Annotated in this window: 102 protein-coding genes (1 of these 102 running past the window's edge); 39 read left to right on the top strand and 63 right to left on the bottom strand. The window is 62.9% G+C overall.

What is annotated here, in order from left to right; translation table 11 throughout:
• Window positions 1–391, bottom strand: partial view of a methyl-accepting chemotaxis protein gene (locus tag ACYVHK_RS00510; protein WP_460526483.1) — the 5' portion only. The gene continues 1,241 nt to the left of window position 1, outside the view; the window shows 391 of its 1,632 coding nt (coding positions 1–391); the start codon lies at window positions 389–391; its stop codon lies beyond the left edge, outside the window.
• An 83-nt stretch (window positions 392–474) separates the two neighbouring features.
• Between ACYVHK_RS00510 and ACYVHK_RS00505 the strand changes: the two genes are divergently transcribed.
• The 7 genes from ACYVHK_RS00505 (at window position 475) to ACYVHK_RS00475 (ending at window position 7,320) form a co-directional block, all read left to right on the top strand.
• Complete coding sequence (locus ACYVHK_RS00505) at window positions 475–1,326, top strand: hypothetical protein (RefSeq protein ID WP_460526481.1); 852 nt, start codon at window positions 475–477, stop codon at window positions 1,324–1,326.
• A gap of 129 nt (window positions 1,327–1,455) precedes the next feature.
• Window positions 1,456–2,601: an imelysin family protein gene (locus ACYVHK_RS00500; RefSeq protein WP_460526479.1), complete on the top strand. Its 1,146-nt coding sequence runs from the start codon at window positions 1,456–1,458 to the stop codon at window positions 2,599–2,601.
• A 68-nt stretch (window positions 2,602–2,669) separates the two neighbouring features.
• Window positions 2,670–4,079 carry a di-heme oxidoreductase family protein gene (locus tag ACYVHK_RS00495; RefSeq protein ID WP_460526477.1) on the top strand — a complete coding sequence of 470 codons (1,410 nt, stop codon included), beginning with the start codon at window positions 2,670–2,672 and terminating at the stop codon, window positions 4,077–4,079.
• A 55-nt stretch (window positions 4,080–4,134) separates the two neighbouring features.
• A complete protein-coding gene (locus ACYVHK_RS00490; protein ID WP_460526475.1) occupies window positions 4,135–5,175 on the top strand; it encodes an imelysin family protein in 1,041 nt (346 codons plus the stop codon).
• Window positions 5,175–6,221, top strand: coding sequence for a DUF1513 domain-containing protein (locus ACYVHK_RS00485; protein WP_460526473.1), 1,047 nt, complete (start codon window positions 5,175–5,177; stop codon window positions 6,219–6,221). The genes ACYVHK_RS00490 and ACYVHK_RS00485 overlap by 1 nt, the downstream gene beginning before the upstream one ends.
• A 15-nt stretch (window positions 6,222–6,236) precedes the next feature.
• Window positions 6,237–6,566, top strand: a complete 330-nt coding sequence (locus tag ACYVHK_RS00480) for a YnfA family protein (RefSeq protein ID WP_460526471.1) — start codon at window positions 6,237–6,239, stop codon at window positions 6,564–6,566.
• Window positions 6,567–6,585: 19 nt separating this feature from the next.
• Complete coding sequence (locus ACYVHK_RS00475; RefSeq protein ID WP_460526469.1) at window positions 6,586–7,320, top strand: pseudouridine synthase family protein; 735 nt, start codon at window positions 6,586–6,588, stop codon at window positions 7,318–7,320.
• Window positions 7,321–7,455: 135 nt separating this feature from the next.
• Here ACYVHK_RS00475 and ACYVHK_RS00470 read toward each other — a convergent pair whose 3' ends face one another.
• The 3 genes from ACYVHK_RS00470 to ACYVHK_RS00460 are packed head-to-tail and all read right to left on the bottom strand — an operon-like array spanning window position 7,456 to window position 11,306.
• Complete coding sequence (locus ACYVHK_RS00470) at window positions 7,456–9,399, bottom strand: transglutaminase TgpA family protein (RefSeq protein ID WP_460526467.1); 1,944 nt, start codon at window positions 9,397–9,399, stop codon at window positions 7,456–7,458.
• A gap of 19 nt (window positions 9,400–9,418) precedes the next feature.
• Window positions 9,419–10,399 (bottom strand): DUF58 domain-containing protein, encoded by a 981-nt coding sequence (locus ACYVHK_RS00465; protein WP_460526465.1) that lies wholly within the window; start codon window positions 10,397–10,399, stop codon window positions 9,419–9,421.
• Complete coding sequence (locus ACYVHK_RS00460) at window positions 10,380–11,306, bottom strand: AAA family ATPase (RefSeq protein WP_460526463.1); 927 nt, start codon at window positions 11,304–11,306, stop codon at window positions 10,380–10,382. The genes ACYVHK_RS00465 and ACYVHK_RS00460 overlap by 20 nt, the downstream gene beginning before the upstream one ends.
• 214 nt (window positions 11,307–11,520) lie before the next feature.
• Here ACYVHK_RS00460 and ACYVHK_RS00455 point away from each other — a divergent pair, with 214 nt between their 5' ends.
• From ACYVHK_RS00455 to ACYVHK_RS00445, 3 genes are all read left to right on the top strand, one after another.
• Window positions 11,521–12,477: a histone deacetylase family protein gene (locus ACYVHK_RS00455; protein ID WP_460526460.1), complete on the top strand. Its 957-nt coding sequence runs from the start codon at window positions 11,521–11,523 to the stop codon at window positions 12,475–12,477.
• Entirely contained in the window at window positions 12,474–13,427 is a 954-nt protein-coding gene (locus ACYVHK_RS00450) for a DMT family transporter (protein ID WP_460526458.1), read from the top strand. The genes ACYVHK_RS00455 and ACYVHK_RS00450 overlap by 4 nt, the downstream gene beginning before the upstream one ends.
• A gap of 81 nt (window positions 13,428–13,508) precedes the next feature.
• On the top strand, window positions 13,509–14,354 hold the full coding sequence (locus ACYVHK_RS00445) for a dienelactone hydrolase family protein (protein WP_460526456.1): 846 nt from the start codon (window positions 13,509–13,511) through the stop codon (window positions 14,352–14,354).
• A 20-nt stretch (window positions 14,355–14,374) separates the two neighbouring features.
• Here the strand turns inward: ACYVHK_RS00445 and ACYVHK_RS00440 are convergent, their stop codons facing one another.
• On the bottom strand, window positions 14,375–14,836 hold the full coding sequence (locus ACYVHK_RS00440; RefSeq protein WP_460526454.1) for a hypothetical protein: 462 nt from the start codon (window positions 14,834–14,836) through the stop codon (window positions 14,375–14,377).
• A 242-nt stretch (window positions 14,837–15,078) separates the two neighbouring features.
• Between ACYVHK_RS00440 and sbcB the strand changes: the two genes are divergently transcribed.
• The 3 genes from sbcB (at window position 15,079) to ACYVHK_RS00425 (ending at window position 18,224) form a co-directional block, all read left to right on the top strand.
• A complete protein-coding gene (sbcB, locus tag ACYVHK_RS00435) occupies window positions 15,079–16,542 on the top strand; it encodes an exodeoxyribonuclease I (RefSeq protein WP_460526452.1) in 1,464 nt (487 codons plus the stop codon).
• Between the two features lie 168 nt (window positions 16,543–16,710).
• On the top strand, window positions 16,711–17,589 hold the full coding sequence (gene rfbD / locus ACYVHK_RS00430; RefSeq protein ID WP_460526450.1) for an SDR family oxidoreductase: 879 nt from the start codon (window positions 16,711–16,713) through the stop codon (window positions 17,587–17,589).
• Between the two features lie 86 nt (window positions 17,590–17,675).
• A complete protein-coding gene (locus ACYVHK_RS00425) occupies window positions 17,676–18,224 on the top strand; it encodes a DUF2059 domain-containing protein (RefSeq protein ID WP_460526448.1) in 549 nt (182 codons plus the stop codon).
• A gap of 37 nt (window positions 18,225–18,261) precedes the next feature.
• On the opposite strand, the gene ACYVHK_RS00420 is transcribed toward ACYVHK_RS00425, so the two are convergent.
• The 3 genes from ACYVHK_RS00420 to gltB all read right to left on the bottom strand — a co-directional run bounded on the left by ACYVHK_RS00420 (window position 18,262) and on the right by gltB (window position 25,032).
• A complete protein-coding gene (locus ACYVHK_RS00420; protein WP_460526446.1) occupies window positions 18,262–18,996 on the bottom strand; it encodes a substrate-binding periplasmic protein in 735 nt (244 codons plus the stop codon).
• Between the two features lie 120 nt (window positions 18,997–19,116).
• Window positions 19,117–20,529, bottom strand: coding sequence for an FAD-dependent oxidoreductase (locus tag ACYVHK_RS00415; RefSeq protein WP_460526444.1), 1,413 nt, complete (start codon window positions 20,527–20,529; stop codon window positions 19,117–19,119).
• A gap of 48 nt (window positions 20,530–20,577) precedes the next feature.
• On the bottom strand, window positions 20,578–25,032 hold the full coding sequence (gene gltB, locus ACYVHK_RS00410; RefSeq protein WP_460526442.1) for a glutamate synthase large subunit: 4,455 nt from the start codon (window positions 25,030–25,032) through the stop codon (window positions 20,578–20,580).
• A gap of 693 nt (window positions 25,033–25,725) precedes the next feature.
• Between gltB and ACYVHK_RS00405 the strand changes: the two genes are divergently transcribed.
• Complete coding sequence (locus tag ACYVHK_RS00405) at window positions 25,726–25,911, top strand: hypothetical protein (RefSeq protein WP_460526440.1); 186 nt, start codon at window positions 25,726–25,728, stop codon at window positions 25,909–25,911.
• Window positions 25,912–26,049: 138 nt separating this feature from the next.
• Here the strand turns inward: ACYVHK_RS00405 and hemF are convergent, their stop codons facing one another.
• The 9 genes from hemF to pcnB form a co-directional block, all read right to left on the bottom strand.
• Window positions 26,050–26,949, bottom strand: a complete 900-nt coding sequence (hemF, locus tag ACYVHK_RS00400) for an oxygen-dependent coproporphyrinogen-III oxidase (protein ID WP_460526438.1) — start codon at window positions 26,947–26,949, stop codon at window positions 26,050–26,052.
• Between the two features lie 18 nt (window positions 26,950–26,967).
• The gene (locus ACYVHK_RS00395) at window positions 26,968–27,765 is read right to left on the bottom strand and encodes a glycosyltransferase family 2 protein (protein WP_460526436.1); all 798 of its coding nucleotides are present in this window, start codon (window positions 27,763–27,765) and stop codon (window positions 26,968–26,970) included.
• Window positions 27,762–28,235 (bottom strand): GNAT family N-acetyltransferase, encoded by a 474-nt coding sequence (locus ACYVHK_RS00390; RefSeq protein ID WP_460526434.1) that lies wholly within the window; start codon window positions 28,233–28,235, stop codon window positions 27,762–27,764. The genes ACYVHK_RS00395 and ACYVHK_RS00390 overlap by 4 nt, the downstream gene beginning before the upstream one ends.
• On the bottom strand, window positions 28,210–29,070 hold the full coding sequence (gene panC / locus ACYVHK_RS00385; protein WP_460526432.1) for a 4-phosphopantoate--beta-alanine ligase: 861 nt from the start codon (window positions 29,068–29,070) through the stop codon (window positions 28,210–28,212). The genes ACYVHK_RS00390 and panC overlap by 26 nt, the downstream gene beginning before the upstream one ends.
• A gap of 93 nt (window positions 29,071–29,163) precedes the next feature.
• Complete coding sequence (panB, locus tag ACYVHK_RS00380) at window positions 29,164–29,955, bottom strand: 3-methyl-2-oxobutanoate hydroxymethyltransferase (protein WP_460526430.1); 792 nt, start codon at window positions 29,953–29,955, stop codon at window positions 29,164–29,166.
• Between the two features lie 220 nt (window positions 29,956–30,175).
• Window positions 30,176–31,795, bottom strand: coding sequence for a methyl-accepting chemotaxis protein (locus ACYVHK_RS00375; protein WP_460526428.1), 1,620 nt, complete (start codon window positions 31,793–31,795; stop codon window positions 30,176–30,178).
• A gap of 90 nt (window positions 31,796–31,885) precedes the next feature.
• Window positions 31,886–32,524: a deoxynucleoside kinase gene (locus tag ACYVHK_RS00370; RefSeq protein ID WP_460526425.1), complete on the bottom strand. Its 639-nt coding sequence runs from the start codon at window positions 32,522–32,524 to the stop codon at window positions 31,886–31,888.
• Between the two features lie 45 nt (window positions 32,525–32,569).
• A complete protein-coding gene (gene folK, locus ACYVHK_RS00365) occupies window positions 32,570–33,055 on the bottom strand; it encodes a 2-amino-4-hydroxy-6-hydroxymethyldihydropteridine diphosphokinase (RefSeq protein ID WP_460526423.1) in 486 nt (161 codons plus the stop codon).
• Window positions 33,052–34,392 (bottom strand): polynucleotide adenylyltransferase PcnB, encoded by a 1,341-nt coding sequence (gene pcnB / locus ACYVHK_RS00360; RefSeq protein WP_460526421.1) that lies wholly within the window; start codon window positions 34,390–34,392, stop codon window positions 33,052–33,054. The genes folK and pcnB overlap by 4 nt, the downstream gene beginning before the upstream one ends.
• Window positions 34,393–34,553: 161 nt before the next feature.
• On the opposite strand from pcnB, the gene ACYVHK_RS00355 reads away from it, so the two are divergent.
• The gene (locus ACYVHK_RS00355; protein WP_460526419.1) at window positions 34,554–35,390 is read left to right on the top strand and encodes a PhzF family phenazine biosynthesis protein; all 837 of its coding nucleotides are present in this window, start codon (window positions 34,554–34,556) and stop codon (window positions 35,388–35,390) included.
• A gap of 289 nt (window positions 35,391–35,679) precedes the next feature.
• Here the strand turns inward: ACYVHK_RS00355 and yaaA are convergent, their stop codons facing one another.
• From yaaA to ACYVHK_RS00310, 9 genes are all read right to left on the bottom strand, one after another.
• Window positions 35,680–36,459, bottom strand: coding sequence for a YaaA family protein (gene yaaA, locus ACYVHK_RS00350; protein ID WP_460526417.1), 780 nt, complete (start codon window positions 36,457–36,459; stop codon window positions 35,680–35,682).
• Window positions 36,460–36,585: 126 nt separating this feature from the next.
• Window positions 36,586–37,698, bottom strand: coding sequence for an ABC transporter ATP-binding protein (locus ACYVHK_RS00345; RefSeq protein WP_460526415.1), 1,113 nt, complete (start codon window positions 37,696–37,698; stop codon window positions 36,586–36,588).
• A gap of 10 nt (window positions 37,699–37,708) precedes the next feature.
• Window positions 37,709–38,587, bottom strand: coding sequence for a carbohydrate ABC transporter permease (locus tag ACYVHK_RS00340; RefSeq protein WP_460526413.1), 879 nt, complete (start codon window positions 38,585–38,587; stop codon window positions 37,709–37,711).
• On the bottom strand, window positions 38,580–39,491 hold the full coding sequence (locus tag ACYVHK_RS00335) for a carbohydrate ABC transporter permease (RefSeq protein ID WP_460526411.1): 912 nt from the start codon (window positions 39,489–39,491) through the stop codon (window positions 38,580–38,582). Before ACYVHK_RS00335 ends, ACYVHK_RS00340 begins: the two co-directional genes overlap by 8 nt.
• A 109-nt stretch (window positions 39,492–39,600) precedes the next feature.
• Window positions 39,601–40,842, bottom strand: a complete 1,242-nt coding sequence (locus tag ACYVHK_RS00330; protein WP_460526409.1) for an ABC transporter substrate-binding protein — start codon at window positions 40,840–40,842, stop codon at window positions 39,601–39,603.
• Window positions 40,843–41,123: 281 nt separating this feature from the next.
• Window positions 41,124–42,527 (bottom strand): sensor histidine kinase, encoded by a 1,404-nt coding sequence (locus ACYVHK_RS00325; protein ID WP_460526407.1) that lies wholly within the window; start codon window positions 42,525–42,527, stop codon window positions 41,124–41,126.
• A complete protein-coding gene (locus ACYVHK_RS00320) occupies window positions 42,524–43,450 on the bottom strand; it encodes a carbohydrate kinase family protein (protein ID WP_460526405.1) in 927 nt (308 codons plus the stop codon). The genes ACYVHK_RS00325 and ACYVHK_RS00320 overlap by 4 nt, the downstream gene beginning before the upstream one ends.
• A complete protein-coding gene (locus ACYVHK_RS00315; protein ID WP_460526403.1) occupies window positions 43,447–44,640 on the bottom strand; it encodes an AGE family epimerase/isomerase in 1,194 nt (397 codons plus the stop codon). The genes ACYVHK_RS00320 and ACYVHK_RS00315 overlap by 4 nt, the downstream gene beginning before the upstream one ends.
• A gap of 198 nt (window positions 44,641–44,838) precedes the next feature.
• The gene (locus ACYVHK_RS00310) at window positions 44,839–45,510 is read right to left on the bottom strand and encodes a response regulator transcription factor (protein ID WP_460526401.1); all 672 of its coding nucleotides are present in this window, start codon (window positions 45,508–45,510) and stop codon (window positions 44,839–44,841) included.
• A gap of 167 nt (window positions 45,511–45,677) precedes the next feature.
• On the opposite strand from ACYVHK_RS00310, the gene ACYVHK_RS00305 reads away from it, so the two are divergent.
• From ACYVHK_RS00305 to ACYVHK_RS00275, 7 genes are all read left to right on the top strand, one after another.
• A complete protein-coding gene (locus ACYVHK_RS00305) occupies window positions 45,678–48,380 on the top strand; it encodes a DUF2339 domain-containing protein (protein WP_460526399.1) in 2,703 nt (900 codons plus the stop codon).
• Window positions 48,381–48,468: 88 nt separating this feature from the next.
• A complete protein-coding gene (locus ACYVHK_RS00300; RefSeq protein ID WP_460526397.1) occupies window positions 48,469–50,238 on the top strand; it encodes a vWA domain-containing protein in 1,770 nt (589 codons plus the stop codon).
• Window positions 50,239–50,303: 65 nt separating this feature from the next.
• Window positions 50,304–50,945, top strand: a complete 642-nt coding sequence (locus tag ACYVHK_RS00295; RefSeq protein ID WP_460526395.1) for an RNA polymerase sigma factor — start codon at window positions 50,304–50,306, stop codon at window positions 50,943–50,945.
• Window position 50,946: 1 nt separating this feature from the next.
• Window positions 50,947–51,885, top strand: coding sequence for a hypothetical protein (locus tag ACYVHK_RS00290; protein ID WP_460526393.1), 939 nt, complete (start codon window positions 50,947–50,949; stop codon window positions 51,883–51,885).
• Between the two features lie 252 nt (window positions 51,886–52,137).
• Window positions 52,138–52,455, top strand: coding sequence for a BON domain-containing protein (locus ACYVHK_RS00285; protein ID WP_460526391.1), 318 nt, complete (start codon window positions 52,138–52,140; stop codon window positions 52,453–52,455).
• Window positions 52,456–52,539: 84 nt separating this feature from the next.
• The gene (locus ACYVHK_RS00280; RefSeq protein WP_460526389.1) at window positions 52,540–52,707 is read left to right on the top strand and encodes a DUF1328 domain-containing protein; all 168 of its coding nucleotides are present in this window, start codon (window positions 52,540–52,542) and stop codon (window positions 52,705–52,707) included.
• Window positions 52,708–52,756: 49 nt separating this feature from the next.
• Entirely contained in the window at window positions 52,757–52,966 is a 210-nt protein-coding gene (locus ACYVHK_RS00275; RefSeq protein WP_460526387.1) for a CsbD family protein, read from the top strand.
• Between the two features lie 78 nt (window positions 52,967–53,044).
• Here the strand turns inward: ACYVHK_RS00275 and ACYVHK_RS00270 are convergent, their stop codons facing one another.
• The 10 genes from ACYVHK_RS00270 to ACYVHK_RS00225 form a co-directional block, all read right to left on the bottom strand.
• Window positions 53,045–54,136 (bottom strand): TFIIB-type zinc ribbon-containing protein, encoded by a 1,092-nt coding sequence (locus ACYVHK_RS00270; RefSeq protein ID WP_460526385.1) that lies wholly within the window; start codon window positions 54,134–54,136, stop codon window positions 53,045–53,047.
• Window positions 54,137–54,277: 141 nt separating this feature from the next.
• Complete coding sequence (locus tag ACYVHK_RS00265; RefSeq protein ID WP_460526383.1) at window positions 54,278–55,000, bottom strand: substrate-binding periplasmic protein; 723 nt, start codon at window positions 54,998–55,000, stop codon at window positions 54,278–54,280.
• 6 nt (window positions 55,001–55,006) lie between these two features.
• Window positions 55,007–56,149: an SPFH domain-containing protein gene (locus tag ACYVHK_RS00260; protein ID WP_460526381.1), complete on the bottom strand. Its 1,143-nt coding sequence runs from the start codon at window positions 56,147–56,149 to the stop codon at window positions 55,007–55,009.
• Between the two features lie 114 nt (window positions 56,150–56,263).
• Window positions 56,264–56,938, bottom strand: coding sequence for a pseudouridine synthase family protein (locus ACYVHK_RS00255; RefSeq protein ID WP_460526379.1), 675 nt, complete (start codon window positions 56,936–56,938; stop codon window positions 56,264–56,266).
• Entirely contained in the window at window positions 56,938–57,708 is a 771-nt protein-coding gene (locus ACYVHK_RS00250; protein WP_460526377.1) for a substrate-binding periplasmic protein, read from the bottom strand. Before ACYVHK_RS00250 ends, ACYVHK_RS00255 begins: the two co-directional genes overlap by 1 nt.
• 65 nt (window positions 57,709–57,773) lie before the next feature.
• Complete coding sequence (locus tag ACYVHK_RS00245) at window positions 57,774–58,487, bottom strand: SapC family protein (protein ID WP_460526375.1); 714 nt, start codon at window positions 58,485–58,487, stop codon at window positions 57,774–57,776.
• A 50-nt stretch (window positions 58,488–58,537) separates the two neighbouring features.
• Window positions 58,538–59,419 (bottom strand): DMT family transporter, encoded by an 882-nt coding sequence (locus ACYVHK_RS00240; protein WP_460526373.1) that lies wholly within the window; start codon window positions 59,417–59,419, stop codon window positions 58,538–58,540.
• 49 nt (window positions 59,420–59,468) lie between these two features.
• A complete protein-coding gene (locus ACYVHK_RS00235) occupies window positions 59,469–60,869 on the bottom strand; it encodes a thioredoxin family protein (protein ID WP_460526371.1) in 1,401 nt (466 codons plus the stop codon).
• A 90-nt stretch (window positions 60,870–60,959) separates the two neighbouring features.
• Window positions 60,960–62,294 carry a hypothetical protein gene (locus ACYVHK_RS00230; RefSeq protein WP_460526369.1) on the bottom strand — a complete coding sequence of 445 codons (1,335 nt, stop codon included), beginning with the start codon at window positions 62,292–62,294 and terminating at the stop codon, window positions 60,960–60,962.
• A gap of 197 nt (window positions 62,295–62,491) precedes the next feature.
• On the bottom strand, window positions 62,492–65,311 hold the full coding sequence (locus tag ACYVHK_RS00225; RefSeq protein WP_460526367.1) for a valine--tRNA ligase: 2,820 nt from the start codon (window positions 65,309–65,311) through the stop codon (window positions 62,492–62,494).
• 142 nt (window positions 65,312–65,453) lie between these two features.
• Here ACYVHK_RS00225 and ACYVHK_RS00220 point away from each other — a divergent pair, with 142 nt between their 5' ends.
• On the top strand, window positions 65,454–66,458 hold the full coding sequence (locus ACYVHK_RS00220; protein WP_460526365.1) for a FecCD family ABC transporter permease: 1,005 nt from the start codon (window positions 65,454–65,456) through the stop codon (window positions 66,456–66,458).
• Here the strand turns inward: ACYVHK_RS00220 and ACYVHK_RS00215 are convergent.
• Together ACYVHK_RS00215 and ACYVHK_RS00210 are read right to left on the bottom strand one after the other, a co-directional pair.
• Window positions 66,455–67,516 (bottom strand): WD40/YVTN/BNR-like repeat-containing protein, encoded by a 1,062-nt coding sequence (locus ACYVHK_RS00215; RefSeq protein WP_460526363.1) that lies wholly within the window; start codon window positions 67,514–67,516, stop codon window positions 66,455–66,457. The genes ACYVHK_RS00220 and ACYVHK_RS00215 overlap by 4 nt on opposite strands.
• Before the next feature lies 1 nt (window position 67,517).
• Entirely contained in the window at window positions 67,518–67,775 is a 258-nt protein-coding gene (locus ACYVHK_RS00210; RefSeq protein ID WP_460526361.1) for a ubiquitin family protein, read from the bottom strand.
• Window positions 67,776–67,906: 131 nt separating this feature from the next.
• Here ACYVHK_RS00210 and ACYVHK_RS00205 point away from each other — a divergent pair, with 131 nt between their 5' ends.
• The 3 genes from ACYVHK_RS00205 (at window position 67,907) to hemH (ending at window position 70,440) form a co-directional block, all read left to right on the top strand.
• A complete protein-coding gene (locus tag ACYVHK_RS00205; protein WP_460526359.1) occupies window positions 67,907–68,326 on the top strand; it encodes a hypothetical protein in 420 nt (139 codons plus the stop codon).
• Window positions 68,323–69,288, top strand: coding sequence for a CapA family protein (locus tag ACYVHK_RS00200; RefSeq protein WP_460526357.1), 966 nt, complete (start codon window positions 68,323–68,325; stop codon window positions 69,286–69,288). Before ACYVHK_RS00205 ends, ACYVHK_RS00200 begins: the two co-directional genes overlap by 4 nt.
• A 63-nt stretch (window positions 69,289–69,351) precedes the next feature.
• Entirely contained in the window at window positions 69,352–70,440 is a 1,089-nt protein-coding gene (gene hemH, locus ACYVHK_RS00195; protein ID WP_460526355.1) for a ferrochelatase, read from the top strand.
• 80 nt (window positions 70,441–70,520) lie between these two features.
• Here the strand turns inward: hemH and ACYVHK_RS00190 are convergent, their stop codons facing one another.
• Both ACYVHK_RS00190 and ACYVHK_RS00185 read right to left on the bottom strand, forming a co-directional pair.
• The gene (locus tag ACYVHK_RS00190; RefSeq protein ID WP_460526353.1) at window positions 70,521–71,150 is read right to left on the bottom strand and encodes a LysE family translocator; all 630 of its coding nucleotides are present in this window, start codon (window positions 71,148–71,150) and stop codon (window positions 70,521–70,523) included.
• Between the two features lie 91 nt (window positions 71,151–71,241).
• Window positions 71,242–73,236 carry a UvrD-helicase domain-containing protein gene (locus ACYVHK_RS00185; protein WP_460526351.1) on the bottom strand — a complete coding sequence of 665 codons (1,995 nt, stop codon included), beginning with the start codon at window positions 73,234–73,236 and terminating at the stop codon, window positions 71,242–71,244.
• A gap of 358 nt (window positions 73,237–73,594) precedes the next feature.
• Between ACYVHK_RS00185 and rpmB the strand changes: the two genes are divergently transcribed.
• The 3 genes from rpmB to ACYVHK_RS00170 all read left to right on the top strand — a co-directional run bounded on the left by rpmB (window position 73,595) and on the right by ACYVHK_RS00170 (window position 74,466).
• On the top strand, window positions 73,595–73,828 hold the full coding sequence (gene rpmB, locus ACYVHK_RS00180) for a 50S ribosomal protein L28 (RefSeq protein WP_460526349.1): 234 nt from the start codon (window positions 73,595–73,597) through the stop codon (window positions 73,826–73,828).
• Window positions 73,829–73,845: 17 nt separating this feature from the next.
• Window positions 73,846–74,001, top strand: coding sequence for a 50S ribosomal protein L33 (gene rpmG, locus ACYVHK_RS00175; RefSeq protein ID WP_460526347.1), 156 nt, complete (start codon window positions 73,846–73,848; stop codon window positions 73,999–74,001).
• Between the two features lie 78 nt (window positions 74,002–74,079).
• Window positions 74,080–74,466 carry a sirohydrochlorin chelatase gene (locus ACYVHK_RS00170; RefSeq protein WP_460526345.1) on the top strand — a complete coding sequence of 129 codons (387 nt, stop codon included), beginning with the start codon at window positions 74,080–74,082 and terminating at the stop codon, window positions 74,464–74,466.
• 2 nt (window positions 74,467–74,468) lie between these two features.
• Here the strand turns inward: ACYVHK_RS00170 and ACYVHK_RS00165 are convergent, their stop codons facing one another.
• Window positions 74,469–75,371: a LysR family transcriptional regulator gene (locus ACYVHK_RS00165; protein WP_460526343.1), complete on the bottom strand. Its 903-nt coding sequence runs from the start codon at window positions 75,369–75,371 to the stop codon at window positions 74,469–74,471.
• 311 nt (window positions 75,372–75,682) lie between these two features.
• On the opposite strand from ACYVHK_RS00165, the gene ACYVHK_RS00160 reads away from it, so the two are divergent.
• Entirely contained in the window at window positions 75,683–77,365 is a 1,683-nt protein-coding gene (locus ACYVHK_RS00160) for an MFS transporter (RefSeq protein ID WP_460526341.1), read from the top strand.
• Between the two features lie 162 nt (window positions 77,366–77,527).
• Window positions 77,528–79,495, top strand: a complete 1,968-nt coding sequence (gene acs / locus ACYVHK_RS00155; RefSeq protein ID WP_460526338.1) for an acetate--CoA ligase — start codon at window positions 77,528–77,530, stop codon at window positions 79,493–79,495.
• 73 nt (window positions 79,496–79,568) lie between these two features.
• Here acs and ACYVHK_RS00150 read toward each other — a convergent pair whose 3' ends face one another.
• The 8 genes from ACYVHK_RS00150 to rimP form a co-directional block, all read right to left on the bottom strand.
• Window positions 79,569–82,430 (bottom strand): EAL domain-containing protein, encoded by a 2,862-nt coding sequence (locus tag ACYVHK_RS00150; protein WP_460526336.1) that lies wholly within the window; start codon window positions 82,428–82,430, stop codon window positions 79,569–79,571.
• Between the two features lie 180 nt (window positions 82,431–82,610).
• Entirely contained in the window at window positions 82,611–84,740 is a 2,130-nt protein-coding gene (gene pnp / locus ACYVHK_RS00145; protein ID WP_460526333.1) for a polyribonucleotide nucleotidyltransferase, read from the bottom strand.
• A 298-nt stretch (window positions 84,741–85,038) separates the two neighbouring features.
• The gene (gene rpsO / locus ACYVHK_RS00140) at window positions 85,039–85,308 is read right to left on the bottom strand and encodes a 30S ribosomal protein S15 (RefSeq protein ID WP_460526331.1); all 270 of its coding nucleotides are present in this window, start codon (window positions 85,306–85,308) and stop codon (window positions 85,039–85,041) included.
• A gap of 93 nt (window positions 85,309–85,401) precedes the next feature.
• Window positions 85,402–86,337: a tRNA pseudouridine(55) synthase TruB gene (truB, locus tag ACYVHK_RS00135; protein ID WP_460526329.1), complete on the bottom strand. Its 936-nt coding sequence runs from the start codon at window positions 86,335–86,337 to the stop codon at window positions 85,402–85,404.
• On the bottom strand, window positions 86,306–86,692 hold the full coding sequence (rbfA, locus tag ACYVHK_RS00130) for a ribosome-binding factor A (RefSeq protein ID WP_460526327.1): 387 nt from the start codon (window positions 86,690–86,692) through the stop codon (window positions 86,306–86,308). The genes truB and rbfA overlap by 32 nt, the downstream gene beginning before the upstream one ends.
• Before the next feature lie 87 nt (window positions 86,693–86,779).
• On the bottom strand, window positions 86,780–89,527 hold the full coding sequence (gene infB / locus ACYVHK_RS00125) for a translation initiation factor IF-2 (protein WP_460526325.1): 2,748 nt from the start codon (window positions 89,525–89,527) through the stop codon (window positions 86,780–86,782).
• Between the two features lie 22 nt (window positions 89,528–89,549).
• Window positions 89,550–91,049 (bottom strand): transcription termination/antitermination protein NusA, encoded by a 1,500-nt coding sequence (gene nusA / locus ACYVHK_RS00120; protein ID WP_460526323.1) that lies wholly within the window; start codon window positions 91,047–91,049, stop codon window positions 89,550–89,552.
• A gap of 76 nt (window positions 91,050–91,125) precedes the next feature.
• Entirely contained in the window at window positions 91,126–91,554 is a 429-nt protein-coding gene (gene rimP, locus ACYVHK_RS00115) for a ribosome maturation factor RimP (protein ID WP_460526321.1), read from the bottom strand.
• A 368-nt stretch (window positions 91,555–91,922) separates the two neighbouring features.
• On the opposite strand from rimP, the gene ACYVHK_RS00110 reads away from it, so the two are divergent.
• The 5 genes from ACYVHK_RS00110 (at window position 91,923) to ACYVHK_RS00090 (ending at window position 97,239) form a co-directional block, all read left to right on the top strand.
• Window positions 91,923–93,611, top strand: coding sequence for an acyl-CoA synthetase family protein (locus ACYVHK_RS00110; RefSeq protein WP_460526319.1), 1,689 nt, complete (start codon window positions 91,923–91,925; stop codon window positions 93,609–93,611).
• Window positions 93,612–93,729: 118 nt separating this feature from the next.
• The gene (locus tag ACYVHK_RS00105; protein WP_460526317.1) at window positions 93,730–94,890 is read left to right on the top strand and encodes a PilT/PilU family type 4a pilus ATPase; all 1,161 of its coding nucleotides are present in this window, start codon (window positions 93,730–93,732) and stop codon (window positions 94,888–94,890) included.
• Between the two features lie 16 nt (window positions 94,891–94,906).
• Entirely contained in the window at window positions 94,907–95,251 is a 345-nt protein-coding gene (locus tag ACYVHK_RS00100; protein WP_460526315.1) for an arsenate reductase, read from the top strand.
• Window positions 95,252–95,262: 11 nt separating this feature from the next.
• Complete coding sequence (dapE, locus tag ACYVHK_RS00095; RefSeq protein ID WP_460526313.1) at window positions 95,263–96,393, top strand: succinyl-diaminopimelate desuccinylase; 1,131 nt, start codon at window positions 95,263–95,265, stop codon at window positions 96,391–96,393.
• A gap of 84 nt (window positions 96,394–96,477) precedes the next feature.
• Window positions 96,478–97,239, top strand: a complete 762-nt coding sequence (locus tag ACYVHK_RS00090) for a Rossmann-fold NAD(P)-binding domain-containing protein (protein ID WP_460526311.1) — start codon at window positions 96,478–96,480, stop codon at window positions 97,237–97,239.
• A 66-nt stretch (window positions 97,240–97,305) separates the two neighbouring features.
• On the opposite strand, the gene clpA is transcribed toward ACYVHK_RS00090, so the two are convergent.
• On the bottom strand, window positions 97,306–99,579 hold the full coding sequence (gene clpA, locus ACYVHK_RS00085; RefSeq protein WP_460526309.1) for an ATP-dependent Clp protease ATP-binding subunit: 2,274 nt from the start codon (window positions 99,577–99,579) through the stop codon (window positions 97,306–97,308).
• On the bottom strand, window positions 99,579–99,887 hold the full coding sequence (gene clpS / locus ACYVHK_RS00080) for an ATP-dependent Clp protease adaptor ClpS (RefSeq protein ID WP_460526307.1): 309 nt from the start codon (window positions 99,885–99,887) through the stop codon (window positions 99,579–99,581). The genes clpA and clpS overlap by 1 nt, the downstream gene beginning before the upstream one ends.
• A gap of 302 nt (window positions 99,888–100,189) precedes the next feature.
• Between clpS and cspE the strand changes: the two genes are divergently transcribed.
• Window positions 100,190–100,393: a cold-shock protein gene (cspE, locus tag ACYVHK_RS00075; protein ID WP_460526305.1), complete on the top strand. Its 204-nt coding sequence runs from the start codon at window positions 100,190–100,192 to the stop codon at window positions 100,391–100,393.
• 227 nt (window positions 100,394–100,620) lie between these two features.
• Here the strand turns inward: cspE and icd are convergent, their stop codons facing one another.
• Entirely contained in the window at window positions 100,621–101,853 is a 1,233-nt protein-coding gene (icd, locus tag ACYVHK_RS00070) for an isocitrate/isopropylmalate dehydrogenase family protein (protein WP_460526303.1), read from the bottom strand.
• Window positions 101,854–101,998: 145 nt separating this feature from the next.
• On the opposite strand from icd, the gene ACYVHK_RS00065 reads away from it, so the two are divergent.
• On the top strand, window positions 101,999–102,604 hold the full coding sequence (locus tag ACYVHK_RS00065; protein WP_460526301.1) for a pseudouridine synthase family protein: 606 nt from the start codon (window positions 101,999–102,001) through the stop codon (window positions 102,602–102,604).
• Window positions 102,604–104,364 carry a bifunctional isocitrate dehydrogenase kinase/phosphatase gene (gene aceK / locus ACYVHK_RS00060; protein ID WP_460526299.1) on the top strand — a complete coding sequence of 587 codons (1,761 nt, stop codon included), beginning with the start codon at window positions 102,604–102,606 and terminating at the stop codon, window positions 104,362–104,364. The genes ACYVHK_RS00065 and aceK overlap by 1 nt, the downstream gene beginning before the upstream one ends.
• Window positions 104,365–104,441: 77 nt before the next feature.
• Here the strand turns inward: aceK and ACYVHK_RS00055 are convergent, their stop codons facing one another.
• The 11 genes from ACYVHK_RS00055 to ACYVHK_RS00005 form a co-directional block, all read right to left on the bottom strand.
• Window positions 104,442–105,743, bottom strand: a complete 1,302-nt coding sequence (locus ACYVHK_RS00055) for a NupC/NupG family nucleoside CNT transporter (protein WP_460526297.1) — start codon at window positions 105,741–105,743, stop codon at window positions 104,442–104,444.
• Window positions 105,744–105,818: 75 nt separating this feature from the next.
• Window positions 105,819–106,760, bottom strand: coding sequence for a DMT family transporter (locus ACYVHK_RS00050; RefSeq protein ID WP_460526295.1), 942 nt, complete (start codon window positions 106,758–106,760; stop codon window positions 105,819–105,821).
• 255 nt (window positions 106,761–107,015) lie between these two features.
• On the bottom strand, window positions 107,016–108,512 hold the full coding sequence (gene ppx, locus ACYVHK_RS00045) for an exopolyphosphatase (protein ID WP_460526293.1): 1,497 nt from the start codon (window positions 108,510–108,512) through the stop codon (window positions 107,016–107,018).
• 101 nt (window positions 108,513–108,613) lie between these two features.
• The gene (gene phoU / locus ACYVHK_RS00040) at window positions 108,614–109,312 is read right to left on the bottom strand and encodes a phosphate signaling complex PhoU family protein (protein ID WP_460526291.1); all 699 of its coding nucleotides are present in this window, start codon (window positions 109,310–109,312) and stop codon (window positions 108,614–108,616) included.
• Between the two features lie 100 nt (window positions 109,313–109,412).
• Window positions 109,413–110,069, bottom strand: a complete 657-nt coding sequence (gene rpiA, locus ACYVHK_RS00035) for a ribose-5-phosphate isomerase A (protein WP_460526289.1) — start codon at window positions 110,067–110,069, stop codon at window positions 109,413–109,415.
• A 35-nt stretch (window positions 110,070–110,104) separates the two neighbouring features.
• Entirely contained in the window at window positions 110,105–110,722 is a 618-nt protein-coding gene (locus ACYVHK_RS00030) for a MarC family protein (protein ID WP_460526287.1), read from the bottom strand.
• An 84-nt stretch (window positions 110,723–110,806) separates the two neighbouring features.
• Window positions 110,807–111,157, bottom strand: a complete 351-nt coding sequence (locus ACYVHK_RS00025) for a RidA family protein (RefSeq protein ID WP_460526285.1) — start codon at window positions 111,155–111,157, stop codon at window positions 110,807–110,809.
• 65 nt (window positions 111,158–111,222) lie between these two features.
• Window positions 111,223–112,419 (bottom strand): DesA family fatty acid desaturase, encoded by a 1,197-nt coding sequence (locus ACYVHK_RS00020; protein WP_460526283.1) that lies wholly within the window; start codon window positions 112,417–112,419, stop codon window positions 111,223–111,225.
• Window positions 112,420–112,476: 57 nt separating this feature from the next.
• Entirely contained in the window at window positions 112,477–113,802 is a 1,326-nt protein-coding gene (locus tag ACYVHK_RS00015; protein WP_460526281.1) for a mechanosensitive ion channel family protein, read from the bottom strand.
• A gap of 3 nt (window positions 113,803–113,805) precedes the next feature.
• Complete coding sequence (gene rfaE2 / locus ACYVHK_RS00010) at window positions 113,806–114,303, bottom strand: nucleotidyl transferase family protein (protein WP_460526279.1); 498 nt, start codon at window positions 114,301–114,303, stop codon at window positions 113,806–113,808.
• 8 nt (window positions 114,304–114,311) lie between these two features.
• Window positions 114,312–115,181, bottom strand: a complete 870-nt coding sequence (locus ACYVHK_RS00005) for a ferritin family protein (protein ID WP_460526276.1) — start codon at window positions 115,179–115,181, stop codon at window positions 114,312–114,314.
• Window positions 115,182–115,343 lie beyond the last annotated feature (162 nt).

Below are 115,343 nucleotides of genomic sequence, written 5' to 3'. Positions count from 1 at the left end.
CCTGGGCCTCATAGGCCTGAAGATCCGGCTTGAGCGCCTCCAGCGCGGCGCGCTGCGGTGGCGGCAGATCTGCCTTGTCGTTCTCACCCATCAAGCGCCGGAAATTGCCGAGATGCTCGGCCAGATCGTCGCGCACGCCTTTCAGTTCCTCGGCCGAGGGGCTCGCCTGGCTGGCCAGGCGGTACATATTGAGCACATCGGAGCGGATGGCGTCATGCATCATGTCCGCCTCGGTCTGATTGCGCAGCACCGTGACGATCCTCTCCGACCGGGCGATCGCCGCCACCAGGTTATGACTGCTGACATAGCCCACCAGCCCGACTACCAGCATGATCAGCATGGCAATCACGCCGAGCAGCAAAAGCCTAGCCTTGATCGTGATATGTTTCATCGTTCTTTCGCCCTTGCACCGGCGCCCCGATCGGCGCCACGCACTATGTATAGCCAATCTGCCCTCGCCGGGATGCCTTGCTGATGCATTTTTCCGATGCCGACACCCGTCACCTGCACCTGCTGCTGGCCGATGCCGCTTCCGGCACACCGCGCCAATGGTGGCATCTGGAGATCGCCGCACGCCGGAACAAGGCCGCACCCAGCGGCAAGGCCAGATTGCTGGGCGGGTTGTTGCGCCTGTTCGGCCCGGGCTGGCTGGCGCCGCAGCTGGACCGTCTGGGCCTGCAGGGCATGGTGCCCTACCGGCTGAGCTTTCCCGCCTGGCACCTCAAACGGGCGGAAGACGCCGCCCTGGCCGCGATCTGCCTGCATGGCACCCTCCTGGGCCTGGGCAGCCTGAATGCCAGCCGTGAACTGTTGCTGATCCTGCTGGCCGTGCTTGGCGGCATCGGCGCCGCCTGCCTGAGTGGTCGCCAGGCATGGCAACTGCGCCAGCAGACACTGGATGCGCAGGCACAGACCGCCGAATCCCTCACCCCCAGCGAATCCGCCCTGGGCCTGACCGGGCTCTTCACGGCGGCCGGCTATCCCTATCCGGCCGCCCTCGCTGCTGCCGAACGGCTGGCGAACCAGCCGGGCAGCATCGGCAAGGCCGAGCTGGAAATGCTGGGCCTGTCTGCGCCCGCCAACGGCGAAGTGATCAGGTTGGCGGGGTATAGCCTGCTGGCATGGCTGCTCGGGGTAACGGCAATAGGCTGGCCATGCTGGCTGACCTCGGCCAACTGGCAGTTTGTCCCGGCGGTACTGGGGGTATATCTGGTGCATTTCGTCAGTGCGGCGCAAAGCACGCGCTACCACTGGCGCCGGCCCAGCCAGCACGCACTGGCCGGCCTGGCCTGCTTTGCCGCGGGCCTGCTGATTCATCGACTTTAAAACCACGCAACCAGGCCGCCGACCTGCATTTACTTGATAACAATTCCTATTACTTTTAACATTATTCAATGATTTTGCTGCAATCCCCTTTCACATCTCCAACCTTGGCCCGCTAAGAAGGATTCCTTCATGCCCTTGTTTCGTCGTTCCCTGATCGCTGTAGCCCTGATCGGCAGCCTGTTTGCCCAAGCCGAAACGGTCACCCCCAACGCGGTGGCGGGGCACTACGCCAACATCGTCCACGCCAGCTACCTCGACTCGATCCAGAGCGCCAAGCAGATGCAGACCAGCATCGATGCCTTCCTGGCCGCGCCGTCGGAAGATACGCTGAAAGCCGCCAGGGCCAGCTGGGTTGCAGCCCGCGAATACTACGGCCAGACTGAGGCCTTCCGCTTCTACGGCGGCCCGATCGATGCCGAAGATGGCCCGGAAGGTCGCATCAATGCCTGGCCGATGGACGAGGCCTATGTGGACTACGTCAAGGGCAAGCCCAAGGCAGGCCTGATCAACAACCCCAAGGCCAAGATCACCCGCGAAGTCCTGATTGCTGCCAATGAAAAGGGCGGCGAAGAGAACATCAGCACCGGCTGGCACGCGATCGAATTCCTGCTGTGGGGCCAGGACCTGAGCGTCGATGGCCCGGGCGCCCGTTCGGCGACCGATTTTGTGGACGGCGGCAAGCCGAACGCCGAACGCCGTCGCAGCTACCTGAAGATCGTCACCCAGTTGCTGGTCGACGACCTCGACAGCGTGGCCAAGGCCTGGGAACCCAATGCCAGCAATTACCGCAGCAAATTCGTCAACGACGACGCCTCGATCCAGAAGATGCTGACCGGCCTCGGTGCCCTGTCCCGCGGTGAGCTCGCCGGTGAGCGCATGGAAGTCGCACTGGCTTCCAAGTCGCAGGAAGACGAACACAGCTGCTTCTCCGACAATACCCATCGCGATATCGTCAACAACGCCAAGGGCATCCAGAATGTCTGGGAAGGTCGCTACAAGCGTGCCGATGGCAGCGACCTGACCGGTCCCTCGCTGCGTGACCTCGTCGCCAGCAAGGACGCCAAGATCGCCGAGAAGACCAGCACCGACATCGCCGGTTCGCTGAAGCTGGCGGAAGAGATCCAGGCACCGTTTGATCGCGAGATCACCGGCAAGAACAATGCACCAGGCCGCAAGCGGGTCCGTGCCGTGATCGATGCGCTCAAGCTGCAGGCCAACGATCTGGTTCAGTCGGCCAAGGTACTGGGCATCAAGAACTTGAACACCAAGGTCTAAGCACTTATCCTGCTTCGCCTCGGGGCACGGCCTGCATCAGGCCGTGCCCTTTTATGTTGATTGAACCTATGAAACCGCTACTTCCCCTGTTATTGATCGCCGGCACCGTCACCGCTGGCACCGTGCTGGTCAACGACATCGTCGTCCCGCCATTCACCACCGCAGAAACCTTGCCCGGCGGCGACACCACCGTCTTCGACACCGGCAAGAACGCGCTTGCCTTGCCCAGCGCGACCTTGAACGACGCGCAACGCACCACCTTCGTGATCGGCAACTCCTTCTTCAAGAAGAACTGGGTGGAAGCCCCCTCCTCGACTACGGCCCGTGATGGCCTGGGACCGCACTTCATCGCGCGCTCCTGCGGCAGTTGCCACGGTGAGGATGGCCGCGGCGCTCCGCCGAAATTCGAGAACGGCCTGCAGACCGAGCAGCCGCTGGCGCTGCTGTTCCGCCTGTCCATTCCCGGCAAGGACGCGCACGGCGGCCCCAAGCCCGAACCCACCTATGGCGGTCAGTTCGGCAATGACGCAGTGGCTGGCGTCAAGCCTGAAGGCCAGGTGCAGATCCGCTATGACGAGATCCCCGGCCAGTTTGCCGATGGCGAACCCTACAGCCTGCTCAAGCCGACCTACGCCTTCTCCGATCTGGGTTACGGCCCGATGCATCCCTCGGTCGAAGTCTCGCCGCGTATCGCGCCGCAGATGACCGGCATGGGCTTGCTGGAAGCGATCAAGGAAAGCGACATCGAAGCCAACGCCCGCCGCCAGTCCGAAGCCGGCCAGGGTGTGCGCGGTCGTACCAATCGCGTCTGGGACGCCTACGCCAGGAAGACCGTACTCGGCCGTTTTGGCTGGAAGGCCAACGTCGGCAGCATCGCCCACCAGTCTGCGGGCGCTTTCCACGGCGACATCGGCATCACCTCCAGCCGCTTCCCGCAGGAAGAATGCACCGCGAAGCAGACCGATTGCCGCAAGGCGCCACGCGGCGGCCATCCGGAGATCACCGACAAGATCCTCGATCAGGTGATCTTCTACAGCCGGACCCAGGCCGTACCGGCGACCCGCAACCTGGAAGACCCGCGCGCGCAACGTGGCCGCACGCTGTTCTACCAGGCCCAGTGCGCCGTCTGCCACGTACCCAGCTATGTCACGGGCGACTTCAAGGCCATCCCGCAACTGGGCAAGCAGACCATCTACCCCTATACCGACCTGCTGCTGCACGATATGGGTGAAGGTCTGGCCGACAACCGCCCGGACTTCCTGGCCGGTGGTCGCGACTGGAAAACGCCCCCGCTGTGGTCGCTGGGCATGATCCCCGTCGTCAATGGCCACACCCGCTACCTGCACGATGGCCGTGCCCGCAACCTGATGGAAGCGGTCCTGTGGCACGGTGGCGAGGCGGAACCCGCCAAGCAGTTCGTGCTCAAGCTGTCCCGGGATGACCGGGAAAACCTGATCCGTTTCCTGCAATCACTGTAAGGTTTTGGCGTCCCTTCCGATCGGCGGGGACGCTCCAAGCAAGAGGAAGATGCCCATGCTACGCCGCACCCTGCTCGCCCTGCCGCTGACCACCGTCCTGATCGGCGCCGCCAGCGCTGCCGAACTGGACGCATCAGCCACCGTTGCCAACTGGCAAGCCCAGCAACTGCCACGGATACAGGCACTCAATGAAGGCGGCAAGGCGCTGAACGACAGCATGGCCGCACTGTGCCTGCGCAAGACAACCGGCAATATCGATGCCGCACGACGTGCCTGGCAGCAGACCTACCAGGCCTGGCGCGCCGTCGAATCGCTCCCCAGCGGCCCCATCCTGAGCCGCCGTACCGCCTGGCAGATTGATGTCTGGCCCGCCAAGCCCGCCAAGGTTGAAGAAGCAGTCCGCCTGGTAGAGAAGGATGCCGCCATCGCCGATAGCGTCGGCGCAGCCGCACAGGGCCTGCCGGCACTGGAGTACCTGCTGTGGGGCGACGACCGGGCCCAGGCCCAGTTGGGTCGCCTGCAATTCCGCCAGCGCTGCGAATATGCCGCTGCCCTGGCCACCGAGATCGCCACCGAAAGCGACGGCCTGCTGAAGGAATGGCAGAGCTACGCCGCAACGCCGCTGGACCACGACGCCGGTCGCCAGGCCTTCGAGGAAGGGGTCAACCTGCTGGCTGCCAGCCTGGAAGCACTGCGTGACAAGAAACTGGCCCACCTGGGTAGCGCCAAGCAGAGCAAGCAACTGAGCCGGCAGGAGTTCGACGGCTGGCGCAGCCGCAGTACCCGTGCCGGCCTGGAAGCCACGCTGGACGCCATCGAAGGCCTGTTCTTCATCGCCCGCAAGGGTCAGAGCTTTGCCGACCAGTTGGTACAGGCCGACAAGCCCATCCTGGTGCGCCGCCTGCGCGAGGAATTCGCAACCAGCCGCAGCCTGCTGGCCAAGCTGCCAGCCGACCTGGCCGGCAGCTTGGCCGCCAACCCGGCCTTGGCCCAGCCGCTGCTGGATTCCTTCAAGCACCTGCAACAGCTGGTCGAGCTGCAAGTGGCCGACGCCGTGGGCGTCACCATCGGCTTCAAGGACAGCGACGGCGACTGATGCTGACGCGCCGCGACTTCCTCGCAGCCAGCATGGGTGTGGCGGCCATGCCACTCTATGCGGCTAGCAGCCAGCCAGGGCCAGTGGTCCTGTCCGCCGGCTGGCGAGGGCCGCGCGGCTGGTGTGCCGGTAGCCTTGAGCACACCGGCATCGAGCTGCCCAAGCGCGGCCATGTGCTGGTGCCCGACCCCTTGCGGCGCAAGCAGGCCATCGTGGTCGCACGCCGGCCGGGCTACTATCTGGCGCGCATGGACTGGCAGGCCGGCAAGCTGATGCAGCTGTTCGAACTGGAAGACGACCGCAACCTGGTCGGCCACGCCGTATTCAGCCCGGACGGACGCTACCTGATCACCGCCGAGACCGACGAGCGCCGCGGCGAAGGGCGGCTGGCCATACGGGACGCCCGTACGTTCAAGCGGCTCGATGATCGTCCCAGTCACGGTGTTGGCCCCCATGAAATCCTCTGGCTGGATGCCCACACGCTGGCAGTCGCCAATGGAGGCATCCTGACGCTGCCGGAAACCGGCCGCTACAAGCGCAATATCGAGCGCATGAACCCTTCGCTGGTCACCATAGACTGGCGCGATGGTGGCCTGCTGGCGGAATACCAGTTGCCCGATCCCCAGTTGTCCATCCGCCATCTGGCATTGACCCGCGACGGCACGCTCGGCGCCGCGCTGCAGAACGAAGGCTCGACGACGGCGGCCATGCTGGCCATCCTGCGCGATGGCGAGTTCCGCCTGGCCGAAACACCGCCCGAGCTGGCGCTGGCCATGCATGGCTACGCCGCCAGCCTGTCGGCCCTTGATGATCGCCTGCTGATGAGTTGCCCGCAGGGCAACCTGCTGACCGAATGGGACAGCCAGGGTCGCTTGACGGCCCGACAGGCCCTGTCGCGCGTGTTCGGCACGGCGGCGGTCAACGGTGAATGGTGGGCCAGTGGCGAGGATGGCGATCTATGGCGACTGCGCCCGGGCAATCTGGAAATCATCGAAAGCCGGCAGGTCCCCGGCATGAGCTGGGATAATCACCTCACCGTCGTGTGACGGACGAGGTTACGCATGCCCACCCTCCAGCCCCTGCTGCTCTATGCGCTCACCGCCCTGGCCGAGCTCGTTGGCTGCTTCCTGCCCTTGCTGTGGCTGCAAGGCAAAGGTAGCCCCTGGCTGCTGCTGCCCGCAGCGCTGAGCCTGATCGCCTTCGTCTGGCTGCTAAGCCTGCATCCGACCGCCAGCGGTCGGGTCTACGCGGCCTATGGCGGTGTCTACATCGGCATGGCCCTGGCCTGGCTATGGCTGGTCGACGGCATCCGCCCCAGCCAGGCCGATTGCCTGGGCGTCGGTCTGGCGCTTGCCGGCGCGTTGATCATCATGGGCCAGACACGTAGCTGACCCCTTACTGGCGAACCGCATGTACACCCATCCCGTGCTATACCGCGACGAACAGCTCGTTGCCATCCACAAACCCAGCGGCCTGCTGGTCCACCGCAGCGAGATAGACCGGCGCGAAACCCGCTTTGCGCTGCAGGAAGTCCGCGACCAGCTGGGCCAGCGAGTCCATGCGATCCATCGCCTGGACAAGGGCACCTCCGGCATCCTGCTGTTCGGTCTGGATGCCGATAGCGCGCGGGCGGTATCTCGCCAGTTCGAAGCCGGCAGCGTGGACAAGCGCTATCTCGCCATCGTCCGTGGCTGGCCGGACAGCGAAGGCGAAATCGACCACGCGCTGAGCCGCCAGTACGATGACTACGAACGTGCACCGGATACCATCGCTCCGCCACAGGATGCCCTGACCCGCTTCAAACGCCTGGCAACCATCGAGCTGCCACATAGCGTCGACCGCTATCCCAGCAGCCGCTATGCCTTGCTGGAACTCGATCCGGTCACCGGCCGACGCCACCAGTTGCGCCGCCACCTCAAGCATCTGTCCCACCCCATCATCGGCGACGCTACCTATGGCAAGGGTAGACACAATCGATTGTTTACCGAGCTGTATGGCAGCCAGCGCCTGCTGCTAGCCTGTACCCGCCTGGCCTTTGACCATCCGGTCAGCGGCACCCGGGTCACCGTCGACGCCCCGCTGGCCGACGAATTCCAGACCCTGTGCGAGACGCTGGGCTGGGCGGCATGCCTGCCTGCCCAATAATTAGGCAGCCTCCGATACCACCTTGCCGGCCAGTCACTTAAGCGGCCTATCCACAGGCTGTGCACATGCTTGTCCCGGGATCCCTGTGCATGGCCAGCCTGCGCAAAGCTTGCCTCACGCCTCGGCGGATACCGCTCAGCGCCCGAATTGCCGTATCAGGGATTGCAGCTCGATCTGCCGGGATTCGCTGCCGTAACGCACGGCCAGATAGGCTGCCAGGATGGCTTCAAGCGGTGCAGCCTGCTCCGGCAAAGTGGCGATCGCCCGGGAGATGAAGTCCTTCGGCCCTTCGGCCGCCCCGGGCTGCAGGCCACGCCGCGCCAGCTTGCGGCATAGCTGCTGCCAGGCTCGTTGCGCCGGGTCCAGCTTGGGCGGCCGCATCCGCCACAGCAGCCAGCTTGCCGGCACTGCAATCAGCACCAGCAGACCGCCGAAGAACCAAGCCACGAAGCGACCCGAAGCCAGGTTGTCGATACCCAGCTCCGCCAGCAGTTGCCGTTGCCGCTCCGGCGTATAGCCCACCACCCACTGGTTCCAGCCATTCACCGCACTGTCGAGCAACAAGCGTACGCGCTTGACCAGATTGCCATCCAGGCGCAGCAGATAGGGCAGTTCTTCCTCTGGCACCGCCGAGGCCAATCCTTCCTGGATTCGAGCCGGTGCCACCTCGAAGGTCGGATCGACCCGCCGCCAGCCCTCGCCTTCCAGCCAGACCTCGGTCCAGGCGTGGGCATCGGCCTGGCGGACGATCAGGTAGTCGCCATTGCTATCCCCGCCCTGGTAGCCGCCGACCACGCGGGCCGGCACGCCCGCCGCCCGCAGCATGAAGGCGAAGGAACCGGCGAAATGCTCGCAGAAGCCCTGTCGGCCGTTGAAGACGAAGTCATCGACCGCGTTGTTGCCATAAAGCGGTGGCGTCAGCGTGTACTGCAAGCGCTGACTGCCAAAGAAGCGCAGCGCCGCGTTGACCCGCTCTGCGGGCAGCAGGGTCCGCCACTCCGCCGCCACGGCACGCGCGCGCGGATTACCTCCCGGTGGCAGCGCGAGGGCGCGGGCGATCAGGTCCGGCCGCTCCACCTTCGCCAGCCGATACTGCGCCAGCGCCGTCAGGTCTAGCCGCAGGCGTTTGTCGACCGTTCGACGCGCAATCAGTTGGGCACGGTCGGTCAAGCGCCCCTCCTGCGGTGCCACCGCCGGCAGGTCCAGTGCCAGCAGCCAGGGACGGTAGTGCGGCTCCAGCGTGATCGCATAGCGCACTACTGCGTTGCCGATCGGTTCGATCTTCGGGGCCGTCTCGCCACTGGCTGGCGCCTGGCTCCAGGTACGTCCGTCGTAGTCATCGAAGACCGGCCCGCGCCAGTACAGCGACTCCTGCGCCGGTCGCGCTCCATCGAATACCACCCGGAACGCCACTTCGTCGTTACGCGACATCGATGAAAAACTGCCCGGCGACATGCTGTCGGCCAGGCCGGAACGGGCAGCCCCCCGGTCCTGCGGCAAGCGCCACAGCGGTCCCTCCATGCGCGGGAAGAACACGAACAGCAGCGCCATCACCGGCAAGGCCTGCAGCATCAGCACGCCGGCAAAGCGCATCTGCCCCAGCACCAGCCGCCAGCGTCCGGTCCAGCCCTCGAGCGTATGCCAGCCCACCAGCAGGGTGGTGATCAGCAGCACCATCAGGCTCAGGTACAAGGCCATGCCCACGGTCTGGTCGAACAGGAAATTGGTGACGACCAGGAAATAGCTCAGATAGATCAGGAGCAGGGCGTCGCGTCGACTGCGCGTCTCCAGCAGCTTGGCGCCGATCAGTGCCGCCAGCACCGCCACTCCTCCGGTACGGCCCAGCAGTGTCCGGTAGTAGACGAACACACCCGCCACCAGCAAGAAGGTGATCGGCAGCAGCACCCAGCGCGGCGGCATGCGGCCCTGTACCTTGACCAGCCAGGCACGCCAGCCAAACAGGACGAGCAGGGCAGCCAGCAGCCACCAGGGCAGGCGGCCGGCATGAGGCAGCAGCACGCCGGCCAGCACCGCCAGCATGGCAAAGCTCTGGTTACGGTCCAGTCGCTCCACGTTCACGCGCCCGCTCCCTGGCCGCTCATGTCTTCTCCCCATACAGGGCCAACGTCGCCAGGCAGGCGGCGCGATGGGCCTCGCCCTGGTCGGGCGCCAGCGTCTGCGAAGGCAACTGCAGGCCGTAGGCCAGCTCGCGTGCTTCGGCGATCAGCACCCAGGCGGTCAGGCGCGACAACCGGGCCTCGACCGTCATCTCCACAGGCAAGTCCGCCCAGTCCAGCCACAGCGCGGCAGCGGCCTCACCCTGGAATTCCTTGACCATTAAGGCGTCCTCGCGCGCCGCTACCTTCCAGGCGATATGTCGCGGCGAATCGCCGCGCTGGAACGGCCGCAGACCGGCAAAGTCATCCTGCCCACGCGGCGTTGAACGCCCCGTTCCTTCGCCGTCGGCTGCCGTCGGCAGGTCCGGGGGCATCAGCTCCGCCCTTGGGTAGACCAGCGCTCGCTGGTCGAAATACGCATAGGACCAGGCCTGGAAGATGCCGAGCGGCCAATGGGTCTCGATCCGCAATCGCGGCACCGACAACCAGCCACGCTGCTCGGCGGGCAGGCTCAGCCAGACACGGCTGCTGTCGGTCGCCGCCACATCGCAGGCGTCGGACAACTCGCCATAGCGCAGCACCAGGTTGTGCCGGGCCAGGCGACCGCGGTTTTCCAGCACGATCTCGAAACGGGCCGTTTCACCGACAAAGCAGGCCTCGACCTTGCCTGGCGCGATATCGAGCCCCAGCAGATTACGGAAAGTATGGAAGATGGATACCACCGCCATGGCTGACAGCAGGAACACCAGCAGGTAGACCAGCGCCAGATCGTAGTTGATCGCCCCGCCCAGCATGGCGAGCAGCACCAGGCAGAACACCATGCCGCTGCGGCTGAGGAAGATATAGACACGGTTCTGGCTCAGGTGCTGGCTGCGGCTGCCACGAGGATGGCGACGTAACAGCCAGGCCTGCCATCGCGCCTGGAATGCCCGCCGCAAAGGCTCAGGGAATGGCGACATCATGCAGCAGCTTGTTCACCAGTTCCGGCTGCGGCCGATTGCTGGCCCGTGCCAGCAATCGATGGGTGGCAACCGGGCCGAACACCGCCTGGACGTCTTCCGGTATCACCATGTCACGCCCTGCGAGCAAGGCCCAGGCGCGGGCCGCCGCCAACAGGCCCAGCGCCGCACGCGGCGAGAGGCCGTTATGGAACACATCGGTCTCGCGGGTAGCGCGGCACAGTGCCTGTACATAGTCGACCAGCGCCGGCGCCACATGGACGCGACGCACGGCCGCCTGGAAACCCGCCAACGCCGCCGCATCCATGGCCGGCCGCGCGTCGCGCAACATCTCTCGCCTGTCCTCACCCAGCAGCATGGCCCGTTCGGCCGCCGCGTCCGGGTAACCCAGCGTGATACGCATCAGGAAACGGTCCAGCTGGGATTCCGGCAAGGGGAAGGTCCCGATCTGGTGTGAGGGATTCTGGGTCGCGATCACGAAAAAGGGTTCGGGCAACATGCGCGTCTCGCCATCGAGCGTGACCTGCCGCTCCTCCATCGCCTCAAGCAGGGCCGACTGGGTCTTGGGCGTGGCACGGTTGATCTCGTCGGCCAGGACCACCTGGCTGAAGATCGGTCCCGGATGGAAGCGGAACACATGGTTGTCCCGGTCATAGATCGACACGCCGATCAGGTCGGCCGGCAGCATGTCGCTGGTGAACTGCACGCGCTGGAACAACAGGCCCAGCGTCGCGGCCAGGGCATGCGCCAGCGTGGTCTTGCCGACACCGGGCACGTCTTCGATCAGCAGGTGGCCGCGCCCCAGCAGGCAGGCCAGCGCCAGCCGGGTTTCCCGCGGCTTGCCCAGGATATAGGCGTCCAGCTGGGCCAGGACGGCATGAAGCGGGGCGAGCGAAAAACGATCTGGCATGGCGGTTTCTTGTCGGCAGGTTAGGTCAGTATTGCAGGCAACGGCACGGCACGATGCTATTGGTTTATACCACCCCGGGCCGTAAACTGTGCGCAGGAGACAGCGTTCAAATAACACGGGGACACGGTAGGCTTGCCACCGCTGCGCCACTACGACGTCGGTATGCCGGCTTGGTTCATTGCAGAACCGGATCGGTCGCCGAGGAGAATCCACCTTGCTTAGTTGGCTGGCCCGCAAGATCACCGGTAATGCCCCCACCGCTTACCTGACCCACCCTGACTGTGCACTGCATGACATGGGTAGTCACCATCCGGAATGTCCCGACAGGCTGGCGGCCATCCAGGACCGGCTGATCGCAGCCGGCCTCTGGGATCATCTGCTGCAGGTCGAGGCCCCGCTGGTACGCCGCGAGCAGCTGGCACTGGTTCACCCCCCCCGCTATGTCGAAGCGCTCGACCAGGCCTCGCCCAGCCATGGCATCGTCCATCTCGACGGTGACACGGTCATGGGCCCGCACACCCTGCAAGCCGCCTGGCGTGCTGCCGGTGCCGTGGTCAAGGCGACCGACCTGGTGATCGACGGTAGCGCCGCCAATGCCTTCTGTGCCGTCCGCCCGCCGGGCCATCATGCCGAGTCCTGCAAGGCCATGGGTTTCTGCTTTTTCAACAATCTCGGCGTAGGGGTTGCGCACGCCTTGAGTCGCGGCCTCGAACGCGTGGCCGTGGCGGATTTCGACGTCCATCATGGCAACGGGACCGAGGAACTGTTCCACGACAATCCCCGCGTGCTGATGGTCTCGACCTTCCAGTCCCCCTTCTATCCCTACAGTGGCGAGAAGGCGATGGGACCGAACATGCACAACGTCCCGCTGAAGGCCGGCAGCCGCGGCGACACCTTCCGCGCCGCGGTCGAGTCGGAATGGCTACCGGCATTGCGAGCCTTCCAGCCGCAGATGCTGTTCATCTCGGCGGGTTTCGATGCCCACCGTGAAGACGACATGGCCAGCATGGGCCTGGTGGAGGACGACTACGCCTGGGTCACCGAGCAACTGATGGATATCGCGGCCGAATTTGCCGAGGGACGCATCGTCTCGGTGCTGGAAGGTGGCTACGATCTCTCGGCGCTGGGCCGCAGCGCCGCCGCGCATATCAGGGTACTGGCAGGACTATGAACCGTCTGGAGGCCGCCCCCGTTGCAGCCCCCGGCCAGGCCTACGCCTATCTGCTGTTGATCCTGACCAGCCTGTTCTGGTCAGGCAATTTCGTGGTTGCGCGCGCTGCCCACGCCGCCATTCCGCCCATGGCATTGAGCCTGGGCCGCTGGCTGATCGCGCTGCTGATCCTGCTGCCATTCGCCAGCCGCCGCGCCTGGCGGGACCGGGCCCTGCTGCGCAAGCAATGGCGACGTATCACGGCGCTGGCGGCTGTCGGTGTCGCCGGTTTCAACTCGCTGGCTTACGCCGGCCTGCAATACACCAGTGCCACCAATGCCGTCCTGACCAATAGCTTCATCCCCATCCTGATCCTGCCCTTGAGCGCCCTCTTCCTGCACGAGCGCATCGACCGTCGTCAGATTGCCGGCGTCCTGATCAGTTTTGTCGGCGTGATGTTCATTTTCAGCCATGGCCAGCTCGGCAAGCTGCTGGCACTGGACCTTAACCATGGCGACATACTGCTACTCCTGGCAGCACTGGACTGGGCGATCTATACCCTGCTGCTGCGCGGTCTTGACCCCGCGATCGACCGCCTTGGCCTGCTCCTGGCCCTGGTAGTGCTCGGCATCCTATTCATCGCCCCCTGGACCGCCTGGGAGTGCCTGCAAGGCCGGTCTTTCGCCTGGAATGGTGGCAATCTGGCAACCTTTCTATACGTCGGCATCTTCCCCTCGGTGCTCGCCTATCTGTTCTACAACCATGGCGTACAGCGGGTCGGGGCGAGTCGGGCGGGCAGTTTCATTCACCTGATGCCGGTATTCGGCAGCGTCCTGGCGGCCATTTTCCTCGGTGAGCGCTTTGACTGGTTCCACAGTATCGGCATCGCAGGCATCTTTGGCGGCCTGCTGTTGTCGAGCTACCGGCGCACCGGCCACGCACCGGTCAGGACAGCCAGGCAACTACCGTGACAGCGGCACTGGTGTAGAACCATTTGCCCGATGCACACTCCCAACCCGCAAACCTGTTCAACCTCATCAAGGAGCAAGGCAGTGGCAGAGACCGACAACAAGACGACATTCAGCCGCCGGGATTTCATGGTCAGTTCGCTGGCCACCGGCTTTGCCCTGGCGGTATTACCCGATGCACAGGCGGAAGTGATCGTAACCGACAGCAAGGGCCTGCTGGCGGGCGAAGTGAAGATACCGGTGGAAGGTGGCGAGATTCCCGCCTATCGGGCGGCGCCCGAGGGTAAGGGGAATTATCCGGTCGTCCTGGTCGTGCAGGAGATTTTCGGCGTCCACGAGCACATCCGCGACGTCTGCCGTCGCCTGGCCAAGCAGGGCTATTTTGCCATCGCGACCGAGCTGTACGCCCGGCAGGGCGATGTGTCCAGGCTCGAAGACATCAAGGCCATCCAGGGCGTGGTCGCCAAGGTGCCGGACGCCCAGGTGCTGTCGGATCTGGACCGGACCGTCGCCTGGGCCAAGGGCCAGGGGGCCGATACCAAGCGACTGGCCGTGACAGGATTCTGCTGGGGTGGCCGGATCACCTGGCTCTATACCGCACACAATCCCGACATCAAGGCCGGGGTGGCCTGGTATGGCAGGCTGGTCGGCCAGCCTGGCGAATTGACGCCTCGCCACCCGGTCGACCTTGCCAAGGAACTCAAGGCGCCGGTATTGGGCCTCTACGGCGGGGCCGATACCGGCATCCCGCTCGATACGGTCGAGAAAATGCGGGAAGCCCTCAAAGCCGCCGGCAAGCCGGGCGAGATCGTCGTTTATCCCGATACGCCCCATGCCTTCAATGCTGACTACCGGCCCAGCTACCGTAAGGAAGCCGCCGATGATGGCTGGCGGCGCATGCTGGCCTGGTTCAAGCAGAACGGTGTCTAAGACACCGTGTGGCGGTCAGCTCAGCAGCTGACCGCTGCGGCAACACCGCGGCCACCGGCATGCTTGTTGGTCAGCACGCGCTTGTTCTGGCTTTGACGGTTGGTTTCGCGAACCGGTGCCGTCTTGCTGCCTTCGACCTGGCGCAACTGCTCGCCGCGGAAGCGGGCGGCCTGGGCACGGAAGGCGACGGCCTGCTGCTTGTAATGGGCCAGCAGGTCACGGATTTCCTGCGGCACCATCAGGTTTGAAGGACGCTTGGCCATGGATTCGGCCAACTGGTCGAGCTGAGCAGCCTGGGCTTCATAGCTCTGCGCACGCATCTCCGGCGTCTGGTTGTACCAGAGGTTGGGCACCAGCACGATGCTGCCGGTATCCAGGTATCGGTATTTCAGTTGCCCGCAACGAAACGGATCAGCGCCCTCCAGCAGCAACTCATGAGGGCGGCTGCGATCCAGGGTTTGCTGAAACAACGGGGTATCCATATTGCGCTCCAGTAGTAGGGGTCTCGCGGTCCATGCGGCCACGCATGTAAGACAAAACGCACGAGATGGACGCTAGTTGACCGCAGTTGACATGAACAGATACTGAAATTGCATTTCGCAATATCCGCTGCCGTCGCTGCGCGCCGATTTGCCTTGTCGCCGCCAGCCTCTTAGAGTGCCGCCTGTATAACATTGGCCAGGTCGCCTCAAAGGCCGGCCCGGCTTGAGGAGAGACCCCGCGCATGGCCCAGACACCGACCTTCTTCTGGCACGACTACGAAACGTTTGGCATTAATCCCAAACAGGACCGGCCGGCCCAGTTTGCCGGTGTGCGCACCGATATGGACCTCAATGTCGTTGGCGAACCGGTCGAGTTCTTCTGCCAGCCCAGCGACGATTTCCTGCCAGACCCAGTGTCGGTGCTGATCACCGGCATCACACCGCAAATGGCACAGGCGCGCGGCATACCGGAACATGAGTTCGTCGCCCGTATCCATGCCGAACTGGCTGCACCGGGTACCTGTGGCCTGGGCTACAACACCCTGCGCTTCGACGACGAACTCACTCGCCACCTGTTCTGGCGCAATCTCTACGATCCCTACGCACGAGAATGGCAGAACGGCGGTTCACGTTGGGATTTGCTCGATTGCGTGCGGGCCACCTTCGCCTTCCGGCCGGAAGGCATCAACTGGCCCCGGCATGAGGATGGCCGCGTCTCGTTCAAGCTTGAGCAACTGACTGCCGCCAATGGCTTGGCGCATGAGACCGCGCACGATGCGCTGAGCGATGTACTGGCGACGATCGCCTTTGCTCGCCTGATCAAGACCCAGCAGCCCCGGCTGTTCGACTTCTGCTATCGCCTGCGCAAGAAGGATGCGGTCACGGCCGAGATCGGCTCGCTCGATGGCCACCCCTTCCTGCACGTCTCCGGCATGTACCCCACCGCCCAAGGGTGCCTCGCGCCGGTCGCGTCGCTGGCCTGGCACCCGACCAACAAGAACGAGCTGGCCGTCTGGGACCTGCAGTACGATCCCGCCGAGTTGTTCGACCTGAACGCCGAACAGATCCGCAGCCGGCTGTTTACCCGCAGTGCCGACCTCGCCGAGGGCGAGACCCGTCTCGCCATCAAGACCATCCATATCAACAAGGCCCCGGTCGTCGTCGGCAACCTCAAGACCCTCAGCGCCGAGCGCAGCGAACAGTTGCAGCTCGACATGGGCAAGGCGCAGCAGCATGCCCGGCAATTGGCCGGCCTGCTGCAGACGCACGGCAAGTCCTTTGCCAGTACCTTGCGCCAGGTCTACAGCCGTGACGGCGCACCCAGCGGGCCGCGCGATGTGGATGCCGCGCTTTACGACGGCTTCGTGGGCGATGGTGACAAACGCAAGCTCGACAAGCTGCAGGGCCTCTCCGGAACCCAACTGGCGGGAACCGCCAGCAGTTTCGACGATGCACGCCTTGAAGAGGTGCTGTTCCGCTACCGCGCCCGCAACTGGCCGGACACGCTGAGCGAGACCGAACGGGCTCGCTGGCAGCAGCATCGCAGTGAACGGCTGATTGATGGTGGCCACGGTGGGCTGCATCGCGCCGGCCTGGCGGAAAAGCTGGCCCAGTTGCGCCTGGAGCGTGCCGCCGAACCCCAAGCCCTTGCGCTGCTGGATGCGGTGGCCGAGTTTGCCGAGCAGCAATGCCAGGGCCTAGGCTAAAGAGACGCGCCATCAGCCTGCACATGAAGCTTCAACCTACCGCCCGGCACCATAGGCGCCAAGCGGCCCGGTTTATCGACGGCTTACCGCTGACGGGTTCCGCGCCCCGTGCTCGCGGCAAGCGCGAGCCCCGAGCGATGTGGCCATCATTTTCTTTGAGGATGCACCATGCAACACACCATCTTGCTGACCGGCGTGAACGGTCAGGTCGGCTTTGAACTGCAACGCAGCCTGCAAGGCCTGGGCACCATCCACGCACCACAACGTGGCGAGCTGGATCTCGCTGATCCCGACGCCATCCGCAAGCTGGTCCGCGCGCTCAAGCCCAGCCTGATCGTCAATCCGGCGGCCTATACCGCCGTCGACAAGGCCGAGAGCGAAACCGGGCTCGCCCAAGCCATCAATGCCACCGCCCCGCAAGTACTGGCCGAAGAAGCCCGGCGCCTGAGCGTTCCACTGATCCACTATTCCACCGACTATGTGTACTCCGGCGAAGGCGGCAAGCCCTGGCAGGAGAGCGATCCGGTCGCACCACCGAATGTCTATGGCGCCAGCAAGCTGGCCGGCGAGGAAGCCATACGAGCCAGCGGCTGTGACCACCTTATCCTGCGTACCAGTTGGGTCTATGGCGCACGCGGCAAGAACTTCCTGCTGACCATGCTCAAGTTGGGCCGCGAACGCGACGCGCTGAACATCGTCGGTGACCAGATCGGTGCGCCGACCTGGAGCCGTACCATCGCCACCCTCACCAGCCATATCGTCGCCAGCCGGCCGGACTGGGCCGCCGTCAGCGGAACCTACCATCTGGTCAACCAGGGCACGACCAGTTGGCACGGCTTTGCCGAGGCCATCTTCGCCCTCGCGGCGGCGCAAGGTGACAAGGTCCCCGCAACGCTGGGTGCCATCGCGACCGAGGCCTACCCGACCCCCGCCAAGCGCCCTAAGAACTCGCGACTCGACCTCGCCAAGCTGGAATCAACCTTCGGCCTGGTGCCGCCAAGCTGGCAGGATGCCCTCGCCCTCTGCTTTGCCGAAGTCCCACGCTGACCCGGCCACCGGTTTCATCTCCAGGCCACCGCAGAGTGGCCGTTATCTACAATGACCAATCACGAACCAGAATGAGGAAGCACGCCATGAAAAAGCTGTTGCAGCTGTCGCTGGGCCTGGTCGCGGCCCTGATGCTCGGTAACGCACGGGCGGATGAGGTATCGGCCGAGAAGCGCCAGGCGATCCAGGAGCTGATCGACACCATGAACATCAAGGCCATGATGCCGCAGATGATGGCCCAGATCACCGCGCAGTCCGGCGCCATGATGAAGCAGACGGCCAGCACCGCCATCGAGCAGAACAAGCGGCTCAGCGCCGCACAGCGCAAGTCGGCGCTGGCGCAACTGGACAGGGAGCTGCCCGCGCTACAGGCTGATTTCAATAGCAGTATCGCGAAGCTGGATATGGCGAGCTTGATGGATGAGGTGATGTACAGCGTCTACGGCAAGTACTTCGAAACCCAGGAGATAAGGGACATCAACGCCTTCTACCAGTCGCCCACCGGCAAGAAGCTACTGGCCCAGATGCCGCTGGTCATGCGCGACACCATGCAGATCACCATGAGCCGCATGGGGCCGATGGTCAACGAGGTGATGGAAAAAACCCTGGCACGCCACCAGGCAGACAAACCCTGATCAACAGGGAGCGGGGGGCGGACGGTATTGCCCGCCTTCAGGGATTCAGGCCTGGCGCCACGATCCGGATGGCCGCATTGATGCGGCCCATGGTTTCCTGATCAAGCTGCTGGCTACACATCAGGTAACGTTTCAAGCCTTGCGGGCTGTCCGGAAAATCCACCCGGACGAGGCCGATCTCGGTCACCTCGCGACGCTGATCCAGAAACCGCAAATCCTCTTGATCGATCAGCATGTAGTCGGCCCGCCGTGCGGAGACCATCTTGGCCAGTTGCAGCGGGGCCACGGTGGTGCGCATGGCGGGCCGCGGCATGTCGGCAATCATTTTGTCCAGTTCCGGACCGTAAGACACACCATCCACAGTTCCCATCGTCAGGCGGGTATCTGCCAGCAAGGCGCGCAGCGACTTTTGCCCCTGTATCGCCATCAAGGCATGCGCACCGGCCAGCACCACCTGCGGCTTGTCCTGGTGCATGGCCAGCGAAAACCGTGCATACGCCTCCCGTTCCGGCAATTTGTACCAGCCGGGAGAGCAGATGGGGTGGCGATTGGCCTGGATATCCGCAGTCAGCCGCTTGGCCGGGATCTCCGCATAGCGGACCGGCACCTTGGCCACCCGGAAGATTTCCTCAGTCCGTTCCAGCAGGAAACCCTTGGGCATGCCGTTCTCCGTATAGCTATATGGCGGCTTGTCGCGGTACTCGATCAGTACCGACTGGACCGCCAACGCCGGCAGCGGCAGGCATATCAACAAAGGAAATAGGATTTTCATGGTTTGATCCAGGCCAAGCAGGTGGCCGATCAACGAGCCGGGTATATGAAAAGTATATCAACGCCGCACAGCAAAACGGCACGGTAACCCGTGCCGCTCTGTTTCCACGACGTTGGTATATTACCAGACGCCCATATACTCCAACATGCCTTCTGCTGCCTGGCGGCCTTCGAACACCGCCCGCACCACCAGGTCGGCGCCGCGGACCTGATCGCCACCCGCGAACACCTTGGGATGACTGGTCTGGTGCTTGTAGGTCTGGCGCTCCCGGGCAACGGTACGGCCGCGCTCGTCAACCGCAATCCCGTGAGTCTCGAACCATTGTTCCGGCTTGACCTGGAAGCCAAAGGCGATGATCACGTGATCGCACTCGATAATCTCTTCCGAGCCCGGCACCACGACCGGCGAGCGACGCCCCTTTGCATCCGGCTCACCCAGCTGGGTTGTCACCAGCTTCACGCCCAACACGCCATTGCGCTGCACGATCTCGACCGGCTGACGGTTCCACAGGAAGTTCACCCCCTCCTCCTTGGCGTTGGCGACCTCACGCTTGGAACCCGGCATATTCGCTTCGTCGCGACGATAGGCACAGAACACCTGGGCCGCGCCCTGGCGGATGCTGGTACGGTTGCAGTCCATGGCGGTATCGCCACCACCCAGCACCACCACCCGCTTGCCTTCCATGTTCTGGTGCCGCTCACCTTCCGGCAGCGTCTCCATACGATGGCGGATGTTGTTGACCAGAAAAGGCAGCGCTTCCAGCACGCCCGGCAACTGCTCGCCGGGGAAGCCACCCTTCATGTACTCGTAGGCGCCCATGCCCATGAAGACCGCATCGTAGTCAGCCAGCAAGGTCTCGAACTCGACATCGGTGCCGATCTCGGTATTGAGCCGGAATTCGACGCCCATTTCTTCGAGTATGCTGCGACGGCGACGGACGATGTCCTTCTCCAGCTTGAACTCGGGAATGCCAAACGTCAGCAGTCCGCCAATTTCTTCATAGCGGTCAAAGACAACCGGGCTCACGCCGTTGCGTACCAGCACATCCGCCGCCGCCAGACCTGCAGGCCCGGCGCCGATGATGGCGACACGCTTGTCGGTCTTGACCACCTTGGACATGTCCGGCCGCCAACCCTGCTTGTAGGCTTCGTCGGTGATGTACTTCTCCACCGAACCGATGGTCACCGCGCCGAAGCCGCCTTGATTCAAGGTGCAAGCACCTTCGCACAGCCGGTCCTGCGGGCAGACCCGGCCGCAGATTTCCGGCAGGGAGTTAGTCTTATGGCTCAGCTCGGCCGCCTCGAACAACTTGCCTTCCTCGACCAGCTTGAGCCAGTTGGGAATGTAGTTGTGGACCGGGCATTCCCATTCGCAGTACGGGTTGCCACAGCTCAGGCAGCGGCCGGCCTGGTCGGTTGCGTCGCTCTTTTGCAGCGGCGCGTAGATCTCGATGAACTTGCGGCGACGGAAATCGGCTTCGAACTTCTGGCCTGGATCGCGCGGCAGGTTGAGGAACTTGAATACGTCACCCATGACGGTTTCCCTTTACCCCCGCAGCCACTTGGGCTGCGGGTGGCGTAATTAGTCTTTCAGGAGGCTTTCGATCTTGGCGGCCTTCGGTTTGACCAGCCAGAAGTAGTCGACGTAGTCGTCGAAGTCCTCCAGGATCTGGCCACCGATCACCGAACCCGTCAGTGCGACGTGCTGCTCGATCTTTTCCTTGAGGAAGGCGCGGTACTGGCCCATGGCCTCGCCATTGATCAGGTGGATATCGATCAGCTCGTTGTTGTAGCGATAGGCGAATTTCTCGTCGCGGTCGTAGACGAAGGCAAAGCCCCCGGTCATGCCGGCACCAAAGTTGATCCCCGTCTGGCCCAGTGCGATCACGCAACCGCCGGTCATGTATTCGCAACCGTGGTCGCCCATGCCTTCCACCACCGCCAGCGCACCGGAGTTGCGCACCGCGAAACGCTCGCCGACCAGGCCCGACGCATACAGCTCGCCACCGGTCGCCCCGTACAAGCAGGTATTGCCGATGATGGTGCCCTCGTGCGGCAGGTACATCACGCCCTCTGGCGGATACACCACCAGTCGGCCACCGTTCATACCCTTGCCTACGTAGTCGTTGGCATCGCCTTCCAACGTCAGGTTCAGGCCCTTGGCGTTCCAGACGCCAAAGCTCTGCCCTGCCGAGCCCTTCAGTCGCACATCCAGCGTGCCCTCCGGCAGGCCATCGGCACCGTGCTGGCGGGCAATCTCGCCGCTCAGTCGCGCACCAATGGAGCGGTTGATGTTGCGTACCACGTACTCGAGCGTCGTCGCCGTCCTGCTGCTGATGGCCGGCAACGCATCCTTGAGCATCTTCTCGGCCAGTTCGCCCTTGTCGAAGCTCGGGTTGCCCTCGGTCACGCAGAAGCGCGGCTCCTCCTCGGGGATAGTGCCCTGGCTCAGCAGCACCGCCAGATCCAGTTGGCCCTGGCGAGGGCTTTCGCCTTGCAGCAGGTCCAGGAGATCGGTGCGGCCGATCAGCTCGGTCATGGAGCGGATACCGAGCTTGGCCATCCACTCGCGGGTCTCGCGGGCGATGAAGGTGAAGTAGTTCACCACCATCTCCGGCAAGCCGGTGAAGTACTTGGAGCGCAGCTTGATCTCCTGCGTCGCCACACCGGTTGCACAGTTGTTGAGGTGACAGATTCGCAGGAACTTGCAGCCGAGCGCCACCATCGGGCCGGTGCCGAAGCCGAAGCTCTCGGCGCCCATGATGGCGGCCTTGATCACATCGAGGCCGGTCTTGAGGCCACCGTCGGTCTGCACCCTCACCCGGCCGCGCAGGCCGTTGGCACGCAATACCTGCTGCGCCTCGGTCAGGCCCAGCTCCCACGGCGAGCCGGCGTACTTGACGCTACTGAGGGGGCTGGCACCGGTACCGCCGTCGTAGCCGGAAATCGTTATCAGGTCGGCGTAGGCCTTGGCGACGCCGGCGGCCACGGTGCCGACACCCGGCTCCGCCACCAGCTTGACCGACACCAGCGCCGAGGGGTTGACCTGCTTGAGGTCAAAGATCAGCTGGGCCAAATCCTCGATCGAGTAGATATCGTGGTGCGGCGGTGGCGAGATCAGGCTGATGCCTTCCTTCGCATGACGCAGCCGCGCGATCAGGCCGCTGACCTTGTCACCCGGCAACTGACCACCTTCACCCGGCTTGGCACCCTGCGCCACCTTGATCTGCAGTACTTCGGCGTTCACCAGGTAGTGCGGTGTCACACCGAAGCGGCCCGACGCCACCTGCTTGATCTTGGACATCCGGACCGTACCGTAGCGGGCCGGGTCTTCCCCGCCTTCGCCGCTATTGGAACGGCCGCCGAGGCGGTTCATGCCCTCGGCCAGCGCCTCATGCGCCTCCGGCGACAAGGCGCCCAGCGACATGCCGGCCGAATCGAAACGCTTGAGGATGGCCTCCAGCGGCTCGACTTCGTCGACTGGAATCGCCTGGGCCGGATCAACCTTGAGCTTCATCAGGTCACGCAGCATGGCGACCGGACGGGTGTTCACCAGCTCGGCGTAGCGCAGGTATTCGGCATAGTCGCCGTTCTGCACCGCCTTCTGCAGTTGCATGACCACGTCCGGGTTGTAGGCGTGGTATTCCTCGCCGAACACATACTTCAGCAGGCCGCCTTGCGAAATCGGTCGCATCGGGTTGTAGGCCAGCTTGTTCAGCGAGCGCATGTCGGCGTCAAAATCCGCAAAGCCCGCACCGCCGACCCGGCTGACAGTAAACGGCATGCAGGTTTCGACAATCTCATTCGCAATGCCGACAGCCTCGAACAACTGCGCGCCACGGTAGGACGCCACAGTCGAGATCCCCATCTTCGACAGCACCTTCAGGAGGCCCTTGTTGATGCCCTTGCGGTAGCGGCTCATCGCCTCTGACTGCTTGTCCTTGATCACGCCAGCCTGCATCAGGTCGGAGATGACTTCATAGGCAAGATAAGGGTGAACAGCAGTCGCGCCGTAGCCGATCAGGCAGGCAAACTGGTGCGGATCCCGCGCTGTAGCGGTATCCACCAGCAGATTGGTCTTGCACCGCAGGCCGGCGTTGACCAGCGCGGTATGCACCGCACCGGTGGCAAACAGGGCGTGGATAGGTATGCGTCCCTTGCCGATATGGCGGTCGGACAGCACGGCAATCGCGATGCCTGCGCGCGAAGCCGCCACCACCTGCTCGGTCAGCGCGGCGATCGCCCCCCTGAGGTCGGTCGTCTCGGCGTCGTAACAGATATCGAAGGTCTGGGCCTTGAACTGCGCATCCTCATGATGCGTGAGCAGCTTGAACTTCTCGAAGCTCAATACAGGACTGCTGACTTCGATGCGCTTGGCGTGGTCGGCCGTCTCTTCAAAGATGTTCTTTTCCGAACCGAACACGGTGTTGAGCGACATCACCACGGCTTCGCGGATCGGATCGATCGGCGGGTTGGTGACTTGGGCGAACTGCTGGCGCAGGTAGTCGTAGGGCGAGCGCACCTTCTGCGACAACACCGCCATCGGCGTATCGTCACCCATCGAGCCCACGGCTTCCTGCCCTTCCTCGGCCAGGACGCGGATCACCGCATCGCGCTCCTCAAAGCTGACCTGGAACTGCTTCTGGAACACGTTGAGCTGGTCGCGCGACAACTCCGGCCGGCCGCTGTCCTCGTCCATCGAGAGTTCCAGGCGGGTGGCGTACTGTTTGATCCAGCGCCGGTACGGGTGAGCGGACTTGAGCTTGATATCGATCTCGTGCGGCAACAGCAACTGGCCGGACTGCAGGTCAACCGCCATGATCTGGCCAGGCCGCACGCGACCCTTCTTCACCACATCCTCGGGCTTGTAGTTCCACACGCCGATCTCGGACGAAATGGTCAGGTGACGGTCACGCGTCAGCACATAACGGGCTGGGCGCAGGCCATTGCGGTCCAACATGCAACCGGCGTAACGACCATTGGTCAGCACGATGCCGGCGGGGCCATCCCAGGGCTCCATATGCATGGAGTTGTATTCGTAGAAGGCGCGCAGTTCCTTGTCAGTGGTATCGACGTTCTGCCAGGCCGGCGGCACCAGAAGGCGCAGGGCGCGGAAGAAATCGATGCCGCCCATCAACAGGCCTTCCAGCATGTTGTCGAGACTCATCGAGTCCGAACCATCGGTCTGCACGATGGGGCGGATGTCGTCCATGTCCGGAATCAGCGGCGAGGCCATGATGGCTTCGCGCGCCCGCGCCCAGGAACGGTTGCCGGAGATGGTATTGATCTCGCCGTTGTGCGCCACATAGCGGAACGGCTGGGCGAGCTTCCACTGCGGCCAGGTATTGGTCGAGAAGCGCTGGTGAAACACCGCCAACGAAGAAGCAAAACGCTCGTCCTGCAGATCGGGGAAGAACACCGGCAGGTTCTCGGGCGTCACCAGCCCTTTGTAGGAGATCGTATGGGCCGACAGAGTCGGGATATAGAAGCTGCTGTCGCCGTGGTTGGCCTTCTCGGTCAGACGGCGGCCGATATACAGCCGACGCTCGAAGCTGGCGGCATCCATATGGGCCGGACAGTTCACGAACACCTGGGCAATGGCCGGCAGGGTCTTGAGCGCGTATTCGCCGCAGGCGCGGGTATCGGTCGGTACGGTACGGAAGCCGGCGACTTCCAGCCCTTGCTCTTCGAGCTGGGCCTTGAGGGTTGCGAGCGAGGCTTTGCCCAGCTCCAGGTCGGCGCTGTGGAACACCAGGCCGGCGGCGTAGTGATGCGCCAGCTCCAGGCCTTTTTCCTTGGCCACGGTGCGCAGGAAGCTGTCAGGCTTGCGGAACAGCAAGCCGCAACCGTCACCGGATTTACCGTCAGCCGCGACGGCACCACGGTGGGTCAAATTGGCCAGCGAGGAAATCGCGGTCGAGACCAGCCAGTGCGACGGCTTGTCATCCATATTCGCAATCAGGCCGAAGCCGCAGGAATCCTGCTCGAAGCTGGGGCGGTAGAGCGTGCCGTCAAGGCGGCGCTGTCTGTCATCCATGTGCGTGATACCCGTGTACGTGCGGAGCGACATAGGGCAATGCGCGCGGCTTGTGGCTGCAGCATGCTCTCATCACCCCTTTTTCTGGGGAGCGGCGCCTGGGTCCGGCCGGCGTGGAAACACGCGGGGGGATGCGTTGCGGCCAACCTGTCGAGGTTCGCTCGATTCGGTGGCGGACATCGCGCGGGTGTCGCGATGCGGGAGGGGCAACGGCGTTGGGGTCGGCTAACAGCCAGCCAGGCACGTCGAAAACAAAGCCTGCCGAACTCCATTGAGTTCTGACAGGCTTGAACGATTCTAGCGGAGCGATGGCTGCCTGCGCAATGCTTTTGTGCAGCGCATGATTCTTTTTAAATCAAACACTTAACTACTTATAACTGTCAAAGATTTTCAACAGATCGACAGATTATGACGAAAATGCGACCAAAGGGGCTTTGTAGTCATGCTTGACATGACAACGTATGCAATCGGGGATAACGGCAACGATCAGAGGAATCTGCCGACGGATCGAACCAGGCCCTCTCCGGCAGTCTGGTCTGTTATGCGGCTAACGCCGCCGTATCCGCGGTGACAGCTGCTAAACCGACAACCTCCACGCTACGGTGCAGATAGGGCAGTAAGCACACCCACCAAAGCCAATTTCTATGTCAGGATGTGTTTAGCTGTAGCCGGATCACCTCCCAGGAGCTCACGATGACCGCCTATGTACCCGCAATAATCTGGCTGCTCTCTGCCATGATCTGCCTTAGTGTCGCCAAGAAACGCCATATCCGGCCGACCAGTGCCTGGAAAATGCGGGTCGCCCTGCTGGGTCCGGCCGCCATTCCGCTGGTGATGGCCGCCAAGCCCGAGCCCATTCACCGCCGCCAAGACCGCTGAAACGACAACGGCGCAATACCCGAAAGGCATTGCGCCGCATGGCCTTTCACTTGCCGTAGCAGGCCTGAGCGCTACACGCAACACAGGCGAAAGGTTGGTCAGCCAACAACCTTGCGCAACGCCATCGAACATCCAGGTCTAAGCCAACCAATCCCGCGCCGTCAGAAAGTCGGTCAGTAGCGCAGCCTCGGGTGTGCCGGCGGCGGGGTGGTAGTCGTAGCGCCAGTTAACCACCGGCGGCAGCGACATGAGGATGGACTCGGTCCGGCCGCCGGATTGCAGGCCAAACAGCGTGCCGCGATCCCAGACCAGGTTGAATTCGACATAGCGCCCCCGGCGATAGGCCTGCCAGTCCCGCTGCACCTGCTCGTACGGCATCTGGCGACGCCGTTCGACGATGGGCAGGTAGGCTGGCAGGAAGGCATCGCCGATCGAGCGCAGCATGGCAAAGCTCTGCTCGAAGCCCAGGTCGCTGAAGTCGTCGAAAAACACACCGCCGACGCCACGTGGCTCGTTGCGATGCTTGAGGAAGAAATAGTCGTCACACCAGGCCTTGAAACGCGGGTATTTGTCGTCGCCGAACGGTTGCAAGGCATCGTGGCAGGCCTGATGGAAGTGCACCGCGTCTTCCTCAAAGCCATAGTAGGGGGTCAGGTCCATGCCGCCGCCGAACCAGAACACGTCCGCCTCGCCCGGTGCATAGGCCCGGAACATCCGCACGTTCATATGCACCGTCGGGACATAGGGATTGCGGGGATGGAACACCAGCGACACCCCCATCGCCTCCCAGGCCCGGCCGGCCAGTTCCGGCCGGTGTGCGCTGGCGGACGGCGGCAGCTTGTCGCCCATGACATGACTGAATCCCACCCCACCCCGCTCCAGCAGGTTCCCTTCTTCCAGCAGGCGGCTGATACCACCGCCACCGGCCGGACGTTGCCATTCGTCGCGCAGGAAGGTCTTGCCGTCGGCCGCTTCCAGCGCGGTGACGATGCGCTGCTGAAGGTCGAGAAGGTAGTGCTTGATCGCGGCGGTATCCATAAGGGTGACTCGGGGAAGTTAGGAGTGAGGGGACATATCGGTCAGCAAGGAGGCCAGCCAGGCCGTCGGGTCGAATCCCAGCCGGGCGGTGCATTCATCGCGCTCAGTCTGGGTCAGCCCGTGCCACCAGCGGCAGGCGTGCACGACGGCCGGGCTCAGGTCCTTGGCATCAGGCGGAGGCAGCTCGCCCAATTGCAGGTAATGCGCCTTCCAGTTGCTGGTGTAGGCCACGCTGGGTTGCGCCAACGTACCCATGCGCATGCCCCTGGCGGCCAGCATCAGCCAGAATATCCGGTCGCCAAAGGCATGGAAAGCGGCCGGCATCCGGTTCCAGCTGCTGGCATGGTCGATCGCACCGCCGGCAAGGAACAGGCAATTGGTATCCACGCCGCGCCGGGCGTCCATGGCTTCGGCAATGGGCATGAGCCGGCCGTCGGGATAGACAAAGAAACGGTTGCTCGCCAGAACGTCGATCTGCCGGCCCTGCGCCTCCCAGGCAGCCACCAGGCCGGCGATATGCTCAGGCAGGTAATAGTTGTCCGCATCCAGGTAGGCGATCGCCTCGAACCCTTCGCTGACGGCCAGCAGCGAGCCAACCGCCCTCGGCGTATCGCCATAATCGGCGTGGGCGCTGCCCAATTGCACATGACGGACAGGCCAGTCCGCCACCAAGGGGCTGGAATGCCCATCCGAGATCAGAAAATGGGTACAGGGGTGGGTTTGCGCCGCCACGCTGTGCAGGCACCGCTGCAGATAGTCAGCCGGTTCGCGATAGTAGGGCGTGATGACGGCGACCCGCAGCGGCGACACGGTCACCCCGCAAGTCCGGGATGGACATAGCGCACATCAGGGCAGCGCTCTTCATTGTCGGCACCGTCGGTTTCAACCTCCACCACGAAGCCATGCTTCTCGTAGAAGCGCCGGGCCGGCAGGTTGGCGGCAAAGCACCATAGCTGGCGCGGCCGGCCATCCCGCATGGCGTGCCGCAGCAGCGCGGAACCGATGCCCGCTTGCCGGGCGGCCGGCGCGAGGTAGAGGTGATCCAGCCAGTCCAGGTCATAGGCAACGAAACCCAGCAGGGCGCCGTGTTCGTCACGCGCCAGCCAGACCTCATGGCTAAGTGCGAGACCGGCGAAGAACTGCGCGGTATCGGCATGCCCATGCAACACGGGCAACCAGGGCATGGCGGTGGCGCGCGACGCCATGAACAGCGTCGCCAGCTCATCCGCCAGCAGGGGTGCTTGCGCCGCGCTCAGCGGCTCAAGCCGAAATGGGCAGGACGCCACCAGGCAGACTCACTTCCAGGTTGTCGATCAGTCGCGGCTTGCCCAGACGGGCCGCGGCCAGGATCACCAGCTCCCGGTCGCCCGGACGCGCATGCTCCAGCCGCTGCTGGTCGCGGATTTCCACATAGTCCACCCGCCAGCCGTGATTCTCCAGGTCGGCCCGGGCGGTTTCAGTCAACTTCACGAAATCGGTCTCCCCAGCCGCCAGCGCGGCCTTGATGGCCGACAGGTTGCGGTACAGCCGCGGCGCCTCGGCCCGCTCGGCTTCGGTCAGGTAGCCGTTGCGCGACGACAGTGCGAGGCCGTCGTCGGCCCGGCCGGTATCTACTGGCACGATATCGATCGGCATGTCGAGATCCGCCACCATGCCCTCGATCACCTTGAGCTGCTGGAAGTCCTTCTTGCCGAACATGGCCGCATCGGGCTGCACGATATTGAACAGCTTGGTGACGACCGTCGCCACACCCCGAAAATGGCCGGGGCGGAACTGGCCATCGAGCTCATGCTGGATCGCCGGCGGTTCCACCTTGTACTGCTGCTCGATGCGCGGGTACAGCTGGTCCACGGTCGGATGGAAGACGGCATCGACGCCGGCCGCCTGCAGCTTGGCGCAGTCCTCGTCGAAAGTACGCGGATAGGTATTGAAATCCTCGCCCTGGCCGAACTGCAGCGGATTGACGAAGATGGACACCACGACCTTGCCACCGCGCGCCTTGGCTGCGGTACACAGGGATATATGTCCTTCGTGCAGATTGCCCATGGTGGGCACGAAGGCGACAAAACCGGCGGTTTTGCGCCAGGCGCGGAAGTCGGCGATGGTGGTAAAGATGTGCATGGTCAGCCTTGCCTTGGAGTCGCGGCACAGGCCATGGCAGGACGGCACTGCACCCAAGCGGCAGAGGGATGGACCCACCGCCGCACCTGAAGATTAGAAGCTGTGTTCGCCCGCCGGGAAGGTCTTGGCCTTCACCTCACGGACATAGGCTTCCACCGCGCCGTGGATGCTGGTCACGCCTTGCATGAAATTCTTCACGAAACGGGCCTTCTTGCCGGGATAGACACCCAGCATGTCATAGACGACCAGCACCTGGCCATCCACGTCGACGCCGGCGCCGATGCCGATGGTCGGCACCTGCAGGCTATCGGTGATCTCGCGGGCCAGCGCCGCCGGTACCATCTCCATCAGCACCATGGATGCCCCCGCCGCTTCCAGCGCCTTGGCGTCACGCTTGAGCTGCTCGGCACCGCTATCGGTCTTGCCCTGCACCTTAAAGCCGCCAAACACATGGACAGACTGCGGCGTCAGGCCGATATGGGCGCAAACCGGTATCCCGCGCTGCACCAGGAAGGCCACCGTTTCGGCCATGAACTCGCCACCTTCGAGCTTGACCATCTCGGCACCGGCCGCCATCAGTTTGGCGGCAGCCTCGAAAGCCTGCTGCGGACTGGCCTGGTAGGCACCGAACGGCAAGTCAGCCAGCACCATGGCCTGCTTGGCATTCCGGGCGACGCAGCGGGTGTGATAGACCATCTGCTCCATGCTGACCGGCAGGGTCGAGACCTCACCCTGGATAACCATGCCCAGCGAGTCGCCAACCAGCAACACCTCGACGCCGGCATCCGCCATCAAGCTGGCGAAGCTCGCGTCATAGCAGGTCAGCATGACGATCTTCTGGGCTTCCTGCTTGAGCTTGTGCAGGTTGGATACGGTGATCTTCATGGGGGGAGTCCATCCTTGATCTAGCGCTTGCTTTGCGCATTTTGCGGGGTAATGGCGCTTTCGCTGCGTGCGCCATCCTGGGGCAACGAGAGCAAGCTTGCCTCATTTCGATGCGGCGCAACAATAGCTGAAAGTCCCCACCCCGCTCAACCCTGTCGGCCAGGAAAAACCGTGCAAATGCACTAGTTTTTGCCCGATGAGCGGGGCGACGGGCAAGCATTCACAGCTGGTATCCGCCTACGACCTTGTTCATGGCCGTAGCCAGCCGCTGCAGTTCGACCGACAGCTCCGTACTGCGTTCAGCAGCACGACTATTCTCTTCGGCCATCTGCGCCACCCTTTCCACCTGTCCAGCAATGGCATTGCTGGCCGTACTCTGCTCGCGCAAGGCGCCGGCGATCTCTTCGACCAGGCTGCTGCTCTGTGCCGCCGAACCGGCAATACGGTCTATCGCATCGCGGGTGTCCGCCCCCTCGCCCACGCCCAGTCGTACCGATTCAACCGCCTGCGCCATGCGCGCCGATACCTGGGCCGAACGCTGCTGGATCGCGGCGACCATGGACGAGATTTCCACCGTCGAGCTGGCCGTGCGCTCCGCCAGCTTGCGTACTTCATCGGCCACCACCGCAAACCCCCGTCCCTGCTCGCCGGCGCGGGCAGCCTCGATGGCGGCATTGAGCGCCAGCAGATTGGTCTGCTCGGCCACCTCCTTGATCACGGCGACCACGGTACTGATCTGCCGGCCGCTCTCTTCCAGCTGCGCCATCTCCGCCGCCGCCTCGTCCACCACGGACGCGATCGCCTCGATGCGAGCAACCGTGGACACCATCGAGTCCCGGCCGGCCACCGCCAGGCTGCCCGCTTCTCGGGTCAGCTGGTTGGCCTCGACAGTACGGTCGGAAACATGATTGATACTGACCGTCACCTGCTCGACATTCGCCGCCATCGAGGACGATGCCTCGCTCTGCGCCTGCGAGCTGCTGGTCACCTGCTGGGCGGATCCCGCCAGCTCGACCGATGTCGTCGCCAGATGCTCCGCATCGGCCCGTATGGTCCTGAGCCCGTCCCGTAGCCGCTCAATCAGACCATTGAAGGCCCGCAATAGATCCGATATCTCGTCCTTGCCGGTCACCGGAATGCTGCGGGTAAAATCCAGCTCCCGCGCCACTCTGGCGACCTGCAGGCTGGCCTGATTGGCCGTGCCTGCCACCGAGCGATAGGTCATGAAGGCATTCCAGGCCAGCAGCAGCGTGGTCAGGGCGACCAGGGCCAGCGTGATCCACAGCGCAGCCCGGTAATCCCGCTCCGCCTGCTGCTTGTACTTCTCGGTCCAGTGTCGGTTGTATTCGACATGCTTGCCGAGCGTCGCCAGAGCCTTGTCGGCCGCCGGCTTCAAGGTGCTGGTCGCATAGCGCTGGGCCGCTTCCTTGTCATGGCTGCGCGACAGCTCCAGCGCCTTCGTCGCCAACCTGAAATAGGCCTCCAACGCCTGCAGGTCGGCGCTGAGCAACCCTCTGTCCTCGTCGTCATCGGCCAACACGGCATAGTCCTTCAGGTCTTTTTCGACATTACTGCGGTTACCCGCCAGTTGCTGCTCCATGCTGGTCATGGCGCCACCATCCTGAAGCAGGATATGGTTCAGCACATCGGTACGGACCTTCATGAAGCCCAGTTGGGCACTCTCCAGCACCAGGATGCTGGGCACGACGTTATCGCCCATGTCCTCGATGGCATCACGCGAATTGATCAATTGGTAGAGACCATTGGCACTGGCAAGCCATAAGCCACCCAGTGCAACGATGATCAGGAAGGCAAGACGATGGGAGATGCGTTGCAGCATGGTGGCGCTCCGGGCTGGGTTTCTGCTCCAGACACCATCTTAGAACCTGACCCGCGCGAATACACCCCGGCCGCGGACCGCCACGGCAACTCAGGCCTTGTTGAAATACTCGCGTGCGCTACGCATGCCGGCAATTCGGCCAAGCAGGAGACGAAAGTCGTCCGGGTTCTCAACCAGGTTGAGGTTCTCGGTGTTGACGATCAGCACCGGCGCCTCGTTATAGTCATAGAAGAAACGACTGTAGCGTTCGGCCAGCTTGCGCAAATAGCCATCGGCAATACGCGATTCGTAGTCGCGCGAACGCGTGTGCACGCGCGAAACCAGGGTATCGATATCGGCCTGCAGATAGATCACCAGGTCCGGTGTCGGTGCCCGGACCCTGAGATGACGGTAGATATCGGAATAGAGGCGGAACTCATCGTCGCTGAGGATCAGTTCGGCAAACAACGGGTCCTTGTCGAACAGGAAGTCCGCCACGGTCTGACCGCCGAACAGGTCCATCTGGGTCAGGCTCTCGACCTGTTCGACCCGCTGGAATAGGAAAGACAACTGGGTCGGCAGCGCATAGCGCTGCATATCCATATAGAACTTGGGCAGGAAAGGGATCGCATCGGGGTTTTCCAGCAGCAGGTTGGCCTCCAGCTGCTCACCCAGCTTGCGGGCCAGCGTGGTCTTGCCTACGCCGATCGGACCTTCGACGACGATGTAACGATAACGCTCCAAGCCCATTGCCGATTTCCTCGTAAGTCGGGCCTCGGGGCCCGACGGCGCTAATCAATTCTGGATGCGACTCAAACCCGTCTGGTCTACCTGGCCCAGCAAGGCCGCCAGGGGAATGGCCCCAGGAAGCATCAACTCGGGGGCGATTTCCAGCAAAGGTAACAGCACAAAGCCACGCTCGATCATGCGGGGATGCGGCACGGTTAGCCTGTCGTCATGCAGCAGTGCCTCACCATACAGCAACAGGTCCATGTCGAGCGTACGCGGTGCGTTACGGAAACTGCGTTCACGCCCGTGCGTCTGTTCGATCGCCAGCAGGCCATCGAGCAAGGCATGAGGTGACAGGCCGGTTTCAATCGCAGCCACCGCGTTGATGAAGTCCGGCTGGTCCAGATAGCCCACCGGCGCACTGCGATAAAGCGAGGAGCAGGCCAGCAGCCGGGTTTGCGGCAGCTCCCCCAGTGCCGCCGTTGCCGCACGTACCGTACCGGCGGCGTCGCCCAGGTTGGCACCCAGGCCGATATAAGCGTGCACGCTCACTGGCCGTCATCCGCCAATGCCGCACCACCCTGTCCACCACCACTGCGACGACGACGGCGCTTCTTGGTGCCATCTCCCGCCTGCGGTCGGACCAGCATGGCCTCGCGTTCGGCGCTGTCCGCCTGCTGGAAGCGGGTCCACCAGTCGGCCAGTTCCTGGTCAGCTTCGCCCACCGAGGCCCGCAGACAGAGGAAATCGTAACCGGCGCGAAAGCGCGGGTTCTCCAGCAGGCGGAATGGCTTGATCCCGCTACGCTGCTCGAAGCGCGGCTGCAGAGTCCAGATTTCCTTCATGGCGGTGCCATAGCGACGCGGTATCGCGAGCTTCTGCTCCTGTACCGCCTCGACTTCGTCGATCGCCGAGAACAGTGCCAGCATGGCCTTCTCGCCGGCCTTCTTGCGGGCTTCCCAGTTGTCCAGCACCTCCAGCCATAACAAGGCGGCGAACACATAACCGGCAGAAACAGGCTTGTCTTCGCGGATGCGGCGGTCGGTATTCTCCAGTGCGTTGCGCAGGAAGGCTTCGCCCTGCGGCATCTTCATCATCTTGTCGAGCAGGGGGAAGAAGCCGTGGTGCAGGCCTTCGTCACGCAACTGCATCAGGCAGGCCCAGCTCTGGCCCGAGAACAGGAGCTTGAGCATTTCGTCGAACAGGCGCGACGACGGTACATTCTCAAGCAGGGTAGCCAGCTCGCGGATCGGCTTGCGAGTCGCAGGATCAATGGTCAGTCCGAGCTTGGCCGCCAGGCGGACCGCCCGCAGCATGCGCACCGGGTCTTCACGATAACGCACCGCCGGCGCACCAATCATGGCCATGCGCTTCTTCTCGATGTCTTCCACGCCGCCGTGGTAATCGATGATCTCTTCACGGCTAGGATCGTAGAACAGCGCATTGACGGTGAAATCGCGGCGCTTGGCGTCGTCCTCCTGGTTGCCCCAGGTGTTGTCTCGAATGATGCGGCCGGCGTCATCGGTCAACGATTCGCCACTGCCGCGGAAAGTGGACACTTCCACCACTTCATCGCCAAACAGTACATGTACCAGCCGGAAACGTCGCCCGATGATGCGGGAACGGCGGAACACCTTGTGGACTTCCTCCGGCGTCGCGCTGGTCGCCACGTCGAAATCCTTGGGGTCCTTGCCCAGCAGCAGGTCACGTACCGCACCGCCGACCACAAAGGCCTCGAAGCCGGCCGCCTGCAGTTGGTCAGTGGTCTTGAGCGCGAAGGAGGGCAAGCGGTTGCGGCGTATGCCGTGGCGCTTGAGTGGAATCACCACGCGGCCACCGCCATGACGCTTCTTGAGCTTGAGTACGCGGCCGATCAGTTTACGAATCATGTTGTTATTCGGGAATTGGTGCTGGATAAGCGCCGATTATAGCCGGGAAGCCGCCACTGTTATTTTTGGCGACGTACCCGGTGGTCTTTATCACAGTAGTTCCCCATCCGGCACCTGCCCAGGATGGCCCATCGTTACCGCAATCTGCCTCTGGAGCCCCCATGCCCGCCCTGCGCTATCGCCTGCTGAACGTCTTTGCCGAAAGCCCCTTCGGCGGCAATCCCCTGGCCGTCATCGAGGATGGCAGCCCCTTGAGCGATGCCGAAATGCAACTGGTGGCACGCCAGTTCAACCTGTCGGAAACCACCTTCCTACTTCCGTCGACCGACGCGACCGCCCGGGTCCGCATCTTCACCCCCGGCTACGAAATGCCCTTCGCCGGCCACCCGACACTCGGCTCTGCCCACGTCGTACGACAATTGCTGGGTACCGGTGACGTGATCAGCCTGGAAATGCAGGCCGGCATCATTCCGGTCAGTGCGGAAGGTGATCGCTGGACCCTGCAGGCCAACGCACCGACCCATCGGCCCATGGAGGCGAACCCGGCCCAGTTGGCCGAGATGCTGGGCCTGCCCGAATCCGCCATCGCCGGCCCGACGCTGTGGGTCAGCTGCGGCAACGAGCAATCCATGATCCCGCTGGCCTCGCCCGAACTGGTCCATGCCTGCCGCCCCAATGCGGAGCTAATGCAGCGCTACAGCGTGAACGACACCGGCAAACCCAAGGCCTATGTCTTTGCCCGCACCGCCGAAGGCTTCGAGTCGCGCTTCTTCTGGACACCCGACACCGGCATCGCCGAAGACCCCGGCACCGGCTCTGCCGCCGCCAACCTGGGCGGCTGGTGGCTGGCGACCCAGGGCGCACAACCCTTGGACGCCACGATCTCGCAAGGCACCGCGATGGGCCGCCCAAACGTGCTGCGCCTGAAGGTGAACGACGGTCACATCTCTGTGGGTGGTCGGGTGGTGGAGATTGGGCGTGGGGAGCTGCACTGGTAGGGGAGGCACAGCCACCGGCTAGGGCGGCGACGCCAGATCAGGGCCCGGCCTGGCCGGGCCTTAACGGGCAGCCGATGTGCACGCAGCCCCTTGCTCTATCGAACCCACTCCCCCTGCCCTCGCCGCCGCGAGGGAGCCTCGCTGACGCTCGTCAGCACCCTTGTCTACCTGAGTGCGAGACCAACGGTCTGCCTGGATTCGGTACGCCGTAGGGTGGATGAGCCGAAGGCGTTATCCACCAGATTCCACGCCCTGACGCCGCCAGGACGCGCCGTCCACATCAATACCGTCAGACCGCAGCCAGGTCGCGGCGGAAGATCAGGCGATCGGGGCTGCTGATTTCTGCCTCGTAGCGATAGCCGTCTACATCGAAATCGCGCAGGCCGTCGACCTTGTCGATGCGGTGCTGCAAGGCGTAGCGGGCCATCAGGCCGCGGGCGCGTTTGGCATAGAAGCTGATGATCTTGTACTTGCCGTTCTTGAAGTCCTCGAACACGCACTCCACCAGGCGGGCCTTGAGCTTTCGGGGTTTGACCGACTTGAAGTATTCATCGCTGGCGAGGTTCACCAGCACTGGCGACTTCTGGGTGGCGAGCTCAAGGTTGAGCGCGTCGGTGATCGTGTCACCCCAGAACTCGTACAGATTCTTGCCGCCCGGGCTGGCCAGCCGCGTGCCCATTTCCAGCCGGTACGGCTGCATGAGGTCCAGCGGGCGCAGCAGGCCGTACAGGCCGGACAGGATGCGCAGCTTCTGCTGAGCGCGATCCAGGTCCTTGCTGGCGAGACTCGCGGCGTCCAGCCCCTCGTAGACATCCCCCATGAAGGCAAAGATGGCCTGCTTGCTATTGGCAGGCGTGAACTCCGGGCTCCATGCCTGGTAGCGTGCCACGTTCAGCGCGGCCAACGGGTCCGAGATGCTCATCAACTGGCCGATCTCGGCCGGTGACTTCTGCTTCAGCACCTCGATCAGGCGTGAGGAATGCTCGGTAAATTCAGGCAGGGTGAACTTGCGGGTCTGGGCAGGCGTCTCGAAATCCAGGGTCTTGGCGGGGGACAGCACAAACAGCATGGCGTATTCCTAAGGCGTAGGCCTGCAATTCTACCGTTCATTCACCCCGCTGCCGAACGCCGCCTGAAATGAAAAAAGGCGCGAATTGCTTCGCGCCGATAGAGTCAGACCCTGAAATCGTTGTGCTTAAGCGAGTCGCTTTTCCGTGGCCGGATCGAACAGCAAGGCCTTGCCCGGATCCAGCGTGAGCTGGACCTGCTGGCCAGGCGCACCGGCGGCGCGCGGGTGGCAGCGGGCAACGGTCTTGGTGCCGTTCAAGGTGACGGTCACCAGGGTGTCCGGACCGGTCGGCTCGATGATCGAGACCGTCGCGGTAAGCGACTGCAGATCGGTACGCTCGCTATGCGCGCTGGAAGGATCGGTCAGTTGTTCCGGACGCACGCCCAGCACCACCTTCTTGCCCACATAGCCGCGCTGATTGTCGGTGATCGGACCCAGCGTGATCTTCTGCGGGCCGCTGCCGTTATCCAGCACCACCACGGCATGACCACCCTCCTCGGTCAGGTCGACCGGGATGAAGTTCATGGATGGCGAACCGATAAAGCCGGCGACGTACAGGTCGGCAGGCGAATCGTAAATCTGCTGCGGCGTGCCGAACTGGCGGACTTCGCCATCCTTCATGACGGCAATCTTGTCGGCCAACGTCATGGCTTCGATCTGGTCATGCGTCACGTAGACGATGGTGGTGCCGAGGCGCTGGTGCAGCAGCTTGATCTCGGAGCGCAGCTCGACCCGCAGCTTGGCGTCGAGGTTGGACAGCGGCTCGTCGAACAGGAACAAGGACGGGTTGCGGGCCAGGGCACGACCCATGGCGACGCGCTGGCGCTGGCCACCGGACAACTGGTTCGGCTTGCGGTCCAGCAGGTGTTCCATCTGCAGCATCTTGGCGACGCGGGCGATGATCTCGTCCTGCTCGCTCTTGGGTACCTTGCGGATCTCCAGGCCAAAGGCGATGTTCCGGCGCACCGTCATGTTCGGGTAGAGCGCGTAGCTCTGGAACACCATGGCGATATCGCGGTCCTTCGGCGACAACTGGTTGACCACACGCTCACCGATGGCGATCTCGCCGGAGCTGATGTCGTCGAGACCGGCGATCATGTTCAACAAGGTGGACTTGCCGCAACCGGAGGGGCCGACCAGGATCAGGAATTCACCCTTCTCGATCTCGATATCGATGCCCTTGAGGATATGTGTGTTGCCGTAGCTCTTCTTGACGTTGCGGATACTGAGTGCGCCCATGGCTGCTCCCTTAACCTTTGACCGCGCCGGCCGTCAGGCCGCGCACAAAATATTTACCGCCGATGGCGTAGACGACGAGGGTGGGCAGCGCCGCGATGATGGCCGCGGCCATATCGACGTTGTACTGCTTCACCCCGGTGCTGGTATTGACCAGGTTGTTCAGTGCCACGGTGATGGGCTGGCCATCGCCGGCGCTGAATACCACCCCGAACAGGAAGTCGTTCCAGATCTGCGTCGTCTGCCAGATCAGGCACACCATGATGGTGGGAATCGAGATCGGCAGCAGGATGCTGAAGAAGATGCGGAAGAAACCGGCACCGTCGATACGCGCAGCCTTGACCAGCTCACCCGGTACCGTCACGTAGTAGTTACGGAAGAACAGGGTGGTGAACTGCAGGCCATACACCACGTGGACCAGGATCAAACGGCCGGTACCACTCTCGATGCCCAGCATGCCCAGCACCTGTGCCATCGGCAGAATCACCACCTGGAAGGGCAGGAAGGTACCGATCAGCAGCGCCATGAAGAAGGCGTCCGAGCCCTTGAAACGCCACATCGACAGGATGTAGCCGTTGAAGGCGCCCACCAGGGTGGAGATCAGCACCGAAGGGATCATCATCTTCAGGCTGTTGCCGAAGTAGCCCTTCATGCCGCCACACTCGACGCCGGTACAGGCGGAATCCCATGCCGTCTTCCAGGCATCGAAATTCAGCGAGCCCGGCAGCGACATCAGGTTGCCGTTGCGGATCTCGTCCAGCGTCTTGAGACTGGTACTGAGCATCACGAACAAGGGGGCGAGATAGAAGATCGCCACCAGCACCAGGATCCCGTAGATCGTGAAACGGGCGATCTTGGCCTGGGTGGTTTGATGGTATGCGAGATTAGCCACGACGCTCCCTCCGCAGTTCCGAGTAGAGCAACGGCATGACAACCGCGCAGGCAGTGAACAGCATCATCATGGCGCTGGCCGCACCGAGGCCAAGCTGGCCACGGGTGAAGCCATGCTGGTACATGAAGATCGAAGGCAGGTCGGTCGCAAAGCCCGGGCCGCCGCCAGTCAGCGCCATCACCAGGTCAAAGCTCTTGACCGCGATGTGGGCAAGAATCATGAAAGCACTCAGAAATACCGGCCGCAGGCTGGGGATGATGATGCGGGTGTAGATGGTAGGCAGGGAGGCGCCATCCACCTGGGCCGCCTTGATGATGGAATCATCAATGCCACGCAAGCCAGCCAGGAACAGGGCCATCACGAAGCCGGAGGACTGCCACACACCGGCAATGACCACGGTGTAGATCGCATAGTCCGGATTGATGATCCAGTCGAAGGTAAAGTTGGTGAAGCCGAAGTCGTGGGCCAGCTTCTCGATGCCCAGGCCCGGATTTAATATCCATTTCCACGCGGTACCGGTCACGATGAAGCTCAGTGCCATCGGGTACAGATACAGCGTACGCAAGGCGCCTTCGCCGCGGATCTTCTGGTCCAGCAGCACCGCCATGACCAGGCCGACGAACAGGCTGACCAGGATGAACAAGCCGCCGAAGATGCCGAGGTTGCGCATGGACTGCCACCAACGCTCGTTGGAGAACAGCTCGATGTACTGCACGAAGCCCGCCCATTCATAACGGGGCAGCAAGCGTGATTCGGTGAACGAGAGCCAGCCGGTCCAGGCAATGAAGCCATAGAAGGCAATCAGACAAGCAAGCACCGTGGGGGCGATGACCAGCCGAGGCAATATCGTGTCGGCTAGGCGACTGAGTGAAAAACCCGGCGCGCCGTGACGGGAAGCTGTCATGGCGTCTCCTTTGCGTGGTTGGGATGGAACGACAGGTGTGTCATGAAGGCTCCGGTGCCCGTGCGGGCGCACCGGAGGGTTCACTCCTCGCTGACGCGAGTTTTTTTACTTACTTCTTCTTAGAGGCAGCCAGCAGTTTTGCAACTGCTTCTTTGCTCGTCATGTTGGAGTTCATGAACGAGGAAATCACATCCTGGGTCGCGCCTTGCACCGCCGACGGCATGGCCATCTGGTGGGCGAAGGACGGAACCAGCGAGCCAGCCTTGTTGGTGGCCACGAAGTCAGCGGTCGACTTCTTGGCGCAATCGTCGAACTTGCTCATGTCGGCACCCAGGCGAACAGGGATCGAACCCTTGTTCAGGTTGAACACTTCCTGGAAGGCGGGCGACAGCACGGTCGAGGCGAAATCGTTGGTGGCCTTCTGATCCTTGTTCTTCTGTGCGAAGACGATGAAGGAGTCGATGTTGAAGGTGTAGGCCTTGTCGGTACCCGGTGCGGCTACGCACAGGTAGTCGGTACCCGGCTTCTTGCCAGCGGCGGTGAATTCGCCCTTGGCCCAGTCACCCATGAACTGCATGCCGGCCTCGCCCTTGATGACCATGGCAGTCGCCAGGTTCCAGTCACGACCGGCAGCGTTCTTGTCGATATGGCCGCGCACCATGCGCAGGGTATCGAAAGCCTTCAGCGTGGTCGGGCTGTCGATGGCCTTCGGATCCAGCTGGATGAAGGCCTTCTTGTAGTAGTCGGCACCACCGACACCCAGGGCGACCGATTCGAACACGGTCGCGTCTTGCCAGGGCTGGCCACCGTGGGCAACGGCGATCAGGCCGGCCTTTTCAATCTTCTTGGCGGCTTCGTCAAACTCGGCCCAGGTGGTCGGCACCTTGGCGCCGGCCTTCTTGAACACTTCCGGGTTGACCCACATCCAGTTCACGCGGTGCACGTTGACCGGCACGGCCACATAGTGACCCTTGTACTTCATGCCGTTGGCGACCACGGGTGGCAGCAGGCTGTCCCACTTTTCGGAGCCTGACACGGCGTCCAGATTCGCCAGCACGCCTTCGGCGGCCCATTCCTGGATGGAAGGACCCTTCACTTGGGCGGCGGTCGGGGGGTTGCCCGAGACAACGCGGGTCTTCAGCACGGTCATGGCGTTATCGCCAGCACCGCCAGCCACGGCGAAGTCTTTCCAGGTGTGGCCCTTGGCCGACATCATGGTCTTCAGTTCGGCCACCGACTTGGCTTCACCGCCAGAGGTCCACCAGTGCAGCACTTCAACTTCACCGGCAATAGCATTCAGGGAAAATGCGCAGGCGACAGCCAGCGCTACATTCAGGCGACGGGATTGCATTTGTCTCGCTCCTTGTTGGAATAGTGCCGCAAGCAGTCCGGCTTGCGACTGCTGCGAAATATAACTACGGGTGTAAGTTTTGTGAAGGTTTTCTGTAAGTTTTCAGTAAGTTTCGATGTTGCGGCGCACCAAGGAAATGCATGAACCCGCACCACGCCTCGCTTTGGGGCAATTTCATGCACCGTCTGATTGCAGCGACACCCTGGAGCAAATACTCAGGTCGTCTCACCGAAATGTCGGAATCCTACAGATTGGTAGCATCGAAAAGCGCGGCTAGAAACTCAGGTCAGACGGAACCGCACCGTGACCAGCAAGCCATGCGGCACGCTGTCCGCCAGGCTGACCTGGGCCTGATGGCGGCGGGCGATCTCCTGGACGATGGCCAGACCCAGGCCGCAGCCCTTGCCCTGCCCTTCCATGCGCCCGCGATAGAAGCGCTCGAACACCCGCTCCCGCTCCTCGGCCGGAATACCCGGGCCGTTGTCGCGGATCTCGACTCGCGCCATGTCGTGCTCGTCCATGACCCGGACGCCGATCTCGCTGCCGGCCGGGCAATACTGGATCGCGTTGTCGATCAGGTTCACCAGCAACTCCCGCAGCAACGCCTCATGACCACTGATCAACAGGTGATGGGGTGCCTCGTCCAGCCCCAGGTCGATACCCCGCGCCAGCGCACGCGGCACCGCCTCCATGGTGGCCTCGCGCGCCAGCCTGGCGAGGTCAACCGGCGCCAGCGTCAGGGGCGCCTCCGGCTCGGCGCGGGCCAGTGCCAGCAACTGGTTGACCATGCGGATCGCCCGCCCGACGCTGGTTTCAATCTGTCCCAGCCGCTGGGTCAGCGCCTGCCGGTCCGGCTCGATGCTCGCCAGCTCGCCCCGCGCCAGCTCGGTCTGTGACTTCAGCCCCGCCAGGGGGGTGCGCAACTGGTGGGCGGCATCGGCAATAAAGCGCCGCTGCCCCGCCACCTGGGTATTGACCTCGCCCAGCAGTGTATTGATGGCCTGGGTCAGGGTACGGACCTCGGCCGGTGCATCCTCGACTTCCAGCGGCGCAAGATCGCGCGGCGACCGGTTCTCCACCAGCCGGCGCAGATGTCGCAACGGCGACAGGCCACGGCTGATGCCGGCCCAGACCAGCACGCTGGTCAGCACCATCAGCATCGACAAGGGCATGACGGTGTCGATGAAGATATCGCGCGCCAGCTGGGTGCGAAGGGTCGTACTCTTGGCCACCTGCACCAGCATGCTCTGCGGCCGCCCTTCGGAGCCGACCCGCAGGTACAGCGCCGCCACCCGCACCGGCCGGCCACGCAGGTTGCCATCGTAGAAGTAGGGATGGCCGAACTGGCGGGCGACACCATTAGGTGTCGGCGGCAGGTCCTTCTCCCCCAGGATGAAGGCACCCGGCGGCGTACTGACCATGTAGTACAGCCGATCGCTCGGGTCTTCCTCAAGGATCTCGCGCGCAGCGCGCGGGAAGTCGATGTACAGGCCATCACCGAAAGGCTTGACCTGCCTTGCCAGCGCCCGGCTCGACTCCGCCAGGCTGCGGTCGATCACCTCATTGGCGTAGCGTAGTGCGACCGAATAGGAAACAAATGCCGCCGCCAGCCACAGCACCAATTGAGGCAACAACAGCCAGACCAGCAACTGCCGGCGTAAGGAAAGCTTGCGCGGTGCCGTCAAGCGCGCGCCTCCAGCCGGGTAGCTGCATACAGGGTCTCGACACCGGCCAGGGTCGGTGGCGTCGCCCCTGCAGCAAGGCAAGCCGCCGCACCGGAAGCCACCGAGAAGCGCAGGTGCTCGCCCCCGTCCCGCTCCGGCCACTGCAGCAGGCTGAACAGCAGACCACCGATGCTGGCGTCGCCGGCACCGACCGTATCGACCACCTCGATCTTCGGTGGCCGGCACAGCCAATGCTGCGCCTGCTGATGCAGCGACGCCCCCTCGCCACCACGGGTGTAGAGATAGGTCGCGTCCGCATTCCAGTCGCGCAGGGTGGCAAAGGCAGCGTCGATATCTTCGGTGCGGAACAGCCCGGCGAGGTCCTCGTCCGATACCTTGACCACATCGGCCAGCCGCGTCATCTGCTGCAGGGTCGCGTCGTAACGCTCATCCATCAGCACCCGGAAATTCGGGTCGTAGCTGATCTTCACGCCAGCAGCCTTGAGCGTGCCGGCCAGCGCGACCAGGCGCCCCGCCAACGGTGGCCGGGCCAGGCTGATGCCGCAGAAGTGCGCCCAGCGCGCGCCCTGCATCCAGCCCTCGGGCAGAAGGGCCGGATCAAAATGCAGGTCCGCCGCGTCGTCACCCACAAAGAAGTACTTGGGTGGCTGGGTCTCATGCACCACGGCCAGTAGCGGCGACTTGTCCAGGCGCTGCAAGAAGCGCAGGTCCAGGCCCGCCGCTTCGCTAGCGCGCCACAAATCGTCGCCAAAACAATCACGGCTGATCGCACCGGCGAAAGCGCTCGGCACCCCGAGGCTGGCCATGACGCGCGCCACATTCCAGGTTGCGCCACCCACCTTGCTCACCCAGCTGTCAGGGCCGGTGCGTATCAGGTCGGTCAGGGCCTCGCCGGGGGCGATGAAGCGTGGCAGCGTACTCATGCCGGCACCGCATTCAGGACTTCGTAGCAGGCGCCCATGGTGTGGTAGTCGGTCTTGCCGGCCGGGCTCTTCTCATCGGTCAACTTGCTGTTGTCCGGCGCCAGGATGCGGTACCAGGCACCATATTCATGGTCGACGAAATGCTGCCAGCTATAGGCCCACAGCTTGTCATACCAGCTCCAGTAGTACTCGTCGCCGGTCTCCCGCCCCAGCAGGGCTGCGGCCGCCAGGCTCTCGGCCTGTACCCAGAAGTACTTGTCGGCATCGCAGATGCTGTCATCCGGCGCAAAGCCGTACACCAGCCCGCCGTTGACCGCATCCCAGGAGCGCTCGACTGCCGCCTTGAACAGCGCCTCGGCCCGTGGCAGCAGCCAGGGCTGCGGGCGATGCCGCGCCAGGATCAACAACAGCTTGGCCCACTCGGTCAGGTGGCCGGGCTGGTAGCCCCAGGGCCGGAAGATATTGGTCTTGTCGTCCTTGTTGTAGTCCCAATCCACGCTCCAGTCGGCGTGGTAGTGCTCCCACATCATGTCATTGGCCAACGCCGCCTGCCGCTGGGTGATATGGATCGCCAGCTGCTCTGCCCGGTCCAGGTAGCGCTGCTCGCCGCTGGCCTCGAAGGCCGCCAGCATGGCCTCGCAGGCGTGCATATTCGCGTTCTGGCCACGGTAGGGCTGCAACTGCCAGTCGGCCGTCGCCTCATCGGCATAGAGCCCGTACTGCGGCTCCCAGAAGCGCTGCTCCATCAGATTGAAGGTCTCGGCCAACCACTCGCGCGCTTCCGGCACGCCGGCCATCAAGGCATGGGCATAGGCCAGCACCACGAAAGCCAGGCCATAACAATGGTTGGTGCCGTCCAGCAAGGTCGCCTTGCCATCCTGCCAATGCAGCAGCCAGGCATAGCCACCGGTCTGCGGGTTGCGGTGAGCCGTGCGCAGGAAATCCAGGCCATGCCGGACCGCCTCGAGATGAGCGGGATCACCAAACTGCCGATAGGCCATGGCGTAGTTGAAGACAAAGCGGGTGCTGCTGACCAGGTGCCGGCTGTGCGCGTCATAGACGCTGCCGTCATCCTTGAAGAAATGATAAAAGCCCCCGCTCGCGTCGATCACGTTCGGCGCGTAGAAGTCGAGGGTGTGGCGGATGTGTTCCAGCAGGAAGCCACGCTGACGAAAATCGGGTAAAGCCATGAGCCGGGTTACTCCATGAGCGGATTCGGAGAGGGGGCGGTCCAGCACCACCGGCGGACCGGCCGCCTGGCGACTGGTCAACGCTGCTTGCCCTCGACGCCTGGCCAAACCGTCACAGGGTTCGGCCAAACGACGGGATTGTAAGCACGGCGTAAGCGATCGGGCCAATTCGGCCATATTGCAACGCAGCAAGAAAGCTCAATCCAGACGGGCTTCCAGCAGGTATCCCAAGCCGCGCACCGCACGTACGCCGACGCCGGCCGGTTCGATCTTCTTGCGCAGCCGGTGCACATAGACCTCGATGGCATTGGCCCCAAGCTCCTCGCCGCCAAGCTCGGCGGCGATCTGCTCCTTGGTCACCACCCGGTCGGCATTGCTCAGCAACACATCAAGCACAGCCAGCTCCCGCGCCGACAGATCCAGCGGCACATCAAGCGCCCAGGCACGCTGCCCTGCCCTGTCCAACCGTAGCGAGCCAAAGCGGGCGTCGTCCTTCACCTCGTCATGCGCCTTGCTCCGTCGCAGCAGCGCACGCAGGCGGGCCTCCAGCTCCACGAACTCGAACGGCTTGGCCAAATAGTCGTCAGCCCCGGCATCAAGGCCCGCGACACGATCCTCCAGGCCATCCAGCGCCGTCAGGATCAGGATAGGCAGGGTCGGCTTGCCCGCCCTGACCTTGCGCAGCAACTCCAGGCCGCTCTGGCCCGGTAATCCGATATCAAGAATGACCGCATCGAACTCGGCCGCCAGCAGCCGGTGCTCGGCATCCAGGCCATTGCTCGCGTGCTCGGTCTCGAACCCCAGCCGGGAAAGGCTGGTCAGGAGGGCATCCGCCAATACGGCATCATCTTCAGCCAGGAACAGTTTCATGTTGCTGCGCGCATCCCTTGTGACATTTGCCGGTGATTGTATCGGCCACGGCGCATATCTCGCACCGTCCGGTAGCGGATTCTATGCGAGCCGCCCGGGACTCGCCATGCGCCTTGCGTCAGGCAGCCTGCTCCACCAAGATACGACAAACACCCAAGGACACGAATATGGCATGGGTAGGGCTTTTCGTCGGCATGCTGCTGGGCGGCACACTCGGACACGAGTCAGGCTGGCTGTTGGGTGCATTGGTGGGCTGGCTGCTGGTCCGCGAACGCCAGCAGACCGCCTTGCTCGACAGACTCAAGGCACGCCTTGAAGCCCCCCAGGCGTCACCCGCCACGCCGGCACCGCGCCAGGCCGAACCCGCCGTCGTTGTCGAGCCCGTCACGCAGGCCGCGCCGCTTACCTCGCCGGACGCGGCCAAGCTGACCCTCCCCGATACGCCACCTCCCCTGCCTGAGGCGCCGGCAGAACCCGCACCCATCCTGCCCCTGCCCCTGCCACACCCACCCCAGCAGGAGCCTGAGCCGGTGCGACCACGCACACCGGTTTCCCCGACCTGGCTCACGCGTGCCGGACAATGGCTGCTGCAAGGCAATCCAGCGGTCAAGGTCGGGGTACTGCTGCTGATCATGGGCGCCGCCTTCCTGCTCAAGTACGCCGCCCAATACGTACGCTTCCCGGTCGAATCCCGCTACCTGGCCCTGCTTGCTGGTGCGGGTGTCGCCATCACCTTCGGCTGGCGCAAGCGCCAAGCCAAGCCGGTCTTCGCCCACGCCTTGCAGGGTGGTGGCCTGGGCATCGCCTTCCTGGTCGTATTCGCCGCCTTTCGCCTGCACGGCCTGCTACCGGCCGGCGCCGCCTTTGCCCTGCTGGCAGGCCTGGCCGTTTTCTCGGCAGCGCTGGCGCTGACCCAGTCGGCCCAATCCCTGGCCATCATCGGTCTGGCCGGGGGTTTTCTTGCCCCCATCCTCGCCAGTACCGGCCAGGGCAGCCATGTCGTGCTGTTCAGCTACTACGCCATCCTGAATCTCGGCATCGCCTATGTCGCCCACGCCCGGGCGTGGCGCGGCCTCAACCTGCTGGGTTTCCTGTTCACCTTTGTCATCGCAACTGCTTGGGGAGTGCTGCGCTACCAGGCCAGCCAGTTCGCCAGTACCGAGCCCTTCCTGATCGGCTTCTGGCTACTCTATATAGGACTTGCCGTCGCCTTCGCCCGACGGCGGCAGGAGGAGGCAGGGCTGGGCCAGCTGGTACGCGATCCGGTCGACGCCACCCTGGTATTCGGCGTTCCGCTGGTGGGTTTCGGCCTGCAGGCCGTCCTGGTTCAGCAGTACCCCGATGGTGACGCCTGGTCCGCCACCGGCATGGCCGTGGTCTACGGCCTGCTGTGGCAAGCGCTGCGGCGGCAAGCCGGCCTGACCCTGCTGGCGCAGGCCTTCTGCGTGCTAATGGTCGGGTTTGCGACCCTGGCGATCCCACTGGCCGGTGGCGCACACTGGACCGCCGCCAGCTGGGCGCTGGAAGGCGCCGGTCTGGTCTGGCTCGGCAGCCGCCAGCAGCGCCGGCTCAGCCGCGGGTCGGGCTATCTGCTGATACTAATCGCAGGCTGGATTGCCTTGTTCCAGCTGGGCGAGCTGCCACGAGCCAGTCATTGGCTCAACGGCAGCCTGCTGGGCGGCGTCATGGTCGCCATCGCCGCCTGGCTGGCTGCGTCGATACGTGCCAGGGAGCAGGGGCCGCTGCACATTCCGCTGCTGCTATGGGGTCTCCTGCTGTGGCTGGCTAGCAGCCTTGCCAGCATCGAGCAGTTCACCGACCCACGCTGGCAGATCGCGGCGGCGGTCGGCCTGCTGGCGGGCAGCAGCGTGCTGCTGCAGGGCCTTGCCAGGGCCTTGCAATGGCCTGCCGCCCGACTCCCCACGCTGGCGCTCGCACCGGCACTGGGCGGCGTCCTGCTGCTGGCCAGCGCCAGCCAGCTCACGCCCTTGCAGGATGCCGGCTGGTTGGCCTGGCCGCTGGCAAGCCTCGCCTGGTGGTTGGCGCTACGCCTCAATGAACAGGACCTGCCACGCGCCGGTCGACGGCTGGCACACCTCAGCGGGCTATGGCTATGGACCGGCCTCTTGACCTGGATCGCGGCCGATGCCAGCAGCCGTATCGGCACCGGCTCGGCCTGGATATGGCTGGGCGGCATGCTGGCACCGGCGCTGATCCTGTCTGTCCTCGCCCGGCCCAGGCTGCTGCTGGATTGGCCCCTGCGCCGCTACCGCCGCGACTACGGCTGGCACGGCCCGGCCCTGATCGCCCTGCTGAGCTGGCCGGCGCTGCTGATCGCCCCCTGGGCCAGCACCGGTGATGCGACGCCCTTACCCTGGCTACCGCTGCTGAACCCGCTGGACCTGGCCTGGCTGGCGATGATGGCGAGTCTGCTGCTATGGCTGACCGGCTTCTACCCGGCTGCCAGGCTGACGCATCAGCGCCGACCGGTCATCGCCGCACTGAGTCTGGCCGGCTTTGGCTGGCTCAACGCCATGCTGGCCCACGGCTTCCATCACTGGGGCGGCCTGCCCTTCGATGCCGGCGCCCTGTGGCGCAGCCAGGACTACCACGCCGCACTGTCCCTGCTCTGGACCACCATCGCGCTGCTGACCATGTTGCTCGCCAACCGGCGCGGCTGGCGCTCGCTCTGGCTGCTGGGCGCCGGTCTGATCGGCATCACCGTGCTCAAGCTCTTTCTCATCGATCTGGCCAGCGCGGGCGGCCTCGCGCGCATCGTGTCTTTCATCGGTGTTGGTCTGCTGCTGGTGGCGGTGGGCTGGTTTGCACCGGTTCCACCGGGACAGCAAACCCATGCACCGGAGCCCTGAACGCAAGATCGAAAAAAAATTTCCCGCACTTAACCCGATTTCACCGCACGGGGCGTTTAAAGGGCATCCCAGCCACGAGGAGCCCGCCATGAAAAGCCGTACCAACAAGCTGACCGCCCTGCTGATCACCTGCTGTCTGGGTGCCTGCTCAACCCAGAATCCGCAGGCACCGGCCGAAGCCAAGCCCGAGCCGGTGACCGTTACGGGTTCCGCCATCACCCCTGCCGCGGCAGCCCCCGTCAAGGACAGCCTCGCGCTCCCGGAGATCAGCCCCGCGCCGCCGTCGGCACCGGCCAACCGTATCGGCACCAGCCTCGGCAAGCTTGCCGCCGACAGCGCTCGCGACAAGCGCATGCTCGGCCAGATCCACGCTCCGGCCAGCTTCATCGCACCGCCCGCCCCACAACCATGGGCCGAGCCGGAAAACCGCGAGCAATACCAGCACACCGAAAAACATGGCGTCATGCGCGTGGCCGAAGCCCCGGTCTCGACCTTCAGCATCGACGTGGATACCGGCAGCTACAGCAATGTCCGCCGCCTGCTTAACGGTGGTCAGCTACCGCCCCGGGATGCGGTACGGGTCGAGGAACTGGTCAATTACTTTCCCTACCAGTACCCGCATCCCAAGGACGCGCAGCCTTTCGCCGTCAGCACCGAACTGGCCCCCACCCCCTGGAATCCGGACACGCTGCTGCTGCGCATCGGCGTTCAGGCCAGCGACCCGGCCAAGGCCAGCCTGCCCCCCGCCAACCTGGTCTTCCTCGTCGACGTTTCCGGCTCCATGAACGAGCCCAGCAAATTGCCCTTGCTGAAGGACGCCTTGAAGCTGTTCGTCAAGCAACTGCGGCCACAGGATCATGTCGCGCTGGTCACCTATGCCAGCGGCACGCGGGTGGTACTGGAACCCACCCCGGGTGATCGCAAGGCGGCGATCATCGCCGCGATCGACAATCTACAGCCCGGCGGCTCGACCGCGGGTGCAGCCGGCATCGAGCTGGCCTACCAGATGGCCGAGCAAGGCTTCGTCAAACAGGGCATCAACCGCATCCTGCTGGCCACCGATGGCGACTTCAATGTTGGCATCACCCGCTTCGAGACCCTGAAAAACCGTGTCGAGGAAAAACGCCGCAGCGGCGTGTCGCTGTCCACCCTGGGCTTTGGCGAGGGCAACTACAACGAAGCCCTGATGGAACAGCTGGCCGATGCCGGCGACGGTGCCTACAGTTATATCGACACGATCAACGAGGCACAGAAGGTGCTCGTGGACGAATTCACCTCCACCCTGGCCACCGTGGCGCACGACGTGAAGATACAACTGGAGTTCAACCCGAACGCCGTGCTCGAGTACCGCCAGATCGGCTTTGAGAACCGGGCGCTCAAGCGCGAGGATTTCAGCAATGACAAGGTGGATGCCGGTGAAATCGGTGCGGGCCATCGGGTAACTGCCCTGTACGAGATCACCCTCGCCGGGCAACGCGGCAAGCTGGAACCACTGCGCTATGGCGTCAACAAGCCGCAACTGCGTGGCCAGGATGCCGAGCTGGGTTATCTGCGGCTGCGCTACAAGGCGGCCCACGGCGAAGCCAGCCAGCAAGTGGCCTTCCCGATCAGCCGCACCGCCGTTGAGGCGAAGGCCAGCGAGGACTTCCGCTTTGCCGCCGCGGTAGCGGCCTTCGGGCAGCGCTTGGCGGATGGCGGCAAGTACCTGGGCAGTTTCGACTTCCCGCAGATCAAGGCACTGGCCAGCAGTGCGCGTGGTGAAGACCCGTTTGGCTACCGTGGCGAGTTCGTCCGCCTGGTCAACCTGGCGCAGGGCTTGACCGGTAAGCAGCCCCCCACCGCCAGCATCGCCGACTAGCCGACCGGCCGGGTCCCCGCCATGACGGGGACTCGGCACCCAGCACGGAGAGACCGAACCGCCTTATGGAAGGTTACAGCCCAGGCCTGGAACTGGCGGACAGCGGACAGACTGTTCCGCTACACTCGCCCCCCATGCCCACCGCCAGTGACGATGACGCCGCCCTGATGCTCGCCTACGCCCGTGGCGATGCTGCGGCGTTCGAGCGTTTGTACAGCCGCCACCGGCAAGGCCTGTACGGCTTCCTGCACCGGCTGTCGCCACGCACGGCCTGGGTGGAGGATCTGTTCCAGGAAACCTGGCTATCGGTCGTGAAGGCCAGGGAGGCGTATCAGCCCACTGCGGCCTTCCGTACCTGGCTGTACGGCATCGCCCGCAACAAACTGATCGATCGCGTACGTCACCAGGAACCCGCCCTGCTGTCGGACTTCAGCGAATCACAGGACGACGATCCGCTGGCCCGCCTACCCGCCGACCCGAGCACGGACCCCGCCCAGCAGCTGTTGCAACGGCAACGCGGCCAGGCACTGGACCAGGCCTTGCGGGCACTGCCAGCAACCCAGCGCGAGGCCTTCCTGCTCAAGGAGCATGCCGACATGGGCCTCGACGAGATCGCCGCCCTGACCGGCGTGGCACCCGAGACCGCCAAGAGCCGGCTGCGCTATGCCGTCGCCAAACTCAAGTCTGTACTGGCGGGAGTAGCCTGAGATGGAAGCGATGAAACCCGACGAACTGGACGATGCCGCGCTGAGTACCGCCTACCGGGCACTGGAGACCCCGTCCCCGTCGGCGGCCCTGGATGCTGCCATCCTTGCGGCCGCGCGCGAGGCAGTGCAACCCTCCGCCACAGTACTGCCCTTTCCGGCCAGGCCACGCCGCAACTGGCGCCTGCCGCTGGGTCTTGCCGCCTCGCTGACACTGGCGGTCGGCCTGAGCTGGCAGTTGCAACAATCGGGCGACGCCACCCTGGACATGCCGATCGCGCCGGCGATCCAGGCAGAGACCGCGCCTGCTCCATCCCCTGCTCCCGACACCAGCAGCCCGGAGGCAGAAACCGTCGCCCCCCCGCCGCCAGCCGAACAAGCCCACCAGGCTGCGCTGCGTGCGGCACCCGCCCGTGAATCTGTGCCGTCCCGCAGCGCAGATGCCGCCATGCCCTCGGCAGCCGACAGGCTAGCGCCCCTCGCACCACCAGCCATAGTCTCTCCGCCACCACCCGCGCCACCTGCACCGACACCCGTCGCAGCGCCCGCACCGGCGCCGGTCGCAGCGTTGCAGCAGGCCGAACTGCCGACCCCCAAGGCGGAGCCCTATGCCGACAAACCACGCGACAGGATCAGCGTCACCGGTTCTGCCGTCGCACGCCCTGATCAGGCCGCGGCAGCGGCCCCCGCGGCCGATGCCCGCCGTCAGGAGGAAGGCCGCCTGGCCAAACGTTCGAACCTGATGGCCGCTCCTATCGGCAAGCTGGCGATGGACCCCGATCAGACCATCCAGGAAGTCCGTCGGCTGCTGGCCACACATCAGGAACCGGCAGCACGGGCACTCCTCAAGCGCTTGCGTGAGCAATGGCCGGACCACCCGCTCCCGCCCGATCTGCTTGAGCTGGACAAACACCCGGCCGAACCGGCCAGCCCCGCCCCCTGAGCCTTGCTGCAGGCGCATCCCGAAACAATCGCGTGCTCTGCCGTCGCTTTACGGCGACAGTCAAAAACGTCCCGGAGAAGGCATCCATTCCAGCCGGGCGCGCCTGACTGTCGCCTTGTCACGACAATTTTTCCCGCGTGCCAGGCAGGTAGAAATTACAAGCACCTGATTTACAAGAGAAACCTGAAACAGGCACGGCAATTGCCATAGCTAGGGTGCGATTCCCATCCACTCCTCTAGAAAGGTCATGCCATGAAATCCCATTTCGGTCTTTCAGCATTCTCTACCGCCCTGCTCCTGGCCCTGGCCACGCCAGCCATGGCGGCCGAGCCCGCCAATCCTGCAGCCAGCCAGGTCGTCGTGGACGACCAGACCATCACCAGCGCCATCCAGAGCGCACTGCAAGGCGATCAGACCCTGGCCGGTGCGCAGATCCAGGTAGAGACCACCAGCGGCGTAGTCCGCATGTGGGGCAATGCCACCCAGACCGCCAAGGCCAAGGCCATCGACCTCGCCTGGCGTGTGCAAGGCGTGAAGGAAGTGCGCGAGGCCATCCAGGTTCAGAACTGAACCAGGCCTTGATCCCGCGCTTGATCCCGTCAGGACAGGGCGTCAATCACTGACACCCTGTGCCGATATCCGGAGGGCACCATCATGTTCTATTGGGCTGCCGTGTTTTTCATCATCGCCATCGTCGCCGCCGTACTGGGCTTCGGCGGCATCGCCGGCACCGCTGTCTGGGCCGCGCAGCTGCTGTTCCTGGCCGGTCTGGTCCTGGCGGTGGCCTTCCTGCTGATGGGTCGAAAGCCGCCGCTCTCCTGAGCCTGGCCACAACTCACCCCCCTTCCCTACCAATCGAAAGGACTTCCTCATGAACAAGGACATCGTCGAAGGTCAATGGAAGCAATTGAAAGGCAAGGTCCGCGCCGCCTGGGGCGAGCTGACCGATGATGACATCGACCGCATCGGCGGCCGGCGTGAACAATGGGTCGGCGCGCTGCAGCAGCGTTATGGCAAGGCCAAGGATGACGTCACGCGGGAGATCGATGAATTTCTCGCCCGCCATCACCCGCCGCTGTAAGCGATAGCCACTGGTAACACCATGAAAAAGGCTGCCCACAGGCAGCCTTTTTCATGGGCAACACACACTGCAACGGACTCAGCCGTGCTTGCTGGCGTAGAGGTAGACGATGAACAGCACGACCAGCGCCGCCAGTACCGCAAAGGCAATCTTCCAGACCGACCACGGCCGCTCGCCCTGCACTTCGCCAGTCTGGCCGTTGACCAGAAAGCGCCAGGTCTTGCCGTCGTACTGGTAGCTCGATAACCAGATCGGCAACAGAATGTGCTTGAAGGTAATGTCCAGATAGCGCGGCGACAGGCTGGAGATGCGCTGCTCATCACCACCGATATCGCGACTGACCGCGGACCGTATCGGCCCCTCCATGCGCTCGGTCGCCGCCTGGAAACCAGGCTCCAACCCCACCTGGTAAGCCTCCACGGTAAAACCCGCCAGATAGTCTTCCCGATAAGGTTGCAGTTCATTCAGGCGCCAGGGCTCGAGATTATCCAGATACTCCTTGGGCAGTGACTGGCTAGCCGGCACGATCACATCGTCGAAGCTCACCGCCACCTGGCCCGATACGAACGACCAGCGGGTACGCCTTACCTCGCGGGTCTTGGTCTCGCCATTCTCGACATAGCGTTCCGTCTCATAGTAGTAGTCACCACGCTCGCCGCTGTAGCGCGTCTCGGTATCGGTGTCATAGGTCCAATAGGGCAGGTAGATGCCCTTGAGCCCCGTGGCCGCCCGGTAGGCCTGCTTCAGGGCATTCGGTGCAAACCACAGGCCACTGATCCAGTCCTTGAAACGCTGGCGTGCGTCCGCCTCCTTGACCGCAAAAGGCGCGACGGCACGTGGCTGTATGGTTCGATGGGCATAGGCACTGGCAGCAATCAGTGGCACCGCACAGAAAGGACAGCGGTCCGCCGTGGTATTGGCTGGCAATTGCGAGGCTGCACCGCAACCGGGGCATTTCACCGTCTGCCGCTCGATCTCTGCCTCGTTGCCCGCGGCGCGGGCCAGATAGGCCTGGTAGTCCAACTCATCCACTGCCGCGAAGGCGGTATTGGCATCTGCCACCTCGATGGCATTCTCTGAGCCGCAATACGGGCACTTCAGGGCATGTTGGCCAGGGGCAAATTCAAGCTTGGCGCCGCATTGGCGGCAGGGATAGGTCGTCGTGCTCATGCATGCGTCCAGTCAGAACAGGCAAACCTCACCGGCAGGCAGCGAGGTAACGAGTGATTTTTGGGGGAAAGGCAGGTCAAGCCCGCCGGAATAGGCAAGGCAGGAAGGATCATCGATCATCAAGCACAGTCACGCGGCACATCAGCTACCGGCCTGCTCACGCTGGGCCCGCTCCATGACCCCTTCCTTGAGCATGGCTTTCAGCGCCTGATCCAGCGGCGCAATCAACCCGCTCCGGTCCACATGGAGGTAGTGGTAGGCAGGCAGACTCTCCAGCACGGCGGAATGAAACTGCTCCGATCCGCTCAGCACGCCGGCCGCTTTCAGGCTACGCAGCGTAGGACCGAGGCCAGGCTCACGGATCACCAGTACGTCGACACGCTCCTGAACCAGCATCTTGAACATGGCGCCATAGGAGTCGACGAGGCTGACCTTCATGCCGGCTGTCTTGATCTCGGCAATCCGGTAGCCACGACGGATGCCGATATTCAGATTGCGCATCGACTCCCAGTTGCTCACCTTGACCTGGGGCTTCAGGCTGACCGCCAGAAAGGTCATGGCGCCAATCGAAGTCGGCACCCGCCGCATGTTCGGAAAAGCCTCTTCGATCACAGGCAGGCGCGCGAGTAGCGCATCCGACTTGCCCGAATTGGCCATCATCAGCCCACGCGAGGCCGGCATGTAGACCAGGTCAACAGGCTGGCCGATACGCCGGTAAGCCTCCCGCACCACCGATTCGAACACGCGTTCAGTCCCCTCGTCCTCCTCCACCGCTGCAATGCGCACGGGATCGGCGCTCGCCGCCATGACGGCGGGCGCCAACACCAACATCCCCAGCACCAGGAAGCGGTAGAAAAAGGACATGAGGACCTACATCGGCAACGGGGGTGGTACGTTGGCAAACAGGGCAGCTAGCTCGGGCTGCTCGCCCGCCTTGCCCCAGGCGGCCATGCCGGCTTTCCAGACCAGAGCATCGCGACCAAAACTGCCGTCAGCCAGTTGCGCCTGCAGCGCAGCCAGATCGAACGGCCCGGTCTGCTGCCCGTTCACCGCAACATGGAAGCTCACCGCGCCGGGAATCGGCGGCGGCACTGGCGCAGCGGCGGCTGGCGCCGTGCCCGAGATACCCCCACCGGCCTGGCTCGGCTGCTGGAACAGGTTACCCATGTTCTGGTTGAGCATGCCGCCGACGCCGATGCCCATCATGCTGCCCGCCATGCCGGGGTTCTGCGCTGCATCGCGCATTGCCTGGGCGGCCTGGTACTGGCCGAACTGCTGCATATTGCCGATCGCACGCATCGCACCCTGCTGGTCGATGGCCTTCTCGACCTCTTCCGGCAGGCCGATGTCCTGTACCTGGATCTCGCACAGTTCCAGGCCCATGGCGGTGAAATCGGCTGCGATACGCTCACGGATCTTGTCGCCCACCAGGGTGACCTTGCCTTCCAGATCGATGACCGGCACGCCGATTTCCGGCATCACTTCCTTGATGCGCAAGCCGACCTTGCCGCGCAGGTTGGCCTCGATATCCTCGGTGGTGAACTCCGCCTTGGTACCCATCAGGTCGACCAGGAAAGTCTTGGCGTCGACGATACGAATCACATAGAGGCCGAACGCAGTCACCCGCACCGCGCCGAACTCCGGATCACGCATGGTGGCCGGCCCAGCCGTACCCCACTTCATGTCGGTAAACTTGCGGGTATTGAAGAAATAGACCTCCGCCTTGAACGGCGAGTTGAAGCCGTACTTCCAGCCCTTGAGCGTCGCCAGTATTGGCAGGTTGGCCGTATTGAGCTCGTACATGCCGGGCGTGAATACATCCGCCACCTGGCCCTTGCCCAATTGACCCTCGTTGACCACAACCGCCAGCTGACCTTCGCGCACCGTCAGCTTGGCACCGTGCTTTATCTCGTTCTGATAACGCTCAAAACGATGTGCCATCACTTCCGGACGGTCCTCGGTCCACTCGACGATGTCGATAAACTCATTGGTCAACTTGTTCCACAGACCCATTTCCACACTCCTTCAGGCTTGGTGATGTCGCCGCCGGTGACTGAGTGCCACCTTGTACGCAGCGATGTCTCTCATCTCAGCATCTCATGCTGAGGATGTACACGATAGACCTGACTAGCCCTTGGGCCAAGCCAAAGTCCAGGGATTGGTAAAACGTCGCAAAACATCCTGACATTCGGCAGTCTGCCAATGCTCGCCGACGTCGGGCGGGCACACAAACCGGAACGCCTCGCCATCCAGCACAAACGCCAGGGCATAGGCATGCAGGTAACCTCGGTCAGCCGGGCTGCCGGCATAGCGGCTGTCCCCCAGTATCGGGCTGCCCAAGGCTTTCATCGCCACCCGCAACTGGTGGGTACGGCCAGTCAGCGGACGCAGGATGAAGCCACGCAGGCCGTTGCCCAGGCCTGCAGTGAAGAACTGGGTCCTGGCAGGATCATCCTGCCGGTTGAGCAGGCGCCAACTGCCATTGCGCCCCTTCTCCATATCGCCGCTGATACCGCCCTGCTTCTTCTTGGGATTACGGTCCGACAGCGCCAGGTAGTACTTGCCGATCTGCCGACTGCTGAACAGTTCGCCAAAACGCGCAGCAGCCTGCGGTCCCTTGGCAACCAGCAGCAAGCCGGACGTCAGGCGGTCCAGGCGATGTACGGCATGCAGGTTGTCATGGCCGGTCTGCTCGCGCAGCAGTTCGAGCAGGCCCGCCTCGTTGTCTTCTCGATGGAAATTCAGATCGGCAGGTTTGTTGACCAGCAGGAAGCTGGTGTGATCGGCAAGCAGGGAAAGCATCAGTTCTCAGTATGGCGACGTAGCAACTCGGCCAGTTGCCGGCTGCGCTGCAAGCGGGCGACGCCCTCATCCAGGCGGCGCAGGAAATCGTTGCCGTTCGGCATCTGGGGGCTGATCGCGAAATGGGCCACCACCGGCGCCACCTCGGGCAAGGGCCGTCCTTCCAGCACGCTGGCGTCCCCCGGCAGGCGGCCCAGCCGACGCTGGCCGGCCATGACCTCCAGCGTCTCGATCAGCATATCGCAACGGCCCAGCGCCAGTTTGCCCAGCGCGGCGGCGTAATCGAGCGCACCGGTATCGATCTGCTCTGGCCTCAGGCCGGTAAAGGCATAGTTGTAACCCAGCAGGCCGCAGACGCGGTAGCTGCCCAGTTGCGACAGGTGCTGGATATCCAGTCCCTGCGGGAAGCGGTCACGTCGGTAGAAATAGGCGGGCTGGAAGCGCAGGTACGGCGCGCTCAGGCGATAGAGCCTGGCTCGCTCCTCGCTGTATTGCACCCCCATCGCCAGTTGAAAGCGCAGTCCATCCTGGACCTCGCGCTGACACCGCGTCCATGGGAGCAGCGTGATTTCCACCCGATAACCACTCTCTGCCAGGGCGGCATTGAGTACGTCGGGGGAGTAGCCGGCAATCTCGCCGGTCTTCTTGCCATCTTGGCGCTTGAAATAGCTGGACGGCACCCACTCCACCTCACCACCGCAGGCCTGGACCAGGGTCTCGGCATACAGCGGCAAGGTGAGCAGTAGCAAGGCAAGGTAGCGGGGCATCATGACAAGCGGCATCAATTAAGCAGCATAGTCCAGAGACGCCCGCCACCATGGCCGACGACAGGCGATCAGTTTGCGACGCGAGCCTGCAGGCGGGTGACCAGGCCTTCGAGGTTGCTCAGCGAGAACAGGTGCGCGTAGATCAGCGACAGCATGCCGTTCTTCAGCCACTCTTCTGCCTTGGCGCCAGGAAGAGCACGCAGCTTCTCTTCATCAACGACCCACATGCCGTCCATGCTGACCGTTTCGCCGGACGGGAGTTGCGCCGAAGCCGATACCTGGCGCAGCAGGCCGGCCTTGCCGAGTTCGGTACCGAACTCGCGGGAGCGGTTGGCATCGTCACGCGACTGGAACATCAGGTTGGCGAACTGCTTCATGGCTTCGCTGGGCTGGCCATTCTCGAACACCAGTGCATCTTCTTCGCGCTGGATGCCGCGGGCAGCGGTTTCTTCGATACACAGCACGGCATCGTTGTTCTCGACTTCCACCGTCACGAAAGGATAGCGACGCACGAAGAACGGAACGTACTGGGCATCCCACTTGCCGTCGGCGTCGACGAACAGGTTCTCTTCGGTCTTCAGGCCGAGCATCACGGTCGGGGTGTAGGTGTCATCACCGGACTCGGCGAACACGATGGCGTATTCACGCAGCAGGTTGTTGAACTCGCCACCAACGACCGGTACGGCGTGCACCTGGCTGGCGTAGACATAATTCTGCGCCAGGCTGAGACGCAGGTCGGCATGCTGCTTGGCGTCCAGGGGGACGACGTCTTTGTAGAACATGGGTATTCCCTCGAAGGCGGCCCGTGGCGATTTTTGCCAGGGCCATTGAATTATTCCGGTGGCGTGCCGGACGCGGGCGAACGCGCCAGCAGCAGGACGGCAGCGATGATAACCGCGCCGCCGATCCACTGCGAGGCCGTCAATCGCTCCCCCAGCAGACAGGCGGCCAATACCACTGTGACGACTGGCTCGAAAGTGGACAGCATGGCGGCTTCAGAGGCCCCCAGCCGCGCCAGCCCGGCGAAGAAGGCAAGTGCGGCGATTACGCTACACAACAGCCCGATCGCAACAATCGCCAACCAGCCCCCGCCTGTCTGCGGCAAGGCCGGGGCATGGACGATGGACACCAGCGCGAAGGTCAATGTTCCGCCCAGCATGACCAGCGCGGAGCTGGCGATGGCACCGGCTTGCGGCGTCAGCCGGGTGCCGACGGCGATATAGACCGAGTAGATCAGCGCCGCCGACAGGCCAAAGGCGATCCCGGTGACAGACCCCGACAGGGCATCGCCCACCGTCAGCGCCAAGCCGCCACAGGCCAGTAGCAGCGCCACGATCTTGCGCCGTGTCAGCGGCTCACGCAGCCAGACAGCAGCGATCAGGGTCACGATCACCGGAAAGGTATAGAGCAGCAAGGCGGTCAGGGAGGCACTGGCGTAGCGCAGTGCCGAGAAATAGCTGAAGGCCTGCCCGGCGTAGCCGATGGCCCCCATGGCCAGCAGCCCCAGCGCCAGTCGGCCGCGGGGCCAGGCAATACGCCGCAGCCACATGATCAGCACCAGGCAAGCCGCCGCGATGCCGAAGCGCAGCAGCAAGATGGCCTGGGCATCGGCACCCGCCGCATAGGCCACACGGCCAAACAAGGGCATGACACCGAAACAGGCCGCCGAAAGCAGAATCAACAGGGCGCCATACAGGCGCGATTGCTTGGACATGAGCGATATCATCGGCGGGGAAGACCCGGCGATATTGCCACAGCGGGCCTCAGCGCAGCTTGACCAGCCGCTTGTCCACCCAGCCCTCTCCCTGATCGCTATCCACTTTCAACCTGCCGGCCTGTTCGACTCCCATGAACACCAGGCCATCTAGGCGGCTCAGGAGGGCCAGCACCTTGGCATCATCGGCAGCCCCCTGGTAGAGCTTGATATTGTCGATCTTGCCCACCAGCTCCGCGCCGTCGGCATAGGGCTGCGCAAGCGGCAACACTGCCAGTAACCCGGCTGGCAGCGAGGGCAATGCGACGGCGGGTACGGCGGGACGGACGGCGGGCGGCGTAACCGGCATCGGCGCGGCCTGCATCCAGAGCGTACCGGCGAACAGCTTCTGCGCCAGAACCGTCCAGGACCACTCCCCGGCGACACGCTGCGTCAGCTTGCCGTCGATCATGAGCAGCGCGGTCGGTACGCCCTTGATCTCGAACCGCTGTGCCAGCGGATCCGACCCAAAGCCACCGTAGGGCTCCCAGTGCGCCATGACAAATTGCACCTGTCCGCCATATTGCGCGGCGAGCGCCTGATAGCTGGCATTACCGCGCACGCAGTAACCGCAGTTCGGGTCGAAGGAACTGAACAGCAAGACCAGCGGCCCACGAGACCGTTCAAGCAATGCCGGCACCTCGGCGCTGCGAACGAAACGGATGCTGCCTTCGATAACCTGGGCGGCTTCCGCCGCCACTGCGACCCGCTCCAACCTGCGCCCCATCGGATGAGCTTGCTGCAGCTTGGCAAACAGGCTGGTATCCAACATGCGCCCCTTGGCCACATACAGATCGACGACAGCCTCACCCTCCCGCAGTTGCTTGGTACCCAGCAGGACGATGCCGTTCGCCTTGTTGCTATAGATCGTGTAGCGGATATCGAGCGTGTCCGACGAGGCCCGGAAGATGAACCCTGTATTCAGGCTCGCCTGCATCACCGGAAAATACTCCTCCAGTGGGCGTGGCGTGCCGACGCCCTCTCCCTTATTGCACTGCAAGTCGCAATCGTAGCTGTGGATCAGCTCGAACCCTCGCTCGGCCAGCACGCGCTCGTAGTGTTGACGTATGCGTGCCGCATCGCCGCGGGGGTAGCTAGCGCGCTGGTACCAGCTTTCCCCTTCGAACGGAACCATGAAGTCGGCCGTCCAGCCCAGCTTGGGATGCTGATAGACCGTGGAAATGGGGATACGCGTCTTGAGCCTGGGTTCCCGGGTCACCTGGCCACCACCCAGCAGGCCGGACGCGTAAGTCGTTCCGGGGAAGAGCGGCAAGTCGAACAGCGCAACCGACCCATAGCTGTTGGTGCGCGCGGCCTGTTCAGTACTGGTGATGCTCGCGCCATCGGCAAGCAGCACCAGACTGGCGACCGCCAGTAATAACGACCAGATACGACGAGATTGCTTCGTCATGATGGTTTTTCCCGCCTCGCGGCCGTCATTGCGGCCTATTTATTGTTTTGCGCGCCGGCACGGCCTAGCACCGCCATGCCGGCGTACCCGTCAGGGCAGCTTGACCAGGCGCTTGTCGACCCAGCCATCGCCTTGTGCGGTTGTGACCTGCAGATAGCCACCCGTTTCGGCACCCATGTAGACCAGGCCATCGGCACTCCCCAGCATCGCCACCACCTTGCCATCCGCTGAGGGGGAAGCGAGCAGCTTGGCACTCTTGAGCTTCAGTACCAGCTCAGCACCATCCTGAAATGCGCTGGCAGAGGGTTTGGCCGAGGCCAGGGCAGCGCTCACGCCGGCCACGGCCGCCTGGGCACCTTCAACCTTGGCGGAAATCGGCCGGACTTGCCGACTGTCCACCCAGACGTCCCCCTTGGGCGTGCCGACCAGCACAAAGCCATTGCGCGAGTTCGCCCTGTACACCATGGCATCGGTCGACTTGAGCTTGCCGGCGCTGGGCAGGTTGCCGACAGCATCAGCGTAGTATTCAACCGCGGGCAGATTCAGGAAATCGGTCTTGGTCAATTTCAGACCAGCCGGCATACGGTCCCATTGCCAGCCATATTTGCCAAACCAGTCGGCAGGACCGTCCCAGTCTGCCGGCGGACGGGCATTACCGCCCGTACCGTTGGCTGCAGCAGTCGTAGCCGTGCCGGTCGATGCAGACGTAGGTACGGCCGCCTGTTGGGGCGAGGTCAGCCGGGTCCAGGCACTCAGATCCAACACCCTGCCATCCACCACCTTCACGAAGGAGGTGAACTGGTTCAGATGGCTACCCACACCCACCAGCACCATGCTGCCCGGCTTGTAGGCGGCGATATAGCCCGGCCGGGACGGCAGGTAGTTGTTATCGATACGGCGCGAGGCATCCGTCACCGTCGCCCAGCTATAACCGGATTCCAGCGCACGGCAGGGCATGGCGCAAACGGTCAGCATCTCGAAACCCTGCGCCGTCAGCCAGGCCTGGTAGTGGCGCAGGATCAGTGCAGGGCTGTCATCCGTGCGGTGCTCGTATTGCAGCATCGTAACTCGCCCTTCGACCTGCGCGGTATAGGGCGCCAGATAACCATCCGGGCCGTTGATCGGCACCACCAGCGGGATATAGACCGAATCGAATGGGTTATCGATGCGCTTCTTCAGATCCGCTTTGGGATAGGCATCCAGCCCCATAGGCAGCTGGTAGCTCGCGCCAGAATTCGCCGGAGTACGCTGGCCGGTCTGCGGGTTGGCACCCACCGGTGCGCCGGTCGATTGCACTGCATCGGACGCCTTCTTGATCGTATCTGTCACCTTGCCCAGACTATCGAGCAGACCCGCCATGGCAGGCTGGCCCAACGTACCCAGCAACACGGCAGTAGCGCATGATTTGATCAGTTTGTTTTTCACTACGATTCCTCCTCTAATAATGACGGCTCGCAGGCAGTAACCCGCAGACAGGCCGGGATTCTGCATGCAAGCGCCCGTCTATGACATGCAAATACTCACACCTTCAAGCTTGGCCGGATGCACTATGGCCGCCCATGAAAAAGCCCAGCGTCGTCAAACGCTGGGCTTTTTCACACTAGCCATCCATTGTGGCTCGATCAGCCTTCCAGCTTCAGCAACTGCGCCTTGAGCTTCTCGACCGTCTCGCTGAAGCCGGCCAGACGCGCCCGCTCCTGTTCGACTACGGCGGCGGGCGCCTTGTCGGCAAACGCCGGGTTGGCCAGTTTGGCGGTCGCCTTGACGATCTCGCCTTCCAGCCGCGCCACTTCCTTGCCGACGCGAATCTTCTCGGCCGCCTTGTCGATCTCGACCTTGAGCATCAGCCGCGTACCGCCGACCACCTGCACCGGTGCGTCATCGGCCGGCAGCTGCGCTACCACCGCGACCTCAGCCAGACGGCCCAGCAACTGAAGGTAAGGACAGAACTCGGCCAACTCGTTTTCGGCACCTTCGATGAACAGCGGTACCCGTTGCGACGGGGCCAGATTCATCTCGGAGCGCAGGGTCCGCACCGCCATGGTCAGCGCGCGGAAATCGCCCATGCGGGCGACCGCGTCAGCCTGGATCTTCTCCGGCTGGGCAACCGGCCACTGGGCCAAGCTGATCGATTCGGCCTTCCTGGCGTTGGCCAGCGGGGCCACGGTCTGCCACAGTTCTTCGGTAATGAACGGAATAATGGGGTGGGCCAGCCGCAGCGCCACTTCCAGCACGCGCACCAGGGTCCGGCGGGTGGCACGTTGCTGTGCCTCGTTGCCGTTCTGGATCTGGACCTTGGCCAGCTCCACGTACCAGTCGCAATACTCGTTCCAGACAAACTCGTAGATCGCCTGGGCGGCGAGGTCAAAGCGGTAGGTATCTAGCGCCTCGGTCACCGCGATCTCGGTCTTCTGCAGTTCGCTGATGATCCACTGGTCGACGAAGCTGAACTCGAGCGGCAGCGACTCATCCTGGCCGCAATCCTTGTCCTCGACGTTCATCAGCACGAAGCGCGTGGCATTCCACAGCTTGTTGCAGAAGTTGCGATAGCCTTCGGCCCGCTTGAAGTCGAAGTTCACATTGCGGCCCAGCGTGGCATAGCTCGCCATGGTGAAGCGCAATGCGTCGGTGCCGTAGGCGGGGATGCCCTCAGGGAACAGCTTCTCGGTCGCCTTGGCGATCTGCGGCGCCTTCTCGGGGCGACGCAGGCCGGTGGTGCGCTTGCCCACCAGTTCCGGTAGCGCGATGCCATCGATCAGGTCGACCGGGTCGATGACGTTGCCTTCCGACTTCGACATCTTCTTGCCTTCATGGTCGCGCACGATGCCGTGGATGTAGACATCCTTGAACGGCACCTTGCCCATGAAGTGGGTCGTCATCATGATCATCCGGGCAACCCAGAAGAAGATGATCTCGTAGCCGGTCACCAGCACGCTGGACGGCACGAAGGCCTTCAGTTCCGGCGTCTCGTTCGGCCAGCCCAGTGTGCTGAACGGCACCAGCGCCGAGCTGAACCAGGTATCGAGCACGTCATCGTCACGGCGCAGCACCTTGCCACCGGCCTGACGGGCGGCATCGGCCTCGTTGCGGGCGACGTAGACGTTGCCCTGCTCGTCGTACCAGGCAGGGATCTGATGCCCCCACCACAGCTGGCGGCTGATACACCAGTCCTGGATGTTCTTCATCCACTGGTTGTAGGTATTGACCCAGTTCTCGGGCACGAAACGGACCTGGCCGCTCTCGACCGCCTCGATCGACTTCTCGGCGATGGTCTTGCCGGTCGGGTCGCCTTCACCCACGCGACTCATGGCCATGAACCACTGGTCGGTCAGCATGGGTTCCAGTACCGAACCGGTGCGGTCGCCGCGCGGCGTCATCAGCTTGTGCGGTTTCACAGATTCCAGCAGCCCTTGCGCTTCCAGATCCGCCACGATGGCCTTGCGGGCCTCCTTGACGCTGAGGTTGGCATAGCCGGCCGGGATGGGCAGCGTACCCTGTGCCGTGCCATCGATGCCGAACACCTGTGCTTCGGGCAGGATGGTGGCCTTCAGGCTCATGACGTTGATCAGCTGGGTGTTGTGCCGCTTGCCCACCTGATAGTCATTGAAGTCATGCGCCGGGGTGACCTTGACCACGCCGGTACCGAATTCCTTCTCCACGTAGCTGTCGGCGATCACCGGGATCTCGCGCCCGGTCAGCGGCAGCCGGACCAGCTTGCCGATCAGGCCGATATAACGCTCATCCTCGGGGTGCACCATCAGCGCCACGTCGCCCAGCATGGTTTCCGGGCGGGTCGTCGCCACGGTCAGATGGCCGCTGCCATCGACCAGCGGATACTGGATATGCCACAGGCTACCGTCTTCCTCGACGTTCTCGACCTCCAGGTCCGACACCGAGGTACCCAGCACCGGGTCCCAGTTCACCAGCCGCTTGCCGCGATAGATCAGGCCTTGCTCGAACAAGCGGACGAACACCTCGGTCACGGTCTCGGAACGGACCGAATCCATGGTGAAGTATTCACGGTCCCAATCCACCGAGCAGCCCATGCGGCGCATCTGGCTAGTGATGGTGCCGCCGGACTTGTCCTTCCACTCCCAGACCTTGCTGATGAAGGCTTCGCGCCCCAGGTCATGGCGGCTGACCTTCTGCTCGGCCAGTTGACGCTCCACCACGATCTGGGTGGCAATACCGGCATGGTCGGTGCCCGGCACCCACAGAGTGTTATGGCCCTTCATGCGGTAGTAGCGGGTCAGGCCATCCATGATGGTCTGGTTGAACGCATGCCCCATATGCAGGGTGCCGGTGATATTGGGCGGCGGCAGCTGGATGCTGAAGGATGGTGCCGACGTATCCATGCTGGGCTTGAAGTAGCCAGCCGATTCCCATTGTTGGTACCAGCGGCGCTCAATGTCACCGGGTTCGAAGCTCTTGGCGAGTTCCATGATGCAAATCTGTGAGTGTTTCGGAAGCTGCGGATTATACGAGCAAAATACCGCCGCCACGGAAACCGCAGAAATCGCCGGCCCGCCCCGGATAGGCAAGGCAAGTCCGCCAGCCGCCGGGGATTCGCTTACCATGCGGTTTATGTCCCGTTTACCGCTGCCACAACGTCACCTGCCCAACGCCCTCGGTCTCGGCGTGTTGCTGCTGCTCATCCTGGCGCTGATGGCCGCCAGCAGCGGCGCGGTACAGATCCCGTTTTGGCAGATACCCGGTCTCTTGCTGGCCGAGCCGCAGGAGGGCGCGCAGCAGATGTGGCGCAGCGTGCTGCTGGACGTACGCCTGCCCCGCATCCTGCTGGCGCTGCTGTGTGGCGCGGCACTGGCGCAGGCCGGCTGTGCATTGCAGGCCATCTTCCGCAACCCGCTAGCGGAACCCGGCCTGATCGGTGCCTCGGCCGGTGCCGCCCTGGGTGGCGCGCTGGCGCGCTTCATCCTGCCCAGCCTGGCCCTGGCACCGGCCGCCTTTGCCGGCAGCCTGGCGGCCACCTGGCTGGCCTGGTCCATCGGCCGCGGCCAGGATGCTGCCCGCCTGCTGTTGGCCGGCGTGGCCATCAATGCCCTGGCCGGCGGCGGCCTCGCCCTGTTGAGCCACCTGGCCGATGACGCCGCCCTGCGCGGCACCACCCTGTGGTCACTTGGCAGCCTGGCAGGTGCGAGCTGGTCCATGCTGGCCTGGCTGCTGCCGGCCCTGCTGCTTTGCGGTGGTCTGCTGTGGCGCGAATGGCGGGCGCTGGATGCCCTTCTACTGGGCGAGCGCGAAGCCTGGCACCTCGGATTCGAGCTGACCAGCCTGCGGCAGCGTCTGGTGGCCCTGACGGCCCTGACCGTGGCGCTAACCGTTGCGGCCTGCGGCCCGCTGGCCTTTGTCGGCCTCCTGGCCCCGCACCTGGCCCGGCTGATCGTCGGTCCCGGTCACCGCACGCTGCTGGCCGGGGCTGCGCTCGTCGGCGCGGCGAGCCTGCTGGGCGCCGACTGGCTGGCACGCATTGCGGTGCTGCCTTCCGAGCTGCCGATCGGCGCCGTATTGAGTGTGGTCGGCGCCCCGTTTTTCCTGTTTCTGCTGGTCAAGACGCGCCGAGCCACCTAGTTCGTTAGCTGTAAGCAATACACCGGCGGCAACTCGGCCGAGATCCGCAGCCAGTCCTCGCCGGCATTGTCGCTGCACCAGAGCGAACCGGTGGTTGACGCCATCACCAGGCGCTCCCCGCGCTCATCCACCGCCAAGGCGTGCCGATAGATCAGGTGGAACGCCGGCGCCGGTGGCAGGCCGCGCTGCAGCTTCTCGAAGTGCTTGCCGCCATCCCGGGTCCGCAGCACATAGAAGTCCCCATCATGCGGCACCCGGACCTGATCCACCTCAGCCGGCACGAACCAGGCGGTATCCGGGTCCTGCGGGTGAGCCGCCACCGCAAAGCCGAAGCTCGACAGCGACGGGCCTGCGGCGATCTCCTGCCAATGCTGCAAGTCGTCCTGGCTGCGGAACTCGCCATTGTGGTGCTGGCACCAGAACACCTCGGGCCGTGCCTGGCACTGCGCAATCCGGTGCGGGTCCTGGACGTCCGAGTCATCCTTGCCCTCGGGCGGCATATAGGCCGCCCACATGCCCTGGGTATGCTTGTCCCAGCTCTGGCCGCCATCCAGCGTGCGCCACACACCACCGCAGGACACGCCCAGGACGACGACGTCCGGGTTGCGCGGATCGATCAGGATGGAATGGATGCCCGCGTCGTCGAAGCCACCACCGAACCACTTCTGCCGCTCCGGCCGCTGCCACAGCGACTCGACCAGTTGCCAGCCGCGCCCTTCATCTTCGGACCGGAACAACCCCGCCGGGATGCAGCCGGCCCACAGCACGCCATTGCTGCCGGCCGCCAGCGTCCACACCTGGTCCAGCGGCTTGTCGGTCGACGCCGACGGTAGCGCCGGCACGGCCAGCTCCACCCAGTTGGCGCCGCCATCGTCGCTCGCATGCAGCTTGGGACCGAAATGTCCCTCGCGCAGTGCCACATACCAGCGCGATCCCTGCGCCAGCACGGCGCTGACCTGTACGCCGACAAAATGATGGCCCGCCAGTTGCCAGTCCGCTGCACCGCGGCGAAAGTGCAACAGACCCTTGCGGGAACCGACCAACACGCTGTTCTGCATCTCAACCTCCTGACAAAGCCTGCATCACATGGATCTCCGCATCTGCGCGCAGCGGCAGGTCCAGCCCGTCGCGGCGCAATTCGCCGTCGATGAACAGCGCCACGTGCTTGCGCAGGTTGCCATGCTCGTCGAGCACATAGCCGCGCAGTTGCGGATAGTCGGCAAACACCTGCTCCAGCGCAGCACGAGCCGAGGCGGCGTGCGTCATCACCGCAGCCTGCGGTGCATGACGACGCAGATGATGGGTAAAGCTCAACATGGGCATGCCGCCGTTATAGCCGATGCACCGCACCCCCGATAAGCCAACCCGAACAAACGGTCGACAAGCCAGCCGGCGAGCACGCAATCGCCCATAATGACGGCCTCGTCTTTCCGAGCCATCGCGACGCCATGCCTACCAAGCCCAGCCTGCTCGTCCTTGCCTTGCTCCTCGCCGCCGGCACCGCCCGGGCCGCCGAGACCGTCAATTGCCATGTCAGCTACGGCGGCGAGGTCCGCCTGCTGCAGGCGGAACCCGTCGATACGCCCTATCCGCTGCCTGCCACGGCCATCGGCTCCTATTTCCTGTTCCGGCCTGTCTTCGAACGCAGCCCCACCGCCCAGGCGGCCATCAAGCTCTATACCTATGCCGACCGGGACGAAGGCGCAGTGCCGATCCACCAGGCAAGCTTCCCCTACCCCTTGCGGCAGGCACCCGGCCGCTATGGCTTTACCGGACTGCAGACGGTCTATGAACCCATGCGCGATGGCGAGCTGCAGTACTGGTGCGAACTCACGGGTCAACCCGCCAAACGGAGCAAGAAGCCATGAAACGCCACCTGCTGCTCCTGCCCTTACTCTGCCTGCTGGGCCAGGCGGCCCAGGCCGATACCGTCCGACTGCTGTTTGCCGGCGACCTGATGCTGGACGACGGCCCCGGCCACACCATTGCCGCCGGCGGTGACCCGCTGGCGCATTTCGCCGCACAATTGCAGGACGCCGACTACCGCATTGGCAACCTTGAATGCCCGGTCGCCACGACGGGCAAGGCGCTCGACAACAAGATCTATACCTTCCGCGCCAAACCGGCGGTGCTGGATATCCTCAAGGGCCGTTTCGATGCCGTGGCGGTCGCCAACAATCATTCCGGTGACTATGGCAAGGAAGCCTTCCTGGAAACGCTGACCCATCTGGATCGGGCCGGCCTTGCCCACTTCGGCGGCGGCCGCAACCTGACCGAGGCCCACAAGCCGCTCTGGCTGGAACGCAAGGGGCTGCGTATCGCCCTGCTGTCCTACAACGAATTCAAGCCCCGCTCCTTCGAGGCCGGCGCCAGTCAACCCGGCATCGCCTGGAGCGAAGACAGCCACGTGGTGCGCGACATCCAGGCCGCCCGTGCCGCCGGCGCCGACCTGGTCATCCCCTTCATGCACTGGGGCTGGGAGCGCGAGCCCGAGCCTTCCGGGCGACAACGCCAACTGGCCCGGCTGATGATCGACGCCGGCGCCGATGCCGTCGTCGGCGGCCATCCGCATGTGACCCAGGGCGCGGATCTCTACCGTGGCAAGCCCATCATCTGGAGCCTCGGCAACTTCGTGTTCGACGGCTTTGGCGAAGGTCCCGCCCGGCTGGGCTGGCTGCTACGCCTGAATCTCGACAAGCAGGGGGTAGTCAGCTGGGATACCCTGGCCGCGCAAATGGACGAGGACGGCACCCCGAGCCCGGTACCTGGCGCCAGCACGCCCTGCGGTCAACGCGGCCAGACTACCGTCAGCCTTTGCCGGAACCCCTGAACTGCATCGCGCTATCATGCGGCCGATTCCACCCTCTATATAGACATCCACCCAGATCACACCATGGCCTACCTGCCCGAACCCGCCTTCCGTCATGACCAGGTGCAACGCACCGGCATCCTGCTGATCAACCTCGGCACGCCGGAAGCCCCCACTGCCAAGGCGGTACGCCCCTACCTCAAGCAGTTCCTGTCGGACCCGCGCGTGGTGGAAATCCCCCGCCTGCCCTGGTGGCTGATCCTCAACCTGTTCATCCTCACCACCCGGCCCGCCAAGTCCGCCGCCAAGTACGCCAGCATCTGGACACGCGACGGTTCGCCGCTCGCCATCCACACCCGCGCCCAGGCCAAGCTGCTGCAGGGTTATATGGGCGATGCCGGCCAGCAGGTCGTCGTCGAGTGGGCCATGCGCTACGGCCAGCCCAGCGTGGCCGACAAGTTGCAGGCATTGAAACAGGCCGGTTGCGAGCGGGTACTGGTCGTACCGCTCTATCCGCAATACGCCGCCTCCAGCACCGGCAGCGCCATGGACGCCGTCGCCGATGCGATCAAGACCCTGCGCAACCCGCCCGAGATCCGCTTCATCAAGCACTTTCACGACGCCCCGGCCTATATCGACACGCTGGCGCGGCGGGTAGAGGCGCAATGGGTGCGGCATGGCCGCGGTGATCACCTGCTGATGAGCTTTCACGGTGTGCCGCGCTTCAGTCTCGACAAGGGTGACCCCTACCACTGCGAATGCCACAAGACCGGCCGCCTGTTGGCAGAACGGCTGGGGCTCGGCAAGGATCAGTACACGATCGCCTTCCAGTCCCGCTTTGGCAAAGCCGAGTGGTTGCAGCCCTACACCAGTGCCATCCTGCACAAGCTGGGCAAGAACAAGACCGGCAAGCTGGACGTGATCTGCCCAGGCTTCGTCGCCGATTGCTTGGAAACGCTGGAAGAGATCGCCATCGAGGGCAAAGCCGACTTCATGACGGCCGGCGGCGGCGAATACCGCTATATCCCGGCACTGAATGCCGAACCAGACTGGATAACGGCGCTGGCGAGCATCGTCAACGGACACCTGGGCGGTTGGCTGGAACAGCAGCCGAAGGACGGCGAAGCCACCGCAAGACTGACCCGCGCCAAACTACTGGGCGCGAAAACCTAGGATTGTTCAGCAAAAGTAAGGGACTGGAGCCTCGCGCTGCTTGAAAATGGCCTTTCGGCGATTGCCGCCAGGCCCCTAAACTAGCGACGCGCATCCATCGCCATGCGCACCGCCAACCCGCCCAGCACGCTGGCCATCAGCCAGCGTTGCATCGCGGCAAAGCCCGGACGGCGGGCGAGAAAGTCCGCCACCGTGCCGGCGGCCGTGATCATGCTGCCGTTGACCAGCATGCTGATGCCGATCTGCACCACACCAAAACAAAGCCCCTGCAGCAGCACGTCGCCGCGAGCCGGGTCGATGAACTGCGGCAGCAGCGAGAGATAGATCACGGCGGTCTTGGGGTTGAGCAGATTGGTCAGAAAGCCCATCAGGAACAGCTTGCGCGGGCTATCCACCGTCAGCTCGCGCACCACGAAGGGCGACGCGCCACCCGGCCGGATCGCCTGCCAGGCCATCCACAGCAGGTAGAGCGCGCCGGCAATGCGCAGACCGTCATAGGCCAGCGGCACGTTCATCAGCAGGGCGGTAATCCCCAGCGCGGCACTGAGCATATAGATCAGGAAGCCGACCGCCACCCCGCCCAGCGACAGATAGCCGGCACGACGCCCTTGCGAGACCGAGCGCGACACCAGGTAGAGCATGTTCGGCCCCGGTGTCAGCGACATGGCGAGGGCCACGAGGGCGAATGAGAACAGGGCATGCTGGGTCATGACGGCTCCTTGCGACGAGAGCACCGACCTTAACAAGCCCCCCACCCAGGATAAAGATACAGATGCCGGCAAAATACACCGAACAGCGCCGTCAACTGTCGGTCTTGCCACCCAGCCCCGCCAGCAGGCTGGCCAGCTTGGCCTTGCCCTCCTGCTTGCTGACCACCACATTCTTCTGGCTGGCCAGGCGGCCGCTGATACGGATGTCGTCCTGCGGCAGCTCCAGCAGGAAGCGGCTGGGCTCGACCACCGACCATTCCCCTGCCCGCTTGCGCTTGCCACAGTAGGTAATGGTCAGGCTGCGCTGTGCACGGGTGATGCCCACGTACATCAGCCGGCGCTCTTCCTCGACCATGCCACCGTCGATCGATTGCTGATGGGGCAGAATGCCTTCCTCGCACCCCACCAGGAATACATGGCCGTACTCCAGGCCTTTGGAGGCATGCAGGGTAGAGAGGCGTACCGCGTCCATCTCCTCTTCGCTACGGCCTTCCAGGAGGGTGATCAAGGCAATCTTCTGCGCCATGTCATTGAGCGTGTCGCCATTTTCTTCGGCGCGCTTATCGAACCAGGCCACCAGCTCCAGCACGTTCTTCCACTTGCTCTCGGCCGGCCGCGGTTCGTCGGTCTCATACAGCCAGGTCTCGTACTCGATGGCGGTCAGAATCTCCTTGAGCAGCGAGCCAGCCGGCTCACGGCTGGCGCGGGCGGAGATACGGTTGATAAAACCACCAAAGGTCTGCAGTGCTTCGTACTGCGCAGCCTGGATCAGGGTCTCCAGGCTGGGCAAAAAGACCGCCTCAAACAAGCTGATCTTGTTGTCCGCCGCGAGGCGACCCAACTTTTCCAGGGTGACATTGCCAACCCCGCGCTTGGGCGTGGTGATGGCACGGATAAAGGCCGGGTCGTCATTCTGATTGGCGATCAGGCGCAGATAGCCCAATACATCCTTGATCTCGACCTTGTCGAAAAAGCTCTGCCCACCCGCAATCTGGTAGGGAATTTTGTGGTTACGTAGATGCGCCTCCAGCACCCGGGCCTGATGGTTACCGCGGTACAGGATGGCGTAGTCGGTAAAGCTGGTGCGGTTCTCGAACTTGTGGGCGAGTAAGCGCATGGCCACCATCTCGGCTTCATGCTCGTCGTCCTTCATCTCCACCACACTGATCGGGTCGCCCGTACCCAGCTCACTCCACAGCTGCTTCTCGAACAACTTGGGGTTGTTGCCGATCACCGAGTTGGCAGCCTTGAGGATGCGGCTGGTGGAGCGATAGTTCTGCTCCAGCTTGATGACCTCAAGACGCGGGAAGTCCTCCTTCAATAGGTGCAGGTTCTCCACATTAGCGCCGCGCCAGGCATAGATACTCTGGTCGTCGTCGCCCACCGCGGTGAACTTGCCGTGAAAGCCGGTGAGCTGCTTGATCAAACGATACTGGCAGGTATTGGTGTCCTGGTATTCGTCGATCAGCAGATAGCGCAGCTTGAGCTGCCACTTGGTCAAGATGTCCTTCTCACGCTCGAACAACTCCACCGGTAAGCGGATCAGGTCGTCGAAGTCCACCGCCTGGTAGGCAAACAGCGTGTCCTGATAGGCCCGGTAGACGCGCGCATAGCGCAGTTCGCCATCGCTCTGGGCATCGCGCAGCGCCGCATCCGGACTGACAAAGTCGTTCTTCAGCCGCGAGATCGTGCTGATCGCATTACGGACCTCGTCCTTGTCGGTCGTCTCCAGGATGTCCGAGATGATCTTGCCGGCATCGGCACTATCGAGGATAGAGAATCGCGGCTTGTAGCCCAGCGCTGCATGCTCGGCACGTACCAGTTGCAGGCCCAGCGAGTGGAAGGTCGAAACCGTCAGCCCCTTCAGGCGCGAGGCATCCATCAGATGCCCCACACGCTCCTGCATCTCGCGCGCAGCCTTGTTGGTAAAGGTGATCGCAGCGATATTGCGGGCGTCGTAGCCCGCCTGGTCAATCATGTAGGCGATCTTCTGCGTGATCACCCGGGTCTTGCCTGAGCCTGCACCCGCCAGCACCAGCAGCGGCCCATCAAGATGGACGACCGCGGCACGTTGGGGGGGATTCATTTTATCTAGCATGGCAGGCAGACCAGGGCAGCAAGGCGCGCAACTTTAGCACGACTGCCGCCCTGTCTTTCCGGCCTGACCGCTTTCCGCGCAGGCAGGCGACAAACGTAGTCACAGCCACAGGATCAGGGCCAATGCGCGACCCCGTAACCGTTGCGCCGCCTGAAGCAAACCGCCGGTGACGATCTCTAAGCATCTGGCGCAAAACGAAATACATCGCACAGCGCATTTGACACAGTCCGATCAACTCGCTAACATTCGGCCTCTTTGCGTTTCCACGCGTGTTGTGCATTGCCCTCAAAGGCACGTCACAGCAAGCTTTTCGAAGAATCTTTACAGAATTAGTCGGGAGTCCACTATGGCTCGAGTATGCGTCGTTACCGGCAAGAAGCCGATGGTCGGGAACAATGTTTCCCATGCCAACAACAAAACCAAGCGTCGTTTCCTGCCCAACCTGCAATATCGCAAGTTCTGGGTAGAAAGCGAAAACCGTTGGGTGCGTCTGCGTGTTTCCAACGCTGGCCTGCGCAATATTGATAAGCTCGGCATCGATGTGGTGCTGGCTGACCTTCGCGCCCGTGGCGAACTGTAATCCGGGAGACCTGAATCATGCGTGAAAAGATCAAGCTCGAATCGACCGCTGGTACCGGTCATTTCTACACCACTACCAAGAACAAGCGCACCATGCCGGAAAAGATGGAGATCATGAAGTTTGATCCCGTCGCTCGTAAGCACGTTGCTTACAAGGAAACCAAGCTCAAGTAAGCCGACGCTTGAGTGGTGACGCATACTGCAAATACCCCGCCTGGTGCGGGGTTTTTGTTTTTGCGGCAGGATAGCCCCATGTCTGATAATACCGCCATCATCCTCTTCGCCCACGGCGCCCGTGACCCGCAATGGGCCGAGCCCTTCCAGCAGATCGCCCGCCTGGTTGCGCAGCGCCAGCCTGCCAGCCGCGTAAAGCTGGCCTTTCTGGAACTGATGGCCCCCAACCTTGCCGATTGCGTAGCCGAACTGGCCCGCGATGGCTGCAGCCACATTCTGGTCTGCCCTGTCTTCATGGCGCGTGGCGCGCATCTGCGTCGCGACCTGCCCGCCCTGATCGACACGCTCAGGCTCGAGTATCCGCAACTGGATTTCGAGGTGACCGAAGCGATCGGTGAATCCCCCCAGATGCAGATCGCCATGGCGGACTGGATCGTCACGCGCAACAGCAAGCCGCCCGGCTGAAATCAGGCGGCGTCGGTGCCGATGGCCAACTCCGGCCAGACTTCGCGCAAGACCTCGCACAGCAGGCCAATAAAGGGGTCATCCGCCCGTTCCATCGGGTAGATGAACGACAGCGGCACGCTCACACCGGCATCGCCCCATATCCACAAGCGCCCTTCGCGCTCAGCCACCTCCGCGGCATCCTTGCGCAGCATGCACAGGCCCAGTCCGGCCTCGACACAGACCAGCATGCTCTGCTCCTGATCGATGTCATAGACCTTCTTCGGCGCGATATTGTGCTCGCGCCAGCTTTCCGCATGCAGTTTGGACAAGCTGGAAAACTGGCTGGCACCGACCCAGGGCTGCCGCCCCAGCGTGCGCCAGTCTGCCCCCTGCAACTCCTCACGCCAGGCGAGCGGGGCCGCCACCACGTATGGCAAGTCGGCCAGCGGCAGCAGGTGCACCGTCTGGTAGGGATTGCGGCCAATAAAGAAACCCGCATCAAGCTCCTTCTTGCGCACCTCGTTGAGGATGGTGCCGGAGATACCCTGGAAGGTACTGAGCTGTATCAGCGGATAGCGCTGTCGCATCACCGCTAGCAAGCTACCCAGGCGCAACAGTTCCGGGCTCAGGATGGTGCCCAGCCGCAGCTTGCCGCTGGGCTGCCCCTTCAGGGAACGCGCCTTGTTCAGCATTTCCCGGCTACCCGCCAAAATGCTCTCTGCCTCCGGCAACAGCAGCTTGCCCGCCTCGGTCAAGGTGACACCGGCGGAAGTACGCTCGAACAGGCTGATGCCAGCCTCCTCCTCCAGCGCCTTGATCTGGGCCGTTACCGCCGGCTGGCTCAGATGCAGGATTTCCGCCGCCTGGGTCAGGTGGCCCTGCTGCGCCACGGTCACAAAAGTGCGCAGTTGGTAGATTTCCATCTGTCTCTCCCTCGCTTGTTATATCGGCATTGTGCCGTTTGTCGCGTGGTTTACACCATGCCCGGCATCCGCTTTTTTATCACCCGTCACCTTGGACAATCCGGCTGCAAGCCTTATACAGACTGAATCTACCGCTATGCAGCATTGCTCGGCTGATGCTGGCTATCTAAATTTGCGATTGGATCGCCTTCTCTCGCCGGGCATAGATTGCGGCACAGCATGGCCGGCCTTACCCGGCACACGCACATCATGGCCCAAAGAGGCCACAACCTAGAGGGCATCTGCCCGCCAGAGAAGATGGAGACAATGCAATGACAGATATTGCCAACGCCGCAGGGGGCGTTCAGGCCGCCCCGCGGCCCATGACCAAGGAAGAACGCAAGGTCATCTTCGCGTCCTCCCTAGGCACTGTATTCGAATGGTATGACTTTTACCTGTATGGCTCGCTCGCCGCGATCATTTCCAAGCAGTTCTTCGCGGGCGTGAACGAAACTACCGGCTACATCTTCGCCCTCATGGCATTTGCCGCCGGCTTCGTGGTCCGCCCCTTCGGTGCACTGGTCTTCGGCCGCCTCGGCGACATGATCGGCCGCAAGTACACCTTCCTGGTCACCATCCTGATCATGGGCCTCTCCACCGCGATCGTAGGCCTGCTACCGGGCTACGCCAGTATCGGTGTGGCAGCGCCTATCATCCTGATCGTCCTGCGCCTCCTGCAAGGTCTGGCACTGGGCGGTGAGTACGGTGGTGCCGCAACCTACGTGGCCGAACATGCGCCGCACGGCAAGCGCGGTCTCTACACCAGCTTCATCCAGACGACGGCGACCCTCGGTCTGTTTCTGTCGCTGCTGGTGATCTGGCTGACCCGTAACCAGCTCGGCAAGGAAGTCTTCGAGTCCTGGGGCTGGCGCGTACCGTTCTTGGTCTCCATTCTGCTCCTGATCGTGTCGGTCTATATCCGCATGCAACTGAGCGAATCGCCGGCCTTCAAAAAGATGAAGGAAGAGGGCAAGCACTCCAAGGCACCGCTGACCGAGTCCTTCCTGCGCTGGCCCAACCTCAAGATCGTGCTGCTGTCGCTGTTTGGCGGCACCGCTGGCCAGGCCGTAGTGTGGTACACCGGCCAGTTCTATGCACTGTTCTTCATTACCAAGATTCTTGGGGTGGAACCGGACCGTGCCGACATCCTGATCGCGATCTCATTGGCCATCGCCACGCCGTTCTTCATCATCTTCGGCAGCCTGTCCGACAAGATCGGTCGCAAGAAGATCATCATGGCGGGTTGCCTGATCGCGGCAGTGACCTACTTTCCGATTTTCAAGGCACTGACCCACTACGCCAACCCGGCGCTGGAAGCCGCCGTTGCCAAGTCACCCGTCGTGGTCGTCGCCGATCCCGACAAGTGCGCCCCGCAGTTCGACCCGGTGGGCAAGGCCGCCTTCAAGCAATCCTGTGACCTGATCAAATCCACGCTGGCCAAGAAGGGCATCCCCTACACCAACGAAGCAGCGCCGGCCGGCACTGTCGCTAGCGTGAAGATCGGCGAGACCGTCGTGAACAGCTTCGAAGGGGTCCCGCTGGGCAAGGACGACTTCAAGAAGCAGAACGATGCCTTCACCAAGCAGCTGGGCGACGCCCTCAAGACTGCCGGCTATCCGGCCAAGGCGGATGCGGCAGCCATGAACACCCCGATGGTGATCGCGCTGCTGACCTTGCTGGTGCTGTACGTAACCATGGTCTATGGTCCGATCGCCGCCTGGCTGGTCGAGCTGTTCCCAACCAAGATCCGCTACACCTCGATGTCCCTGCCTTACCATATCGGCAACGGCTGGTTCGGTGGCCTGCTGCCCTCCATCGCCTTCGCGATGGTGGCGGCGACCGGGGATATCTATTACGGTCTCTGGTACCCCATCATCGTCGCCTTGGGCACCTTCGTGATCGGCCTCTTGTTCGCACCAGAGACCAAGGACCGCGACATCTACGCCAACGACTGAGTCAGCAACACGCCCGCACAAGCGGGTCCGGTGCAACCTGCCGGTCTCGCCAGCCTGACAGGAAACGGGAACCTTCGGGTTCCCGTTTCCACGAAGTACCCTCATCAGCCAGGCTGATGACACGTATAGAAACAAGCAATACCCCATAACAAAGGAGCCATCATGTCCACGCTCGATTCCATCCTCAAGGAAACGCGCCTTTTCCCGCCCTCCGACGAGTTCCGCCATCGCGCGACCGTACCGGGCATTGACGCCTACAACGCGCTATGCGAACAGGCTGACGATCACTACCTGTCGTTCTGGGGGGATCTGGCGCGCGAACTGATCAGCTGGAAGAAGCCGTTCTCGCGCGTACTCGATGACTCCAACGCCCCGCTGTTCAAGTGGTTTGACGACGGCGTACTCAACGTCAGCTACAACTGCCTGGATCGCCATCTGGCACAGAACGCCAACAAGATCGCGATCATCTTCGAAGCCGACGACGGCGCCATCACCCGCGTCACCTATGCCGAACTGCATCGTCGCGTCTGCCAGTTTGCCAACGGCTTGAAATCCCTCGGCATCAAGAAGGGTGACCGGGTCGTGGTCTACATGCCCATGAGCATCGAGGCCGTGGTCGCCATGCAGGCCTGCGCCCGCATTGGCGCCATCCACTCGGTGGTTTTCGGTGGTTTCTCGGCCAAATCGGTACAGGAACGCATCATGGATGCCGGCGCTGTCGCCGTGATCACCGCGAACGAAGGCCTGCGCGGCGGCAAGGCCGTGGCACTGAAGTCGGTCATCGATGAAGCCATCTCGCTGGGTGGCTGCGAGTCGATCAAGCAGGTCATCGTCTATCAGCGCACCAACAACGGTGCGGTGCAATGGCAGGAAGGTCGTGACATCTGGTGGCACAAGCTGACCGAGGGCCAGGCCGAGCAGAGCGAACCCGAATGGATGAACGCCGAGGACCCGCTATTCATCCTCTACACCTCCGGTTCGACCGGCAAGCCCAAGGGCATCCAGCACTCGAGCGCCGGATACTTGCTGGGCGCAATCAACTCCTTCCGCTGGGTGTTCGACCACAAGCCCAACGACGTATTCTGGTGTACTGCCGACGTAGGCTGGATCACCGGCCACAGCTACGTCTGTTACGGCCCGCTGGGCAATGCCGCGACCCAGGTCATCTTTGAAGGCGTGCCAACCTATCCCGATGCGCACCGCTTCTGGCAGATGATCGAACGGCACAAGGTCAGCATCTTCTACACCGCCCCGACCGCGATCCGCTCACTGATCAAGCTCGGCGCCGACTTCCCGCAACAGCACGACCTGTCCAGCCTGCGCCTCCTGGGCACGGTGGGCGAGCCGATCAATCCGGAAGCCTGGATCTGGTACCACGAAGTCGTCGGCGGCGGTCGTTGTCCCATCGTCGATACCTGGTGGCAGACCGAGACCGGTTCGGTGATGATCTCGCCCCTGCCCGGCGCCGTCGCCACCAAGCCCGGCTCCTGCACCCTGCCGCTGCCCGGCGTGATGGCCGATATCGTCGATGAATCCGGCGCACCGGTCGAACCCGGCAAGGGCGGCATGCTGGTCATCAAGAAGCCCTTCCCCAGCCTGGTCCGCACCATCTGGGGCGACCCGGAGCGTTTCAAGAAGACCTACTTCCCGGAAGAGTTCAACGGTAAGTACTACCTCGCCGGTGACTCCGCCAACCGCGACGAGCATGGTTACTTCTGGATCATGGGACGGATCGACGACGTACTGAACGTGTCGGGCCACCGCCTCGGCACCATGGAGATCGAGTCGGCACTGGTCGCCAATCCACTGGTAGCCGAAGCCGCAGTGGTCGGCAAACCGCATGAGATCAAGGGCGAGGCCGTGGTGGCCTTCGTGGTGCTCAAGGGCACCCGGCCGGTCGGCGAAGAAGCCAAGAAGGTCGCCGAACAGCTCAAGAGCTGGGTCGCGCATGAAATCGGCAAGATCGCCCAGCCGGACGACATCCGCTTCGGCGACAATCTGCCCAAGACCCGCTCCGGCAAAATCATGCGTCGCCTGCTGCGCTCGATCGCCCGCGGTGAAGAGATTACCCAGGACACCTCAACGCTGGAGAATCCGGCCATCCTGACGCAACTGCAAGAGCCGACCTGAATCGGGCAGATCCCTCACCCATGAAAAAAGCGCCCCAAGGGGCGCTTTTTCTATTCTCCACTCACCGCGGCACCTAATCAGACGCCCCGCTCTCCGCAGGCACCTGCCAGGCTCCCTGCTGCAGACGCTGCACCATATCTTGGCTCGGCAAGGGTCGGCTGACCAGATAACCCTGTACCTCGTCGCAGGCCTCGCGCTTGAGAAAATGCCACTGCTCGGCCGTTTCCACCCCTTCGGCAATCACCTGCAGGCCCAGGTTGCGCGACAGGTTGACGATGGCGCGGGTGATGGCACTGTCGTCGGCATCCCCTGGCACGTCCATCACGAAGGATCGGTCGATCTTGAGCTTGTCCACCTTGAAACGCTTGAGGTAGCTCAGTGAGGAGTAGCCAGTGCCGAAATCGTCAATGGCGAGCTTGAGCCCCAGGCTCTTGAGCGCTGCCAGCGTCGCCACGGTGGCCTCCACGTCCTGCACGATCACGCTCTCAGTCACCTCCAGCGCCAACCAGCGCGCCTCCAGACCCGATTCCCGCAGTATGGTGGTGATGTCCTCGGTCAGGTCGCGGCGGTGGAACTGCATAGCCGACAGGTTGACCGCCACCTCGATCGGCGGCAAACCGGCGTCCTGCCAGGCGCGGTTCTGCCGGCAGGCCTCGCGCAGTACCCAGTGGCCAATGGCGCCAATCAGGCCACGCTCCTCGGCGATGGGGATGAACTGCATCGGACCAAGCAGACCGCGCTCCGGATGCTGCCAACGTATCAGCGCCTCGGCACCGACCAGTCGGCCATCGCGCATATCGACCTGCGGCTGGTAGTGCAGCACGAACTCGTCCCGCTCCAGCGCGCGTCGCAGCTGGTTCTCGACCGCCAGTATTTCGCGCGCTCGTGCATTCATGTCGGCGGTATAGAAGCGGAAAGTATTGCGGCCATTTTCCTTGGCGTGATACATGGCCGCATCGGCGTTGCGCACCAGCGTGTCGTAGTCTTCGCCATCGGTAGGATAGAGTGCGATCCCCAGCGATGGCGTCACCACCAGCTCATGCTCGGCTAGTTCGAACGGCTGGGCCAGCCGCTCCAGCACACGCTGCGCCACGTAGCTGGCGTCGCCGCCATCCTCCAGGTTACGCAACAGGATCACGAACTCGTCACCACCAAGCCGGCCGACCACGTCTCCCGCGCGCAACGCCTCGCTCAGTCGCGCTGCCACTTCCTTCAGCAACTGGTCGCCCACATCGTGGCCGAGCGAGTCGTTGATGGTCTTGAAGTGATCCAGGTCGACGAACAGCAGGGCGCGGTGTTCGTTATGGCGGTGCGCCTCCTGCAGCGACTCCTCGGTCAGCTCGCGGAAATAAGGCCGGTTCGGCAATTCGGTCAGCGCATCGAAACGTGCCAGGTGCAGGATGCGCTCCTGCGCCTTCTTCGCATCGCTGATATCGCGGATCAAGCTCACCACATCGCCGATGCGGCCGGTAACGTCGCGCGCCACATTGACCTGCACCCAGGCGGTGAATATCTCGCCGGACTTGCGCCGGAACGGCACCTCGCCCTGCCAGGCACCATTGTTGATGTACTGCTTGTTGACGCTCTCGTACAGCTCCGCCGGTTGGACCGGGTCGCGCAGTATGCTGCTCGACTGCCCGACGATCTCTTCGGCCGAGTAACCCAGGATATCGGTAAAGGCCCGGTTTACCGAGGTGATGTGATTGTCCGGCGCGATCACCATGATCGCCTCGGCGGTGTTATCGAACACCTTGGCCGCCAGCTCCATGCGTACTGCCGCCGCCTTGCGCTCGGTCAGGTCGCGCAGGATGCGCCAGACGCCGATGGGCTGACCATCCACATCGCGCATCAGCACGCCCTTGGCGCTGACCGGCAACGGCTGGTCGCCTGGCCGTTGCAATTCGATCTCGTACTCGCCGCAATGGCCATCGACCAGCACCCGCTGCTGGATCATGTGGTCGTCGTAGTTGCGCCAGGCCTCGACGATATAGTCGACCAGCGGCTGTCCGGCCAGTACCTCGGCGGGCACACCCAACAGGGAAAGCAGGGCCGGATTGGCGTCCAGCACCACGCCATCCATATCCACGACGCAGATGCCGTCGAGGTTGGAAAGAAACAGCTCACGGTACTTGGCCTCGGAAGCGCGCAAGGCCTCTTCCGTATGCATGCGCTCGATGATGTCCTGCTCGAGCGCGTCGTTCTTGTCGTTCAGCTCGCCGAATAGCCGGTGCAATTCGCTACGGGCCCATTCCAGCTGCCGCCCCAGATCGCCGATCTCGTCATCACGCGTCCAGGCTGGCGGTTGCGGTGCATCGTGATCCGTCAGCGACCTAGCCTGCTCGGTCAGCCGCCGCAAGGGGTCCAGAAAACGCGAGTCCAGCAGCAACAGGATCAGCAGCAGGCTGACCGCAAGCTCCAGGCCAATCAGCAGCACATACTCGCGGACCTGGGCCGCCAGCCGGCGGCGCAACTCGCCATCGTCGAACTCGACAATGACCTTGCCGATATCCTGATCACCAAAATGAACCGGCCGCACCTGTGTACTGACCGCCCCCGAATGCCGCTCAGGTCGCCGCAGCACGATGAAGGGCTCGCCGGGAAAGCTGCCATCCACCCGGATGGAAACGATCCGCACATCCTTCATCGCCGTCTCGACCAGGGGCTGGCCCGCGTTCTGCGACAGATCCCACAAGGGCTGCCGCAATCCCAACGCCAGGGTCTCCAGCACCCGTTCCTGCTCGGCCTTGAACTGCCGAGTCAGCTCCACGCGGCGCCAGTCCAGCATCAGCAGCGTGAACAGCACACCGGGGACCAGCAGCCCAACCGCCACGACCAGGACAAAAACCTGGCGCAGACTGAGTCTGGACAACCAGCGCCGGCTACGCTTGAAGGGCGTGTCCATTGAAATCTTGCCGCTCGATGTTGCGGTATCCATTGAGTCTCCGTGTACGTTTCTGCACCAACGCCCCAAGGGGACGCCGATGAGAACAGCACCTGATGAAAACTGGCCTCTGGCCTTTATCCTTCGAGTATCCGACAGCCGCAATACATAAGCAAAACTGGCATGAAAAAAGCCCGGCAAAGCCGGGCTTTTTCGTCACGCAAGCACGATGGATCAGGCTTCGGCGACCGGAGCAGCCGGTGCAGCTTCATCAGCCAGTGCAGCCTTGATGCTGAGACGGACGCGACCCTTCTCGTCCTGCTCCAGCGCCTTCACGCGAACGATCTGACCTTCCTTCAGGTAGTCGGCCACGTTGTTGACGCGTTCGTTGGCGATCTGGCTGACATGCACCAGGCCGTCACGACCCGGCATGATCTGCACGATGGCACCGACGTTCTTGTCGAGGATCTTGATGACCGGACCTTCGTAGATCTTGCCGATCTCGATTTCGGCAGTGATCTCGGCAATACGACGCTTGGCTTCGTCGGCACCTTCGCTCGATACCGAGGCGATGGTGATGGTGCCGTCGTCCTGGATGTCGATCTGGGTGCCGGTCTCTTCGGTCAATGCACGGATGACCGCGCCGCCCTTGCCGATCACGTCACGGATCTTTTCCGGGTTGATCTTCATCACGTACAGGCGCGGTGCATGCTGCGACACCTCTGCACGAGCATGATCGAGCGAGCCGTTCATGATCTTGAGGATGTGCAGACGGCCTTCCTGCGCCTGGTCCAGCGCAACGCGCATGATTTCCTTGGTGATGCCATCAATCTTGATGTCCATCTGCAAGGCGGTCACGCCGTTCTCAGTACCGGCTACCTTGAAGTCCATGTCGCCCAGGTGATCTTCATCACCCAGGATGTCGGACAGCACGGCAAAGCGGTTGCCTTCCTTGATCAGACCCATGGCGATACCGGCCACGTGCGACTTCAGCGGTACGCCCGCATCCATCAGCGCCAGGCTGCCACCGCAAACCGATGCCATCGACGAGGAACCGTTCGATTCGGTGATTTCCGACACGACGCGCATGGAGTAGCTGAAGTCTTCCTTGCTCGGCAGCACAGCGATCAGCGCGCGCTTGGCCAGGCGACCATGGCCGATTTCGCGGCGCTTCGGCGTGCCGACGCGGCCGGTTTCACCGGTCGAGTACGGAGGGAAGTTGTAATGCAGCATGAAGCGGTCGGTGTACTCGCCCATCAGCGCATCGATCTTCTGCTCGTCAAGCTTGGTACCCAGGGTCGCCACGACCAGACCTTGGGTCTCGCCACGGGTGAACAGGGCCGAGCCGTGGGTACGCGGCAGCACGCCGGTACGCACTTCGATCGGACGCACGGTGCGGGTGTCGCGACCGTCGATACGCGGATAGCCGTCCAGGATCTGGTTACGGACGATCTTGGCTTCCAGACCGTGGAAGATATCCTTGATCTGGTTGGCCAGCGTGGTATCGGTGTCTTCATTGATCAGCGCAGCCTTGACCTTGGCCCAGGTGTCATTGATCTGAACAACGCGCAGCTGCTTTTGCGGGATACGGAAAGCCAGCTTCAGACCTTCGTTGGCCAGTTCGCTGATCTGCGCAACCAGGGCTTCGTCGGTAACCGGGGCTTCCCATTCGGAGACCTCCGGGTTGACCGCATCGGCCAGCTCATTGATGGCGTTGATCGCGGCTTGCATCTGGTCGTGGCCGTAGACTACGGCGCCCAGCATGACGGCTTCGGACAGCTCTTGAGCTTCCGATTCCACCATCAGCACCGCGTTGGCGGTACCGGCAACTACCAAGTCCAGCTGCGACGTAGCCAGTTCGGCCTTGGTCGGGTTCAGCAGGTATTGGCCGTCCTTGTAACCGACGCGGGCAGCACCGATCGGGCCCTGGAACGGCAGGCCGGAGATGGCCAGCGCAGCGGAAGCGCCGATCACGGCAGGGATATCGGGATCGATCTCGGGGTCAACCGACATCACGGTCGCGACGATCTGGATCTCATTGTAGTAAGCGTCCGGGAACAGCGGGCGGATCGGACGATCGATCAGGCGCGAGGTCAGGATTTCCTTTTCGGAAGGACGGCCTTCGCGCTTGAAGAAGCCGCCAGGAATCTTGCCGGCGGCGTACGTACGCTCTTGGTAATCGACGGTCAGCGGGAAAAAGTCCTGACCGGGTTTGACATTCTTGGCACCAACAACGGTAACCAGTACAACGGTGTCATCCATGGACACCAGGACGGCGCCAGAGGCCTGGCGGGCGATTTCGCCGGTTGCCAGGGTAACGGTGTGCTTGCCGTAGGCAAACGATTTGGAGATGCGATTGAACACGCTTTTCTTCCTTTTCAACGGGTCACGCCCAGCGTGAATGACCCTCAGCCTCCGACGCGCTGAGCTCGATCACGGTGGATCGACGTCGGGGTTCCAGCCAACTTGCTAGCCGTCGGATGTGGCCGGAACCACTTCACACCCAACGGATGGTCGGGATACGCCATGCGGCATAGCCCGTCTATGACTGCCAAGCCGGCCAACTGCACGGCAGATGGCGGATCGGCGAAATACAGTGAGGCACAGCAGGCCCCAGATAGCAAAAAGCCGCTGCGGTGAGCAGCGGCTTTTCTTGGAACGCTTACTTACGCAGACCCAGCTTGGCGATCAGTTCGCGATAGCCATCCAGGTTGGTGCGCTTGTAATAGGCCAGCAGCTTGCGGCGCTGGTTCACCATCTTCAGCAGGCCACGACGGCTGTGGTTGTCCTTGGCGTTAGCCTTGAAGTGGGACGTCAGGCCATTGATACGAGCCGTCAACAGTGCAACTTGCACTTCGGTCGAACCAGTGTCGCCGGCGGCGCGCTGGTACTGTTTGACGATCTCTGCTTTTTGTTCGACGGTAACTGCCATGTGTAAAACTCCAGATACTAAAAGCACCCAATGGTGCAGACGAGCAAGGCGAGTCGTTTTTGCAACCCTTCCCGGCTCCCAATAACTACCCGCTCAACTGTGTACAACAGTCGACAGCAGCCTGCGCGGATAGAGGATGTTCTCGGTCAATTCACCCAGCCCCAGAAAGGTTGGTTGAGCCGCACCGGTATCCCCGTAAATGCGCAAGCCGGAGATTATCCCATCGTTGCCGGAAAAACGCACGGACAATCCGTGGGTTAGCTTCGCCGTGGCCGCCGCATCGAGCGTCACCGCCGGCAAATCGGCCAACAGGCTGTCGGCCGGCATCAGCAACGCGTCGCGTGCTTCCAGCGTCAGCGCCTCGAAAGCCTCGACCGTGATCGCATCCTCAAGCCGGAACCCGGCCGTCGCCGTACGGCGCAAGCCGGTCAGGTGCGCGCCGCAATGGAGCAATTCGCCCATGTCTTCGGCCAGGGTCCGGATATAGGTCCCCTTGCTGCATTGCACGTCCAGCACCAGCTCATCACCCTCGAACCGCACGACCTCGATCGCATAGATCGTGACGCAACGCGCCTCCCGCTCTATGGTCTGGCCTGCCCGGGCGTACTCATACAGCGCCTTGCCCTGGTGCTTGAGCGCCGAATACATCGGCGGCACCTGCATGATTTCGCCCAGGAAGCGGGCCACCACTGCATCCACGTCAGCCCGGCTGACCACGACCGGCCGCGATTGCAGCACCTCGCCCTCGACGTCACCCGTCGTGGTTGTCTCGCCGAGCTTCAGCGTCGCCACATAGCGCTTGTCGGCGTCCAGCATGCGTTGCGCAAACTTGGTCGCGTCACCAAAGCACAGCGGCAACAGACCGGTCGCCAGCGGATCGAGCACACCGGTGTGGCCGCCCTTTTCCGCCTGCAACAGCCAACGGCACTTCTGCAAGGCCTGGTTGCTCGATGCTCCGTAGGGCTTGTCGAGCAACAGCACGCCATGCACCGGCCGCTTAATCCTTTTTATCTGCGTCTGCTTCGTCATCGGCGGAACCAGTGGTTTCCATGGCCTGGTCGATCAGCTTGTCGAGCGACATGCCGTATTCCACCGAACGGTCGTATTCGAAATGCAGTTCCGGCATCTTGAACAGCTTGATGCGCTTGGAAACCTCGCTACGCAGCCAGCCGGCCGAGCGGTTGAGCGTGTACTGTGTTTCCTGCTCATCGCCACTCATCAGGGTGTAGAACACCTTGGCATGGCTCATGTCACGCGTCACCTCGACCCCGGTCAGGGTGACGAAGCCAATGCGCGGGTCCTTCAGTTGCAGACGGATCAGCTCCGCGAGCTCGCGCTGCATCTGCTGGGCGACCCGGTCGGAACGGGTAAAGTCCTTGGCCATGATGGCCTCCTTTAAAAAGGTTGAAGGGGGAAGCGGAGGAACCGTACCGGTTCCCGCCACTCCCCCCTCCGCCCTGCCCGTTAGGGTTTACAGGGTACGGGCGATTTCAATGATTTCAAAGACTTCCAGCATGTCGCCTTCCTGGATGTCATTGTAGTTCTTCAGTTGCAGACCACACTCGAAGCCAGCCTTGACTTCCTTGGCGTCGTCCTTGAAGCGCTTGAGGCTTTCCAGCTCGCCCTGGTGGATGACCACGTTGTTGCGCAGCAGACGTACGCCGGCGCCACGCTTGACCACACCTTCGTGCACCAGACAGCCGGCGATGGAGCCAACCTTGGACACGGTGAAGACCTGACGGATCTCGACCGAACCAATGACCTGTTCCTTCTTCTCCGGCGCCAGCATGCCGGACAACGCTGCCTTCACCTCATCCACGGCGTCGTAGATGATGTTGTAGTAGCGGATGTCCACGCCTTCGCTCTCGGCCAGCTTGCGGGCCATGGCGTCGGCACGCACGTTGAAGCCAATGATGACAGCCTTGGAAGCCAGCGCCAGGTTGACGTCGGATTCAGTGATGCCACCCACGCCCGAGTGCAGGATGTTGACGCGCACTTCGCTGGTGGACAGCTTCTGCAGGCTCTGCGACAGCGCCTCGAAGGAACCCTGCACGTCGGCCTTGATGATGATGGGAAGGTTCTGCACCTCGCCCTCGGTCATCGACGCCATCAGGTTTTCCAGCTTGGCGGCCTGTTGCTTGGCCAGCTTCACATCACGGAACTTGCCTTGACGGAACAGGGCGATTTCACGCGCCTTGCGTTCGTCAGCCAGCACCATGGCGTCTTCACCGGCATTCGGCACTTCGGACAGACCCAGGATCTCGACCGGAATCGACGGGCCGGCTTCGTTGATGCTCTTGCCGGTTTCATCCAGCATCGCACGCACCTTGCCGAACACGCCACCGGCCAGCACCACGTCACCCTTACGCAGGGTACCGGACTGCACCAGCATGGTCGAAACCGGGCCACGGCCCTTGTCCAGACGCGCTTCGATGATGATGCCCTTGGCAGGCGCATCGACCGCGGCGGTCAGTTCCAGCACTTCAGCCTGCAGCAGGATGGCGTCGAGCAGACCGTCGATATTGGTACCCATCTTGGCCGAAACCTCGATGAACTGGGTATCGCCACCCCAGTCTTCCGGCACCACTTCGTGCGATACCAGCTCCTGGCGGATACGCTCGATGTTGGCACCCTGCTTGTCGATCTTGTTGACCGCCACCACGATAGGCACCTTGGCAGCCTTGGCATGGTGGATGGCTTCGATCGTCTGCGGCATCACGCCGTCGTCGGCAGCCACGACCAGCACCACGATGTCGGTCGCGCTCGCACCACGGGCACGCATGGCGGTGAACGCCTCGTGACCCGGGGTGTCGAGGAAGGTGATCATGCCCTTCTCGGTCTCGACGTGGTAGGCGCCGATGTGCTGGGTAATGCCACCGGCTTCGCCAGCGGCAACCTTGGCGCGACGGATGTAGTCCAGCAGCGAGGTCTTGCCGTGGTCGACGTGACCCATCACGGTCACGACCGGTGCACGCGGCAACAGCTCGTGTTCCTGCTTCTCGCTACCGTCCAGATAGGTTTCCGGGTCGTCGAGACGGGCAGCAACGGCCTGGTGACCCATTTCCTCGACCACAATCATGGCCGTTTCCTGGTCCAGCACCTGGTTGATGGTGACCATCATGCCCATCTTCATGAGCACCTTGATCACTTCAGCCGCCTTGACGGCCATCTTGTGGGCCAGGTCGGCCACCGAGATGGTTTCCGGCACGTCGACTTCGCGAGCGATAGGCTCGGTCGGCGCCTGGAAGCCGTGGGCATTGTCATCGGCACCGCGATTGCGGCCACCCTTCTTGCCACTCTTCCAGCCATTGCCGGTGCCGGTATCGCCACCGCGGGTCTTCAGACCACCGCGACGCTTGGCCCCATCACCCCAGCCATCCTTGGCCGGCGCAGCGGCCTTCTTGACATCGGCGGCAGCAGGCTTGGCATCCTTCTTGACCTCGCCCGGTTTGCTCGGGGCGCGGTGCAGGGTGTGCTCGGTCGGTGCAGGCTTCGGCGCAGCAGCCGCTTCGGCAGCAGCCTTCACGGCAGCTTCCTGGGCAGCCTTACGGGCCGCTTCACGATCCTGCTTGGCCTTGATATCGGCAGCCTGGCGTTCGAACAGGGCGCGCTGACGGGCAGCCTGCACTTCACGCGCATCCAGCTCAGCCTGACCCAGCACGTCGGCACGCGACAGGGGCGCAGCAGGGGCAGCTTCGGCAACGGCTTCCACCGGCGCTTCGACAACCGGCTCCGGTGCAGCTTCCACGACCGGCTCGATCGCAACCGGCTCGGGCACGGCAACCGCTTCGACTTCCACCACTGGCACTTCGGCCACGACCGGCTCGGCCACGACTTCCGGCTCGGCAACCACGACGACCGTCTCAACCACCGGCTCTTCCGCGATCACGGCAGCTTCCACGTGTTCGGCACTGGCAGCTACTTCAGGCGCCAGGACAACGCGCTTCTTCTTGACCTCGACCTGGATGGTGCGGTTCTTGCCGCTCGCATCCGATTTCTTGATCTCGGTGGTCTGCTTGCGCGCCAGGGTCACCTTGGGCTTGTCCATGGCGGAACCATGCACGCTGCGCAGATAGCTCAACAGCTTGGTCTTGTCCTGCTCGGTCAGCGCGTCATCGACGCCCGACTTGTCCACACCAGCGGCACGCAATTGGTCCAGCAAGTGTTGCGGCGGCATCCTGAGATCTGCCGCGAATTGGCTCACATTCATCTGATTCATCCTTACTCCCGTCTCCCTGCCCTTAGGCCTTCTGCTCGGACGCCTGGTCTTGTTCAAACCAGTGGGCACGGGCGGTCATAATCAACTGCTTGGCAGCTTCTGCGTCCATGCCGGTCATCTCGACCAGTTCGTCCACAGCCAGCTCGGCCAGGTCGTCACGCGTGGCAATGCCATTACTGGCCAATGCACGGGCGATCTCTGGGCTCATGCCATCCAGGTTCTGCAATTCTTCAACACTGTTCTCGACCTGTTCTTCCTTGGCGATAGCCTGCGTCAGCAAGGAGTCACGGGCGCGGCTACGCAGCTCATTGACGAGGTTCTCGTCAAAGCCGTCGATATCCAGCATCTCGTCGATCGGCACATAGGCCACTTCTTCCAGCGAGCCAAAGCCTTCCTGCACCAGGATTTCGGCAACTTCCTCATCCACGTCCAGCGCAGCCATGAAGAGCTCACGCACCTTGGCGTACTCGACTTCATGCTTTTGCTCGACCTGTTCCAGCGTCATGATGTTCAGTTGCCAGCCGGTCAGCTCGGCCGCCAGGCGGACGTTCTGGCCGCCACGGCCGATCGCCATGGCCAGGTTTTCTTCGTCCACGGCCACATCCATGCTGTGGCTTTCTTCGTCGACCATGATCTTCTGCACTTCGGCCGGCGCCAAGGCACCCAGCACGAACTGGGCGGGATCAGCCGACCACAGCACGATATCGACACGCTCGCCAGCCAATTCGCCAGTCACAGCCTGCACGCGCGAACCGCGCATACCAATACAGGTGCCTTGCGGATCAACACGCGGATCGTTGGACTTCACCGCGATCTTGGCGCGGGCACCCGGGTCACGGGCAGCACCACGGATCTCGATGATGCCTTCTTCAATTTCCGGCACTTCCAGTTCGAACAGCTTGGCAATGAATTCCGGCGCGGTACGGCTCAGGATCAGCTGCGCACCACGGCCATCGCGGTCGATCTTGACCAGATAGGCACGCACGCGATCGCCAACCCGCAGGTTTTCCTTGGGGATCATGTGTTCGCGCGGCAGCTTGGCTTCGAGCTTGCCCACTTCGACGATCGCATTGCCACGCTCGATACGCTTGATGGTACCGGTGACCAGATGTTCCTTGCGGTCCAGGAAGTCATTGAGGATCTGCTCGCGCTCAGCGTCGCGGATGCGCTGCAGGATGACCTGCTTGGCAGTCTGCGCACCGATACGGCCGAACTCGATCGGCTCCAGCGGCTCTTCATAGAACTCGCCGATCTGCAGATCCAGACCCTTTTCCTTCACATCGGTGATCGCAAACTGACGGGACGGCTCTTCGTGATCGTTATCCTCGACCACTTCCCAGCGACGGAAGCTCTCGTAATCACCGCTTACGCGGTCAATCGCAACACGTACATCCACATCATCGGTGTAACGCTTCTTGGTGGCCGAGGCCAATGCCATTTCCAGGGCACTGAACACGATGTCCTGCGCCACGTTCTTCTCACGCGCCAGCGCATCAACCAGCAACAGGATTTCACGACTCATTTCTTGAATACCTCCAACCGTATCGCTTTGGGCAAAGGCCCCAATCTCTTGAAATCTTTATTTTCCGTGCGGTCGATCAAAACACCGGCACCAAACGCGCCTTGTCGATCTGACTCAACGGCACAGCAACCAAATCCGCTCCTACCAGCACCTCGACCTTGCCGTCGACGATGCCCTTCAATTCACCTTGCAGCGTCTTGCGGCCACCTTCCAGCGGCATGCGCAGCTTCAACTTCACCTGCTCGCCGGCAAAACGGACAAAATCGGCTTCCTTCTTCAGGGGCCGATCAAGGCCAGGAGAGGAAATCTCCAGGCGCTCATAAGGCACGTTCTCGACGGTGAACAGGTGAGAGAGGTGATTGCTCACCTTCACGCAGTCGTCGAGCGTGATGCCCTGCGGGCCGTCGATAAACACCCGCACCAGTCCATCCCGACCAATCTCGAGATCCACCAGTTCATATCCCAGGCCCGGTAGCGTGGTGTCCAACAAACGTTGCATGTCCATAGCGTGTCGCAGAAATGAAAAATGGGCTCTCGAGCCCACTTCAGATAACTGTAAGAATTGAAATCCCCGCTATTTTAGCGACTTAGCGCAGGAAACGGAACCCCAAAGGTGACCCAGCCGACAATAAGTACTCGGCAATGGGCGATATTTGCGGTATGGCACACACCAACCTGCACAGACCCAAGCAGGTGCTTGGTTGGCACTTGGCGTAGATTTACCTATTCCGGTACAGTGCGGCACAGCGGGCAGCGACCCGTCATCCCCCTCACTCGCAGACCGGCAGCAGGCAAGGCAAGAAGGCCGACAGCAGCTTGGCCATACCCGCAGGCAACGGCGGAACGACAGCAAAAAATCGGAGACAGCAGCGTATGGAAAAAATCTGGCTAAAGCAGTATCAAACGGGCGTACCTGCCGAAATCGACGTTAACGAGTTCCAGTCGGCCGGCGAAGTATTCGAAAAGAGCGCGCAGAAGTTCCGGGATCGTCCCGCCTTCGCCAACTCGATCAAGTTCGCCAGCCGCACCATGAGCTACGGCGAGATCGAGGAAGGCTCACGCGACCTCGGCGCCTACCTCCAGCAAGCACTGAAGCTAGCCAAGGGCGAGCGCGTCGCTGTCATGATGCCCAACCTGCTGCAATACCCGATCTGCGTCTTCGGCGTGCTGCGCGCCGGCCTGACGGTGGTCAATGTCAACCCGCTCTATACTCCGCGCGAACTGGAACACCAACTCAAGGATTCCGGCGCCACCACCATCATCATCGTCGCCAACTTCGCTCACGTACTGGCCGAAGTCATCGACAAGACCCCGATCAAGAACGTGATCGTGACCGAGATGGGCGATCTGCTGGGCTTCAAGGGCACCGTCATCAGCCTGCTACTCAAGCACCTCAAGAAAATGGTGCCCGCCTACAACCTGCCGCAGGCCGTCAGCTTCAATGGCGCGCTCGGCATCGGCCGCCGCCACGAACTGAAGAAAGTCCCGGTCGGTCACGAGGACATCGCCTTCCTGCAGTACACCGGCGGCACCACCGGCGTCTCCAAGGGCGCGATGCTGACCCACGCCAACATCATCGCCAACATGCAGCAGGCGCACGCCTGGCTCAAGCCGCTGGTCAAGGAAGGCGAGGAAGTCATCGTCTGCGCCCTGCCGCTGTACCATATCTTCTGCCTGACGGCGAACTGCATGGTCTTCAGCAAGATCGGCGGCCTCAATGTCCTGATCACCAACCCACGTGATATCCCGGCCTTTGTCGATGAACTCGGCAAATTCCCGATCACCTGCATGACCGGCGTGAACACCCTGTTCAACGCCCTGCTGAACAATCCGGACTTCCCCAAGCTCAACTTCAAGACCTGGAAGCTGGCCCTCGGCGGCGGCATGGCGGTACAACGCGCGGTGGCCGACAAGTTCAAGCAGATGACCGGTGTACCGCTGATCGAAGCCTACGGCCTGACCGAGACCTCACCCGCCGCCTGTATCAACCCCATGAACCTGCAAGGCTACAACGGCGCCATCGGCCTACCGGTCCCCTCGACCGACATCCAGATCCGCGACGCCGAAGGCCGCGAACTGGGCTTTGAAGAAGCAGGCGAGCTGTGGATCAAGGGCCCGCAGGTGATGAAGGGCTACTGGAACCGCCCCGAGGAAACCGCCAAGGTCATCGACGCTGACGGCTGGCTCGCTACCGGCGACATGGCCATCGTGCATCCGGACGGCTTCGTTAAGCTGGTCGACCGCAAGAAGGACATGGTCCTGGTGTCCGGCTTCAACGTCTACCCGAACGAAGTGGAAGATGTCGTCGCCATGCATCCGGGCGTACTGGAAGTTGCCTGTATCGGCGTGCCGGACGAAAAATCGGGTGAAGTCGTGAAGATCTTCGTGGTCAAGAAGGATCAATCCCTGACCGAAGCCCAGCTGCACGAGCACTGCAAGAAGAACATGACCGGCTACAAGATCCCGCGCTATATCGAGTTCCGCAAGGAGCTGCCCAAGACCAACGTCGGCAAGATCCTGCGCCGCGCCCTGCGCGACGAGGAAATAGCCAAGATCCAATAAGGCCTGCCGGCCGGCTTCCGTCAGGATGCCAATGTAATACACAGGCCCGCCCCTACGGCGGGCCTGTGCGTTGATGCGTGCTAAACTCATGGGCATCCAAAGCCAACGGCCATAACCCATGAACCTGCTTCCCTTCTTCAAGATGATGGCCGAGCGCCAGGCCAGTGACCTGTTTGTCACCGCAGGCAGTCCTGTCCAGGTCAAGATCCAGGGCGTGCTTTACCCGGTCAACCAGCAGGTGCTGCAGAACGCCCATGTCCAGGCGCTGGCCTACGAACTGATGACCGAGGACCAGCGCGGCACCTTCGAGGCCGAATGGGAAATGAACTTCGGCCACTTGGTGGAGGGAGTGGGCAACTTCCGGGTCAACGTCTTCAAGCAGCGCGGCAATATCGGCATCGTCGTCCGCTACATCAAGGCGGTGTCACCCACGATCGACGACCTCCGCCTGCCGGACGCACTCAAGCAGTTGATCATGGAAAAGCGCGGCCTGATCTTCGTGGTCGGCTCGACCGGTTCGGGCAAGACCTCGACCATCACCGCCATGCTGGAACACCGCAATACGACCACCCCGGGCCATATCCTTACCATCGAGGACCCGATCGAATACCTCTACCCGCATCGCAAGAGCATCGTCAGCCAGCGCGAAGTCGGCATCGATACCCACAGCTTCTCCGATGCCCTGAAGAACGCCATGCGTGAAGCGCCGGACGTGATGATGATCGGCGAAATCCGCGACAAGATGACCATGCAGCACGCGCTGACCTACGCCCAGGCCGGTCACCTCATCGTCTCTACGCTGCACGCCAACAACAGCTACCACTCGATGAACCGGATCATCAACTTCTTCCCGCACGAAGCACGGGAAAGCCTGCTTATGGACCTGAGCGTGGCGCTGAAGGCGGTAATTTCGCAGCGCCTGGTCAAGAACAAGCAAGGCCAGCTCACGCCGGCGGTCGAAGTCATGATCAACTCCAGCCGCATCGCCGAGCTGATCAAGAACGGCGAGATCGACCAGATGAAGGAAGCCATGGAGCAGAGCCTGTACCAGGGCTCGCAGACCTTCGAACAGGCGCTGTACAAACTGTACCGCGATGGCGAGATCACCTACGACGAAGCCATGACCAACGCCGACTCTGCCACCAACCTGGCCTGGCTGATCAACAACGCCCAATCGCAGGACGAAATCGAAGCCGCGCGCGCACAGAAGCGCCAACAGAGCACCGAGGCCGCCAAACCGGCGGAACCCGAGATCAGCTTCGATATCGACCTGCACTGAGACCCCGACCCGACCCATGATCAAACTGCACGGCATCCCCAACTGCGACACGGTCAAGAAAGCGCGTACCTGGCTGGAAGAACACCAGATCGACTACACCTTCCATGACTTCAAGAAGCAAGGCGTCAGCGCCGAACTGCTGCAAGGCTGGGTAGACCGGCTGGGCTGGGAGGTGCTGGTCAACAAGCAGGGCACCACCTGGCGCAAGCTTGACCCGGCAAGGCAAGCCAGCGTGATCGACGCCGGCAGCGCCATCGTCCTGTTGCAGGAACAGCCCTCGCTGATCAAGCGCCCGGTCCTGGCCCACGGTGAACAGCTGATCGTCGGCTTCAAGCCAGGGTATTACGACCAACTGGGCTGAACCTCCCCGCCATGACCGACCGCACCCTCGTCCTGACCCGGCAACTGATCGGCCTCAACTCCACCACCCCGCAGGATGCGGGCTGCCAGGACATCCTGCGCGCGCGCCTGGAGGCGATGGGCTTTGTGGTCGAGACCATGCGCCATGGCGAGGTCGACAACTTCTGGGCCCGCCGCGGCCATGGCGGCCCCCTGCTGTGCTTCGCCGGACATACCGACGTGGTACCTACCGGCCCGCACGAGCAATGGCATAGCGAGCCCTTTGCGCCGGAAATCCGCGACGGCCTGCTGTACGGGCGCGGCGCGGCCGACATGAAGGCCTCGCTCGCCGCCTTTGTCACCGCCATTGAGGACTTCCTGGCCGACCGGCCAAACCACGCCGGCTCCATCGCCCTGCTGATCACCTCCGACGAGGAAGGCCCGGCCGTCGACGGCACCATCCGCGTCGTGGAGACCCTGTCCGAACGTGGCGAGACCATCGACTACTGCATCGTCGGCGAACCCACTTCCAGCCAGCTGTTTGGCGATACCATCAAGAACGGCCGCCGAGGCTCGTTGTCCGGCAAGCTGACGGTCTACGGCATCCAGGGCCACATTGCCTATCCGCACCTCGCCCGCAACCCGGTCCACCAGGCCGCACCGGCACTGGCCGAGCTGGCCGCCACAGTCTGGGACGAGGGCAACGCCCACTTCCCGCCGACCTCCTGGCAGGTCTCCAACCTCCATGCCGGCACCGGCGCGGGCAACGTGATCCCCGGCGAGCTGACGGTCGAGTTCAACTTCCGCTACAGCACCGCGAGCACGGCCGAGGAGCTCAAGGCCCGCGTCGCCGCCATCCTCGACCGCCACAGCCTGGACTACCACATCGCCTGGACCCTGAGCGGCCGCCCCTTCCTGACCGAACCCGGACGCCTGTCACAGGCGCTGCAGACGGCCATCGCGGCGGAGACCGGAGTGAGCGCCGAGCTGTCCACGACCGGCGGCACCTCGGATGGTCGCTTCATCGCCGCCATCTGCCCGCAGGTGGTCGAGTTCGGCCCGCTCAATGCCACGATCCACAAACTGAACGAATGCGTTGCCGTCGCGGACCTGCCCCGCCTGTCCGCCATCTACCGCCGCACGCTCGATCTGTTGCTGGCCTGACGGCCAGCAGACTATCGCATCCGACTCAACCGCCCGCCGAGCGCCTCAGCACGCTGCCGGGCCGAACCGCTCCAGGAGACTTCCATGCCCCCATCCCGCATTGCCCTCGTCACCGGCGCCAGTGCCGGCTTCGGCCTCGCCATCGCCCGCCGGCTGGCGCAGGATGGCTACCGCGTCATCGCCACCGCGCGCCGGCTGGACAGGCTGGAAGCCCTGCAGGCGGAATTCCCCGGTCAGATCCTGCCGCTGGCGCTGGACGTGCGTGACCGTGCAGCCGTCGCACGCCTGGTAGAGCAACTGCCGGCCGACTACGCGGCGATCGACCTGCTGGTCAACAACGCGGGGTTAGCGCTGGGCTTGGCAGCCGCCCAGGGTGCCAGCCTCGACGACTGGCAGACCATGATAGAGACCAACTGCCTGGGCCTTGCCGCCGTCACACACGCCGTCCTGCCTGGCCTGGTTGCCCGCAATCGCGGCCTGATCATCAATATCGGCTCCATCGCCGGTGACTACGCCTATCCCGGCGGCAATGCCTACGGCGCGACCAAAGCCTTCGTGCACCAGTTCAGCCTCAACCTGAAGGCCGACCTGCTCGGCACCGCGGTACGTGTGAGCTGCATCGAGCCTGGCCTGGCCGGTGGCAGCGAATTCTCCAACGTGCGGTTCAAGGGCGACGACGGCAAGGCCGCCAATGTCTACCAGGGCACCACGCCGCTGACGCCCGACGATATCGCCAGCACGGTGCACTGGCTCACCAGCCTGCCACCGCACGTCAACATCAACGTGATCGAGATGATGCCGGTCTGCCAAGCTCCCGCCCCGCTGGCAATCCACCGCCAGTCCTGAGTGCCCGTCCAGAACCGCCAACGAAAAAGCCCCGCCAAGCGGGGCTTTTTCATCAGGCGGCGATGCTCAGGCCGTGACGGCCGTCGCACCCTCCTTGATATCAAGGATGACCTGCTCCTTGTCGTCGATGCTGATGCTGACCTCGCCACCGTTGGCCAGGCGGCCAAACAGCAACTCGTCGGCCAGAGCCTTGCGGATCGTATCCTGGATAAGCCGGGCCATGGGCCGGGCCCCCATGAGCGGATCGAAGCCCTTCTTCGCCAGATGTGCCTTGAGCGCGTCGGTGAAGTGGGCCTCCACCTTCTTCTCATGCAATTGGCTTTCCAGCTGCATCAGGAACTTGTCCACCACCTGCAGGATGATCTCCTCGTTCAGCGGTGCGAAGCTGATCGTGGCATCCAGCCGGTTGCGGAACTCCGGCGTGAACAGCCGCTTGATCTCGGCCAGCTCGTCACCCACCGCCTTGTTGGAAGTGAAGCCGATGCTGCTCTTGTTGAGCGACTCCGCACCCGCGTTGGTCGTCATGACGATGATCACGTTGCGGAAGTCCGCCTTGCGGCCATTGTTATCGGTCAGCGTGCCGTGGTCCATCACCTGCAGCAGCACGTTGAAGATGTCCGGATGCGCCTTCTCGATCTCGTCGAGCAGCAGCACCGCATACGGATGCTTGGTGATCGCCTCGGTCAGCAAACCACCCTGGTCGAACCCGACATAGCCCGGAGGTGCACCGATCAGGCGGCTGACAGCATGCCGCTCCATATACTCGGACATATCGAAGCGGATCAGTTCGATACCCAGCGTATAGGCCAGTTGGCGCGCCACCTCGGTCTTGCCGACACCGGTCGGGCCGCTGAACAGGAAGGAGCCGATCGGCTTCTGCGGGTTGCCCAGCCCGGCGCGCGCCATCTTGATAGACGCAGCCAGCACGTCGATCGCCTTCTCCTGCCCGAACACCACGTTCTTCAGATCGCGGTCCAGCGTCTTGAGCGCGTTGCGGTCATCCGTGGACACCGTCTTGGGCGGGATACGGGCGATCTTGGCCACGATCTCCTCGACCTCGCCCTTGCCGATGGTCTTCTTCTGCCGCGACTTGGGCAGGATCTTCTGGGCCGCACCGGCCTCATCGATCACGTCGATCGCCTTGTCCGGCAGATGGCGGTCATTGATGTACTTGGCCGCAAGTTCCGCCGCGGTCGACAGTGCCGCCGCGGTGTACTTGACGCCGTGGTGCTCCTCGAAGCGGCTCTTGAGCCCCTTGAGAATCTCCACCGTCTGTTCGACGGTGGGCTCGCCCACATCGACCTTCTGGAAGCGCCGGCTCAGCGCATTGTCCTTCTCGAAGATGCCGCGGAACTCGGTGTAGGTGGTCGCACCGATGCATTTGAGGGTGCCGTTGCTCAAGGCCGGCTTGAGCAGGTTGGATGCATCCAGCGTACCGCCGGAAGCCGCACCGGCCCCCACCACGGTATGAATCTCGTCGATGAACAGGATGCCGTTTCGGTCTTCAGCCAATTGCTTGATTACCGCCTTCAGGCGCTGCTCGAAGTCACCGCGGTACTTGGTCCCGGCCAGCAGCGCACCCATGTCCAGCGAATAGACGGTGGCATCGGCCAGGATGTCCGGCACGTCGCCGTCGACAATGCGCTTGGCCAAGCCTTCGGCGATAGCCGTCTTGCCCACGCCGGCTTCGCCAACCAGCAAGGGGTTGTTCTTGCGGCGACGGCACAGCACCTGGATCACGCGCTCGATCTCCGGGTCGCGGCCGATCAAAGGATCGATCCGTCCCTGGCTCGCCGCCTGGTTCAGGTTGAGGGTAAAGCTCTCCAGTGCACCGTGGCTCTGCTGTTCGGCATCGCTATCGTGCTCGGCGTCACCCTTAGGGGCAGCTTGGCCGCCGGCCTGCGGCGCCACCTTGCTGATGCCGTGCGAAATGAAGTTCACCACGTCGAGCCGGGTGATGCCCTGCTGGTGCAGGAAGTACACTGCGTGCGAATCCTTCTCGCCGAAGATGGCAACCAGCACATTGGCACCGGTGACCTCCTTCTTGCCGGAGGACTGCACATGCAGGATGGCACGCTGAATCACGCGCTGGAAACCGATGGTCGGCTGGGTTTCGACCTCGCCGGACCCCGCCACCAGCGGTGTGTGCTCGGCGACGAAATCCGTCAGCTCGCGTCGCAGCTGTTCGATCTTGGCGCCACAGGCACGCAACACCTCGGCCGCGCTCTGGTTGTCCAGCATCGCCAGCAGGAGGTGCTCCACCGTGATGTATTCATGGCGTTTCTGACGCGCCTCCACAAAAGCCGTGTGTAGGCTGACTTCGAGTTCCTGGGCAATCATCAGTTTTCCTCCATGACGCACTGCAGCGGGTGCTGATGCTGCCGTGAAAAATCCATTACCTGCGCGACCTTCGTCGCCGCGACGTCCTTGGCATAAACGCCGCAAACACCTTTGCCCTCGGTATGTACTTTGAGCATGACACGATTCGCCCGTTCACGATCCATTGCAAAAAACTGTTGCAGCACAATGACCACAAACTCCATCGGAGTGAAGTCATCGTTCAGCAGCAGCACCTTGTACATCGAGGGCGGCTGGACTCGGGTCGGAGACTTGGCGAGTTCGACGCCGTCGTTGTGCTGTATGGCCATATTCAAGAATCGTTAGAAGAGCGTTGCATCGGTAATCTAATTTTGGCCCGCATGGCCAGCTTTTCAAGTGATGTATTTCTCCTACATCACAAGCATAGCCTTGCATTGGGTGCTTGACGGCCAATATGCCCGGGGGGTACAAGGCGAACGTTTGGATTCAAGTTGGTAGCTAGTACCGGCTGTCGGCTGTACGCGGTTGTCGTAGTACATAGAAGTGCCAGTCTTGCGAGCCTTGAACCATAACAACATCCAAGCGGCTCGCCGCTTTTACTCTCAGCAACCGCAATTGAGGAATTAGTACAATGGCAACTGGTACCGTCAAATGGTTTAACGACGCCAAGGGTTTCGGTTTCATCACCCCCGATGATGGCGGTGAAGACCTGTTCGCCCACTTCTCGGCGATCAACATGAATGGCTTCAAGACCCTGAAGGAAGGCCAAAAGGTCTCCTTTGAAGTGACCCAAGGTCCGAAGGGCAAGCAGGCTTCGAACATTCAGGCCGCCTAAGCGTTCTGAAGTTTCGTCGCACTGATAAAAAACCTCGCTTCGGCGAGGTTTTTTTACGCGCGCCGACAAACGGGCTCCTACCGCCGACCGCCGTTCGTCAGTTGATCGCCAGACAACACGATTTCCCTGCCCGGCCCCCCCACTACCGGCAATCTTCCACCGCGCGGCGAGCAGGCAAAGAAAAACCCCGCCTTGGCGGGGTTTTTCAGGATGCGATGATCGCTCGCTTACATACGGGCAATCATGGCGTCGCCAAAGGCGGAGCAGCTCACTTCGGTCGCGCCGTCCATAAGACGAGCGAAGTCATAGGTGACCTGCTTGTCGGCAATGGCCTTTTCCATCGAGCTGATGATCAGATCGGCGGCTTCGGTCCAGCTCATGTGGCGCAGCATCATTTCGGCCGACAGGATCAGCGAACCGGGGTTTACCTTGTCCTGGCCAGCATACTTCGGTGCGGTGCCGTGGGTGGCTTCGAACATGGCGACGTCGTCGCTCAGGTTCGCGCCTGGGGCGATGCCAATACCACCGACCTGGGCTGCCAGGGCGTCGGACACGTAGTCACCGTTCAGGTTCAGGGTAGCGACCACGTCGTACTCGGCCGGACGCAGCAGGATCTGCTGCAGGAAGGCATCGGCGATCACGTCCTTGATCACGATGCCGTTCGGCAGCTTGAGCCATGGGCCGCCGTCGATCTCGACGCCGCCGAACTCGTTCTTGGCCAGGGCGTAAGCCCAGTCACGGAAGCCACCTTCGGTGAACTTCATGATGTTGCCCTTGTGGACGATAGTCACGCTCTTGCGGCCATTGTCGATGGCGTACTGGATCGCCTTGCGGACCAGACGCTCGGTACCCTGCTTGGAAACCGGCTTGATACCGATACCCGAGGTCTCCGGGAAACGGATCTTCTTGACACCCATTTCGTTCTGCAGGAAGGCGATCACCTTCTTGGCGCCTTCGGATTCCGACGCCCATTCGATACCGGCGTAAATGTCTTCGGTATTCTCACGGAAGATGACCATGTCGGTCAGGTCCGGGCGCTTCAGCGGCGATGGCACGCCGGTGAAGTAACGAACTGGGCGCAGACAGGTGTACAGGTCCAGTTCCTGGCGCAGGGCCACGTTCAGCGAACGGATGCCGCCGCCGACCGGGGTGGTCATCGGGCCCTTGATGGACACGACATAGTCCTTCAGCGCGGTCATGGTTTCGGCGGGCAGCCACACGTCGGAGCCGTAGACCTTGGTCGACTTCTCGCCGGCGTAGATTTCCATCCAGTGGATCTGCTTCTTGCCGGCGTAGGCCTTGGCCACGGCAGCGTCCACGACCTTCTTCATGACCGGGGTGATGTCCACACCAATGCCGTCACCTTCGATGAACGGAATGATGGGTTGGTCGGGAATGGCCTGGCCCGGGACGATCTTCTGGCCGCCTGCGGGAACCTTGATATGCGATTGGGTGCTCATGCCTGCTCCGTATGGAAGGGTGCTTGGGGATAAGGCCGCTTGTGGCGACCCAGCTTAGATTTGAGTTGTAGAACAACGCCAGGGTAAAAAGTTGACGTCATAAGCTTGCTATTATCCGGCAAAACCCCTCATCTCTGCCAGTTGCATGCCCGAACTCATACTCTTCAACAAGCCTTACGGCGTGATCACCCAGTTTTCCGGGCACGATCAGCACCCTACCCTGGCGGATTTCATCGACGCGCCCGGCTTCTATCCGGCCGGCCGGCTCGATACCGACTCGGAAGGCCTCTTGCTGCTGACCAATGAGGGACGGCTGCAGGCGCGCATCGCCGACCCCGAACACAAGTTGCCCAAGACCTACTGGGTGCAGGTGGAGGGCACGCCGGACGACGATGCCCTGGCAGCGCTGGCGCGCGGCGTGGACCTGGGCGACTTCATCACCCGACCCGCCGAGGTCGCACGCCTCGCCCCGCCCGAGCTGTGGCCGCGCAACCCACCCATACGGGTACGCCAGACCGTGCCCGACAGCTGGATCAGCCTGACCATACGGGAAGGCAAGAATCGTCAGGTCAGGCGCATGACCGCCAAGGTCGGCCTGCCCACCTTGCGACTGGTGCGGGTCCAGGTGGGGGAGTGGTCCCTTGCCGACCTCGCGCCAGGCCAATGGCGCCGCCTGACCCTGGACCTCGCCGACCTGCCCAAGGGCAAGCCGCGCTCTTCGCCTCCTCGCCGTCCTTTCAAGAGACCCTGATGCTGATACCTGCCGGCCAACACCCCAAGGCGATCGCGATCGCCCATGCATTGATCGAAGGCTTCGATCGTCACTACGGCATCTTCCGGGAGGTAAGCCGGTTGGCCAAGACGCGCTTCGAGACGGGCGACTGGCACGCCGTGCAGCGCGCCTCCAAGGAGCGGATACGCTTCTACGACGAGCGCGTGGACGAGTGCGTCGCCCGCCTGCACGAGGAATTCCACGCCGACTGGCTGGACGACGATATCTGGCAGCAGGCCAAGCTGCTGTTCATCGGCATGCTGGTCAACCACAAGCAGCCGGAGCTGGCCGAGACCTTCTTCAACTCGGTGTGCTGCAAGATCCTGCACCGCAACTACTTCCACAACGATTTCATCTTCGTCCGGCCGGCCATCTCGACCGAATACATCGAGTCCGACCCGCCGACCTACCGCAGCTACTACCCGCGCGCCGGCGGCTTCCGGCAAAGCCTGCGCCGCATCGTCGAGGATTTCGGCTGGCAACCGGCTTTTGCCGACCTCGAGCGCGACATCGGTTACGTCATCGATACCGCACTGACCCACCTGGGCCAGCAATGGCCCGAGATCGAGGCCAACTTCCAGATCCAGGTCCTGTCGAGCGCCTTCTACCGCAACAAGGCTGCCTACATCATCGGCAAGGCGGTCAACGGCGGCGTCGAATACCCCTTCGCCGTACCGGTGCTGCGTGACTCGCAAGGACGCCTGCTGCTCGACAGCCTGCTGCTCGAGCCGCGGCGCATCGCCGTGCTGTTCTCGCTGAACCGGGCCTATTTCATGGTCGACATGGCCTCCCCCTCCGGCTACGTGGGCTTCCTGCGCTCCATGCTGCCGTTCAAGCCGAAGGCTGAGCTGTACACCATGCTGGGGCTCGCCAAGCAGGGCAAGACGGTGTTCTACCGCGACCTGATGCACCACCTGCGGCACTCGCGCGATGACTTCATCGTGGCGCCGGGCATACGCGGCCTGGTCATGCTGGTGTTCACGCTGCCGTCCTTCCCCTATGTGTTCAAGCTGATCAAGGACGAGATCGCCCCGACCAAGGACGTCACCCAGGAGATCGTCCGGGCCAAGTACCAGCTGGTGAAGCAGCACGATCGGGTGGGTCGCATGGCCGACACGCTGGAATTCAGCAACGTGGCCCTACCCAAGGCACGTTTCACCGAAGAGCTGCTGCAAGAGCTGCGCAGCCTCGCACCCAGCCTGCTGGAAGAAGACGGCAACGAGGTGGTGATCCGCCACCTCTATATCGAGCGCCGCATGGAGCCGCTCAACCTCTACCTGAACCGCGCCAGCACCGAGCAACTGGAGCAGGCCGTCGCCGACTACGGCAATGCCATCCGCGAACTGGCGACCGCCAACATCTTCCCCGGCGACATGCTGTTCAAGAACTTCGGCATCACCCGCTATGGCCGGGTCGTGTTCTACGACTACGACGAGATCGAGTACATGACCGACTGCCAGTTCCGCGAGATTCCCGAGGCCCCCTCGCCGGAAATGGAGATGGCGAGCGAGCCCTGGTATCCGGTGGCCCGCAACGACGTCTTCCCCGAGGAATTCGCCCGCTTCCTGCTAGGCCCGACCGAAATCCGCCGGGTGTTCCTGCAGCACCATCGCGACCTGCTGAACCCCACCTTCTGGCGCGCCCGCCAGGAGCGTATCCGGGCCGGTCATGTCGAGGACTTCTACCCCTACCCGCCGGAGCTGCGTTTCTGCAATCGTTACGCCAGGACGGGCGATTGAATGACAACGGCCCGCACTAGGCGGGCCGTTGGACTTACCGATGGCTTCCCGCCGCCCGTAAAGGGCCGCAGGAGCGCTTACAGGCCGGTCAGGAAGATGTTGGCCAGGCAGGCGGTGCAGAGGCCCGCCAGGATGGCTGCAAACAGCGCGCGCATGCCGATGGCGCCCAGATGCTTGTGCTGGTTCGGCGCCAGCGACGAAATCGTCGCCACGCAGATACCCACCGAGCTGAAGTTAGCGAAGGACGCCAGCGCGAAGGTGGCGATCACGGTGCCGCGCTCGGACAGCAGATGCTGGGACTGCATGCGGGCCATGTCGAGGTAGGCGACGAACTCGTTGATGACGATCTTCTGGCCCAGCAGGGAACCGATATGCAGCGACTCGGTCCAGCTCACGCCCATCAGCCACGCCACGACACGGAAGGCCTGGCCAAATACATACTGCAGCGACAGGCCGTCAAAGGCACCGCTGGTGGACGCCACGATCCAGGCATTGATGCCGGCCCAGTCGCCCACACCATGCAACAGGTGATTGCTGAGCGCGATCAGCGATACGAAGGTCATCAGGATGGCACCGATGATCACGGACAGTCGCACGCCGTCCGCCGTGCCGTGCACGATGGCATTGATGAAATGACCATGATTGGCGTGCTCGTACTCGAGCTTGCTCGGCGCCTGCGGGTCGCGCTCGGTCTCCGGCAACAGCATCTTGGCAAACAGGATGGCGGCCGGTGCATTCATCAGCGACGACAGCAGCAGGTAGGACGCAAACTGCGCCCGCGCGGCCGCATCGCTCCCGCCCAGGAAACTGATATAGGCCGCGAGCACGGTGCCGGCCAGATGGGCCAGGCCGCCGGTCATCATGGTCATCAGCTCGGAGCGCGTCATATTGGGGATGAAGGGCTTCACCAGCAGCGGCGTCTCGTTCATGCCCAGGAACACATTGCTGGCGACCGACAGGCTTTCCGGCCCGGTCAGGCGCATGGTGCGCTTCATGATCCAGGCGAACACCAGCACGATCTTCTGCAGTACGCCAAAGTGGTACAGCAAGGCGCTGACCGCAGCGAAGAACACGATGATGGGCAGGACATTGAAGACGAAGATGAAGCCGAGCTTGCCCTCGGGGGAGGCCAGCTCGTTGCCGAAGACGAACTTGGCGCCTTCCTTGGCAAAATCCAGCAGGGTCACGAAACCCACGCTGATGGACTGGAACAGTTGCCGCACGGCCGGCACATGGCTGACCAGGAGACACAGCGCCACCTGTAGCAGGATGCCGTAGGCGACAAGGCGCCAGCTGATGGCACGTCGCTGCGCCGAGAACACATAGGCCAAGCCGAGCAGGCAGCTTATACCGAACAGTGACTGAATGATGCTGAGCATCTGCCTGCACTCCAAATGATCGAAGCGGCGGATTCTACGAATCACGCCGCCCGGACACTACTAGTTATTGTGGTTTCAGCGGGAGACGGGCTTTTGCACCACAGTCGTGCTCGGTGTCAAGGAACCCTGCGCCCAGTACAGACCGCTGAAAATGATGGCAAGGCCCAGCACGTGATACAGCGCCAGTACCTCACCCAGAAATACACCCGCCCCAACCGCGCCAAAGGCGGGAATCAGATGCAGGAAACCAGCCGCCCGGGTCGGCCCCAGGGTGGCGACCGCGCGCATATAGGCCGTCAGCGCCACCACCGAGGGGAAGATACCCAGGTACAGGAGGCTCAGGCTGTTGCCAAGCGTGATCGCCGGCAGGCCCACATGCGCCACTTCCCAGACAAAGAACGGCAGCAGCATCACGAGGCCGATGGCAATCGTCAGCCACAGCACGGCAAAGCGGTCCAGCCCCTCGGGCAAGCCGCGCAGCAACAAGGTATAGGCCGACCAGCAGGCGAGGCCTGCCACCACCCAGATATCGCCATGGTTCAGATCCAGGCTCAGAAGGCGGGAGATATCGCCATGACAGACGATGAGGAGCACGCCCAGCAGCGAGGCCCCCATGCCCGACCATTCGCGGCCGGCCAGGGGCTTACGCCATACAACCCAGGCCAGCAGCATGACCATCAGAGGGATCAAGGCATTGAACAGCACGGCATTGGTCGCATTGGTGTGATGCAGGCCGACATAGATCAGGGTATTGGAAGCCGCAATGCCGTAGCCGCCGAGCCACAGCAGACGCTTGCGCGCCTTCCACAGCAGGCTGCGCTGGGCAGACAGTTGGGGCCAGGCCAGCGGCAATAGCACCAGCAAGGCGATCAACCAGCGACCGAAAGCCAGGGTCACCGGTGCAATATTGGCGTGCATGGCACGGGCGAGAATGAAGTTGCCGGCCCAGCAGAAGGCGGCAAAGACGAGCAGCAGGTAAGGCAAGGCGGCCGAAGACGGCAGCAGACGGCGGAACATGGGGTGCGACCTCGGGTAGAGGGTTCAAGCGACCCGGCGCTTGTGGCACCGGGAAATCAAGCGGGTCCGCGGCTCGGATGTCGAGGCCGGGTCACCGCCAGCACGCAAGGCCTATCCGGCCAGAACGCGCAAGGTCGCGGATTCTAAAGGAAAAACGCCGAAAATCCAGTGAAATTTGTGCACCGCAACAGTGCACACTCGCCCCGATAGATGGCGGCATGAACGCCGGCCGGCGTCGGGCCGGCAAGGCGTCGATCAAACCCAGCGCTGGAAGTTGGGCGAGAGCTGCAGCAACTGGCCGATATCGCGCCACTCCTCGGCCTCCTGCAGCAGGGCGGTATGTGTCAGCGGATTGGCTTCCAGCCACTCGTCTGGCGCATCCAGCCGGAAACCATTGCGCAACGCGGAGAGCTTGATGGGGGGAAGCGGCCGCTCGATACGGCTGCGGCAGCAGATGGCCGCCAGCCGCAAGGACAGCACCCGGGCCCAGCGATCGACGGTCAGGCCGTTGCCAAGCTTCTTGAGACCGCCTTTGTGACCGAGCACCAGCAGCGCCAGCCGGCCCTGCTCATGACTGGAGAAGCCCGGCATGTCGGCGTGCTGCAGGATGTAGGCGGAATGCTTGTGATAGTTGGAGTGCGATACCGACAGACCGATCTCGTGCAGGCGCGCCCCCCAGAGCAGGATGTTCAGGTCAACCTCGGGATCAATCTGCAGGCTGCCCGCCAGCTGCCGGTAGGCATGCTCGGCAACCTTGGCCACCCGGTCCTGCTGGCCCATGTCCACATGGTAGCGCCGCTTGAACTGGGTCACCGTGACCTCGCGCAGGTCACGCTGATGCTGCCGGCCGACCAGGTCGTACAGCACGCCGTCGCGGAGCGCGCCAAGCGTGATGCACATCTTCTGCACCCCGAGTTCGGCGAACACCGCCGCCATGATGGCGAAGCCACCCGGCAATACCGGCCGACGATCCGGTCGCAAGCCATTAAGCTGCACCGCATCGATATGACCGGCCTTGAGCAGGATGCCGCGCAAGCGCTCCATCCCTTCCAGGCTGATGCCGCCCTTGCTCAATTCGTTCAGTTCCATGATGTCGCTGAGCGAACGGGCAGTACCGGACGTCCCGACCGCCAACTGCCAGTTGTCGCGGCTGAAATCATGGACGATGGACTGCAGTTCGCTGCGCGCCGCCAGTTCGGCATCACGAAAGGCCTGGCGAGTCAGCTTGCCGTCGGGAAAGAACTTGAGGCTATAGCTGACGCAACCCATCAGCAGGCTCTCGGTTTTCAGGGGCTTGAACTGGTGGCCGACAATGAACTCAGTCGAACCACCGCCGATATCCACCACCAGCCGCTTTTCCTTGCCGGCAGGCAGGCTGTGCGCAGCACCGATATAGATCAGGCGGGCTTCTTCACGTCCCGCGATCACCTCGATCGGAAAACCCAGCGCCGCCTCGGCCCGCGGCAGGAAATCCGCGGCATTCTTGGCCACCCGCAAGGTATTGGTCGCCACTACCCGGACATGCTCCGGCGGCATCCCACGCAGGCGCTCGCCAAAGCGGGCCAGCGCCGACAGCGCGCGAGCCTGCCCTGCCTGATCGAGGTTGCCCTTGCCATCGAGCGCAGCGGCGAACCGCACCGTGTCCTTGAGGCCATCCAGCAGATAGATCTGGTCGTCCACGACACGGGCGACCTGCAAGCGGAAGCTGTTGGAACCAAGATCGACGGCGGCGATGGTGTGCGATGGGCTCATCAGTCTTCTTCAGGCGAGCGGGGATGGGCGGATTGTCGGAAGGGAATGCACAAAAAACAAGCCCCTCGCGCAGGCGAGGGGCTTGCGGTGGGGAAATCGGTCTATTGGACCTGCTTTTCGATCTCTTCCAGCGGACTGTGCCGGACATCGATCCCCTTGACGAGGTAAACCACGTATTCAGCCACATTCTTGGCATGATCACCCACGCGTTCGATCGCCTTGGCGATCTCGATGATCTCCAGCGCGAGACTGATCGTACGCGGATCTTCCATCATGTAGGTGATCAACTGCCGCTGGATGGCCTTGAATTCCTCATCCAGCTTGATGTCCTCACGGGCAACCTGGCCGGCCACGGTCGGATCCAGCCGGGCGAAGCCGTCCAGCGCACTGCGCAGCATGGTCAGGGCAATGCCGGACTGATAGCTCAGGTCGGACATGCGCGGCACCGCCACACGGCCACCTTCGTAGATACCACGGGCACGGGTGGCGATCTTGGCGGCCTTGTCGCCAATGCGCTCCAGATCGTTTACCGCCTTGTTGACCGTCAGCACCATACGCAGATCGCTCGCCGCCGGCTGGCGACGGGCAATGATGTGCATGCAGTCGTCGTCGATCTCGACATGCAGCGCATTGACGCGGTTCTCGGTCTCCAGCACCTTGGCAATCAGGTCCGGGTCGCCAGTCTCGAGCGCCTTCATGGCATCACGGAACTGCTCTTCGACCAGACCGGCCATGGCCAGGATCTTGCCGCGCGCGGCTTCAAGCTCTACATCAAACTGCTTGGAAATATGTTCGGACATGGTGGGCAACCCTCGTGTACTTGGCGTGTACTGACGCCACTAGCTTGGCACGGCAGTGTATGCGCGCCAAACGAAATTTCCGTTACAGTTTTCTTACTTATTACTGATAAGTTTGAACACCGGTGGCGGTACCCAGCAACAGCACGTCAGCATGGCGCTGGGCGAACAGGCCATTGGTCACGACCCCGACGATCTGGTTGATCTGGCCTTCCAGCTTGCCCGGCTCGCTGATGCTAAGACCATGAACGTCGAGGATTACATTGCCATTGTCGGTCAGTACGCCTTCGCGATAGACCGGTCGACCACCCAGTTGCACCAGTTCGCGAGCCACATGGCTGCGCGCCATCGGGATCACCTCCACCGGCAGCGGGAAGGCACCCAGCACGTCGACCAGCTTGGTTTCGTCGGCGATGCAGACGAACTTCTCGGCCACCGCCGCCACGATCTTCTCGCGGGTCAGTGCCGCACCGCCACCCTTGACCGCTTGCAGATAGCGGTTGATCTCATCGGCGCCATCCACATAGATGGGCAGGCGGTCGATCGCATTGAGGTCAAAGACCGGAATGCCGTGCGACTTAAGCCGGGCCGCCGAGGCCTCCGAGCTGGCGACAGCCCCGTCGATACGGCCCTTGATCTCGGCCAGGGCATCGATGAAGTGGTTGGCAGTCGAGCCGGTGCCTACGCCAACGACACAGTTTTCAGGTACGAAGGCGATCGCAGCACGTGCGGCAGCACGCTTCATGTCATCGAGGGTCATCTCAGGCTCCGGGGGCTATCAGGGGATAGGCGCAATTATAAAGGGGTTGCCTTGTGCAGTTGCAGCAGAAAGGTCTGTATTCCGTTCAGCAGCATCTCGATGGCGATCGCGGTCAGGATCAAACCCATAAGCCGCTCGAACGCCATGGTGACCTGCTCGCCGAGAAAGTCAGCGATCTTCTCGGCAAAGCCCAGCACGATGGCCGAGACCAGCATCGCCACCGTCAGCGCGGCGATCCACTCACCCATGCGTTGCGGCTCGCGGCTGACCAGCAGCAGCACCGTGGCGATGGCGGAAGGACCGGCGATGAAAGGGATGGCCAGCGGCACCAGGAAGGGCTCGCCCTTGACCTGATGCGCAAACACGCCCTCAGGATGCGGGAAGATCATCTTCAGCGCGATCAGAAACAGGATCACCCCGCCCGCGATGCCTAACGAGGTTTCGCTGACATGCATGATCTCCAGCACATGGCGGCCAAAGAACAGGAAAAACAGCAGGATGCCGAACGCGAAGATCACCTCACGGATGATGATGCGGCGACGGCGCTCTGGATCGACCTGCCGCAGCAGACCGATGAACAGGGGGATATTGCCGAGCGGGTCGGTGACCAGGATCAGCAATACGGTAGCGGAGATAAAGGAGGAGGTTTCCATGACTTACAGCATAGTGCGAAAAACATGACCCCCGTCCGCAATGCGCAACGGGGGTCCGGAGCCAGCCACGGGGCTGGCGCTTGATTACAGCGCGGCGACGATCTTGATCTCGACCTTATAGTCCGGCGAGGCCAGGCGCGACTCCACGGTAGCACGGGCCGGCGTGTGGCCCTGCGGCACCCAGGCCGACCAGGCTTCGTTCATGGCATCGTAGTCGGCAATGTCGGCCAGCCAGATCTGCGCGGACAGGATCTTGGTCTTGTCACTGCCGACCTCACCCAGGAGCTTGTCGATCATGGCCAGCGTTTCCTCGGTCTGCGCCTTGGCGCCTTCCTTCAGCGTCCGCTCTGCGACCTGACCGGCGAGGTAGACGGTATTGTTGTGGACGACGATCTCGGACAGACGGGGACCGACGTGATAGCGCTGGATGGACATAGGTATTCCTCGGTGACAAAAGCAACGGGGCGGCCACAGGGCCGCCCCGGCGGTACATCCAGCTATTATGCCAGCGCTACGCCACGGAGTCGCAACGAGAACTCGCGAAGGGCTTCAATACCGCTGGCCTCGGCCCGCGTACACCAATCCTGCAACTGCTTGAGCAATTGTTCCTTGGAGGCAGACGAACGCTCCCACAGGGCGGTCAGTTCCTGACGCATCCTGTAGACGGTATCGAGCACCTTGGATTCCGCCAGCAAGGCATCGAGCTTCGCCTGGTCGACCAGCGGGGTGTCCTTGCGATCCTGCTTGAGCCAGCGCTTCATGGCCCGCTTGGGGTTGAACTGGAAATGCGGCATATGGGGTGCACGCTCGCGCAGGTGTTCCACTTCCAGCGCCACGGTCGCCTTGAGCTGGCGCGCATAGGCAGCGGCAATTTCGTAGCGGTTGGCGATCACGGCCTGCAGCGTATCGAAGTCCGCCTCGGCCTTCGGCACTACCGCCTTGACCGACGGCGCAACACGACGCACCTTGGCCAGACCCATCACTTCCAGGGTACGGATATAGAACCAGCCGATATCGAACTCCCAGCTCTTGTTCGAGAGCTTGGCCGAGGTACCAAAGGTATGGTGATTATTGTGCAGCTCTTCGCCACCGATCAGGATGCCCCAGGGCACGATGTTACGGGAGGCATCTTCGTTCTCGAAGTTGCGATAGCCCCAGTAGTGGCCGATACCGTTGATGATGCCGGCCGCAGTGATCGGGATCCAGATCATCTGCACCGCCCACATCCAGATGCCGTTCGGTCCGAACAACACCAGATTGATGATGGCCATCAGGGTCACACCCCACACGCTGTGTTTGGTGTAGACATTGCGCTCCATCCAGTCGTCCGGCGTACCGTGGCCGAACTTGTCCATGGTTTCCTGGTTCTTGGATTCGGCGCGATACAGCTCAGACCCTTCCAGCAGCACCTTCTTGATGCCCAGTACCTGCGGGCTGTGCGGATCGTCCTCGGTCTCGCAACGGGCGTGGTGCTTGCGGTGGATTGCTGCCCACTCCTTGGTCACCATGCCGGTGGTCAGCCACAGCCAGAAGCGGAAGAAATGGCTGGGGATGGCGTGCAGGTCCAGCGCCCGGTGGGCCTGGTGGCGATGCAGGAAGATGGTGACCGATGCGATCGTGATATGCGTCAGCACCAGGGTGACAACGATATAACCCCACCATGGCAGGTCTATCAGGCCGTTGAGCCAATCAAACATGGAAATTCCTTGTGGCAAACATGGGCAAACGGCCGGATTCTACGCTGAATCAATTACCTAGCGCGCGCTCGAACTTTGATCAACCGCAAAAGTACCAGCCGGTTCGGTACCGACTACATACAGATCGCGTCGCGGATAGGGAATCTCTATACCCTGCTCCTTGAAAGCACGCCAGATCTTCATATTGATCTGCGAGCGCAAGGTCGCCGAGCCCTGATCGGGGTCACAGATCCAGAACGCCAGCTCCATGTCGATTCCGCTCTCGCCAAACCCTTTGACCAGTACTGCCGGCACTGGTTCGGCCAGAATGCGCACCTCGCCTTGCACCAGGCTGGCAAGCAAGGCGCTGGCGGCTTCCAGATCGGTGTCGTAGGCCACTTGGATGGGTATGGCTACCCGCAGCAGGCTGTCCGAATGCGAAAGATTAAGCACTGTGGAGGTGATCAATGCCTCGTTCGGAATGATGGCTTCGCCACCGTCGCCCAGCTTGAGCAGCACATAGCGGGAGGTGATGCTGGAGACGGTGCCCTGCCGGCCATCGATGATCACCACGTCGCCGATCCGGATGGAACCGTCGAGCAGGATGATAAAGCCGGACACATAGTTGCTGGCGATCTTCTGCAGACCAAAGCCGAGGCCGACGCCCAGCGCACCACCGAACACCGACAGCACGGTCAGGTCTATCCCCACCATGGGCAGCGCGATCATGACGGCCACCACGACCAGCATCGTACGCGCCACCTTGGTGATCACCACCCGCAGGCTGAGGTTGAGCGACACGGCAGACATGACCCGCCGCTCCAGCAGACGCCCCAGCCACATCGCCAGCAGCAGCGTGACCGCCACCGATACGACGCCGTTGATGATCATCATCAGCGAGATATGCTGCTTGCCCAGCGGGAAGGAAACCCCTTCCAACGCATCCTGGATATCCGGCAGGATGCCGCTGATATGCAGCGCGAACACGATCCAGATCAACCAGGCCAGGGGACGCAAGGCGCGCTTGACCCATAGCGACTGGATGAACGACTCCTGCAACAGATAGGCCAATGTTCGCACGACCAGCATGGCCAGCAGCAGACTGGAAGCCAGCCGCAACAGATTCACGCCATGGTCGGTACGCACCAGCGCTATCGCAATATCAATACCGATCCAGAAGATCAGCGGGAACAGCACCCGCGCCACCCCTTCGGAGCCCAGCTTCCAGCGTGCAGCGCCGGCCTGCCGCAGACGGGGACGCAAGGCCCCGCTCAGCAACCACGATAGCAGCGCAGTACCGAACAGGATGCCCAGCTGTATCAGTAGACGCGGCTCGGACCAGCCGGCCTTCTGGATGTCATCGAGAAAATCATAGAGGGGGGTGGTATGGCCTAGCGGATTCATGCCTCAGCTCTCAGCAGCACGAATCTTGCGCAAGGTCTCGGTGGTCGATGTCTGGAACAGGAAGGGGATGGAATGCACCTGCCCGCCACCGGCCAGCACCTGCTCGCTGCCGACGATCTTGTCGGGCGTCCAGTCGCCGCCCTTGACGAGGATATCCGGGCGGATGGTCAGGATCAGCTCCAGCGGCGTATCGGCATCAAACCAGGTCACCAGGTCGACCGAGCCCAGCGCCGCCAGCACAGCGGCACGATGTTCGGTCGGATTGATCGGCCGGTCGCTACCCTTGCCCAGCCGCCGTACCGAGGCATCGGTATTGACCGCAACAACCATGGCCGCACCCAAGGCACGCGCCTGGGCCAGGTAGCTGACATGGCCACGGTGCAGGATATCGAAACAACCATTGGTGAACACCAGCGGTCGTGGCAAGGAAGCAAGGCGCTCGGCAAGTTGCTCGGGCGCGCAGATTTTCTGCTCGAAGGCAGGGGCGTTATAGGCTGTCATGGGCTCAATTATGCCGCAGCCAGACCTTTCCCGCTGTCATCCCCATTGCCCAGCTGTCGCTGTATTTCCTTACGATAGAGATTGAGCTGGCTGACCGTCTCGAAGGTCCGGTCGAACAGGCTCGACAGATTGCGCAGAATGCCGCCCACCACGCGAGCCTCCCAGTCGCGATCAAACATGATCTGCCGATCCAGCCAGTACTCCAGCCACTCCGGGTCCGGCAGTCGGCTCTGTATGGTGTCGCGCGGGAACAGGGACTGGTTGACGTGCAGATTGGTCGGATGCAAGGGCTTCGCCGACTTACCGCTGGAGGCCATCAATACACCTATCTTGGCAAAGGCGTAGCGCGCCTCATCCCCAAGGCGCTCGATCGCACGCTTCATGTATTTGAGATAGGCACCGCCATGGCGGGCTTCGTCCTGCGACAAGGTCTTGTAGATATGCTTGATCACCGGCTCGGTATGCCACTCGGCGGCACGCCGGTACCACTGCGTCAGCCGTACCTCACCGCAAAAGTGCAGCATCAGGGTTTCCAGGGCCGGTGCCGGGTCAAACTCGAAACGCACCGCATGCAATTCCTGCTCGGTCGGGACCAGTTCCGGACGGTAACGCCTCAAATACTCCATCAGGACCAGCGAGTGCTTTTGCTCCTCGTAGAACCAGATCGACATGAAGGCCGAAAAATCACTGTCGTCGCGGTTGTCACGCAGGAACATCTCGGTCGCCGGTAAGGCCGACCACTCGGTAATGGCATTCAGCCGGATCGTCTGCGCCTGCTCGTCACTCAGCGCGGCAGGATCAAAGTCGGCCCAGGGAATATCCCGTTGCATGTCCCAACGGGCCTTTTCCAGCGTGGCGTAGAGTTCTGGATACAGCATTCGACAGTACCTCCAAGAGCTGGTTAGACACCAATCCGAGAGCATAAGCTAACGTACAGGACAGATTTGTGACAAGCGGTGTCAGGTAAAGCAGATGCCAAACACCAAGCCCCGCGGGTTCACCGCGGGTGCTTGGTCTGGTTCAATGCGCTTATCTCGCGG

Source organism: Chitinimonas naiadis, from assembly GCF_054780835.1.
This window is presented reverse-complemented; position numbering and strand designations above follow the sequence as displayed.

Excerpts from the sequence above, each read along its gene's own strand:
- rpmG (WP_460526347.1), top strand. The coding sequence starts at position 73,846 with ATGCGTGAAAAGATCAAGCTCGAATCGACCGCTGGTACCGGTCATTTC.
- ACYVHK_RS00065 (WP_460526301.1), top strand. The coding sequence starts at position 101,999 with ATGCCCGAACTCATACTCTTCAACAAGCCTTACGGCGTGATCACCCAG.
- ACYVHK_RS00425 (WP_460526448.1), top strand. The coding sequence starts at position 17,676 with ATGAAAAAGCTGTTGCAGCTGTCGCTGGGCCTGGTCGCGGCCCTGATG.
- acs (WP_460526338.1), top strand. The coding sequence starts at position 77,528 with ATGTCCACGCTCGATTCCATCCTCAAGGAAACGCGCCTTTTCCCGCCC.
- nusA (WP_460526323.1), bottom strand. The coding sequence starts at position 91,049 with ATGAGTCGTGAAATCCTGTTGCTGGTTGATGCGCTGGCGCGTGAGAAG.
- ACYVHK_RS00110 (WP_460526319.1), top strand. The coding sequence starts at position 91,923 with ATGGAAAAAATCTGGCTAAAGCAGTATCAAACGGGCGTACCTGCCGAA.
- infB (WP_460526325.1), bottom strand. The coding sequence starts at position 89,527 with ATGAATCAGATGAATGTGAGCCAATTCGCGGCAGATCTCAGGATGCCG.
- ACYVHK_RS00265 (WP_460526383.1), bottom strand. The coding sequence starts at position 55,000 with ATGTCCTTTTTCTACCGCTTCCTGGTGCTGGGGATGTTGGTGTTGGCG.
- ACYVHK_RS00260 (WP_460526381.1), bottom strand. The coding sequence starts at position 56,149 with ATGGGTCTGTGGAACAAGTTGACCAATGAGTTTATCGACATCGTCGAG.
- ACYVHK_RS00370 (WP_460526425.1), bottom strand. The coding sequence starts at position 32,524 with ATGGGCTTGGAGCGTTATCGTTACATCGTCGTCGAAGGTCCGATCGGC.
- panB (WP_460526430.1), bottom strand. The coding sequence starts at position 29,955 with ATGAAGATCACCGTATCCAACCTGCACAAGCTCAAGCAGGAAGCCCAG.
- ACYVHK_RS00355 (WP_460526419.1), top strand. The coding sequence starts at position 34,554 with ATGCCCGCCCTGCGCTATCGCCTGCTGAACGTCTTTGCCGAAAGCCCC.
- ACYVHK_RS00105 (WP_460526317.1), top strand. The coding sequence starts at position 93,730 with ATGAACCTGCTTCCCTTCTTCAAGATGATGGCCGAGCGCCAGGCCAGT.
- ACYVHK_RS00500 (WP_460526479.1), top strand. The coding sequence starts at position 1,456 with ATGCCCTTGTTTCGTCGTTCCCTGATCGCTGTAGCCCTGATCGGCAGC.
- ACYVHK_RS00495 (WP_460526477.1), top strand. The coding sequence starts at position 2,670 with ATGAAACCGCTACTTCCCCTGTTATTGATCGCCGGCACCGTCACCGCT.
- ACYVHK_RS00250 (WP_460526377.1), bottom strand. The coding sequence starts at position 57,708 with ATGATGCCCCGCTACCTTGCCTTGCTACTGCTCACCTTGCCGCTGTAT.
- ACYVHK_RS00090 (WP_460526311.1), top strand. The coding sequence starts at position 96,478 with ATGCCCCCATCCCGCATTGCCCTCGTCACCGGCGCCAGTGCCGGCTTC.
- ACYVHK_RS00300 (WP_460526397.1), top strand. The coding sequence starts at position 48,469 with ATGAAAAGCCGTACCAACAAGCTGACCGCCCTGCTGATCACCTGCTGT.
- aceK (WP_460526299.1), top strand. The coding sequence starts at position 102,604 with ATGCTGATACCTGCCGGCCAACACCCCAAGGCGATCGCGATCGCCCAT.
- panC (WP_460526432.1), bottom strand. The coding sequence starts at position 29,070 with ATGCACATCTTTACCACCATCGCCGACTTCCGCGCCTGGCGCAAAACC.
- ACYVHK_RS00055 (WP_460526297.1), bottom strand. The coding sequence starts at position 105,743 with ATGCTCAGCATCATTCAGTCACTGTTCGGTATAAGCTGCCTGCTCGGC.
- icd (WP_460526303.1), bottom strand. The coding sequence starts at position 101,853 with ATGAGCACCCAATCGCATATCAAGGTTCCCGCAGGCGGCCAGAAGATC.
- dapE (WP_460526313.1), top strand. The coding sequence starts at position 95,263 with ATGACCGACCGCACCCTCGTCCTGACCCGGCAACTGATCGGCCTCAAC.
- ACYVHK_RS00485 (WP_460526473.1), top strand. The coding sequence starts at position 5,175 with ATGCTGACGCGCCGCGACTTCCTCGCAGCCAGCATGGGTGTGGCGGCC.
- ACYVHK_RS00240 (WP_460526373.1), bottom strand. The coding sequence starts at position 59,419 with ATGTCCAAGCAATCGCGCCTGTATGGCGCCCTGTTGATTCTGCTTTCG.
- ACYVHK_RS00320 (WP_460526405.1), bottom strand. The coding sequence starts at position 43,450 with ATGAGTACGCTGCCACGCTTCATCGCCCCCGGCGAGGCCCTGACCGAC.
- cspE (WP_460526305.1), top strand. The coding sequence starts at position 100,190 with ATGGCAACTGGTACCGTCAAATGGTTTAACGACGCCAAGGGTTTCGGT.
- ACYVHK_RS00475 (WP_460526469.1), top strand. The coding sequence starts at position 6,586 with ATGTACACCCATCCCGTGCTATACCGCGACGAACAGCTCGTTGCCATC.
- ACYVHK_RS00050 (WP_460526295.1), bottom strand. The coding sequence starts at position 106,760 with ATGTTCCGCCGTCTGCTGCCGTCTTCGGCCGCCTTGCCTTACCTGCTG.
- truB (WP_460526329.1), bottom strand. The coding sequence starts at position 86,337 with ATGACGAAGCAGACGCAGATAAAAAGGATTAAGCGGCCGGTGCATGGC.
- yaaA (WP_460526417.1), bottom strand. The coding sequence starts at position 36,459 with ATGCTGTTTGTGCTGTCCCCCGCCAAGACCCTGGATTTCGAGACGCCT.
- ACYVHK_RS00490 (WP_460526475.1), top strand. The coding sequence starts at position 4,135 with ATGCTACGCCGCACCCTGCTCGCCCTGCCGCTGACCACCGTCCTGATC.
- ACYVHK_RS00220 (WP_460526365.1), top strand. The coding sequence starts at position 65,454 with ATGTCCCGTTTACCGCTGCCACAACGTCACCTGCCCAACGCCCTCGGT.
- ACYVHK_RS00205 (WP_460526359.1), top strand. The coding sequence starts at position 67,907 with ATGCCTACCAAGCCCAGCCTGCTCGTCCTTGCCTTGCTCCTCGCCGCC.
- ACYVHK_RS00440 (WP_460526454.1), bottom strand. The coding sequence starts at position 14,836 with ATGGATACCCCGTTGTTTCAGCAAACCCTGGATCGCAGCCGCCCTCAT.
- ACYVHK_RS00285 (WP_460526391.1), top strand. The coding sequence starts at position 52,138 with ATGAAATCCCATTTCGGTCTTTCAGCATTCTCTACCGCCCTGCTCCTG.
- rpiA (WP_460526289.1), bottom strand. The coding sequence starts at position 110,069 with ATGACCCTCGATGACATGAAGCGTGCTGCCGCACGTGCTGCGATCGCC.
- ACYVHK_RS00245 (WP_460526375.1), bottom strand. The coding sequence starts at position 58,487 with ATGTTCTACAAAGACGTCGTCCCCCTGGACGCCAAGCAGCATGCCGAC.
- gltB (WP_460526442.1), bottom strand. The coding sequence starts at position 25,032 with ATGGATGACAGACAGCGCCGCCTTGACGGCACGCTCTACCGCCCCAGC.
- ACYVHK_RS00015 (WP_460526281.1), bottom strand. The coding sequence starts at position 113,802 with ATGAATCCGCTAGGCCATACCACCCCCCTCTATGATTTTCTCGATGAC.
- ACYVHK_RS00345 (WP_460526415.1), bottom strand. The coding sequence starts at position 37,698 with ATGGGCGCACTCAGTATCCGCAACGTCAAGAAGAGCTACGGCAACACA.
- pcnB (WP_460526421.1), bottom strand. The coding sequence starts at position 34,392 with ATGATTCGTAAACTGATCGGCCGCGTACTCAAGCTCAAGAAGCGTCAT.
- ACYVHK_RS00275 (WP_460526387.1), top strand. The coding sequence starts at position 52,757 with ATGAACAAGGACATCGTCGAAGGTCAATGGAAGCAATTGAAAGGCAAG.
- ACYVHK_RS00185 (WP_460526351.1), bottom strand. The coding sequence starts at position 73,236 with ATGAATCCCCCCCAACGTGCCGCGGTCGTCCATCTTGATGGGCCGCTG.
- ACYVHK_RS00200 (WP_460526357.1), top strand. The coding sequence starts at position 68,323 with ATGAAACGCCACCTGCTGCTCCTGCCCTTACTCTGCCTGCTGGGCCAG.
- ACYVHK_RS00005 (WP_460526276.1), bottom strand. The coding sequence starts at position 115,181 with ATGCTGTATCCAGAACTCTACGCCACGCTGGAAAAGGCCCGTTGGGAC.
- ACYVHK_RS00415 (WP_460526444.1), bottom strand. The coding sequence starts at position 20,529 with ATGGGTGACGTATTCAAGTTCCTCAACCTGCCGCGCGATCCAGGCCAG.
- ACYVHK_RS00255 (WP_460526379.1), bottom strand. The coding sequence starts at position 56,938 with ATGCTTTCCCTGCTTGCCGATCACACCAGCTTCCTGCTGGTCAACAAA.
- ACYVHK_RS00235 (WP_460526371.1), bottom strand. The coding sequence starts at position 60,869 with ATGACGAAGCAATCTCGTCGTATCTGGTCGTTATTACTGGCGGTCGCC.
- ACYVHK_RS00020 (WP_460526283.1), bottom strand. The coding sequence starts at position 112,419 with ATGTTTGATTGGCTCAACGGCCTGATAGACCTGCCATGGTGGGGTTAT.
- ACYVHK_RS00280 (WP_460526389.1), top strand. The coding sequence starts at position 52,540 with ATGTTCTATTGGGCTGCCGTGTTTTTCATCATCGCCATCGTCGCCGCC.
- rpsO (WP_460526331.1), bottom strand. The coding sequence starts at position 85,308 with ATGGCAGTTACCGTCGAACAAAAAGCAGAGATCGTCAAACAGTACCAG.
- ACYVHK_RS00225 (WP_460526367.1), bottom strand. The coding sequence starts at position 65,311 with ATGGAACTCGCCAAGAGCTTCGAACCCGGTGACATTGAGCGCCGCTGG.
- ACYVHK_RS00305 (WP_460526399.1), top strand. The coding sequence starts at position 45,678 with ATGGCATGGGTAGGGCTTTTCGTCGGCATGCTGCTGGGCGGCACACTC.
- rbfA (WP_460526327.1), bottom strand. The coding sequence starts at position 86,692 with ATGGCCAAGGACTTTACCCGTTCCGACCGGGTCGCCCAGCAGATGCAG.
- ACYVHK_RS00215 (WP_460526363.1), bottom strand. The coding sequence starts at position 67,516 with ATGCAGAACAGCGTGTTGGTCGGTTCCCGCAAGGGTCTGTTGCACTTT.
- ACYVHK_RS00165 (WP_460526343.1), bottom strand. The coding sequence starts at position 75,371 with ATGGAAATCTACCAACTGCGCACTTTTGTGACCGTGGCGCAGCAGGGC.
- ACYVHK_RS00310 (WP_460526401.1), bottom strand. The coding sequence starts at position 45,510 with ATGAAACTGTTCCTGGCTGAAGATGATGCCGTATTGGCGGATGCCCTC.
- ppx (WP_460526293.1), bottom strand. The coding sequence starts at position 108,512 with ATGAGCCCATCGCACACCATCGCCGCCGTCGATCTTGGTTCCAACAGC.
- rfaE2 (WP_460526279.1), bottom strand. The coding sequence starts at position 114,303 with ATGACAGCCTATAACGCCCCTGCCTTCGAGCAGAAAATCTGCGCGCCC.
- ACYVHK_RS00335 (WP_460526411.1), bottom strand. The coding sequence starts at position 39,491 with ATGACAGCTTCCCGTCACGGCGCGCCGGGTTTTTCACTCAGTCGCCTA.
- clpA (WP_460526309.1), bottom strand. The coding sequence starts at position 99,579 with ATGATTGCCCAGGAACTCGAAGTCAGCCTACACACGGCTTTTGTGGAG.
- ACYVHK_RS00270 (WP_460526385.1), bottom strand. The coding sequence starts at position 54,136 with ATGAGCACGACGACCTATCCCTGCCGCCAATGCGGCGCCAAGCTTGAA.
- ACYVHK_RS00315 (WP_460526403.1), bottom strand. The coding sequence starts at position 44,640 with ATGGCTTTACCCGATTTTCGTCAGCGTGGCTTCCTGCTGGAACACATC.
- ACYVHK_RS00420 (WP_460526446.1), bottom strand. The coding sequence starts at position 18,996 with ATGAAAATCCTATTTCCTTTGTTGATATGCCTGCCGCTGCCGGCGTTG.
- ACYVHK_RS00460 (WP_460526463.1), bottom strand. The coding sequence starts at position 11,306 with ATGCCAGATCGTTTTTCGCTCGCCCCGCTTCATGCCGTCCTGGCCCAG.
- ACYVHK_RS00150 (WP_460526336.1), bottom strand. The coding sequence starts at position 82,430 with ATGGATACCGCAACATCGAGCGGCAAGATTTCAATGGACACGCCCTTC.
- hemH (WP_460526355.1), top strand. The coding sequence starts at position 69,352 with ATGGCCTACCTGCCCGAACCCGCCTTCCGTCATGACCAGGTGCAACGC.
- ACYVHK_RS00025 (WP_460526285.1), bottom strand. The coding sequence starts at position 111,157 with ATGTCCATCCAGCGCTATCACGTCGGTCCCCGTCTGTCCGAGATCGTC.
- rpmB (WP_460526349.1), top strand. The coding sequence starts at position 73,595 with ATGGCTCGAGTATGCGTCGTTACCGGCAAGAAGCCGATGGTCGGGAAC.
- ACYVHK_RS00295 (WP_460526395.1), top strand. The coding sequence starts at position 50,304 with ATGGAAGGTTACAGCCCAGGCCTGGAACTGGCGGACAGCGGACAGACT.
- ACYVHK_RS00210 (WP_460526361.1), bottom strand. The coding sequence starts at position 67,775 with ATGTTGAGCTTTACCCATCATCTGCGTCGTCATGCACCGCAGGCTGCG.
- ACYVHK_RS00465 (WP_460526465.1), bottom strand. The coding sequence starts at position 10,399 with ATGATGTCGCCATTCCCTGAGCCTTTGCGGCGGGCATTCCAGGCGCGA.
- hemF (WP_460526438.1), bottom strand. The coding sequence starts at position 26,949 with ATGGATACCGCCGCGATCAAGCACTACCTTCTCGACCTTCAGCAGCGC.
- clpS (WP_460526307.1), bottom strand. The coding sequence starts at position 99,887 with ATGGCCATACAGCACAACGACGGCGTCGAACTCGCCAAGTCTCCGACC.
- rimP (WP_460526321.1), bottom strand. The coding sequence starts at position 91,554 with ATGGACATGCAACGTTTGTTGGACACCACGCTACCGGGCCTGGGATAT.
- sbcB (WP_460526452.1), top strand. The coding sequence starts at position 15,079 with ATGGCCCAGACACCGACCTTCTTCTGGCACGACTACGAAACGTTTGGC.
- ACYVHK_RS00405 (WP_460526440.1), top strand. The coding sequence starts at position 25,726 with ATGACCGCCTATGTACCCGCAATAATCTGGCTGCTCTCTGCCATGATC.
- ACYVHK_RS00170 (WP_460526345.1), top strand. The coding sequence starts at position 74,080 with ATGTCTGATAATACCGCCATCATCCTCTTCGCCCACGGCGCCCGTGAC.
- ACYVHK_RS00100 (WP_460526315.1), top strand. The coding sequence starts at position 94,907 with ATGATCAAACTGCACGGCATCCCCAACTGCGACACGGTCAAGAAAGCG.
- ACYVHK_RS00290 (WP_460526393.1), top strand. The coding sequence starts at position 50,947 with ATGGAAGCGATGAAACCCGACGAACTGGACGATGCCGCGCTGAGTACC.
- ACYVHK_RS00450 (WP_460526458.1), top strand. The coding sequence starts at position 12,474 with ATGAACCGTCTGGAGGCCGCCCCCGTTGCAGCCCCCGGCCAGGCCTAC.
- ACYVHK_RS00160 (WP_460526341.1), top strand. The coding sequence starts at position 75,683 with ATGACAGATATTGCCAACGCCGCAGGGGGCGTTCAGGCCGCCCCGCGG.
- ACYVHK_RS00480 (WP_460526471.1), top strand. The coding sequence starts at position 6,237 with ATGCCCACCCTCCAGCCCCTGCTGCTCTATGCGCTCACCGCCCTGGCC.
- ACYVHK_RS00330 (WP_460526409.1), bottom strand. The coding sequence starts at position 40,842 with ATGCAATCCCGTCGCCTGAATGTAGCGCTGGCTGTCGCCTGCGCATTT.
- ACYVHK_RS00375 (WP_460526428.1), bottom strand. The coding sequence starts at position 31,795 with ATGCTGCAACGCATCTCCCATCGTCTTGCCTTCCTGATCATCGTTGCA.
- ACYVHK_RS00190 (WP_460526353.1), bottom strand. The coding sequence starts at position 71,150 with ATGACCCAGCATGCCCTGTTCTCATTCGCCCTCGTGGCCCTCGCCATG.
- ACYVHK_RS00505 (WP_460526481.1), top strand. The coding sequence starts at position 475 with ATGCATTTTTCCGATGCCGACACCCGTCACCTGCACCTGCTGCTGGCC.
- phoU (WP_460526291.1), bottom strand. The coding sequence starts at position 109,312 with ATGTCCGAACATATTTCCAAGCAGTTTGATGTAGAGCTTGAAGCCGCG.
- rfbD (WP_460526450.1), top strand. The coding sequence starts at position 16,711 with ATGCAACACACCATCTTGCTGACCGGCGTGAACGGTCAGGTCGGCTTT.
- ACYVHK_RS00030 (WP_460526287.1), bottom strand. The coding sequence starts at position 110,722 with ATGGAAACCTCCTCCTTTATCTCCGCTACCGTATTGCTGATCCTGGTC.